The sequence below is a fragment of the Rhizobium sp. AP16 genome, assembly GCF_000281735.1.
GTDB lineage: Bacteria > Pseudomonadota > Alphaproteobacteria > Rhizobiales > Rhizobiaceae > Rhizobium > Rhizobium rhizogenes.
In genome coordinates this window covers 114,381-229,723 of the sequence record NZ_AJVM01000001.1, presented here as the reverse complement: position 1 = coordinate 229,723, position 115,343 = coordinate 114,381, and the positions used below count along the sequence as shown (strand labels likewise).

Sequence of the window (115,343 nt, the reverse complement as noted above, 5' to 3'; positions counted from 1 at the left end):
CAGGAGGGGCCGCGTTACGCGGTTTATGAAGCCTGCCCTTTCCGCCACTGGAATGAACTGAGCCGGAGAAACCTTTCCGATAATAGGGCTCGTCCACCGCGCAAGCGCCTCAAACCCGATGGTTTCATGCGATCGGACATCGACAATCGGCTGGAACATCACGCTTAACTCTTCGCGCAGATTGGCCATCTGCAGGGCTTGTTCGATGCGCGCATCACGCCGGATTTCAGCATCATGGTCTGATGAAAATAAAACGGCGTTGCCACGGTTGGTGCGTTTGCCATGATAAAGCGCATAGTCGGCTCGCTCGAAGAGATCTTCCACGTTAGCGGCCATCTCCGGATAGACCGCAAAACCGATGGATCCCGAAATCTGGACCGCTGCTTCGGTAAGAAGGAATGGGGTACGCAGTGTAAGACAGAGATTGTCACCAAGAGCCATAAGTTCGGTATCGTCCGAAAGCCCGGAAACGATCAGCGCGAATTCGTCACCACCGAGTCTGGCAAGGTAGACATTCCCGGAACACAAGCGCGCAAGGCGCTGCCCGACCTCATAGAGCAATTTGTCGCCCGCACCATGGCCATAAAGGTCGTTGACGGGCTTGAAACCATCAAGATCGATTATGCCAGCGGCAAGGCGAAGCCCCTCGGCTTGCGCTTCACAAACAGCTCTGGTGAGATGAGAGAAGAACGCCCGGCGATTGGGGAGATCGGTGAGACTGTCGAGATTGGCAAGCCGCGAGTTTTCATTGCTGAGTGCCTCGGTCCTTACCTTGGCCTCGACCATCCGCGTGAAATCCCGATAGTAGACGAGAAGGATGACCAGCATGGTTCCCGAAACAAGTGCGGTATTGATCGCAATGGCGATGAAAACGACATTGCCAGACAGTATGAAGAAGATGAAGAACGCGCCGTTGACGATGGCAGCCACGGTGAAGGCGGCCGGGCGCAAATGCATCAGACAGAAGATGACGCCGATAACGGTAATCGCCGTGTAGAAGGCAACATGGCTTTTGGCATAGGCGTCGCCATAGGGAAACAACAGCAGGGCCCAGGCGGTGAAGCAAATGGCCATGATCCCGGCGAGGCGATTTGTACGCGTCAGGGCGTGAGCGGCGAGTTCAGGGGTGGGAGTAATCCGCATCGAGCGCGACCACGACACAATGCGAACCGCACAAGCGAGCGTCAGGAGGGCCGGAATGTAGACAACCAGCCAGGCGGGAGCGACGGATATGTGAGTGGCGGCAAGTACCCACGTATTCGTGAGGAGGATGACGTACATGAGCGGCAGTTGATAGGAGAAGGCCTGGTACTGCGCTTTCAGCAATTCCGGATTGTCCAGAGGTATGGACATGAAGGCCCGGGCCTTTGCAAACATACTATTCAACAGGGCCAAACGTATTTTCACGATTGCGCGCCCTGTTGGTTTTTCTCGCAGATCATGGTCGGTTGAGTGTTTCTTTTAAAGATGAGACGTAGGTCAGTGCCTGCCTCCGTCAGATGGCAGCGGAGCCTGAGCCGATGGTTTGGCCGCCGGCATAACAAGGCACTCGCATATGGCTGATCACCGCGGGACCAAGACTGAGAGCGACTGACTTTAGAGCATCGAACCATGATTTGGAGGCTCATCGTTTGGGGCGTCAGATGCCGCCCGAAACCGAAGCATTGCTACATGTAGCCGCCATGGCCCGAGGGTCTAGACTATGAAACCGAGCTGCGTGATGCCGCAGCCCATTGATTGCGACTGCGTCCGTTGGGCCTCATGGCCATCTGGATTCATTTTGAAGAGGTGCAGTCGACTCATTCGATTGCGCTCAGGGATGTCATCAGCCAGGTCAGCGTGGAGTACGGAACTACCTACCTATTGAGCAGCCGACTTCTTTGACATCAATACTCGGCCCCAGGAGTTAACATTGGGTTCAACATCGGGACGATCAACGGAAATCCTATCCATTTGGCGCATCAAAGATAGCTCCAATTCGTTGCCAAATGAAACATACCGTTGAAACCTGAAATCACCTGGCCTCTAATCCGACTCGATCCTTCAATCATGATGATTGATTTGTTTCGGGATCCTGGGCCGCCCATTCGATATGACATCGTGGACGGCCCAATTGCCCTGCAGATTGGTCGTATGGCCATGCTGGCGAGTGCTTTGCTGAAGTCCCCAGCGTTCGTCATCTTTTTGGAAAACACGCTGCCCCTCGGGAAGATTTCTTCGACCGCGCTATTGATCAAATGATCGAGAAGGATGGCGTATCCGCCAATGTACCATTCGGCTCAAGACCGATCCGCGCATGCACCGTGCCAATCGTACGAACCCTGCTGACATAGTCCTTATTGAAATTGCCGTCGGAAATATTCATCCAATGACTCTACTGGGCGCCGTTGGCCCGAGCTATTTGATCGTCCGAGGAAACGAACCGCTTGACCTCGGGATTTTTGCGCAGCTGGACATGGAACTTATCGAGTCCATGCGGCAGTTCGCGTTCAACAAGATACCAGCATGGCCTTCCATATCGAGTTGCATGAAGCCCAGCCGGCGCTCCATATTCTGGTTTCCCGACTATATGATCGCGTTTGCTCAACTTGCACCAGATCGGATGCGGAAATACTAAACAAGCGGTGGCATTCAGTGGGCTGACGGTGCCATTGTCGGCATGGATATGTGCTGTTGGAAACGCGTTTGAAATGAGCGGTAAACGACGCGGATGATGTCGACGCCTGCGACGGCCGCGATATGCGGCGAAGTTGAGTTTTCCCTACATTGGAGACGGGCATCAGCAGCGAAGTTCGTACATAAGCCAATCGTCTTTCCTGTGCGTCCGCACCCGCCTGCCGCCCGGCCACATCACTATCCAGATTAGGCTGACTGGATCCGATCAGCGCAGGATAGTGTGCGCTTCCTCTGCCTCTTAAGATTTTGTTGATGAACAGGCGGTCTTGTGAAACGTGCCATGACGACCCTCATCGCGGTGCAGTGGAGCCTCGCTCCCCATAGCGAAGATTCAGTCGGGCAAATGCGTTCGTGACCGTTCGCATGAGTGGGATGATCCCGCCAAGAATTCCACACTGCCTTGCTAAGTGCAACAGCTGACCGCTCGCGAGAAACAGCGGACAGGCTCGGCATGGTCCCGCATTGACAATTTAGTCTGATGCGTCCGCCGCTTGGCGGCCTGCGGGCCATCTGTTGATTGATGCAAGTCAGGATGAGCAAGCGAACGACTTTTGAAAGCGGGAAGCATCCGGTCTCCTGCTCAGCGATTTTTAAAGGGAAGACATTGAACCGATCAATCAGAGTTCTTCTGCACTATCTCAGGCTGTTTTGCGATGATCGTAAAGGCGGCATTGCCATCATGACCGTCTTTTGCCTCCCCGTTGTCATCGGTTTCGCCGCACTGTCGATTGAATACGGCTATGGGCTGCTGGTGCGGGATCAGAACCAGCGGACAGCGGATCTTGCCTCCTATGCCGGAGCGCTCGCCTATAGCAATGCAAACTCTGAAGATCAGATGACGGACGCTGCTCTCCGCGTGGCGAAGCTCAATGGGGTCGATGCCGCAAACGTCGTCGTATCCTTGACCGCTTCCCCGAAAGATTCACGGGTTCAGGCCGTTCATGTCGATGTGACGACCACAAACACGCTGTTCCTGGCGCCTATTCTGGGGGTCGATTCGAAGCTCAATATCGCGACCGAGGCCTACTCGTCGCTGGGCGCGGCCGAGAGCGGCTGCATCATTGCGCTGGATAAATCGGCATCGGGGGTGACGCTGTCAGGAGGCGTCCAAGCCAACGCTAGTAGTTGCTACGTGGCCTCCAACAGCAATCTGGTTGCCCCCTGCGGCACGAAGATCACCGCCAAGAGTGCGTCTTACTATGAAGGCTCCTCACAGCCTTGCCCATGGTCGACAAACATCGTGCGGGCGGACGGCAGTCCGGCACCGGTAACGAAGCAATACACCAGCGATCCTCTCGAGGGCAACGCCGGCGTGGATAAGTTGAGCGGTCGCTTCGATACAATTCGCGAGGCAACATGGCCAAGCAAGGTTTCGACAGGCAATGGCACTGACATCGAATTTGGCGGCAGCTCCTCTCCGAGCGTAACCGCGGCCGCAATTGACGCGGTCGGGTGCAGCTATGATCCTGCCAACTACAATCAGTACTGGACAACCAAGTGGGATATTACCTGCTCTGGTTCGAAGATCAGCATGGGTTCGCTTCTCGTTCACGGCAATGTGCAGGTCAACTTCAACACCGCCGGAAGCAAGAGCACGATCTACAGTTTCTCGGGCCGGATCCAGAATGACTTCGGCACGAAGCTGGTCTTTGGAGATGGCACCTTCAATGTTGCAAAGGGTGTCTATGGTGCAGATCTGACGTTCGGAGCCGGTACCTTCCATTTCGGCATGGGTGACCAGAATTGCGGTGATGCCCGCTATAGTCTCTGCAGTTCCGGGAAACTCACCATTGGTGGACCCAGCTCGTTTATATTGGATGCAGGTTTCTACACCGGCGATGGCGCCACTCTGAAACTCGGGGCCGGCGCGTCCAACAGCTATACGATCGGCAAGTCCAGCGGCAGCAATGGCATTGGGGTCGGCGGTGGATCGGTCACTTCCATGGCGGACGCCAGCTCGGGAGCGGGGAGCTTTCGTGTCAATGGTGGCATCAACGGCGGCGGTGGCGGCAGTTGCATCACCATTCCCGCCAGCGCGCAGCATGACATTTCCGGCAACGTCAACTTGGCGGGAGGCGCCAGGCTTGGAGCCGGCATCTACACGGTGGACGGATATTTCTCGGTCAACACCGGCGGTGCGAGTTGCGGCGATTCCGTCGCTGTTTCCGGAAAAGATGTGACGATCATCATTTCGGGTGTCGCCTCACCCTCCGACTGGGAATGCAATGGAAAATCATTCTGTTTGACTGGCGGTAATGCCATCACCCTCACGGCACCCCAATCCGGCACCTATGCCAATTTGGCAGTCATCGGCCCGCAATCTTCGAGCAACACCACGGGCGCGGAGATCACCTCGGGAGGCACTGGTAAGATCTCTGGCGCATTCTACTTTCCAAACGGGAAAATCGACTTCGGCGGCGGCGGTTCTCTAGGGAACGTCCCTGGCGGTTGTCTTCAACTGATTGGTGCCAGTATTTCATTGTCCGGTGGCTCCCAGACCATGTCGGAATGCGTCCTGTCAACTGGCAGCGGTAAGGTGGCCTTGATCCAATGAGACTTGTTCAGTTCGTTTTCCAAAAAGCCATTCATAAGACGGCTCATCAAGCAGATATCCTGCGTCATGACACAAGGGGCAATGCTGCCATTGAGTTCGCTGTGCTGGCGCCGATCTTCATACTCATCATGGCGGTCAGTTCCGACATCGGCGCATTGATCTTTGCTCGTTTCCAGCTGGAAGCGGCTATTTCCAACAGTGCGAGCTATACAATCGTCCATGCCGACCAGATCGACGGCACAAACGACAATCAGTTGGCGAAGAACCTGGCCCTTATGATTGCCGGCCAATATACGTCCGGTGACACAAGTAGCTCGATCATCGTCAACGACGGGGTCCAAGCCGCCTATGACGGCGCCACGATAAAAATCGATGGCACGCCAGGCTCGACGGGTGCCTGTTTCTGCCCGACCGGGACGGCGGTCGCCTTCGATTGGGGTTCTCAACAGACCTGTAGTTCCTCCTGTCCTGATGGTGCCAATGCAGGCAAATATGTGGTGATTGCCGCGAAACAATCCTATTCGCCTCTGTTTTCCGGCTACGGTATCGTCAACGACGGCTTCATCTACGCCAGTGCGGTGGTTCAGACAAAATGATCGACAGACTCCAGAAACTCCGGCAGTCCCGGTCTGGCGCCAGTGCTGTGGAATTCGCTCTGGTCATGCCAGCATTTTTGTTGATGCTTTTTGGTATTGTAGAGTTCGGTCGCTTGTTCTGGACAAGCCACGCTCTCCACGAAACAGCAATTGCGACCGCCCGATGCATGGGTATCCCGCAGCTGGAATGCGAAGACGGGGGAGCCTACAGCACCTCCAAGGTAATCACATTTGCAGAGACCAAGGCTGCGGGCTGGTTCGTAAATCTCGATCCTGCCTCAATCGCGCTCGATCACAACGCAAGCTGCTATGGCCTGGCGGGCTTTTCCCAGGTCAATCTCACCTATCAGTTTACGACGGCGCTACCGGGTCTCCTAACATCACTCGCTGGTGGAACCGGTCTCGTGGCTCAGGCATGCTACACAAACCAGTGATACTGGCCCCCTCTACACGTCGTCCTCGTATGCGAGGTGGCCCGGTTTTCCAGATAGCCCGTAGGCCAAGTGCGACCATCCCCGGGGAACAGCAGCAGCAAAGGATGGATTACTCACAGAATACTGCGGAATGCGGACATGCTACACGGAAACCGGATACTGAGGCAGTTGTGCTAACCATCTACACATAAGTCCGACAGCTTATTGCTTCCTCATAAAAGACCTGACGCGGCTGGCTCAACGCGTTGGATACTGGACACATATAGTCTGGAATGTACCTGCATAGAAAGGCGAGAGGTTTTGGAAGAAAGTAAATCCATTCAAGCAGACGCGATTTATTTTATCGACTGCGCATATTCAACGCTTCGTCAGTCTGAACGTCGCGTTGCTGACATCGTGATTGAAGATATCGCTCGGGCAGCCGCTGCAACAGGTGTGGAACTGGCCGTGTTGGCGAGGGTTAGTGAATCGACGGTACTTCGCTTTTGTCGGGCAGTAGGATGCCTGTCCTTGAGCGATCTTCAGTCTCGGCTAGGCAAGGCTCGGTAGAGCAAAGGTCTCGCTGATCTCTTGAAGAAGACAGAAATGATGCCGTAGACCTAGGGATTTGCGTCCGATTATCTGCCGATCCCCATACATCCAACCTCGAACATTGCGCTCCTATGTCTGATCTAGAACCCTCAAGCTCTGCCGTCCCATCTCTAGTATTGGCTTGCGATGTCCTGAGCGCTTTTGACATGAGGATTTGCTTGCTAAGAGCTATCAGGGATCAAATTCGAGCTTGGAAAATAACGCGGCCACAAGCTGCAACGCGTCTTGGGATTTCGGTCGGAAAAGTAGGCGATCTTCTTTCTGAAAACCTTGAAAACATCAGTCTCAACGAATTGCTCAGGCTGTCCCCTCTTGCTGGGTTGACAGCGCGCTTCGAAGTTCAGCGGCATGAATGAGGAATGTCCTACCCCTCCTTTTTCTTGGGGCACAACGTCGCGACGAGCATTCGACCAAGTGGGCTCAAGATACCGGAGGCATTCGCTGCACCGGGAGGGCGCGCTGCAAGTGGCGCGAATCTGGCATAAACCGGGAGCCGCTCGATATAACCCAAATCAAAATCTCGCTCACGCAAACCAGTCTAAACGTCAAGATGAGAGAGCGGATCCGGGCAAAGCTGAATGTGCCGCCTCACCGCACAGTTCGATGGAAGGCCGATCAGGTTTACGATGCAGCTACTCTCAAAAAAACTCTGGATCTTTTGGTCTGGAGTTTCTAGTTGAAAACAAAAGGGCCAATTGGTCCAGATTGTGGCTCGGCGTAGGATTTGCAATGGCCCGCCCTCAGGAATTCGATACCGCAGACGTTCTAAACAAGGCCATGCAGCTGTTCTGGAACAAGGGTTTCGAGTCAGTGAGCCTAACAGAGCTGCTCAAGGCTACTGGCTTGAGCAAAAGCAGCCTCTACGGCACTTTCGGAAACAAGAGGGAATTGTTTCTCGCTGCTTACGACGTCTATAGGGTGGCGCGAGCACATGAGTTGGAGATCACACTCAACAAGGGGCTGGCGCGGAATGCGCTTGAGACTTTCTTTTGCAAGATTATCGCTGATGCAAGAGCGGTCGAATTTACATCTGGCTGTATGAGTACCAACCAGGCGGTTGAAATGGCGCCTTACGATCCGCAGGTGCGCGGGCGAGTGGAAGCGGATTTTCAGCTTATCGAGGACGCTTTCGCCAGCACCATCGAGCGAGGCCGGGCCGACGGTTCGATCAAGAGCAGTAGATCGTCTCGCGAAATAGCATCTCTTCTCGTCGTCGCCTTTCCTGGTTTCCAAGTCATGGTGCGGGCGGGTGCCGGTGAGGCGCGCCTTGAAACTGCGCTCAATGTGCTGCTGTCCAATCTCGATACCTGAGACGAATTATACTTGAAACGAGTGAGTGAAAAATTTAGCAATTATAGACCGATCGGTCCATAAATCGAGAGAACGATAATAATGTTCACGAGTGCTATCGCCAACTCACGGCACGGTCCGAGGGTGCATGAGGAGGAGCATTCACCACCCAACTTATATTTATTATTCTAATTTATTGAGCTTGAATATGCAAGAAACCGCGCGGTCCAATCATGTGTCTCGCCTTCAGGGGGCAACCTTTGACCATATGGTCGAGACTTTTACTGAGAGCTTCGGTCCTTTTGAGGCATGGCCTGTTACTCGAGGACGAACATTCGACTGGAAGGCCGATCTCTGGTCCAATGGCACCCTGTCGTTGATCATTGGCGAGTATCACTCCGAATGGAGAGCCAAAGCAGTACCGGAAACGCAGGAGTGGCTGTCAATCCTCCTGCCGCTTACCGGCGCCATCGATGTGGCACGCGGCCGAAACGTCATAGAAGGTGTGCCGGGCCAGATGCTACTGGTGAACAATCGCGAAGCAGAACGCTTTTCCGTTCGAGGGGAGCCTCATCGGTCCCAAGTGTTGCGTTTGAACTGGACGGCAATGGCACAGAAAGTCGCCGATATATTGGAAATCCCGCTGAGCGGCGCGCTCGATTTGTCGCCTGTGGTGGATCTTTCCACATCATCCGGCCAGGTCATCGGTGGTCTTGGCCAGGTGATCATTCTTGGCATACGTGACGCCGGACCATTGTGCCATTCCCCAATTGCCATATCAAACCTGACCGAAACACTTGCCGACATGATCGTGCGATCGATCCCCCATCGGTTGTCACATCACTTGGATAAGAAAATTCATATGATCGCGCCACGTCATGTGCATAGCGCTATCGAATTCATGCGCGCAAATATCGACCGACCATTTACGATGCAGAAAGTGGCCGAGGTGGCAGGAGTTTCTATTCGCTCTCTCGAAGAAGGCTTTCGTACCTTCAAGGGAACCACGCCGGCGGCCTTTCTGCGGACTATGCGCTTGCGAGCAGTTCGGGAGGATCTATTGGATCATTCAAATCGGCGATCGGTGCAAGACATATGTCTGAAGTGGGGTTTCTTCCATTTTGGCCGTTTTTCAACGGTCTACAGAATGACCTACGGTGAGAATCCGTCGGACACGAGGAAACGCATCTCTCGGGGCTTTGCCTCTTTCACCCCGACACTGACTAACCGCCTACCAAGCTGAAGACGATTATGGTTCTCTTTTGCATGGGACCCGATCGACGATCAGGTCTCCGCAAAATAATCGGATTAAAAAGTATAATGTTCTCGGCAATTTCCGCAGCATCGTTGACGGCGCAACGTATCCCGCCTTCAGCGAGGAGACGAGACGCAATACCGAATTTGAAGCCGTTCCGCCTCCCCGCGAACTCGCCACGGTACTCGGTCTTCGGGGCGCGACCGGACTGGCGGAGTGCCCAACTCATTTTTTGGTTTTCAGGACATCGGTTTCAAATATCGTCACCGCTGACGAGACGATGACCATGTCGAATGCATTTGAAACCTCTGCACTTAAAGGCGACGACTACATACGCTGGCTCGACGGCTTGTGGCTCGAACGGTTGCTCGGCGCGTGCGACCCAAAGCCGGAGCTGACAATCGGTATCCTTCTGTGGCCGACCTTTCCGATGATGTCGCTGACGGGCATCTTGGAATCGCTTCGGCACGCCGCCAATTTCGGGGACAATTCCCGCCCTGTACACCGCCGTTGGTCGATCATGGCCGAGAGAGGGTATAAGGCAAGCGCCAGTTGTGGCCTCAGGGTGCCGGCCGATCTTCCCTATATCAATCCGACGGATTTCGACGACGCTGTCGTCAAAAGGGGGGCTACTCCGGCATCTTCGCGACGAACCGGAGCGCCACCGCGACTATCTAAGGGCAGCAGCCGCCGCTGGCGTTCCCCTGATCGGCGCCTGTACCTGTGCCCTCATACTCGCACAAGAAGGCTTGCTCGCCGATTGCAGGGTCGCTGCCCACCCGTTCCACCGCGAGGATTTCCAAAAGGTCGATAGACCTAGAGTTGATTACCCCCGATTAGCGGGCATGCGGTTTTTGGTTGCCGGGGTCGATGGATGTGACATCTCCGGCGACGCCGCTTCTTTTTGCCCCGATGCGGAACTTTGCACCCAGTATCCCAAGGCAATCATCAATCCGCCGCCTGCCAGGTTTCCCAGCGTAACGAATGTCAGGTTATGGACCGCTCCGTAGAATGTGATCGTCGCCGGGTGATCACTCAACAAGGCCAGCGCAAACGCGAACATATTCGCCACGCTGTGCTCAAAGCCCGCGGCAACGAAGATCATGATGGGCCAGAAAATAAGGATGGCTTTGGCAGCGTCATTCTGGGTGCGGTAGGACATCCATATGGCCAGACAAACCAGCCAGTTGCAGATGAGGCCCCGGACAAACAGTTCACCCGATGGAACATTCATCTTGGCAGCCACGGCTGTAATGAACGTGGCATTTCCATCGCCGAGCAGCACACCGCCGCCGCCGAGCTTGAAAAGCAGGGCGAGCGCGAGCGCCCCGACAAGATTGCCGAACCAGCAAGTGATCCATACGCTGAGCGTGTCCGTGATGCTTGTCCGCCTGCTGAGAAGTGCCAGCGGCATGTATATTGCCGTTCCGGTGAACAGTTCGGAGCCCGCAAAGGTGACGATCGTCAATGCCGAGGCAAAAACGGCGCCCATAACGAGATGAGCCCAGGCAGGGTCGGCATGTGCGCCCGCGGTGAACATGATGATGTCGCCAAAGCCGATATAGGCACCGGCCATTGCGGAACCGACAATGAACGCAAGCGGACTGCGCCGAACGGCGACGGACTTGGCTTTGCCTATTTCGGAAAGCTTGTCGATTGTTTCTTCGTACACGGGATTTCCTCGGGGAGTGAAGCGCGCATCAAGAGTTGATCACATTGGCCGTTTTGCCATTTCCGGACGGCAATGACGCCGTCCGGAAACGTCGCTTAGATGGCCCTTCAGGTGCCGCTCACCACGGGTTGTTTCGCTTGCTTCAAGGCCGCCATCGTTGCCTTGTCGAAGTTCAAATGTCCGGACACCAGTTCCGGTGGGGTCAGTGCCAGCCATTGATTGAGAGAGATGTCGGCATAGTGATCGCTCTTGAACATCTCCAGGAACTTGAGCGGCTTGTCGCCGGTGTTTTCGATGTAGTGCCCCATCGCGAATGGGACATAGCCGACGTCTCCGGCCGTAAAATCGAATGTGCGGGCGTGTCCGTTCGCCGCGAAAACGCCCATGCGTCCGCTGCCTTCGATGTAGTATTGCCATTCGTCGGTATTGGGGTGCCAATGAAGTTCTCTTATGCCGCCCGGTTGAATTTCAACGAGTGCGGCTGCGATAGTCTTGGATGCGGGAAAGTTCTTCGAGTCGGTGATCCGAACGGTACCGCCGCTGCTTTTGATCGGATCCTGGGCGCTCATCTGGTGGGTAAGGCTGACAGGGACAGAAACCGCGCCCGCTATCTTGTCGCTGCTCAAGCTGCCAGGAACGGGAAGATTGAAAATGTAGCGTTCACCGGGCGATGGCAGCTTGTCGAAGCTTTTGGCGTCAACGCCGAAATTCTTGGCAAGTATGTTTTTGGGTATGTGCTTGAACCAGTCGCTCATGAGGAATGTGCTGTCCTCATCGAATCCTCCGTCGTCAAACACGAGAAGGAACTCGCAGCCATCCGGTCCGAGCCCCTGAATGGAATGGGGTGTTCCGGAGGGAAAGTACCAAAGATCTCCTGGACCAACGTCGCCGACAAAATTCTTGCCGTCGGAATCAACCGCAGTGACGCGGGCATTGCCATAGAGCATGAATGCCCATTCGGCTTCCTTGTGCCAGTGCATCTCGCGCACGCCGCCGGCGTTCAACCGCATGTCAACGCCGGCAATGGACTTTGATATTCCAAGCTCGCGAACCGTGATCTGGCGCGTCCAGCCTGCCGGGTATTCCTTGGTCGGCGCGTCGGCGAAGGAGAACCGCAAATTGGGCAAGGTACCGGCATCGGTGACCGGCTGATTGAGGATGTCGGGATTTTGACGATCGCGCCCTATGTTGCGCGGACCCGGATCATCCCCGCCAACACTGCCGCGGCGTGGCTGCGGCAGTTCCTGGGCAAATGCTGCCGGTGAAGCCGCGGCGACCAAGCCACCGGCGGCAAGTGTGACAAGAGCATCGCGACGATTGAATGTTGCCATTTCTATCTCCCTTTCGAATGGGACTTGCATCTCCTTGGGTGAACGCATGCCGCTGACAGGCCGACAGACTCTCCCGTGTCTGTTGGTTTGCAGGATCAACATGCGCTATCGGATTTTGGCCCTTTTGGCGGGTAGCCTCCCGACCGGCGAAGCGACATTTCTGGGTTTATGCTGTCGCTTGTCGTGGGAGTGTCCCCGGTGCGGTCAAATTTCGATGGCCGAGGCTACGCCACGTCATCCCCATCGAGATATCGGATGTTCGTCTAGGTCACCCTATACTTGAGTATAGGATGGGCAGCCTCCCAAGAGTGTTTAAAAGCGCGTCGGAGATCATGCGTTGGGGAGCGACTTGATATTGGTGGTGGCCAACCGGCTGAGCTAATATGCCAGTTCAATTGCTCCGCTCGAGGAACGGCATGTCACGATTGATGCAAGTCGCCGCAATACTCATCGCTGTTGCGATATTCCTTCTCGACACATTGACCAACTATGACATCGCCATCGCGGTTCTCTACGTAAGCGTCGTGCTGCTGTCGCTCAATTTCACCGGCCGAACCGGATTATTGCTGACCGGCGCTGCATGCATCGGGCTTACCGTGCTGAGCTATCTGATCTCGCACGGCATTGATTTTACCTCAGAGCCCCTCGGGCGCTGCTGCGTCAGTCTTGCCGCGATCGCGATCACCACATTCCTCGCTCTCAGGGTGAAGGCGACGATCACCGTGCTTGGCGAAAGCGAACAGCGCTATCGAACCATCTTTCTGGCGACGGGCGTTGCCATCCTCGAAATGGATTTCACGGATCTCAAGGTAGCAATCGACCGGCTGAAAATGGACGGCTTTCCGAGTATCGATGTCGTCGCAAAGTCAGAGCCCGATTTCGTCCAGAGGGCCATGAAGCTGATGAGGTTGACCAACGCCAACAATACCACGCTGACAATGTTCAACGCCAAAAGCATCGAGGCCTTCAAATCGGAACTGCCGGCCCTGATTGGCAGCCAGATGGAGAGTTCGATCTGGAGCCTGCTGGATGCCATCTGGAAGGGCAGGCAGACACACGAATCCGAAGTCACGATGAACGACATGGATGGCGGCCGCCACACCGTCCTTTACAATGTCGCGATGCCTGCGGACCGCCCAGCCCTCGATCTGGTGCTGATCAGCATCATGGACGTCACAGCCAGGCGTGAAGCGGAAAACGGACTTCATGCGGCACAGGCCGAGCTGGCACACGTAACGCGCGTGGCAACACTCGGCGAACTCACCGCTTCGATCGCTCATGAGGTCAATCAACCGCTTGCTGCCGTCGTTACGAATGGCGAGGCCGGGTTACGTTGGCTCAAACGTGTTGAACCCAATCTTGATGAAGTCGCAGCCTCGATGCAGAGGATGATCGCCGATGCCCGGCGGGCGGGCGAAGTGATCCGACATCTGCGGGCGCTATCAAGTAAAACCGATTCACAAACCGTGCCGGTCGATCTCAACGAAGTCATTGAGGAGACCATAGAGTTGGTCCAGCGCGAGATTGCGAGCCAACGCATAAGGCTGCGCCTTGACCTTGCGAATGACCTGCCTGCCGTTCTCGGCGACCCGGTGCAACTCCAACAGGTTACCATCAATCTGGTTCTCAACGCCATTCAGGCAATGAGCGCGCAGGGCCGTGGCAGGCGTGAGCTTTCCGTGATGTCGTCTGGCGATCATGAAACAGTGCGCGTGAAGGTCTGCGACACCGGGCCGGGATTTGCGTCTGGAGAGGCAGCCAATCTCTTCAACGCGTTCTATACGACAAAATCCAACGGGATGGGCATGGGCCTGTCGATTTGCCGGTCTATCGTCAGCGCCCACGGTGGTCGCGTCAGCGCAATTTCGGATCCGGTCAATGGGACGAGCTTTGAATTCACCATTCCAGTTCAAGAGGGGACTGCGTGATGACCGAGACCCTACCATCGATGGTTTTCGTCATTGATGACGACGCCTCCTTGCGCGATGCGCTCAGCAGCCTCTTTCGGTCGGTTGGCATACAGGTCGAACTATATGGCTCGCCGTCCGAGTTCCTGGCGCGGGAACCGGTCACGGTTGGCGAGAGCTGTCTTGTGCTGGACATTCGCTTGCCTGGCGTCAGCGGGCTGGATTTCCAAAATCAGCTTTCCAAGCTCGGCAACACCATTCCGATCATTTTCATGACCGGTCATGGCGACGTCCCGATGTCCGTCAGGGCGATGAAAGCCGGAGCGCTGGATTTTCTGATCAAACCCTTTCGCGACCAGGATATGCTCGATGCAGTATCAAACGCTTTGGCGCTTGATCGCGAACGTCGGGCTACAAAGGAAACGATGTCCGTCTGGAAGGCACGCTATGAAACTCTGACGGCACGAGAGCGCGAAGTCATCGCCATGGTCACCTCCGGCCTCATGAACAAACAGATCGCCGGCATGCTCGGCGTCAGTGAAATCACCGTCAAACTCCACCGCGGTCACTTGATGGAAAAGATGGGGGTGAGGACATTGGCTGAACTGGTCAAAATATACGAACTACTGCGTCCAGGCCTGAAAGATAATGCCTCCGCCTAGACCTTTGTATGATTCCGTTCTGCCTCCCGAAAGCGCATTTTAAGTTCATGAAAGGATGCGGCGCTCAAAGAGGAAGTCGTTTGTCTCAATCAAAGCTCATCGCTATCGTTGATGACGACAGATCTGTGCGTGACGCCACGGAAAATCTCGTTCGATCTTACGGGCTGAATGCGCGCACATTTGCGTCCGCTGAATCCTACCTGGCCGCGGCACGGGATTGCAGCGTGGATTGTCTCATCACGGATGTGCAGATGGATGGCATCGGTGGCATGGAATTATTTCAGATTCTACGCGAGTTCGGGATTACGACACCGGTCATATTTATCACGGCTTTTCCCGATGAGCACATAAGCAAGCGGGTGATTGCGGCAGGTGCCGTCGCTTTCCTAGGCAAGCCTTTCGAGAGCCAGACATTGATTGATTGTATTGAACGCGCGCTGACGCATTGAGGGATACTGAAGTCAGGCAAGTATTCCGCCCTACAGCGTTTCAAGTTTCGACGGAAACGTATCCTGAGTTTGAGAAGTAGTTTGCACATTCATCTGGCTTGATGGTGTCTGTGCGGTACCCAAGATGGGACCCTATTGCAAAAAAACGAGAGTGGGTGCGGAACGGGATCGTGGTTGCTGCTTCAGACAGGGTAGACCCCGAACTGCCTGTTGATGAGACGCACTTCTCCCATGACGCCGCCCTCGTATTGCCAGAGTGCTGCCTGTCCTTTGCGGAGTGCATTCATCACCTCGAAGCCCTTGAGCGTGGCATAGGCCGTCTTCATCGACTTGAAACCGAGTGTCGGTTTGATCAGCCGCTTGAGCTTGCCGTGATCGGCTTCGACAACATTGTTGAGATATTTCACCTGTCGATGCACCGTTTCTGCCGGACATTTGCCGTCAACCTTTAATTCAGCGATCGCAACGCCATAGGCTGGCGCCTTGTCGGTATTGATGGTCAACGGCTTTTCCCAGTCGTTCAAGCCGGCGAGCGCTTTACCCAGGAAGCGTTTGGCAGCTTTGGCGTTACGGGTCTGCGACAGGTAAAAGTCGATCGTGTCGCCGTATTTGTCGACGGCCCGGTAGAGGTAGACCCACTTGCCCTTGACCTTCACATAGGTTTCATCGACCCGCCAGCTGCGCCACATCGACGGTCGCTTCCAGTACCAACGCAGGCGCTTTTCCATTTCCGGCGCATAATGCTGAACCCAGCGGCAGATCGTTGTGTGGTCAACATTCACCCCGCGTTCGCACAGCATGGTTTCAAGATCACGATAGCTGATGCCGTATTTGCAGTACCAACGGACGGCCCAGAGGATCTCGTCTCCGCAAAAATGTCGCCACTTGAAATCGTTCATTGAAAAGCCCGATGCAAAAAAATCCACGCCAGATCGCGCAGTCATCAGGTTTTTGCAACAGGGCCACGCGATCGCCACCGCGGCGAAAGAGCAGTCGACGGGACTGGCCGAAATCAACACTGCAGTGAACTCAATGGATCAGAGTACCCAGCAGAACGCCGCGATGATGGAACAATCGACAGCGGCGGCCTCGAGCCTGGCGCTTGAAGCGGGCAAGCTGCGCGACCTCGTCGAACGCTTCAAACTTGACGGCTCCGCCACCCAACCGCGCGCTGCCGTCCCGACGAGCCGACCGGTCGCCTCGCCCGCGCGCGCACTCGGAAGCAGGCTCGCCAGTGCCTTCGGCAGCAGAGCCGCAACAGCTGCAGCTGCTAAAGAATGGGAGGACTTTTGATGCCTGATCTTCAGCATTCCGGCGAGCCGCGCTCGAGTAGGGCTCCGGAAATCATTGCCTTCCACCTCGGTGACCAGCAGTTCTGCATCAAGACGACCGTGATACGAGAAATCCGCGGGTGGGCAGCGGCAACGCCGCTGCCTCAAGCGCCACCGCATGTTCTCGGTGTGATGAACCTGCGTGGCTCCGTCATTCCCGTTATAAACTTGGCAGCGAGGCTCGGTGTGTGCAGTGCTGTGGATACGAGTCGTAGTGCAATCGTTGTTGCCGAGGTCGGCGCAAACATCGTTGGCCTGGTCGTTGATCGAGTCTCTGATATCCTGTCGATCAGCAACGAACTGATCCAGCCTGTTCCTGATCTAGGCGCCGCATTCGATCCCGCCTTCTCATACGGCCTCATCCCTCTCGAGCAGGGCATGGTTTGCTTCCTGAACCTCGATCATATGTTCGCAAACCTCGGCCTGGCGGACGCCGCCTAGCAGCGCGCCTGCTTTTCCATGCAAAGCGTGTCCATCACCGGTAAAACCAAGGATGAATAGTAAAATGTCGCACCCTATCGTATTTCCACAGCATGAACCGATCTGACCACCCGGGTCCCATAAGAATGCTCCGTCAAATGCAACGCAAGATGCAGCGATTCAGCAAGCGCTGGAGCGTAAGCGCGACACGATGGTCCAAGCAGCCAACTATTTGGAGGCGCTCTACGCGAGTCTACACCGACAGGTCCTTGCTGGATCGCACTTGTCGCTCGTTGCCGAGGACTTTTCATCAAGTTCAGCTGAGACTGCATAAGCCCGGTGGAGCATTCCAGATTGCAACAATCTCGATTGGCCAGATGGGCCATATCTGCAGTATGCCAAAGAACCTGCCTGCCGACTTCGTGTCTTCAGAATTGTAGGAAGGCGGAAGTTTCGCCTTCGCTAAAGAACTCGCCGAAAAGCGCGAGACACTGAGCACATTGGAAGAACGTCAGGCAACGAATGCGATCGAGGTGACAGGCTTGTCGAGTTCGGTCGCAAAGTACATGAACTGGTCTTTGATATTGCGGAAGGTCACATTATCCTTGGCCGGCACCACATTCGCCATCATCTGGCGAATGTGTCTGCTTTAGGTTGGTCCGCTCTGTGCTGGATAACTGCGAAAATCCATAGAGCCTAGAGAAGCCGGGACGGCATTCAATGTTGTGACCACGATGATATCGATCCCGGCCGCCAGTCAGTGCATGGCGAACTGCCACATTTCTTGATCTTGAGCCCCTCTCGCAGCAAGTCCTCGATCAGTTAAAGGCGTCAGCGGCATTGGAACTCTCGACCAGAGCGGGTGTCGAAAAGGGATTCCTGAACTCCAGTCTTTTCGCCCTCGTCTCATTATCGATTTGGTCAATCTAGGCGATGAGAGAGTTTTTGACCCCAAATACCGCATCGTCCGAGAGGTAAAGGCAATCGGGTGCCAAGATGGGCGAGCTCATGCGGCAGAATGACGGCGTGCGTCTCAATAATGGTCTCAAAAAATAACTTGATACGATACCGTCTCGTATAATATGTTTATCTCCAAGGCAGAGGAGGCGAGGAGGCTGTCCTTGCCATTGGCGATCTCAGACGGGGAGGTTCGAGATCAGCAGCAGCCGACGCTCATCATCTAAAAAAGTGATCTGACGAACCATCAGCAGTTCGACTGCCGGTGCTTAGACAAAGTGGAGGAGTCTAATGGTAAAGTCTTGGTTATTCGACATTTTCAACTATCCCTATGAGCCGACTGCCGAGGGGTTCGATCCGCAGCTGTGTCAGGAAGTCTACAACTGGCACCTGGAGTCTTGGGAGTTGGCCGAGAAGGTCGGCTTCGAGGGCATTATGTTTAGTGAACATCACTATACAGCTTACAACCTCAGCCCATCTCCCAACCTGCTGATTGCCGCGACTGCCCAGCGTACCAAACGCGTGAAGCTTGGTGTCATGATCAACATTCTTCCGATGCACAATCCAAGGCGCGTCGCGGAAGAATGCGCAATGCTCGATTATTTGACACATGGTCGCCTCGAGATCGGCGTCGGCCGCGGCGTCGACCAGAAGGAGTTCAAGCGCGAAGGGATCCCGATGGAGGAGGTTCGCCCTCGCTTCGAGGAAGGGATGGACTTCATGATGAAGGCCCTCGAGAACAAGGTCTTCACCCATAAGGGACGCTACCTCAATTTCGAAGAAGAAACGACCTTGTGGCCGCAGCCTCTTTCCCGGCCGATCAGGCGTCCGTGGATCAGCGGGCTAAGTCCGGAGACCATAAGCTGGGCGGGAACGAACGGTTACCGGCTGGCGACGGCCTTTCAAGCCACTTCAGCGATTAAAGATGCATTTGCGTCATATTATGAAGCTGCTGACGCGGCCGGCAAGCCGTCCGGCCCCGAAAACACAATGGTGCTGCGACAAGTGTTCTGCGCGGAGACCGATGAGGAAGCGCGCGCCATCGCAGAGCCTGCGCTCAATCATATATTCGCCCTCTACCGCGAGGCCGTCATCTTTAAAGACCTCGACCATGTACCGGATAGCTTCGAATTCTATTCGAGCTTTTTCAAGCCGTTCACCGGCTCGGGACCAATCAGTTGGGAAGTCCTCGATGAGCTCGGCATCTTTGTGGTCGGCTCACCCTCCACCGTGAGGGAAAAGCTCATCAAGCAGGCCCGTGAGCTCCATACGGAGAACATACTCATGTGGGGATCGTTCGGCACCCTGACCGCCGAGCAGACCATGAACTCATACCGGCTGCTTGGCCGCGAGGTAATCCCCGCACTTTCCGAGCTGTCCGTGGCGAGGGAACCCGAAATTGCTGCGGCACAGTGAGGAGGTCTCCATGACGAGCAGCTCCAACCACGATCCCCGTCCCTTCATCGTCGGGCTTGGCGGCACGACAAAAGCAGAATCCTCGACTGAGAAAGCGGTGCGGATCGCCTTGCGGGCCGCCGAGGAGGCTGGCGCCAGAACCAAGATGTTCGATGGTCACTTCCTGGCCCGCTTGCCCCACTACGCTCCGGAAAGCCAGTCTAGAACGATGGACGAGCAAAATTTCGTGTCCGCCGTTCGCAAGGCAGATGGCGTCATCGTTGGAAGTCCCGGCTACCATGGCGGGATCTCCGGCTTGGTCAAGAATGCGCTGGATCTTCTTGAAGACACGGCGAGCGATGATCGCGTCTATCTGGAAGGTCTGCCGGTCGGGCTGATCGTTACCGCCTACGGTTGGCAAGCAACGGGAAGTACGCTCGCGCAGCTGCGAGGCATCGTTCACGCGCTACACGGCTGGCCGACCCCACTGGGTGCAACGATCAAATCGTCGGGTGGCGTATTCACCCCCGATGGCCAGTGTACCGATCAACAAGCCGCGGCACAGCTGGCGATGGTCGGCCGGCAGGTCGTTGAGTTTGCGACATGGCGGGCTGCAGCACAGGCCAGGCAAAGCGTGGCCTGATCGTCCCTTCGCGTTGAAAGAAGCCATCTCAACAGAGCCTCATGCAGAGGAGTTATTTGCAATGAGTAAGACATCGATAGTGCGAGAAGCGTTTGCGATCAGCCTCGAAACCGCAACTCGGCTCGTATCGGCAGCCATAGCGTCTGAGGAGCGCCAAAGCATTCCCATGTCCGTGGTTGTCGTCGACGCGGCCGGTCAGCTGGTTCATGCCAGCCGGATGGATGGCGCCACGCTGCTGTCCTACGAAGTCGCGCAGCGCAAGGCCTGGACAGCGGCGATGACCGGGTTCGACACAGACGGCGTACGTCATTTCATTGAAAGCGATGCCGGATCACTGAGATCGATGCCGCATTTGCCAGGCTTCAGCGTGGTCAGCGGCGGACTTCCCATCATCGTCGACAAGCGATGTGTCGGAGCAATTGGCGTTAGCGGTGGCCCCGCCCCCATCGATCTGGCCGTCGCCAAGGTGGCTCTGGAAAGCTTGTAGGAGGTTCAAGCATGTACTCGACGAAATGGACCACGTCTCCACGTGAGCATGACGTTATCATCGAGCGCAATGTGCGGATCCCTATGTCCGACGGCGTCTACCTTGATGGTGATATTTTCCGACCCGCCTCTGGAGACTCATACCCGGCGATACTTGGCGTGCACGCTTATGACAATGCGATGCAAAGCACTCCGACGATGCCGCGCGCAATGCAGGGCAAGAACGCCCAGGCAGAAGCGGGAGATCCTCAATTTTATGCTCGCCGCGGCTACGTGCATGCGATCGTCAATGCGCGGGGTACCGGTCGATCGGAGGGGCTCTACAGCCACTATGGGCCGCGCGACGTAGAGGATATTCGTGACACCATCGCTTGGTTGGCCGAGCAATCCTGGTGCGATGGCAATGTCGGCATGTTCGGCGTGTCGTATTTTTCAGTGGCCGCCAAGCAGGTCGCAGCCACAAATCCGCCGGCGTTGAAGGCGGTCTGGGGCCAGTATGGCTACACTGACTTCTACCGCGATAAATTCTATCACGGCGGCATTCTCGCGCATACATTCCTCACCTCCTGGGCGAAGCACCTGGCGGGGGTGCGCATTGATCCCTGGTCTCGCCGAAACTTGGGTGAGGAGGAATATTCGCGTCGGCTCACCGCGCTGCGTGCCAATCGTGACATCATGGCAGTTCCTGAACTGGCGGCAGCCGTTCGCGAACCCGACGCTGGGCCAAATCCTATCATCCTTGATGTGCTGCTGAACCCGGAAGACGGACCATATTGGCAGGAGCGCGCGCCAAACCTTGAAGCGATCAAGGTTCCGATCATGCTTGGCGCCTGCTGGGGTATGTACGGTCTCCACCTCCCGGGCGAGTTCCGGGCATGGGAAAGGATCACAGCTCCCAAAAAGATGATTGTCGGCCCGCCGATCTATCTCGATCGCCCGGTATATCAATATGCCGAGGCCTCGTTGCGATGGTTTGATCACTGGCTCAAGGGCAATGACACCGGCATCATGGATGAGCCTCCCGTGCAGCTTTATCTCATGGGAAGTGGCGGAAAATGGCTGGACAGCGACACCTGGCCACTTCCCCAGACCAAATGGCAGAGCTTTTTCCTTCATCGTGACGGGTTGCTCAGCGAGCATGAATTTTGGCCCAACGAAGGTGCTACATCCTTCGAGGACAACACGTTTAATGCGCGTGGTGCCATTGACTTCACGACGCCTCCCTTGGTCGAAGAAACTGAAATCGTCGGTCCTGCCAAACTAACGGTCTACGTATCGTCGAGCGACGACGAGGTGCTGCTGTTCGCGAGCCTGTGGGATGTCGACGCTGATGGTGGTCAGCGTATCCTCACCCGTGGTTGGCTTCGCGGTACCCTTGCAGATATCGACGGTGACTTGTCAAAACCCTGGCAAGTGCATTATCGGCATAAGGAGCGCACGGTCGTTGAGCCCAACGTGCCGCAGCGATACGAGATCAACCTTATCGGGACGGCGAACGTCTTTAAGGCAGGTCACCGCATCCGGCTGCGGATCAGCGCATCCGACGAAGAGACCCCGGAAAGCTTTCTCCATCTCTTGGCGCAAGGCCATCTCCTGCGGCAGAGGCCGTCATGGATTTCCATCCACCATGATGCAGACCATCCCTCGGCGCTGGATCTGCCTATCATAAGCGGAAATCGAATTGGCACATACATCTCAGGCGGCAAATCGGAACGAACTGCGGGAGCCGGCAGCTCAGAGAAACGGGGTTGGGATCGGTGGTAGCTGTCCGTTCGCAAGGACGCAGTGCGACATAAAATCCACCCTCGCCGTAAGATGGCCCAAGAGCGCCCGTTGCTGTGTATGCCTTCAAACTCGCAGCACGTCTGTGGGTTTTCGCAGTCCTCACTCAATTCGAGCGAGGCTGTATCGCCATGGGATGTTTAAGAAGCGCAATGCGGCGCGTGTCGGGCGGGCTGCTGGCGCTGCTTTCGATGTGAATGGTAATCACGGCTTCAAAGATCCATCTGCGCGCGATTTCGGCTACGTCTCGTCCGCCACCTGACATCGGGCTACCCGGAAACCCGTGGTATTGGGAGCTTCACTGGCCTGCACTCCTGCAGCGCTTCCAGTAAGGTGACGAAGGCGCGAAATAAAGCTGATCTCTACCCTCCCACCGGGGCATTGCCCTTGGGCCACCTCTATCATTAGAGAGTTCTATTGTTCATGCTAACCATGCTACCAGGCGGCATGATGGCGCTTGCGCAATTTGGCCCGGTTGCTATGGCTTTGAAAGGGGTAAGGGGTCATCGCTGGGTCGTCAGTCCCAAGCAAAGAACAGTGCGGCGTTGCGACAAAGCGGCGTGTCCGAAAGAGTGCTTGATGGAGCGTAGTGCCATGACCATAAAACCAAGAGCTAAGCGAAAATCTTGGTCGGAGGATGATCCGCGCTTCGAACGGATGGCAGAAAAACGCGCGTTAATCCTGGAATCCGCCAAGGCGGTGTTTCTCTCGGAAGGCTACGCCGCCGCCAGCATGGAGCGAATTTCAGCTCACGCCGGCGTTTCGAAGATGACGCTCTATCGTCATTTTAAGGATAAGGAATCGCTCTTCATCGAGACGATCAATCAGCAATGCGGGGCAATTTACCAGTTTAGCCAGCACAAGCCCGCTGCCTCGCGCGACGAGGCCGTGATCGAGCTCAAGCGATATGGCGCCGCTTTTATCGACGTGGTGATCGCGCCAGACATTCTGGGTTTGTATCAGACGCTGTTAGGCGAGATGATGCGATTTCCAGATCTTGGACGAATGTTTTTCGACATCGTGATCGCCCGTTCGATAGAAGCAATTGAGCGTATTTTGTCGGGCATCATGCCGCCCAATGAAGTTGCATGGCGAGCACCCGCCTTCATGCACCTTGTCATGGGCGATAGTTACCAAAGGCTTAGCCTTGGAAAGCTGAGCTATGATGAATGCCGCCGCCGCTGCGTGTCCGAGATCGACAAAGCCGCCAGGCTTATAATCTGCGAGCTCAGCTAAAGGCACGGCGACGTGCACGCCCGATCATTATCGCTTTAAGACGGTTCGGTTGCAGAACGCCAAACGCCGCCGCCACAGCAACTTCCCATCCAACAGATCGCCGCCGTGTCTCCGAACATGGCCGGAATATCTTGTGACGCCACGATACGGCCTGCCAGTTCGGTGACCCGCCCGTTGCCGGCGAAGCCGCGACGCGTCATTGAGTTCCTACGCGAGAGGATAGGACGGCCATGAAGAGATCGAGGCAGCCGGAGCCGGGTGTCTCCGACAGCGTAGCCGAGCGATCGATTGCTGATCGCCAATGAGTTGGAGCAGCTAGCGCTCCCCATTCGAATACAACAGGGTTGTCAGGGCGAGTACACAACCGACCGCGCCAACGCCGGCAAAGATATAGAAGTTCCACTGTGGTGCGAGTCCACTACCCAAGACGGCACCGCCGATCGCAGGCCCAGCCATGCCGCCGATACGGCCAATACCAAGTGAGAAACCGAGGCCTGTTCCGCGGATCTCGACGGGGTAAAGGCTTCCGACCAAAACGTTCGCCAATATTTGTGTGCCGATCGTGCCGGTTCCCGCAAGCGCGACGAGGCCGTAGACCTGCAGTCCTTGCTCCATTTGGGTCAACAACCAGATCGCGCAAGCGCCTAAGAAAAACATCCCGGCCACAACCATTTTGACATTGCCTCGGTCAGCGATCCGCGCGCCGATCAGCAGCCCTACCCCCGCGCCGATATTGAGCGTGACCGCGAAGAACAGCGCCGACCCGATATCGTAGCCCATGCGGTTCATAATCGTCGGCAGCCAATTGACCATGCCGAACGTCAATAATAGCGAGCAGAAGTGAATCCCCCAGGCGCTGAGTGTAGGAAACAGGCGTCCATCCGAGAAAAGTGCCGGAATACCTGTCCTGTAGCTATTGGCAGGTTTGGGCAAGGGATTTGGCAAACCGAATTGGTTAGCGATGAAATTGGCTTCGGCCTGACGGTTCTTTGTTGCAAGCCATTCCGGAGATTCAGGAATGAGGCGCAGGAAGAATGGCAATAGCAAGATCGGCGCGCCACCGATAATCATGAGTGGACGCCAGCCATAGGCTTTAAGGAGAGCCATGCCCAAAAGACCCGAAATGACGCCGCCAATCAAATAGCCGAGCAGTGCGACCGAATAGGCCATAGCCTTTCGCTTCGGCGGAGAGAATTCGATGATCAGTGCGGTGACTGTCGGGAAAAGGGCGCCAAGACCCAATCCCGCCAGAAAGCGGGTTGCTTCAAAGGTCGCAAAATTTGGTGCGAGTCCGCTACCGATCATCATGACTGAGAAGCTGACCAAGCTACCGATAATGACGTGCCGCCGACCTATCTTGTCGGCGAGTGTGCCGGCGACAAGGGCGCCAAGCAGCATGCCGAACAATGTCAAGGAAGCGGCCCGTCCGGCAGTAACGGGCGTGAGCCCCCAGCCGGGCTCATTCAGAAGCGCCGGGACAACCGCCCCGTAAACAATCAGATCGTAACCGTCAAAAAGTATCAAGAGACCACAAAGAACGATAATACTGTTCGCGCTTCTGACGCGTGCCTTGGCAACACCCAGATCCTGTATGGCCATTGTTCCCTCCCCATAATTTTGAGTACAGGAGCCCGTTCCCGTCACTGCCGGGCCGTATCGCTCGCTTGTACAAATCCTCCAGGATCGTTGTCGGCGCGGTTCCTCCCAGCGCCAGACCCTTGCCCGCTCAGCGGCCAATGTCAGGACAACGACTACCTGCCGATTAATACTTGCTAGTAAAATATTTGCAACTGCAAACTTTTCAGTCCGCAGGCTTTCCTTTCGAGGAGATTGCCGAGAGATTAGCGTGCATTCGACGCAGCGCACTCTTGAGCGCCCGAACTTCCTCTTCGGACAATCCTTGAACGGCAGTGCTTTCAAGCTCGACCGCCAACGGCATCAGCCGTTCCGTCAAAGCCTCGCCCTGCTCCGTCAACCGGACGATGACGATGCGACCGTTGTCTTCCGGGCGCGTTCTGGAAACCAGCTTACGCTTGGCAAGGTTGCCGACAAGCCGCGAAAGGGTCGAGATCTCGACCGAAACGACATCTGCCAAATCACCCAGCGTGCTTTCCCGACGCTCCCTGAGCATCGCAAGAACGCGATACATCGGAACGCTGATATTATCTTCCGCAATGCGCTGCGCGAACACTTCCGCAATTCGGACACCCGCACGGTTGAGGAGATAGGGAACAGAATCGGTGAGTTTGTACATATCTTTGTCTGTCGGCAAAATGTTTGAAGCGCCGCATGTCAGTGGTTCGCTGCCATAGGACATGCACCTATATTGCTGAGAAGACAACAAGATTACCCAATTTGCGGGCATAAAAGTCGCCGGTGATCCCCCACTTTCAACTCCATCAAATAGATTTGCATTGACAAAGGTTGCATTTGCAATAATTTGTGGGGAAGGAGACACGGGAGGAAATCATGTCTGCTACTGCTGTCCTCGACATTAAGCCCGCCCCCATCAGCGACGCATTCCGCGCGACGATGCGCCGCTTCCCGGCGACTGTGACGGTTATCTCGGCCTGCCGAAACGGCGTTGACCATGGAATGACGGCAACGGCGGTCACGTCCCTGTCCATGGATCCACCGTCCCTGATCATTTGTTTGAATAATCGCACGTTCCTGCACGACATGTTGCTGGAGGTGCGCGAATTCGCAGTGAACGTCCTCACCAACAGCCAGGTCGCATTGTCTGAAGGGTTCAGTGGCAAAGTTCCACCGGAAAGGCGATTTGAGGCGTCCGACTGGATACGCCATGAGCGTGGAATGATGGTTCTCGGTTCGGCGCATGCCTCGGTCGTTTGCCACCGCACGGGCGCCGTTCCATACGGCACGCACACCATCTTCATCGGCCAGGTGGTCGACACCCAGCTATCAGACGGCACGATCCCTCTGATGTACGAGAATTCGAACTACTGCGCGCCACAGCACGCGCTCCTTTCCCCGCAAAACTGAAGGCAGATTCATGTCTACGAAAACCGCTTCGTTTCTCGCCTCACGGTGGGCAGAGAATGCACGTCTATCCGACCGGGTAGCTCCAATCCTGGAGGAGATCCGGAATAATGCCCGCGACACTGAAAAAGCCGGTCGCGTTCCCACCCGCAATATCGAATTGCTGCGAGAAGCAGGTTATTTCGACATTGTGAAACCCGCACGTTTCGGTGGCCGGCAGGGTTCTTTTACCGAACTTGTCGATGCCAATATCGAAGTCTCGGCCGCTTGCGCGTCGACCGGCTGGGTTGCGGGCCTCCTGTCAGCCCATCAATGGCTAGTGGCCATGTTCGATGAACGTGTGCAGCAGGAGGTATGGGAGAGCAACCCGAACGCTTTGATATGCGGATCCTATGCACCCGTGCGGATGGCCGAGCGTGTGGATGGTGGCTTTCATCTTTCCGGCGACTGGGCATTTGCGAGCGGATGCGAGAACGCGGATTGGGCGCTATGCGCGGCGGTCATACCAGCGCGAAATGAAGGAGATCGCTCCGGCCCTGCCTTCCTGCTCGTTCCTTCCGGCGATTACACGATCGCCGAAACCTGGGATGTGGTGGGGCTTGCCGGCACCGGGTCCAAGAGCCTCATATTGAAGGACGCCTTTGTTCCAGAGCATCGTATCTTGAGTTTCTCGGATGCGACCAGCGGGAAAACACCAGGCGGTTCCGGTTACAAGGGTGTTGGCCTGTTCAACATCCCGCTGTTGATGGGCATTCCGTTTTGCCTTGGCAGCACCGCCATCGGCGCTGCCAAGGGCGCACTGACAAGCTATCTGGATCAAATGGGCAACCGGGTGACCCGCGGTGCCGTAGCAGGCGGCAACAATCGCGTTGCGGAGTTTCCGACCATCCAGCTTCGCGTCGCCGAAGCATCGGCCTTGGTAGATGCCGCACGCGAAATCGTACTGCGCGACGTTGCGCGCGCCCAGGAACTTGCGCAGGCAAGCGAGGATGGCAAGGGTGAAATCACCGAAGAAAACCGGCTTCTGGCTCGCAGAAGTCAGGCCTTTGCGGTCACCCTCGCCTTGCGCGCCGTGGAGGCCCTGAACGCTTCAACGGGCGGCCTGGGCCTTCAGATGTCAAACCCGGTCCAGCGTGCCTGGCGCGACGCCAATGCCGTCGGGCGGCATATCTCGATGAACTGGGACACGGTTGGAACGATGATCGGCCAACACCTGCTCGGTCTTGCGCCGAAAGGCCAGTACTGAGCGGACAACATCCAAAATTCTGCAAATTGAAACAAAAGATGGAGGACATTATGCAGGGCAAGATCGCGCTTGAGGAACATTTTGCAATCCCGGACACACTGCAGGATTCGGCAGGATTCGTACCAGGCGACTACTGGAAGGAACTATCTGCCCGATTGCTGGACATTCATGAACAGCGTCTGATGCAGATGGACGCCTATGGCATCGAGAAGATGATCCTTTCGCTGAATGCCCCGGCAGTGCAGGCCATACCCGATAAGGCCAAGGCGCTGGAGATTTCACGGCGCGCCAATGATTTTCTGGCGGAACAGTGCGCCAGAAACCCAGATCGGTTCCTCGGGTTTGCCGCCCTGCCACTCCAGGATCCCGACGCAGCCACGGCAGAACTGCAGCGCTGCGTGAAGACGCTCGGCTTTGTCGGCGCTTTGGTGAATGGCTTTTCGCAAGAAGGCGACGGTGTGACGCCGCTCTATTACGACCTTCCGCAATATCGGGGCTTCTGGGCCGAGGTCGAAAAGCTTGCCGTGCCCTTCTATCTTCATCCACGCAATCCGCTTCCACAGGATTCCCGCATCTATGCCGGCCATCCATGGTTGATGGGTCCCACCTGGGCCTTCGCACAGGAAACCGCGGTCCACGCGCTTCGGCTGGTGGGATCCGGCCTCTTCGATGACCATCCCGCACTGCGCATCATCCTTGGACATATGGGCGAAGGCCTGCCCTATATGATGTGGCGTATCGACAATCGAAACGCCTGGGTTAAGGTGGCACCGAACTACCCGGCAAAGCGTCGGATTGCCGACTACTTCAACGAAAACTTCTACATCACGACATCAGGCAACTTCCGGACACAGTCCTTGGTGGATGCAATGCTAGAAATTGGCGCCGACCGCATCTTGTTTTCGACTGATTGGCCGTTCGAGAATATCGACCACGCCTCCGATTGGTTTGATACCGCCACGATATCGGAAGCCGACCGCCTCAAAATTGGCCGAACGAATGCGGCAACCCTGTTCAATCTGGAGAGTTGAGAATGGGCACCGAAAGCTACCCGCTTTTTACCGAGGCGCTCTCGGATGAAGTCGTCAATGCCCGGATGGGAGAGGACACCGATCCGCGCTTGAGGCAAGTGATGGCGGCGGCCGTGCGCCATCTCCATGCTTTTGTAAAGGAGGTCGAACCAACCCACGAAGAATGGATGAAGGCGATCGAGTTTCTGACCAAGACGGGACATATGTGCACCGAGTGGCGGCAGGAATTCATTCTGCTGTCCGACATTCTCGGCGTGTCGATGCTGGTTGACGCAATAAACCACCGCCGTCCTGATGGCGGCACCGAAAACACCATTCTCGGCCCATTCTATGTTCCTCAGGCACCGCAGTATGAGCGAGGCGTCGATATCTGTCTCGACGGCAAGGGCATCCCAATATCAGTGAAAGGCAGCGTGCTCGACACGCAAGGCCATACCATAGATGGCGCGAAGATCGACGTGTGGCAAACCAATGACGATGGTTTCTACGACGTGCAACAGCATGGAATTCAGCCGGACTGGAATCTGCGCGGCGTCTTTACCTCGGATGCAGCCGGAACCTACCGTTTCCGCTCGGTGAAGCCCCGAGATTACCCGATACCGGACGACGGCCCTGTCGGCCAATTACTGCATGCTCTCGGCCGTCACCCGAACCGCGCGGCACATATCCATTTCATCGTCAGCGCGCCGGGATATGAAACGATCATCACCCATATCTTCTCACCGGATTGCAAATATCTGCGCCAGGATACGGTGTTCGGCGTGAAAGAGAGCCTCATTGCCGAGTTCCTTCCGATGAGCGGCCCGGGTGCGGGAGAAGAGGCGGACATGTCCGGCGACTGGTTCTCGGTCAATTGGGATTTCGTGCTGATGAAGAAGGCATCGTGATGGATAATTTTGTGTACAACGGCCTGCCCAGCCGTGTGATCTTCGGCGAAGGCACGCTTGGTGCTGTTCGAGATGAGGCTGTCCTACTTGGAATCAGCAAGGCGTTAGTTCTTTCGACGCCGCAGCAGATTGCGATGGCGGAGCGTGTCAGTGATCGCTTGGGCGAACAGACGGCGGGCATATTTAGCAATGCCACGATGCACACACCGGTACCCGTGACGGAAGAAGCGCTGACCGTTCTGACGGCGCGGGACTGCAACGGCATCGTCTCCATTGGCGGCGGCTCGACGACGGGCCTCGGAAAGGCGTTGTCGCTGCGAACCGGGTTGCCTCATCTTTGTATCCCAACGACCTATGCCGGTTCGGAGATGACGCCGATCCTGGGCGAAACCGATAATGGTCGCAAGGTCACCATTCGAGATATGAAAGTATTGCCAGCAGCCGTTGTCTACGATGTGGAGCTGACACTCGGACTTCCAGTTACGATGTCCAGCGTTAGCGGAATGAATGCAATCGCCCATGCCGTCGAAGCGCTTTACGCACAGGATCGCAATCCGATTATCTCGCTGATGGCAGCGGATGCCATCGAAAAACTCGCCAATGCGTTGCCCGCAATATGCGACAATCCCTCCGACTGTTCTGCGCGCCGTGACGCGCTTTACGGCGCCTGGCTATGTGGCGTTTGCCTCGGTTCCGTCGGCATGGCACTTCACCACAAGCTTTGCCACACGCTGGGAGGAATGCTGAATCTTCCTCACGCCGAAACCCATACCGTCATTCTGCCTTTCGCGCTTGCCTTCAATGCACCTGCCGCTCCTGACGCGGACGCAGCAGTTGCCAAGGCACTCGGCACAGAAAAAGGATTTATCGGCTTGCAGCAACTCGCACGGCGTCTGGGATCGCCGACGTCCCTTCGCGAACTCGGGGTTCCGTTTACGACATTGGAAGCCGTAGCGGAGGAGGCCATGGCGCGACCCTATTGGAACCCGCGTGTCCTCACCTACGATACTATCCTCGATCTGCTCCGGGCCGCCTGGAACGGAAGCGACCTCACGGCAAGAGGTCTATGATGCAAATCGCCTATGCTCGATCTGGACAGGTTGGCGGCAACGGAGCGAATAGTGCTTTGCGCTAAGGCTTCGGCGCCTTGCCGCCAAGCAAGGCATGTGCCCCCGCCAGCCCCGCTGGATGCCTGGCAAAGAGCTTAGGGCAAGGTAGTGTAAATTTGCGCGAAACATTGACCCCGATGAAAATCCGGCAACGATTTGAAATTAATAGAAAAATTAAGCTATCTGCGGGGGGGGCATGACCGATGCCGGTCGTGCCCCCCCCCTGCTAGTCCGGAAAACCAGGTCTATCTCGGTCGTTTAAGCGCCCCCTCGCCGGGGCTATTTTTCGATGCCTTTCACGCCGGACTTTGTCGTCTGACCTCAGTGCTCATCGACGAGTGGCTTCGGTGCCTCCACATAGCCAAGCTGCGCCAGCGCCGCTACAGGTGAAACGTTGGAAAACGCCATGGTCGACCGGCTGGTTCCTTCCAGATACTGGCCGAACGTGGCGACCGCATATTCGGGAATTCCAACCTCGCGCGCCGAAGTCAGCATGAGTTGGACCCAGCGCGCCCGCTGCTTCTCGCTGATGGACATTCCGACGTGCTTGGCTAGCAGAAAACGCAGGTCGCCTCGCTCTTTGAAATAATCGGTCGGCCCGCCGAAGTTGGCATCGAAGTAGCTGCCGATATAAGCGGCGTGGTCGAACTTTCCAGCAAAGAGCTTGCCCAGAAGGTCGTCTGCCATGGCTTTTTTAAGAAATGTTTCCGTCAACTGGCGGATCTTATTGTGGCCACCCATGGCCATGTACAAATTGTTCATTCTGACCTCAAATTTTCAGACCGATGTAAGCGCTGCCTATGAGCGACCCCGGCTCTCCGGGTATCTTCGAAAAATTATCGCTTGCAGCATCCGATACACATGATATGTATGCATGCACATGCAATTACAAGAGGTGATCGAGGTTTCGCGCGCGAGACGTCGCTGCACCGCTCAAGGTGCGGACAGGGCAATGTCGGACGAGCTTGACGATTATGAGGATTGCACGAGAGCCTTCAATGCTTTCATGGGTGCAAGTGCGGCCATCTTGGCTCGCGTGACCCAGGCGCTCGACGAGCATTTTTCTCTCAGCATAAACGAATACAATGCTCTGGCTTGCCTAGACGCCGGGGGCCAAGAATCTCGGCCATTGATGGCGATCTGCGAGGCCGTGCGTCTCAGCCAACCCGCCATCAGCCGCCTTGCCGACCGTCTCGAACACCGCGGATTGATCGAACGGCAATCTGGACTGGAGGACCGCAGGAATGTCTGCATCCAGCTAACCACCGACGGGCGGGCGCTGCTTCACCGCGCAATGCCGGTGCACGCCGCAGCTGCACATGAAACCCTTTTCAAGCGACTGACCTTGCACGAACGAGAAGTCTTCCGGAAAATCCTGATGAAACTGGACGCAACAAACGATGACGACGGCAAGAGCTAGCCCTCTCTTGGTGGATTATGCCCTACTGCCTGATTTCACAATGACCGGGCCGAATGTTCTGAAAATGAAAAAGCGATGAGCGGCACAAACCCTCAAATCACAATCATCGGCGGGTCGTTGGCCGGCCTCACTGTGGCGCTTGCTTGCGCGGCGAGAGGTGTAGCCGTTCATGTTATTGAACGCTCCGCCCGGCGCGTACACGGCGGCGACAGTCTGACCGTTGATCTCGATGCCCTTGCGGCTACCGTCGGTCATTCGCCGCGTGCACACCCGATTTTGCCTGTGGTACCCGCCTATCGGCCCCTGACGACTTGGTCTGCGCTATATTCCTGGCTCTATGATAGGGCTGCAGTCGCTCCCGGCATTACCCTCGAACAAGGCAAGACCGTCGCCTCAGTCACGGATCTGGGCGATCGGGTGCAACTTTTCTTTACCGACGGAACCGAAAGGATTGTCGATGCGGTTATCGGCGCGGACGGTTATCACAGCCTAGTTCGCCGCGCGATTGCTCCAGACGCACCGCTGGCCCGCTATGCTGGATATGTCGTGTGGCGCGGGATTGTCGAAGAGCAAGACCTGTCACGCCCCGTCCACTGGCCGACGGACGGCGGATTATGGATAGAGTTTGTTGGTGGATATCGCCTGGTGGCAGCAACACTTCCCGGGCGCGACGGTTCAGTGAAAGTTGGACGCCGCCAAATCACCTTCGCATGGTTCGATGTGCATCAGGACGAATTGCTCCGTCGCACCAACTGCCTGACACCCGAGGGCTACATTGTCGGAACACTCGCGCGTGGTACGATTGAAGAGAGTGTCCGGGACGATTTGATCGCACGCATCCCAGCGCTTTGGCCCGAAACTTGGGCCGAGGCGGTGGCTCTCGGTGTCCGCTCGAATGCCGCATTGAGCGGTGCTCCGATAGCGGAGTACAAGCCTGAGCGCTTGGCGCGCGGTTCGTTAGCCATCGCGGGTGACGCTGCCCACGCCGTTTCACCCATGACAGGACGCGGCTATGCAACCGGGGTCGAGGATGCTGCCGTGTTGGCCCAGTTGCTGGCAGATCGCGCCGCAAACGAACCGATTGCGGAGACACTGGCCCGCTACGAGTCGGTGCGCTTGCCCTATGTGCGTTCGCTGGTCACGCATTCAAGGCGAATCAGCGCTGACTTTCTTCGCTATGCATCGACGGCCTGATCATGCTTGGGCCACGATGAGAGTATGGAACCGACCTGCGCGGCGCGCGTCCACTATCCTCATCCTGCTCTGTCAATCGATGGCCATGACAAATATCTTGCTTAGCTGCCCGTCGGTGGCTTCATCGACAAGCTTCGACTGGCGCCGCAATCTTCAGTAACCGTGTCAGCCTCAAGAAGCGTCAAGCTGTTCAGCCTGCTCTTTGCGTCCGACCTAGTCCGCGCCACGCTCGGCTCGGTCTTCGCCGCTGGCCTGAACTGGTCTGCGCCTGAGAAGTGATCCTTTTTGAACTATGGCTTAAACGCCGAAGGAAGACATAAGTGGAAGAGACGGAATAACGTTTGCGATTATGATCTCTACTATTCTACACCTGATGCGATCAGCATCTGCAAAGGCAGATGCTGATCGCTTTCCAACTAAAATTCAGCCCAGGATTGGGCGGCAGCTGCTGTGGCGGCTTGTCCTCCGAAAGCACGCGTCAGCGTTCCGGCAAGCTTGCGCGCTGGCGACGGTGCCGGCACATGGTTCTTCTGCGCCAGTTCGATAGCAGCGCGCGTAGTATGGCCACGCTCACTGATCTTGAAGCGGCTAAGGAGATTGAAGAGGGCCTCAGCTTCTTTCGCAAGGCTATGGCTGGCGGCGTTCGATTCCTCCACCATGGCAGCATTCTGCTGCGTGCTCTGATCGATGGCGTTGACTGCCTGGTTGATCTCCTTCAGGCCCGTCGCTTGTTCTCGCGAGGCGTCGATAATCGCTGAAACGTTCAGATTGATGTCCTGTACTTGATGGCCCATCTGCTCAAGCGCCTGACCGGTTTCTCCGACGAGTGTCACGCCGTTCTTCACTTGCTCGCCCGAGGCATTGATCAGGCTCTTGATCTCCTTGGCAGCGCTGGCCGAGCGTTGCGCCAACTCGCGAACTTCCTGCGCAACAACCGCGAAGCCCTTGCCAGCTTCTCCGGCGCGAGCAGCTTCCACGCCAGCATTCAGGGCGAGAAGGTTTGTTTGGAAAGCAATATCGTCGATGACGCCGATGATATTGGAAATCTCGTTCGAGGATGTCTCGATCTCACCCATTGCTGCGATGGCACGACGGACGACCATGCCAGATTTCTCCGCATTGTCGCGCGTGACCTTGACGAGCTGTCCGGCTTCATCGGCGCGGCGGCTGGAATCAGCAACGGTCGTGGTGATTTGCTCAAGGGCAGCTGCGGTCTCCTCGACCGAAGCCGCCTGCTGCTCCGTCCGCTTGGAAAGATTGTCGGCTGCCGCCTTGATCTGGCTGGAACCGGCCGTAATTATTTGGGCGTTCTGGCCGACGATACGCAGAGCATCCTCAAGTCGTTCGACCGCTATGTTGAAATCGCCACGAACGGAATCGAGCTGTGGTGCGAAGGCGGCATCGATGCGATGCATGAGGTTACCATTTGCAAGCTGACCGAGACCACCGGCAAGCGTGTCGACCGCGAACTTGATCTCTGCCGCTTCTTTGGCGCGGAGTTGTTCCCGCTCGATTCGCTCCTGTTCGGAAAGTGTGCGATTGGCTTGCGCTTCTACTTCGAGACGTTGTCTCTCCTGAGCGTTGGCCCGGAACACATCGACCGCGGCGGCCATCTCACCGATCTCATCGGCGCGACCGGCATAGGGGATCGACTGCTGGGTGTTGCCCTCAGCAAGGATTGTCATTGCACCGGTGATCCGCTGGATTGGGCGGGCTATACTGATAATAACAAAATAGATCGAACATAGAACGAAGAGACCCAGTAAGCCGACCACGATGAACGTGATAGTGAGTGAAGTATGGAATGCTGACTGGCTTTGCTCATAGGCTGCCGTTGCGCCACTTTCGTTCAGTACGACAAGATCGTTTACGGCGTTCTGCAAGGCAGTTGCCGCTGGCACCATGTCCCCGTTGAGAACGGCAGCCGCCTCGGCATTTCTGTTTTCGCGCGACAAGCTCAGCAATTTCTCGCCTCCGGCAAGCCAGCTATCGGCCGCCATGCCCAGCTTCTTCCAGATAACGCGCTCGTCCTCCGAAGAGATCAACGGTTCATATTCGGCAAACTTCTTCTTGAATTTCTGAGCCATTTCAGTGACCTTTTCCTGTGCCGTTGCCTTGGCGCCAGGCTCGGAGGCGAGGATATGGTTCCTAAAGGCGATCCTGACCTCCCCCATGCTGAGCGCGATATTTTGAGCAACCTTGACACCGGGCAGTGTGTTCACCGCCAGATCACGCAAGCTTTCGTTTGTCGTTTCAAGACGATCTATCGCGTAGAATGCGAAGGCGCCGACGGTGATTGTAAGAATGGCGAAAATCAAGATAAGGGAAGTTTTGATATTGGGGCGTTTCATGATGCAGTCTTCAATGCTCAGAACAGGAAGTCTCATGTCTCCCATGCGATGGATGGAAAATGTCCGACGACAGATCATTTCGACGGAGGGATAAGTGGTCGCTGTAAACTGCGCTATCTCTGACAGGACTCTGCCCGCGTTAAATATCTTTTACCTATGATGCGTTGATGTGAGCGGAGTTGCATGACCGTTCGTTTCCCTAGTATTGGGAACATAGTGAAGACGCCATTTTGGGGTAAACCGCGCGTTAATTTTCAGCTTCGGTCCGAGGGGCGCGTCATTTTAAATCGGATAGCGGCTACCGATTGCGAAATGTGGATAGCCGACTGACGCTCGTGGCGCGCCAAATGCTTTGGAATAAAACGGCTAGTAAACTTGTGATAACAGGACTCAATTTTTTAAAGGAGCGCATCGAAGGCAACGCACCCAATTGCGTCTCAGAGCAAATCAATCGCCACCTTCCTCACTGGTTTTGTGGCAAACATTTCACCGGCTTTGCAACCTATATGGTGATGCCGGAGATTTGGGCTGAAGATGAGCAGACAGGCTGAGTTTCCCGATCGTGGTCGATTTCAAGGCGTCAGTGTCCGAAAGCGATGTTTTTCTACGTCAGATACGCCGCCTCCTATCGTGATTTGGAAGAGATTCGGACGATCGCGGCGTTGCCGTTGACCACGCGACACTGAGCAGCAGTTTTCGACCGGCGGCCAATCCGCATCTCAGCAATTTGCCGCGCTCGCTGCATAACCGTGCCCAGCCAGAGCCACTCCTCAAGGCTTGCCAAAAGTTTGCGACTGAGCCGTTGCGCGACGTTCATCGACAATTGCTGCCATGCGAGCGTGGAGCATGAAACGGGCGCCTCGGCCCCGCATATTACTGGCCGAAAAGCGGAGTTCGCCCGCCGCACTTATCACCCTGATCTGGCGCCTTCCTGTTCAATCAGCTCGCTCCGGCAAGACTAAGGTCGTTCTTCATAGTCATCAGCGAGACGAACGACCACCTTATGTTTCGCGTCGGTAGCACTGGCCGCCAACACGAGTTCGTACCTGCCGGCCTGAGCAACGAACGCTCCGGCATCCACGTCATAGTAGCTAAGATCTCTGGATGAGATAGTAAGTGATACCTTACCAGAACGACCCGGCTCCAGGTGGATCTTTCCAAATGCCCGCAATTCCTTGTCGGGTCGATCGACGTCGCTCTCGAGCGCGCGGACATAAAGCTGCACGACATCGGCGCCAGCGCGCGCGCCAACATTCGTCACGTCGACGTCGACCGTTATGCCATCGTCCATCATGTCGTGCGATGACAAGTACGGTTCGCTCCATTCGAAACTGGTGTAGGCGAGCCCAAACCCGAATGGAAACAGCGGAGAAATGTTGCGCGTGTCATGATGACGGTATCCAACATATATGCCCTCGGAATAGCCGACATGGCCGTCCTTACCCGGATAGGTTCGCCGGTCTTCCGTTATTGCCGAATTGTCCGTAAGGGCATGCGGAAAGGTCTGCGGGAGGCGGCCGCCGGGGCAGGCTGCCCCCGAGAGGATATCCGCAACACAGTTACCGAGTTCCTGGCCCGGATACCACATTTGCAACACGGCAGAGACATCGTCGAGCCACGGCATGACGACCGGGCCTCCCGTCTGAAGAACGACGATCGTGCGCGGATTTGCGGCTGCCACTCGCTTGATGAGTTCGTCCTGACGACCAGGCAATCCAAGGTCGGGGAGATCAAGTCCTTCGACATCCCATTCGCTCTGGCGGCCTGCGAACACGATTGCCACGTCGCTGTCGGCAGCCAAGCGGACGGCTGCCTCGAGCGCATCGTCGCCAAGAGGCTTTTCGACGCCAAACCGGAGAGCGCTGAAGGAGATTCCTTCCTGTGGAGTAACCAGCGACCGGAACTCAACAGTGATCGCGTAGGTTCTGCCGGCTTTGAGAACGAGTGGCTTTCGCACCTCCGAATTGCCGAGGCCTGTAAAGTTATCGCCATTCGTCCAACCGTCGTCCGAGTTGACGATGAGTTCGCCGTCAACGAAGAGCTTGCCGAGCCCTGCAGTCGTCAGGCTGAGAATGTGCTCGCCACTTTCTTCAGGCGTGTAGCTCCCGGAAATACGGGCTGAGAAATCGTCGCGGTCTATGCCCTCGGGCATGTCTCCAAACCACCAGACCTCGCCAGACGCTGTTTCGGGTTGCGCAACGGCCGGTCCCTTCCAATCCCTGTTTTTGAACAATTCAACCGAAAAAGGACCGGGAAAGACGCGGATCAGGCGGTTATTCTGCGCACCGACCGAATGGGCGAATTTCTCTGAACCAAATGCTTCGCGTAGTCCTTCGAGCGGACTGATCCTGTAATGGGCATTGATCTGTGCACTTCCGCCGCCCATCACCCGTGCTTCGGCCGCGTTGGGACCGATGACGGCAACACGTTTCAACGCCGTGAAATCGACCGGCAAGACGCCGTCATTCTTCAGCAGGACTGCACCTTCATTGCCGAGTTTGCGAATAAGGGCGCGATGTTCGGGACGATCCTCTGCACGTTCTTCGTGCATGGAAGGATCGGTAAACGCGCCGAGCCTTTCAAGGAGGACTAGGACCCGGCGTGCCGAGACCCGGACGGTTTGCGGATCGACCTTGCCCTCTTGGACGGCCTGGATCAGCTTCTCACCGCGGTCTCGGTATGGACCTGGCATCTCAAGGTCGAGGCCGGCATTGACGGTCTCAACTGTTGTGTGCGAACCAAACCAGTCGGACATGACGATGCCCTCGAACCCCCATTGCTCTCGCAGCACTTTGGTAAGGAGCCACTTGTGCTCGCTCGTAGGGGTGCCGTTGAGCCGATTGTAGGAGGACATCATGGCCATCACCTTCGCGCGCTTGACGGCCGCCTCGAAGGGAGGGAGGTAGATCTCTCGAAGCGCGCGCTCGTCGATATCTGACGACATCGTGTAGCGCTCGACCTCGGACTCATTGCCAACGAGATGCTTGATAGTGGCTGCCACACCTTCACCTTGCAAGCCGTCGATGTAGCCGACGGCAATCTCCGACGTCAGATGTGGGTCCTCCGAATAGCACTCAAAATTACGGCCATTTAGTCCGGAGCGTTGAATGTTCACAGTAGGGGCGAGCACAACCCGCGCGCCCTTGCTCTTGGCTTCTTCTGCCAGTGCCTTTCCCATCTCCCGGACAAGATCGGTGTTCCAACTTGCGCCAAGGGAAATTGCCGCAGGAAAACATGCGGACTTTATCCCGCCGACGAGCGAGCCGCTGCCCCGCGCGCCGTTCGGACCATCGGTCACCTTGATCTTCGCAACACCAAGCCGCTCGATAGCGGCCGTTGTCCAGAAGTCGGCTCCGGAAAGCAGTGAAACTTGCTCCTCCAGTGTCATCCTGTCCAATAGATCGTCGAGCATGCCGCGATACCTCCGGTAAAATCTGTGGAATTGCACGGCTCTTTGAAGACGAATACCGCCGCGTTGGTGGTGATCGGGCCGGTGCAATATCACCGGTCCGAGGCTTATCTGACGCCGCGAACCGGCGCGATCGCCAGGGCCCCGAGGAAGGCGCAAAGGGCCGCGATTGCATAAAGCAGCGCGTAGTTCTGACCGGTCGCCGAACCCATCGCCAAGAAGATCGGGGCAATGGCCGGTGCGATGGATTGCGGCACGGCATTGGCGATGTTGAGGACACCCATATTCTTGCCGGCGTCCGTTTCACGATTGGGCAACACATCCACGACCAGTGCCTGATCGACGGCAAGATAAACGCCGAAGCCCAGCGATGATACCGAGACCCCGAACAGGAAACCGAATAGACCCGTCGAGAAGACGATCAGCAGAATGCCGAACGCATAAACGGTGGCAGCAATGAAGACGAAGATCTTGCGGCGTTGGAACCGGTCCGACAACCAGCCGGCGACGAGCGACGAGACGAGCACGCAACCGGCGGTGATCAAGGTGGACAAGAACATGATGCGACTGATTGCGTCCGCCGCAAAGCCCAGTACGTCGGTCAAGTAGTAGACCTGATAGGTCATCAGCACCGACATACCGAGGAATACCAGGAAGCGGCTTGCCCATGCCCAGCCGAAGTCGGGAAACTTGACCGGGTTCACCCAGAACATGCCGGCAAGTTCGGCCAGGAGCGGCCGGTTTTCGGTTTGCGCGGCTGCCTTGCTTTTGCGGACGTCGGTGAGGCCCACGGCAAAAAGCAGCGTCGTGAACAGGCCGATGACCGCAGGAATAATGAACATGCCGACCCCAACGGTCCCGACGAAGGTGAGCACAGCACTGCCGATCAAAAGGGCGATATAAATCGACATGCCCATCAACGCAGAAATCTTGCCGCGCTGCTGCTCCGGTACTTGATCGGGAACGACCGCCACCAGCGCGGCAAGCGCCGCATTGTAGGCCGTCTGGGCCACGCACCATGCGATGCCGATGACAACGAGGCTGCTTACGTAGGCGATCGCGACTTGCGCAAGCGAGCCGATGATCACACCGGCCACGATCCAGGGCTTGCGACGGCCGAGAGGCGACTGTGTACGGTCGGAGAGCTGCCCAAAGAGCGGATTGGCGATCAACGCGAACAACGCGCCAAGACCGAGGATCGAGCCTAGACTCGCTCCCTTTCCGGTCGCATCCAGTGCGCCGATCCGAATGGCGAGCGTCATCGCGACGGGTGTCAAGAGCGCGACGAAAAGGCCGCAATAGGCAATCGCATATTTTGCCAGAAAGACATTAGTGACTGGCGCGACCGGTTCACCCCTGGGGGTAAGCGATACTTGCGCCTCCAGTGCCGTCCGATCCATGAGACCGTCACTCATTCAGGTATTCCTCCTCAAATTTACGCTGCATAAATGCCTGCAGCCCTCTTGAGGATAAATGGGCTATATTGGAAATGATTGATCCATTTTTGAGGCAATGAGGTGGGATTTCTGAATGACAAGGCTCTGCTCGTCGAAGCCGTGAAAGCAAAGAGCTTTCGTGGAGCTGCGGAAGTCACCAGTGTCCCGAACTCCACTTTGTCGCGTCGTATCAGTGCCCTGGAGAAAGCGATCGGACTGCGGCTGTTGCATAGGACAACGCGACGGATCGAGCTGACGGAGGCCGGCCTGATTTACGGCTGTGGCTGGACGCAATTACACGGCGAGAGCGGCAAATGGCTGAAATGCGGATTGGCCGCTGGTCGAAAATTGCTGCTCAGCGTCGCGTGGTCAACGGCAACGCCGCACTCGCCAGAATCGCTTCCAGATCACGATAGAAGGCGGCGTATCTGACGTAGAAAATCACCTCTTTCGGATAGTGGCGGCCTTTGAAGTCGACCATGATCGGGAAACTCAGCCCGTCTGCTCATCTTCAGCCCAAATCTCCGGCATCACACAGGTTGCTAAACCGATGAGATGTTTGCGACACAACCTCCAGCCGATCCGGCCTCATAAGCGATCCAAACAACTCCATCACAGATCTCAATCGACGATCGGGTATGTCAGGGATTTACCATCAACGATCACTGTGACGCTGAGGCGGATTCAGCAGAAAACTGACCATGCCATCGGGGCTTATCAACCCTATGGCAGGCACCGTATTCGCCATCATATGGCGAATACGGTGCCGCCCGCTTGCTGGGAGTTCATGGAGAGATCCCTGATCAAGCTCCTTGAGACCGCGCGCCCGCTTATCAGTCCGTAAGCTTGTATGCGATGACATAGTCCCCTGTTTTGGTGCCGAACGATCCGTGGCCGCCAGCGGCGGTGACGACATATTGCACGTTGTCGACATCATAGCTCATTGGTGTCGATTGACCACCGGCGGGCAAACGGTCTTCCCAGACCACCTGGCCGCTGAGAACGTCGTAAGCGCGAATGTAGTAATCCATCGTGGACGTCAAGAATGCGACACCGCCGGCCGTGGTCAACGGGCCGCCGAGGCTAGGCACGCCCATCTTGATCGGGACCGGGATTGGCGCTTCGTCACGGATCGTCCCGTTGCGATGCATCCAGGCTATCTTCATCGTCTTCAAATCGATTGCTGCCATGTAGCCCCATGGCGGTTGCTTGCAAGGCAATCCGACGGGTGACAGAAAGGGATGCAGGACGACACCGAACGGTGTGCCGTACATCGGTTGTACGCCGAGCTCGGTGCCGGATGGATGCGCGTCATTCGGAGCAGCCGGATTATCGGGACCACGCGGGATGAGCTTCGAAACGAACGGAATTGCGATGGGATTTGCGATCGCGATCTGGCGAACCGGATCAACGGCGATGCCACCCCACTCGAACATGCCGAGGTTGCCGGGAAAGACCAGCGTTCCCTGCAGTGAGGGAGGGGTGAATGTTCCCTCATAGCGCAGACTTTGAAACTCGATGCGGCACGCCAGCTGGTCGAAGATGGTCGCTCCCCACATATCGGCACCGGTCAGGTTCTTTTCCGGGCGGAAGGTCAGCTCCGAAAAAGGCTGTGTCGCGGAAACATGATCTCCTGGTGCGGCGCCTTGCGGAACCGGACGCTCCGGTGCCGGGACGATCGGTTGCCCGGTTCGCCGATCGAGCACGAACAAGTTGCCGGTCTTGGTCGGCTGAATGACGGCTGGAGTGATCCCATTCTTGGTCGGCAGATCCACAAGGGTCGGCTGCGAAGACAGATCCATATCCCACAGATCGTGATGGACGGTCTGATAGCTCCAGACCCGTTTTCCGGTGTTGATGTCCAATGCCACCAGCGCACTCGAATAGCGCTCGACAAGCGGATCGCGATCTCCACCCCAAATGTCGGGCGATCTCACGCCCATCGGGATATAGACGAGATTGAGTTTGGGATCGAACGAGGCTGTGATCCAGGAATTCGGTGAGCCGTTGGTGTAGGAGTGTGTCGGCGAAGCAAGTGCATTCTCGTCCGCGGCACCGGAATCCCATGCCCAGACCAGCTTGCCGGTCGTTACGTCGAAGCCTCGGATGACGCCGGACGGCTCCTCGGTCGAGTAATTGTCGATTACCGCGCCGGCAACGACGAGAATTCGGTCGCTGACGACAGGCGGAGATGTGGGCTCATAAAAACCCGCGGTCTTGATGCCCATGCCCTCCTGCAGATCAAGCGTGCCATGATTGGCAAAGCTATCACAGAGCTTGCCCGTATCCGCATCGACCGCGATCATGCGCCCGTCGTTGACCGGAAGGAATATCCGCCGTGGGCATTCGGGCGGCGCCGGCGTGGCGGCCGCCGCTTCATGATAGGAAACGCCGCGGCAGGTAAGGTGCTGGAACGTGCTGTTGGAAACGATCTTCGGGTCAAAGGACCAGCGCTGCCTTCCGGTTTTCGCATCGAGCGCGAACAACCGCTGATGCTGCGAGCAAAGGTAAAGCGTGTCGCGCACCTTGATCGGCGTCACCTCGAAGGTCGTCTCGGAGGAATCGTTAGGCCCTTGCTGATCCCCAGTGCGGAACGTCCAAGCCACCTTCAGGTTCTTGGCATTGGACGGCGTAATCTGCTTCAGCGGCGAGTAACGTTGCCCGAATTGGGTCCGGCCATAGGACTGCCAATCTCCGTCAGGCTGCCCGTCAGCCGATTGACTTACACCAGAGCTGGAATCGGCGATCGCACCGTCTATATCGTGATAGTTGCTCGACAACCCGACAATCAGCACGATCGCGCCGGCCAACACACCGAGCCAGAGCGGTGCCGTCGCACGCCGATAAGAAACTGCATCGCTTCCGCGCAGGCCGCGGACGATCCATGGTGTCAGCAGCCAGACGCCAAGCGGAAATAGTATATCGCCGCGCGCCGCAAGCGGCCACCAGTCGAAGCCGACTTCGTAGACGGCCCAGACCAACGTAGCGATCAGGACGGCCGCATAAGTCCACAGCGCCGCTCGGTGCCGCGCGAATAGCAGCCCGCCGGTGACAAGGAGACCGGCGCCCGCGCCGAAATAGAACCACGAACCTCCCAGCGCGGCGAGCCAGGCGCCGCCGACCGCAAGGCTCAGGCCGATCAACATGCATATGACAGCAGTGATCAGGACGGCGGGAAAGCGCAGAAATGATTGCATGGCCTACCTCGGAGTTAGGGGAGGAAATGTGACGGGAGCGGTGGCGTCGCGCGCGCTGTCATCTGCAACTGGAGACCAGGCGGTGACAGACGGATGAGTGGCACCGTGATAAGACGGGTAAATTGTGTGTGGCAGCCGATGCCGATGCGCGTGAACAAGCAACCCATGGCGCGTCGTACTCCCAGCGAGGAGGAATATATGAACCAAGCCACCTGCATGATAAAGCCAGGGAAATTGGAAATAATTGATCCACTCGTGGGGCAATATGCATGGAACTGCTGAACGACATGGCAATGTTCGTCGAGGTCGTGAAGGCCCGCAGCTTCCGCCGGGCGGCCGAGACGATCGGAATGCCGAACTCAACGCTGTCACGGCGTATCAGCAGCCTCGAGAAGGCGATCGGATTGCGTCTGCTGCACCGCACGACACGCAGGATCGAACTGACCGAAGCTGGGCAGCTCTATTTCGAGCGCTGCAAGCGCATTGTCGATGAGGCACGGCTCGCGCACGAACAACTGGGCGAGATACTGACCCCGCCGAGCGGCGTCCTGCGCGCCTCGCTGCCGGTGGATTTCGCGCTTATCTACCTAGCGCCGCTGATCGCCGAATTTGCACGGCGCTATCCTGATATCGACTTTGAATTCGACCTCACACCAAGGCGGGTCGATCTGGTGGTTGAGCCGTTCGACGTGGCAATACGCATGGGAGGATCGCCGGACTCGAACCTGATGTCGTGGGAACTGGCTTGCCTTCCGCGCTACCTATACGCCTCGCCGCGGTATCTCGAACTGTTCGGCGAACCAAACGAGCCGGCCGATTTGATCCGGCATGAAAGTCTTCAGTTTCCGGCACAGTCCGGTGTATGGACGCTGAACCATGGGCATGAAACGGTGGAAGTCGCTGCCGGTGGTCGTTTCAGGCTCAACGGCGTCAGTATGATACGGCGCCTCGCGACGCTCGACCTGGGCATCGCCATGCTGGCGGAAGAGATCGTCGCCGACGAGCTGGCCGAAGGACGGCTGCGTCGCGTACTGCCACAGTGGCAGGGCGCACCAACTCCGGTCTACGCCATCACCGAGACCCGCCTATTGCCAGCAAGGACGCAACGCTTCATCGAGTTCCTGCGCGAGAGGTTGGGCAGCTGTGAAAATGGCTGATCCCTACTCTCAAAACCCGCCACGATGCACTTGGATCAGTGTGTCCATCGCTTTGTAGCGAATTGGGGTCTTTGTCACTTTGTGTGATGGTGGGAGAGCTTTCTCGAACGCTCCCCATCGTACCGCGGGCGGAAATTCAAGGACTACACAAGAAACCGACCGCTGGTGCCGAACGATAAAGAACAGGTGCTGCCAACCAAGACAGCAATCTTCTCGGTCACGAATACGTCTTCAAGCCCAAACCGCCTCGCCTGTGCGCCGCATGACACCAGACAAATGCCGGTTTTCCCGACTACCAAAGTCCGGGGTGCCGGTTAACGTCCTTGTAAAGCAGGTAGCGGAAACGGCCCGGTCCGCCGGCGTAGCAAGCCTGTGGGCAGAAGGCGCGCAACCACATGAAGTCACCCGCTTCCACTTCCACCCAATCCTTGTTCAGCCGATAGACCGCCTTGCCTTCGAGCACGTATAGGCCGTGCTCCATGACATGCGTCTCCATGAAGGGGATCGTCCCGCCCGGTTCAAATGTGACGATGTTGAGATGCATGTCGTAACGGACGTCGGACGGATCGATGAAACGGGTCGTTCCCCAAGAGCCATTCGTGTCCGGCATCGACGAAATGGCGTGCTGGTCCTCATGCGTGAAAATAGCGGGTGGAGCTTCCAATCCCTCGACTGCCTGGAACACCTTCCGGACCCAGTGGAACCGGACCGGTGCAGTCCCCGGGTTGCTCAGCTTCCACGCGGCTCCAGCCGGTATAAAGGCAAAGGATCCTGCTCTTAGCGCATGTTCGCTTCCGGCAAATTCGATCGCCATCTCGCCCTCGACGACGAAGATCGCTGCTTCCGCGCGATTGTCGGGTTCCGGTCGGTCGCTTCCTCCGCCCGGCAGGACTTCCATCACATATTGCGAGAAGGTTTCCGAGAACCCGGAGAGCGGCCGGGATAGAATCCATGCCCTCGTTCCCGACCAATGCGGAAGCACGCTCGTGACGATGTCGGCCATAACGCTTCGCGGAATAACCGCATAGGCCGTCGTAAAAACGGCCTTGCTTGAAAGCAGTTCTGTCTGCGGCGGCAATCCGCCGAGTTTCGAATAGTAATTTCTATCGGTCATGGGTCCGGTCTCGCGGCGCGGGATTATGCATTTGCATTAAGTGCCGCACGCCTTTTAAGCAACAATAAATTCGGCGGTCACAAGCCCGGAAATCAAAAAATTCAATCAAAATATTGTTTTTTAAAGTGGAACTCCGGTTTCACTCAAATAGGCATGAAAACTGCTTCTCATCCCCGACTGGGTCCTGCCCGGTGGCAACAAGAAACAGATGAGGGAACGGCATGAACCAGGCACTAGGTCTTCTATCACAGAGAAGATCCATTCTTCGCAAATTCCGCAAATCCATCATGGTCGGAGCGACCGCCATCGTACTGGCCGCCGCAGGCGCAGCCACGGCCCTTGCCGCTGGAACGCTGCGGATCGGTATGACTGCTTCCGATATTCCGCTGACCACCGGACAGACGGACCAGGGCGGCGAAGGTCAGCGCTTCATGGGCTACACGGTCTATGACTCGCTCATCGAATGGGATCTCACAAGTGCCGTAAAGCCGTCCGCCCTCGTTCCGGGGCTCGCCGTTTCCTGGGCAGTCGATGCCAACGATAAGACGAAGTGGGTTTTCAAGCTTCGTGACGGCGTCAAGTTTCATGACGGCAGCGCTTTCACCGCCGACGCCGTCGTCTGGAACCTCGATAAGCTTCTGAAGGCCGATGCTCCCCAATTCGACAAACGCCAGTCGGCCCAGGGCAAGTCACGCATTCCGGCCGTGGCCAGCTACAAGGTGATCGACCCGCTGACGGTGGAGATCACCACCAAGACACCTGATGCGACACTGCCTTATCAATTGAGCTGGATCCTGATGTCCTCCCCGGCAAACTGGGAAGCGCAGGGCAAGAACTGGGATGTCGTTGCGCAGAAGCCGTCCGGGACCGGGCCGTGGAAGCTGGAAAGCGGCTTCACACCGCGCGAGCGCGCTGAGCTGACGCCGAACAAGAACTACTGGGATCCGGCGCGCGTACCGAAACTCGACAAGCTGATCCTCATTCCGCTGCCCGAACCGAACACCCGCGTCGCCGCTCTGCGATCCGGCCAAGTCGACTGGATCGAGGCGCCGGCGCCGGACTCCGTCGCGTCTCTCAAGGAGGCCGGCTTCACGATCGTCACAAACTCCTATCCGCATAACTGGACATGGCATTTCTCCCGCGTTGAAGGTTCGCCCTGGAACGATATTCGCGTTCGCAAGGCCGCGAACCTCGCTGTCGATCGCGACGGCCTGAATGAGCTTCTCGGTGGCCTCTCGATCCCGGCCCAGGGATTCATGCCGCCCGGCCACCAGTGGTTCGGCAATCCGACCTTCAAGCTCAGCTACAATGTCGAGGAAGCAAAAAAGCTGATGGCGGAAGCCGGATACGGTCCCGACAAGCGGATCAAGACCAAGGTCATCATTTCCTCGTCCGGCTCCGGCCAGATGCTGCCGCTGGCGATGAACGAGTATATCCAGCAGACGCTTGCCGAGATCGGCATCGATATCGAATATGAGGTGGCCGACTGGAACACGGTCATCAATATCTGGCGCGCGGGAGCGAAGGATCCGAGCGCCAAGGGCGCAACGGCCATCAACTACTCCTATTTCATTCAGGACCCCTTTACCGGCCTCATCCGACATCTGCAGTGCAACCTCGCGCCGCCGGCGGGTACGAACTGGGGCTATTATTGCGATCCGGAAATGGATGCGCTCATCGACAAGGTGCGCAACACCTTCGACCCCGCCGAACAGGACAAGGTTCTCCAGCAGGTGCATGAGAAATACGTCAATGAAGCGCTGTTCCTGATGGTCACGCACGACGTCAACCCACGCGCGATGAGCGCAAAGGTCAAGGGCTTCGTGCAGGCACAGAACTGGTTCCAGGACTTCTCGCAGATCACGCTGGATCCCTGATCCCCGAAACGGGTGCGCCGGTGCGCCGGTTCGCCGGTGCACCCCATTGAAGCGCGGACTTACTCTTCCCAAGCGAGGATCTCATGCTGGCTTATGGTTTGAAACGGCTTCTGCATGTCATACCGGTGGCGATCGGCGTCAGCATGGTGTGCTTTATGCTGATCCACATCGCGCCGGGCGACCCGCTTGCGGCCATCTTGCCCTCTGATGCCTCGGCCGAACTCCAGGCCCAAATGCGAAGCTTCTATGGCCTCGACCGGCCGCTGCCGGTTCAGTACGCCCTGTGGAGCTGGCGGGCGCTGCATGGCGATCTCGGTGTTTCCATCGCCAGCGGGCGGCCGGTCCTCGGAGAAATCGCCTCGGCTTCGCTCAATTCGATCATCCTTGCTGTCGCTGCAACGCTGATCGGCTTCACGCTCGGCGCGGGCCTCGGCTTTCTGGCAGGTGTCTTCCGCGGTAAATGGATCGACCGCATCGCTTCGGCGGTCTCGATGCTCGGCGTCAGCGTGCCGCATTACTGGCTCGGCATGGTGCTTGTCATCGTCTTTTCGGTAAGGCTCGGTTGGCTTCCCGCGATGGGCGGTGGCCCCGGCGGATCGGATGGAAGGGCGGTCAACTGGGAGTATCTGCGCTATCTCATCCTTCCCGCCATCACGATGTCCGTCATCCCGATGGGAATCATCGCCCGGACGATCCGGTCGCTGGTTGCGGATATTCTCGCGCAGGATTTCACACAGGCTCTCGCCGCCAAGGGCCTGACGACGCGGCAGATCCTGCGCCACGTCGTTCGCAATGCCGCACCGACGGCGATATCGGTCATGGGCCTGCAGCTTGGCTATCTGCTCGGCGGCTCCATCCTGATCGAGACGGTCTTTTCCTGGCCGGGAACGGGCTTCCTCCTGAACGGCGCGATCTTCAGCAGAGACCTGCCCGTGCTCCAGGGCACCATCCTTGTGCTCGCCATGTTCTTCGTTCTCGTCAACCTTGTCGTCGACGTGCTTCAGAGTGCGATCGATCCGCGTATCCAGAGGAGTTGAGTCCATGGTGGCCGTTACAGCAGACGTCGTCGCGGATGCTCCGCGCACCATCCGCTCCCCCGGTTTCTGGCACGGCGTTGTACGCCGTCTCTGTCGGGATCCGGTTGCCCTCGTGGCGCTTCTGGTCATCATCGTGCTCATTGCGGCGGCGATCCTCGCTCCCTATCTCGCGCCGTACGATCCGACAAAGACGAGCGTGATCCGCCGCCTGAAGCCGATCGGCACTCCAGGGTACATACTCGGGACCGATGAACTTGGCCGCGACATGCTTTCCCGGCTGATCTACGGCGCAAGACTATCGCTATTGATGGGCGTCATCCCTGTGCCGATCGCCTTCGTGATCGGCTCTGCGATCGGCATCATCGCCGGCTACGCGGGCGGCATCGTCAATACGCTGATCATGCGAACGGTCGACGTCTTCTACGCATTTCCGTCCGTGCTGCTTGCCGTCGCGCTCTCCGGCGCGCTCGGCTCCGGCCTGACCAATGCGCTAGTGTCTCTGACGGTGGTGTTCATTCCCCAGATCGCTCGCGTCGCCGAAAGCGTGACCACGCAGGTGCGAAACCTCGATTATGTGGATGCCGCCCGCGCCTCAGGCGCAAAGGCCCGCACGATCATAAGCGTCCATATTCTGGGCAACGTTCTTGGCCCGATCTTCGTCTTTGCGACCAGCCTCATCTCGGTGTCGATGATCCTGGCTTCCGGCCTTTCCTTCCTCGGGCTGGGCGTCCGGCCGCCGGCTGCCGAGTGGGGGCTGATGTTGAATACGTTACGCACGGCAATCTACGTCAACCCCTATGTGGCGGCTCTGCCGGGCGTGATGATCTTTATCACCTCGATCTGCTTCAATCTTTTCTCGGACGGACTGCGCGCGGCAATGGATGTGAAATCATGATCGAAGCCCTCCCCCTGCCCACACAAGATCCACGCGACCGCGGCGGCCCGGCACAGCCGCTGGTCTCGGTCAGATCTCTCCTGAAACACTTTCCCGTCAAAGGCGGCGGGTTGTTCCAGCCGAAGAAGGTGGTCCGCGCCGTCGACGGAATAGACTTCGACATTCTGAAGGGCGAGACACTTGGCGTGGTCGGCGAGAGCGGCTGCGGCAAGTCCACAACGGCGCGGTTGCTGATGCAACTGATCAAGCGGGATCAAGGCGAAGTGCTGTTCGATGGCGAAACGGTCGGCGGCACGTTGTCGTTGAGCGATTACCGCCGGCAAGTGCAGATGGTCTTCCAGGATAGCTATGCCTCGCTGAACCCGCGCCTGACGATGGAGGAGTCGATCTCGTTCGGCCCGCGCGTTCATGGCGTCACCGCGGAAAAGGCCATGGCCCGGGCACACGACCTGCTGCATAGGGTGGGCCTGGAGCCGAAACGCTTTGCCGGTCGCTATCCACACGAGCTTTCCGGCGGTCAGCGGCAGCGCGTCAACATTGCCCGTGCCCTGGCATTGGAACCGCGTCTCGTCATTCTCGACGAGGCCGTGTCCGCACTCGACAAGTCGGTGGAGGCGCAGGTGCTGAACCTGCTGCTCGATCTCAAGCGGGATTTTGGCCTGACCTACCTCTTCATCTCGCACGACCTCAACGTCGTCCGCTTCATGTGCGACCGTGTCATGGTCATGTATCTCGGCAAGATAGCCGAGATCGGTAGCCGCGACGCGATTTTCGACCGTACGAGGCATCCCTATTCCTCGGCCTTGCTTGCCTCCATGCCGAAGATCAACCCCTCCGATCGCACATCGGAACCTCCGCTTGCAGGTGATCCGCCAAATCCGATCGATCCGCCTCCCGGCTGTCGATTCCATACGCGCTGTATCTTTGCCGAGGATATTTGCAGCCGGGAGATGCCGCCGCTTGCCATGGTGTCCGGGGATCATGCCGCAGCCTGTCTTATGTCGATGCCCGCATCCAGTCACAGCCGTGCGCCCGTCATGATGGAGACCCGAAATGACTGATGCCCAGCCAATGATCGATATCAGAAACCTCTCGGTGACCTTCAATCGCGGACGCAAGCCCGTCAAGGCGGTGAACGGTGTCAGCCTTTCCGTGCGGCCGGGCGAAGTCGTTGCCCTGCTCGGCGAGTCCGGCTCCGGCAAGAGCGTGACGATGCGTTCCCTGCTGCGGCTGCATCCGCCTGGAACGATCATCGAAGGTTCGATGACGGTTGCCGGTCGCAATGTGACAGCTCTTTCGAAGAAGGAGCTGGGCGATCTGCGCGGGCCGATCGTCTCGATGGTCTTTCAGGAACCGCGGCTTGCCCTCGACCCCGTCTATACGCTCGGCCAGCAGATCGAAGAGACGATCCGGCGGCATGAAAATGTGTCGCGTCAAGAAGCCTCGGCGCGGGCACTCGCCTTGTTTCAGAAAGTTCGCATCCCCTCGCCCGAACGGCGCCTCAAGAATTATCCGCACGAGATGTCCGGCGGAATGCTGCAGCGTTCGATGATCGCGATGGCGCTTTCCTGCAATCCAAAAGTGCTCCTTGCCGACGAGCCGACGACGGCCCTCGACGCGACGGTGCAAATTCAGATTCTCCTCCTGATCCGGGAGCTTCAGGCGGAATATGGCTTGTCGGTGATCTTCGTTACACATGACATCGGCGTCGCCGCGGAAGTCGCCGACAGGATTGCGGTGATGTATGCCGGGCGGATCGTCGAGGAAGGCACAGCCTCCGATATCATCAACCAACCGAAGCATCCCTATACCCGGGGCTTGCTGGGAGCCCGCGTCGAGCTGGCCCATGGCCGGGACAGATTGGTGACAATTCCGGGCTCACCACCTGATCTGGCGAACATGCCACCTGGCTGCGCCTTTGCGCCTCGCTGCTCACAGGTGTCGGATGCGTGCCGGTCCCGCGTGCCCGATCTCGTCGGCCAAGGCGGAACCGGACAGGTGGCCTGCCTTCAATACGCGTGAGCTTCGAGCTACCCGTCACTGAAAAAACAACAGCGAACCAGGGAGACCGCCGTGCTCGTTCAGCATGCTCAAGACACAACGAAGCACATCGTCCTCATCAACCCGAATACGTCTGCGGCGACGACGGCAATGATGACCGACATCGCCCGCAGCGTTCTTCCGGCCGATGTCACCATCGAGGGTGTGACCGCGACAAGCGGCGTTCCAATGATCCTCGACGACAATCAACTGGCGGCGGCCGCCGCCGGAGTAGTCAAGATGGGGCTCGTGGCGGCCCGGTTTTGCGACGGCATCATCGTCAGCGCCTTCGGCGATCCCGGCATCCAGCAGCTACGGGACCTCACCAAGGTTCCGGTGGTCGGCATCTGCGAGGCCAGCATGCTTGAGGCATCCGCGCATGGACGTCGTTTTGGCATCGCGACGGTTACGCCCAACCTTGTCAACGGCTTTGCCCGCAAGGCGGATGGCCTTGGGCTTGGTCAGCTTTTCACAGGGACGCGCCTGACCAACGGCGATCCGCAAAAGCTCGCAGCCGATCCGGAGCGGCTGCAGGCCGAACTTGCCTTTGCGGTCGAACAGGCATTCGAGCTCGACGGAGCCGAGGCTGTCATCATCGGCGGCGGGCCGTTGGGACAAGCGGCCGTTGAGCTGGGGCGCCGGTTTTCCAGGCCGGTGATTGCACCGATCACGGCGGCCGTGGCGTCGCTACTGCTCCAAATCAAAGCCACGTCTCCCGCCAGCAACCCTTCCTCATGACGAAGGCACACAGACGTCGGTTGCCTGCGCCCTTTTCGATTGCAAATCGGGTATCCGCGACGGAAAATCCAACGGCGAGCAATCTGGTGGAGACGGGAGTGCCCAAAGAGACGTCGTTTCTGTTCAGGGTCAGGCAGGCTCTTCCGGAGCTCCACCCCGCCGAGCGGCGGCTTGGAGATTTTGTCTGCGATTTTCCCGGCGAGCTTGCGAGCTATTCCGCGCAGGAACTGGCAGCACTTGCCCATGTTTCGAAGGCGACCGTTTCGCGTTTCGTCCAGCGGCTGGGTTACGCAAACTACGAAGAGGCCCGCAGGCACGCCCGCGCCCAGAAGCAGACCGGATCGCGGCTGTTTCTGTCAACCTCGACAGATGCCTCCACGACCCAATCGATCAAAGCACATATCGCACAAGCGATCGCCAACATCGACGCGACCTTTCTCGCAATCAACGATACACAAATCGATGCTGTTGCAGACGCAATGCTAAACGCCCGCAAGGTATGGGTGGTTGGTTTCCGCAGCAATCATCCTTTCGCCTCCTATCTCCAGTGGCAACTCACGCAGGTCATCGAGAATATCGTGGCGATCCCCGGTCCGGGACAGACCCTCGGCGAACATCTGGTCAGCGTGCAGGAACAGGATGTCGTCGTGCTGTTCGGTCTGCGGCGGCGGATAGCGCGGATGGATCTGCTGATCGAGCAAATCCTGCGGTCAAAAGCCAGGTTCCTCTACATCACCGACGAAGGTGCGCCCGTTCTGACAAGCGCCGAATGGCATTTCCTTTGCCAGACACTGGCACCTGGACCACTCTTCAATCATGCCTCCGTCATGGCGCTTTGCCACCTGCTCATAACGCGATGCGTCGAAAAGGCGGAGGTGTCAGGTCGCAGGCGTCTGCGAAATATCGAAGCTTTGAACGATAGCCTCGAGGAGCTTTAGCCGGATGCGTTCCATTATCGAGACAGAATATCCGGGCGCATCGGATAGAAAGACGCCGTAAACTTATCGGCCTTGGATCAAGGACCGATGCGAGGTACCTGATCAGGTGACAGGAAGAATGGGCTTCAGCTCACGGGTGGCAATCAAGCTTGAAGCTTCCTCATATGCAAAACCACCCCGATCAAGTGGCAATAGAATCTGCCTGAGACACCCGAGCGATCCTGCTCGTAAACTCGCGGGTGCGCTGCACTTGAGGGGCGTCGAATATCTGCTCCGGCGACCCGATCTCCTGGATTTTTCCATTCGCCATGAAGACGACCCGATCGGAAACCTCGCGCACGAAATTCATTTCGTGGGAGACAATCAGGAGGGTGATGTTCTCGGAGGCCAAGAGCTTGATGGTGTCGAGCACCTCGCTTACCCGCTCCGGATCGAGCGCGGAGGTGACCTCGTCAAGCAGCAGGATTTCCGGCTTCAGACACAGCGCCCGCGCAAGAGCGACACGCTGCTGCTGGCCGCCCGAAAGCTCGTCCGGATAGGCGGCGAGCTTGTCGCCAAGCCCCACCTTCTCGAGCAGGCGCCGGGCGTCGGCCTCCACCTCGCTCCTGTTGCGCTTTCGGATCTTCGCCGGAGCGACCATGACATTGCCGAGCACGGTCATATTGCCGAAGAGATTGTATTGCTGAAACACGATCGCCAGCTTTTCCCGCGCCGCTTTCAGCGAACGGCGATCGGCATAGTCGATCCTTTCGTCATCGAGGATGATCTCGCCGCGCTCCGGCTTAAGGAGACCCGTGATCACCCGCAGCAACGTGCTCTTACCGGACCCCGACGGGCCGATCAGGCTCACGATCTCGCCGCGCTTCACCGTCAGGTCGATGCCGTCGAGAACGGTGTGATTAGCGTAGCTGGCCGTGAGACCGCGAATGTCGAGATGCGCCAAGATTGCTCTCCAGATAGGCCCCCAGTCGAGCCAGGGGGTAGGAAATCAGAAAATAGAGAATGAGGATCGTCGCGAAGACGAGCAGGGCCGAAAAGCCCTTGGTATTGAGGATCTTTCCCGCCTGGGTGAGTTCGAGGACACCGATCTGCGAGGCAAGCGCCGTGTCCTTGATGAACAGGACGAAATAGCCGAATACCGGCGGCAGGATCAGCGGCCAGGCTTGCGGCCAGCGAACGAGACAAAGGGTCTGCCAGGGCGAAAAATTCATGACCTCGGCAGCCTCGAGCTGGCTCGGGCGCACGGCGGCAAGTCCCGCGCGGATGATCTCCGCCACGAAGGCCGTGGAGATGACCGAGGTGCTGATCAGGGTAACCACCAGCGGCGAGATGTCGAAGCCGAGCACCTGCGCGCCAAAGAAGAACACCAGCAAGGTCACCAGAAAGGGCACACGCCGAAACACTTCGACATAGACGAAGGCGACGATCTTGACGGGCAGGAGAAGCCGAGTACGCGACAGGCGGGCCAGGGACAGGATTGTTCCGAATACGACCCCGACGAGGCAGCCGACAGCCGAGAGGAAAAGCGTCGTCAATGCCGCTTCCGCAAGCATGGCGATGTTGTAGCTGGTGAAGACCTGGGGGAGCTGAGCGAGAATATCCTTCAACATTAGAGCACCCTGACCCTTGCGCGGAAAACGTAGCGGCCGACCACCGCAAGCAGGATCGTCGCCATGAAGGTGATGACGACATAAAGCCCGGCGATCGTCGTGAAGATCTCGATGGAGCGGAACGTCGTCGAGTTTACATTGAACGCGCGGCCCGTCAGCTCCTCGACGCCGAACACAGCCGCCATCGATGTGCCGAGCGTCATCAGGATATATTGGTTGCTGAGCGGAGGCATCGCAACGCGGAAGACATGCGGCACGATCACATAGCGCAGGCTCTGAAGCCGGCTCATGCCGAGGGTCTCGGCCGCGTCGAGTTCCTCTTGATGAACCGAGGCAAGCCCGGCTCGGAGGATTTCTGTCAGATAGGCCCCCGCATTCAGCGTCATGCCGATCAGCACAGCCGCGAAGGGCGAAAACACGACGCCGAGATCCGGCAAGCCGAAGAAGATCACGTAGATCTGCACCAGCTGCGGCGTGTTGGTAAAGAAGACGACATAGGCCCGCACCAGGCGCGACAGGATCGGACCACCCTCGTTGCGAGCGATCGCAAGTGCGAAGCCGATCACCATGCCACCCGCAAAGGCAAGGACGCTCAGCTCCAGGCTGAGCAGAGCGCCCCCTATCAGGTAAGGCAGATAGGATGTGATCTGGCTGTAATGTAGAGCGTAGTGCATGACCCGATCCCGTTCCGTATCAGCCGTGTCGTCCGGTCAGAAATAAGGCGTGACAGGGACCGGATAGACCATGTCGATCCCGAACCACTGCTTGTAGGTCTGCTTCATGAAGCCGTTTGTCTGCAGCTGGTAAAGGGCGACATTGACCCACGACTTCAACGCCGTATTGCCCTGCGCAAGGCCGATGCAATCATAATCGATCGAGGCCGACTTGTCCGTGATCACCCGCGTCTCGGCGCTATAGTTCTTCGTATAGGCGCCGAGATAGTCGACAACGTCGACGATGGCATCGCCCCGGCCCTGTTCGAAAGCGCGCACGGCGTCGGGATAGTTGTCGAACAGTGTCACCTGCGCCTTCGGCAAGCGGTCCTTCACGAAGTCGACGGGTGTCGTGCCGCGGACTTCGACGAGATGAACGTCGGCGGAGTTCAGATCATCCATGGTCTGGTAAGGCTTGTCCTTCGCAACCAGTGCGCTGATCGCCTCCGTCTGGATCGGCAGGGAGAAATCGATCACCTTTGCCCGGTCGGCCGTGCGGGTCAGCGCGCCGAGTACGATATCGGCCTTGCCGGTCGCCAGAAACGGCACACGATCGGCTGACGAGACCTGTACGAGCGAAACCTCCACCCCGAGCATCTCGCCGAGTTTCTTGGCGACATCGACGTCGAAACCCTCGATTTCGTTCTTGTCGTTGAAGCGGCCAAGCGGCGGCAGGTTCGGATTTATGCCGACCACGATCTTCTTGGCCGAAAGGATTTCATCCAGGCTATGTGCCTCGGCGGCAACCGCCGTGAGCGCGAGGCAGGCCGCGCCCGCAAGCATGCAAACCGTCTTTAAACTATTCATATCGATCCCCTTTTTTTGCTTTGCCGTGGCCAGATCGGAGATATTTCAGCATCCGAACCGTTGCACTAGCGTTCTCGACGGTGTATCTATCGTATACCGTTCGTAGACGAAAGAAACACCGTGACAGGCGAAAGTCAACCCTTCGAATTGAGACGACCCAGTCTGCGAGAGCCGGATGTGAGGCGGGGGACGCCTGTGCACTTCACCTTCGATGGCAATCCCGTCGACGCCTATGCGGGAGAATCGGTGGCTGCCGCACTTCTGGCCGCCGGCTATCGAACCCTGCGGGAAAGCCCAAACGAGCATGCGCCGCGAGGTGCGTTCTGCTGGATGGGTCTCTGCCAGGAATGCACGGTGGAGGTGAACGGCGTTCGCAGGCCGGCTTGTCGCACGGAATGTGCGGATGGCCTCATTGTGCGAAAAGGAACGATCGCATGAGCGACACCTGCGATGTCCTCGTCATCGGCGCCGGTCCGGCCGGCACTGAAGCTGCCCTGTCCGCGGCCGCTTGCGGCCTGCGCGTGGTGCTGGTCGACGAAGCCCCCGCAGCAGGTGGACAGGTCTACCGCGCACCGCCCAGCACCTTCGCCGGTCTGCCGGCCACCCCGGAAAGCCGCACTGGAGATGCGTTGCGTCGCCGGCTCGCCGAAAGCACGGTCGACGCCCATTTCGGTCACACCGTTTGGTCGGTCTCGCCGGACTTGCGGGTCGACGCTCTTGCGAAGGACGGTCCGGTGTCATGGAGCGCCCGCAAGATCATTGTCGCGACCGGCGCGCAGGAGCGGGTCGTGCCGTTTCCCGGCTGGACGCTTCCCGGCATTATCGGCCTCGCCGGCGCGACCATACTTCTCAAGTCTCAGCGTATGCTGCCGGGCCGTCGCACCCTGGTCGCCGGGCAAGGCCCGCTTCTCCTGGCGGTCGCCGCCGGAATTTTGAAGGCGGGTGGTACGGTGGCGGGTGTCGTCGATCTCGCTTCCCGTGGCGAGTGGCTGGCAAAGAGCCCCGCATTCCTGACCCGCCCCGACCTTGCTGCTCGCGGTGCCGGATGGCTGACCCGCCTTCATGGCGCGGGCGTTCCCTTTTTCTATCGCCACGCCATCCGCCGCGCCGTAAAGCAAGATGAAAACGAAATTGAAGTGACGATCGGCCCCGTCGACCGGAGTGGTTGTTCGATCGCGGGCAATGAGCGGACTTTCATCGTCGATGCCGTCGCAGTCGGCAACGGCCTTGTCGCGTCCACCGACGTCACACGGTTGCTGCGGGCGGACCATGCGTTCGACGAGGCTCGCGGCGGCTGGATTCCACGGATCGACGCCGACTTTCGCACCAGCATCGCTGGTCTCTATACGGTCGGTGACGGCACCGGGATCGCCGGAGCGGCGGCAGCGGCACTGAACGGCCGCCTTGCCGGCCTTGTTGCCGCCCGCGACCTCGGCGCCCTCTCAGGCGAAGCCTATGAGGAGAAATCCGCCCCCCTTCGCCGAAGCGCCAAACGGGCACTCGGATTCGGCGGCGCCATGGCCGGGCTGATGGCTCTGAGGCCGGGGCAGATCAAAAGCATCGCCGAAGATGCTGTCGTCTGCCGATGCGAGGACGTGACGCGGCGGGATATCGACTTGGCCTTTGCGGACGGCGCCCGCAGTGCAAACCAGCTCAAGGCCTGGACGCGCTGTGGCATGGGGCCTTGCCAGGGCCGCATCTGCGGCGATATCGCGAGCGCCCTTCTCGCCCAGGCGACAGGACAACATCCAAGATCAGGCATGTTCACCGGCCGGACGCCGTTTCGTCCGCTTCCGCTCGCCCAGCTTCTCGAGCCGGTCGATTATTCCGAGCTGAAGCTCCCACCGCCCGCGCCGCTATGATGTCAAAAAATCCTTCGCAAACATTCGATATCGCCGTGGTCGGCGCAGGCGCGATGGGGGCAACGGCGGCCCTTCACCTCGCACGCTCCGGCATGCGCGTCGCCTTGATCGACCGCGGCGAAATCTGCCGCGAGGCCTCCGGCGTCAATGCCGGCACGCTGACGCTGCACATGACGCGCGCCGCCCTGATCCCTTACGCCATGAAGGGACGCGAACTCTGGCTCGACGCGCCGAACTGGCTCGGCATGGATGTCGGTGCCCGCTCGGCTCCGGGACTGTCCCTTGCCTTCACGGCGGCGGAACGGGAGATGCTGGAAAAGAGGGCGCAGGCGCGCGCCGCGATGGGGGCGCCGATCCGGCTGATCACGCCCGCCGAGGCTCTCCGGATAGAACCGGGTCTCAATCCTTCGCTCATTGCCGCCGCCTATTGCGAGCTCGACGGGCACGTTACCGCCTATATGACGGGCCGCGCCTATCGAAAGGCACTGGTCTCGGCGAACGTCACCATTCTCGAAAACGCATCCGTCAACAGAATAGAGCCGGATGGCGGCCATTACACCATTCTGCATGAGGACGGCGCAAGAACGACGGCAAAGCGGCTGGTTCTCGCCGGCGGTGTCTGGCTCGAGACGATGCTCGCCTGGCTCGGCTTCCGCGTTCCGATCAAATGCCTGATCAACCAGCTCGTGGTCACCGAGCGTATGCGGCCGGTGATGCAGACCGTGGTCGGGATCGCCAACGGCCTCCTGTCGCTCAAGCAGTTCGAAAACGGCAGCGTGCTGATCGGCGGCGGCTGGCAGGGCATCGGCGATCCGATCCGCGGCGGCGTCGAGACGATCCCGGACAACCTCATCGGCAACGTCCAGCTCGCCCGTCATGCCATACCGGCCCTTGGCGACACCCGCATCTTGCGTATCTGGCTCGGCCTCGAATCCGAGACCGCCGATGCCATGCCAATCATCGGGCCGCTGCCCGGACTGGACGAAGCCTATGTGATCGGCTGCGCCCACTCCGGCTATACCAGTGCCCCTTACATGGGACGGCTCCTCGCCGACCGGATTCTCGGGCGCGAACCCGAAATGCCGCTCTTCGACCCCGCCCGACTGATCAAGAACCCGGAGGAAACAGCTTGATACCCGCCATAGACCACCCCTTCCGCGGCATCTACGTGGCTACACTCACCCCATTTCGCGACGACGGCACGATCGACGAGGATGCGCTTGCCGATCACTTCCGCTCCGTGACGGCCGAACCGGGCATCGTCGGTGTTCTTTGCAACGGCCATGCGGGCGAGAACATCCTGCTCACCCGCGAGGAGCGCCGCCGGGTGACGGAAATCGCTGTCGAAACGATCGGCCGCACCCATATCGTCATCTGCGGGATCCTGTGCGAGGCAACAGCGGAAGCCGTCTGCCATGCCGAAGACGCGGCCAATGCCGGCGCTGATTCCATTCTCGTCTTCCCGCCATTCTCCTGGGCGCTGTCGCAGGACGCCGAGATGGCCGTGACGCACCATCGCACCATCGCCGAGGCCGTCGATACACCGATGATGCTCTATCAGGCTGGCGTCGCTTCCGCGCTTGCCTACCGGCCGGACGTGCTCTCCAGGCTGGTCCAGTTGCCGACAGTCGTGGGGATCAAGGAGGGAAGCTGGGAGAGCAACGCCTATGACCGCAATCGCCGCCTCGTTAAGAACACAGCGCCCCACGTTGAGATCATGGCATCCGGGGACGAGCATCTCCTCTCTTGTTTTGCGATCGGCAGTGAAGGTAGTCTCGTGAGTCTAGCGGTGATCATGCCGGGAGAGATCGTGGCGCTGGATCGCGCAGTGCAAGGGGGGGATTTGGAACGGGCACGCGCCTTGAGCGAACGCATTCAGCCGCTGGCAAACGCCATCTACGGCACGCATCCTGTCGGCTGGGCCACGGCGCGCCTCAAGGCCTGCATGGTCCTGCTTGGACATTGGCGCAACGGCAGTCCGCGCGCTCCCATCACCGATCTGCCATCCTCCGAAATCCTCCGGCTGCGGCATGCCCTTGCCAATGCCGGACTGCTAGGCTCCGATGCATGAACGACGATAGCCTTTTATCCGCCATCAACGGTGAAGCAAGCCTCAGCGAGCGTGCCTATGACGAGCTCAGCCGTCTCATCCTGACCCGCAAGCTGCCGGGCGGCAGCCTCGTGGTGGAAGGACGGCTCGCCCAGCAGCTCGACGTTTCCCGCACCCCGATGCGGGAGGCCATCCTGCGGCTTGCGGCGGAGGGACTGCTCATCAAGCAGGGCTCGCGCTCCTACGCGGTGCGCCGGGTGCAGCCGGTGGAGTTCTTCCAGGCGCTCAAGGTTCGCGAGCTGCTCGAAGGCGAAGCCGTCGAGCTCGCGATCGGCCGCATCAAACCGGAAACGATCGAGGCGCTGCGCAGCGATATTCTGAGACTCGGCGCGCTGGAAGCACAAGCCGCCGAGCATTGGGACACCGACGACCGTCTTCACATGTTGTTCCCGGAAGCACTCGGCAACGGCGTACTGGTGCGGATGATCCAACAGCTGCGCGTCATCACCCGCCTGTTCGAACTGACCAGCCCGTCGGGTCGCGTGGCGGCGGATGCCGCCGAACACGTCGCCATTCTGGACGCCTTCGCCAAGGGCGACGGCCGGCGCGCACGGGCGGCGATGGTAACCCATCTGCGCAATGTCGCATCCGAGATTCTGGACATCGTCAGCGGCCGGGACACCACTCCCGCGCGTCGGAGACCGTGAACAGGGAGATTTGATCTGGTCGATTGGCGGTGCCGCTGTGGGTCTGTGTTCGCTGCCGATTCACAGTCGGATAATTCCGCGTTCACCGGCGACTATCTGCGCCGTCTGCTGCCATCAAAGAAGAGCAGCAGGGCAAGCCCGACCAATCCGGCAGCCGCGCTGATGACCGCCGTACCGGAATAGCTGCTCATCTCCGTTCCGATCGCAAAGAGCAGGGCGCTCATACCTGCGCTCAGGAAAATATTGACGGATATCAGGGCGCTGCCGAGCCCAGGGCGCTCGGCAATCAGATCCTGCAGGTATGTGATGGGAATGCTGATGAGGGCAGCCGCCCCGATGCCACTGACAAGTGTCAGCGCGTAGACGTGCCAGGGCGCCGATGCTTGCGCGAGCAGCAGCAGGTAGACGACATAGATGACCGTGCCGATGGCCAGCGCGGTGACATGGCTCATGATCCGCTGGACGCGTCCCCACACGATGATGAATATGACTTCGAGAAGCGCCACGATCCCCACGAGTGCCCCGATATCGGCGACGGTCCCGTGGGCAGCCCCGGTGACGATGAGGGGCAGAATAGTGTCGCTGACATGAACTGTGCTGGTGATCAGCGCCACCGCGATCACGCGCGCGAGGACCGGCGGAGAGACGACCTCGCCGAGGGCTGCAAGATAGGAGATATGGCGCGTTGCGGCTTTGTCGGTGCCGTTCTGGCGCGGAAGGAAAGCCGCGATCAGCCCGAAGCAGACCGCACAGGCCAGACCTGCGAAAAGATAGGCAGGCAGCATGGTTCCGGAATTTATAAGGAGCGCGCCGATAATACCCGGCACGAGAACCCAGGACAGCGAAATCATCGCCCGGACACCCGAATTGACGGTGGCGACGTCGTTACGTTCCATTCCCTTGGTCGCAACCCTGACATTGGCAAAAAGCAGCGAATTAAGGGAGCCGTAGACCGGCAGGAACAACAACGCACTGACAACGAAGGTCGCCTGTGCCGGTATGAAATAGACTGCCCCATAGCCGAGAATGCCGAAAATGGCGACCGTCAGCATCATCGTGCGATATTGACCGAGCCTGTCCGCCAGGTTTCCCAGCAGAATGCTGACGATGACGTTCACTGCGGCGGCCGAAAAAATCAGCACCGAATAGAGCCCATTGCTCAGGCCGAGCTCGCGGATACCCACGACGGACTGATAGGGCGTTGTCGCAGCCCCGGCAAAGCCGAAGGCAAAGATGGCAAGCATGCTCACCCGGATCGTCGGGTCGCGGAATACTTCGGGAAGGAGGCGGGTCATCAGGGATGTCGAAGGTCTGGCAAATCAGCCGATTGTGGGGTGACAGGGTTTTAGCAGGTTTAGACCCGGCCGAAACCTGCTCAAGCCAAATATTCGCTCCCGCTCTCTCAAGACAAGAATGGCGGCCGCTTGATGGGCGCTCCTCACCGCCATCTCCACCGACGCTCCCCGAGACAGTTGTGCGGCCAGGACACCGACGAACTCGTCGCCCGCACCTCATCGGCTCTTAAGCCATCCGTCCCAAAGGATCATTTTTCAGGGAGCAGGCCACCGAGACGCGAACAACAATGATTGCTCCAAGCCTCAGATATCAAAGACATGGAAGTGAAATGCGCTGACGCCCATCAGCGCATGTTCCGCGCCTGCGACATCTGCGCCATCGTAGGTAGCACCATCCAAATACAGATTTCTGTCGGTAGTGGTTGTCCCGGCCCAAGCGTCATTCAGGAAGGTCACGCTGACATCGTGGCTGCCTTTGTCCCAATCCCCCTGCACCAATAAGTGGTCGGATTGACCGGAACCGTGATGAGAGTGGGCCGTCTGAACCCCGCCGATTTGCTTTCCATCGACCGTAACCCTGTACTGGGCGTCACCAAGATAGGCATCCTCGCTGATCAACAAGACGAGTTTGTCGGCTCCAGCGCCGATAGTGGCGCTGGCTGTGGGTGTGCCGCCTGCGGGCGGCGTGACGGTTACAGGGGGAGTCGTGGCAGGAAGGTGAGAATACACCCGGATATAATCGATCTGCTCCGAAATCGGCGCTTTGGTAATATCCGCATTGTTATGGGGATCGTTCTGCGTAGCCAGATTGGCCAGCAGATACATTGGCCCATGCATGTCACTGGGTGTGGCCTTCGTTCCCATAAGCTGACCGTCGACATAAAAGCCTATGGTATCCGCATTCCAATCCAATCCATATGTGTGAAAACCGGTTGGCTGAGCGAGCCCACTATAGACCTGCAAATTTTGTTGCCAATTGACGTTCGGCGCCGCATCCGTCGTGTGAATGCCGCTATATACGCCCTTCTCAAAGCTCCCGTAGTTTTCGACGACATCAAGTTCCTGCCAGTGCCCGGCCTTGTTCGGATCGGCTATCACATGATCCGGTAGAAGCCAGAAAGCCTCCCATGCTCCGGCAAGGTTCGAGAAGTCAGCCCGCATCTCGAAGTAGCCATAGGTTTGCGAAAAATGCCCCTGCGTGGTGATCAGGCCGGATTCCCAGCTACCGGGGATGCCCGATGCAGTACGGTCGGGCACGGCCGTAATCGTCAGCACACCGTTGCTCACCTTGAAAGGATCGTAGCCCGACGAAGGGTCAACAAACGAAGAGTGACCGAAACCGATATCGGAATTGGCGTCATAACGCCATTGTGGACGGATATCGGCCCACGTCGTGCCATTACCCGTCTGAGAAATGCTGCGAGTGTTGAACTCGTCGTCAAACGTCAGCTTGTACTTGGTAAGATCAATCGCAGACATGTCTACCTCCAGGGCAAATGAACCCGCCCGCGCTTCCAAAATTGCATGGACCGCGAACATCCAACGCCAACAAAACGCAAAACCTGTCGATATCGCCGCAGGATCCGATATCCCCGCCATCCGATGGCAGCTTCATCAAATCGAAGCTGCCGCTCGGCGGATCCGCGAAAAGGACCTCGGCTTCCGCCGCCTATGCGAACAAGAAGTCGTGTTCCGTCAGCAAATGCTGACTGTGCACAACCACATCACCCGTATCGAATGAAATCCGACTGTCATGCGTGGTTGGGTCGAATGCTGAAATAGTCAGCTGGCTGAAGTCCTGGATTCCCAGTGCGGAAACATCGATATGGTCGGTTCCCCAATTCGATCCCGCACAGCAAGCGCCCTGACCAAAATCCCCGATTTTGTCCTGGCCGTTATTGAATTTAAACACGAAGGTGTCGTTTCCGCCTTTGGCGTGACCGACCATTACCTGCGCGTCACCCCACATGTCGTCGTTTCCGTTGCCGCTGATCAGAGTATCGTTGCCGCCACGAGAATGACCGGACATCGTTTGGGCGTCGCCGATCAGGGTAATAGATCCTTCCCTGTGGCGAACGGCGTCGACATTCAGCACGTCGTCGCCTCCATGAGCATTGCCCGACATCGCTTGCGCATCACCCACGATCATATCATTCGCGGTTTGTTGCGCCCGAACGATAAGGCTGTCGTTACCACCGTGGGCGCTACCCGACATGCTCTTCGCATCGCCATAGGCCAGAACGGCCCCGACGGAAGCGACGTTCATCGTATCGTTACCACCCATGGCATGATCGCCGAGATTGCCACCGGCATCGCCGTAAAACGTTACGCTGTCTTCAAGACCTGTATTGAGAACGTCATTACCGCCATGTGCGTGACCGGATATATTTCTGCCGGCATCTCCGTAGAATGTAACGAACCCTTCAGAGCTACCGTCCGTGGCTGTGTCGTTACCACCAACGGCATGATCCTTCAGGTCGCCGCCGGCGTCTCCATAGATTGCAAACGTGTTCTGAAAAGCGGAAAGCTTAAAGGTATCATCGCCTCCCGCTGCATGGCCCGATATGTTCTTTCCGGCGTCACCATACATGGCGACTGTGATGTTGGTTGCACTTGGAGCTGCGCTCAGAACGTCATTGCCGCCCTTCGCGCTGTCAGAGATGCTTCCTCCCACGTCTCCATACAAATTGGTCGTGGAACCGCTTGGCCCAGTTATCTGCGCGAACAGAATATCATCGCCGCCGATTGCGTGGTCGGCAATATCTTTGACGGCATCGCCATAAAAGTTGCCCGAGCCATGTATGGTTAGATTATCGTTGCCGCCCGTGGCATGATCCAACAGGCTTCCTCCGGCATCCCCGTAAAGAATGCTGGTCAAATCTGACGCGACCAAGATGTCGTCCGCGCCTATTTGATGGCCGGTTAAATTCCCCGCTGTTATCGGAACTCGCTTAACCATTTCGGCCTCCTCCAAGCTAAAATGACGTCTTAGCCTGCGGTTTAAAAAATATAAAATCAAGCTCAAAAGTAATATTACTATCTATCCAATTGATCTTGCGGACTAACTTTTACAACTACAACAAGTTTGCAAAATCGATTTGGGATAGAGAGATGCTATTCTTCACGAAGGGCTCTGGCCATCTGGTCCGCCATCGGCTTCGTCAGGTAGGCAAGGACTGTTCTTGCGCCGGTCTGCAAGAAGCCCTCGACCGGCATGCCGGGGACGGCAGTCAGCTTCCCAAGCCGGCTCCACTCCGCCTTGGATACGTGGGCGCGAAGGACATAGTAGCTTGCGCCGGAATGCTGGTCGGTGGTCAGCTCGGCTGAGATCTTGGTGATGTCTGCGTTGAGTTCAGGCGTGTCCCGCTGATTGAACGCTGACAACCTCAACGTGACCGGCTGCCCGACGATCACCTGGTCGATATCCTGTGGCGAAAGTTTAAGCTCCGCAACGAGCGCATCCTGATCCGGCACGATCTGCATAACAGTTTCGCCGGGAGATATCACGGCGCCCGCCGCATGCACGCTCAGGTGGTCGATGATGCCGGCCTGCGGCGCTCTTATATCGATCCGCTTCAAATCGTCCTCTGCGGCGATCAATCGCTCCAAAAAAAGCCCCGTATCACTCTGTGCCTGACGCAGTTGCTCCGACACCTCGGCACTGTGATCGTCGTCGACCTGCGTGATCTGCAGCTCGGTCTCCGTCATCTTACCTTTGGTCTGTGCGATGCTCGAGACGAGATTGCCGAGCTCTCCAGTCAGGCTGGCGCTCTCGCGTTGCAGCGCATAAACCTTCGCCGCCGGGACGATACCCTTCTCAAACAGACGCTGGAGGCTGGCAAGCTCTTTGGCGATCAGATCGATCTCAATGCGCTTGCCATTCTCTTGCGCAACCAGACCGTCCGCCTCTTGGCTCAACTGCTGGATACGCTCGCCTAGCTGTGATTTGCGGCTTTGCCTGGATGCCAGTCGATCGTCGAACAGGCGTCTCTCGCCGGCGATCGTCCGGGCGATTTCATCTTCGCCGGCACGCGAAAGCAATTCCGCCGGAAAAGCGATCGCTGGCGCGCCATCGCGCTCCGCATCGAGCCGCGCAGTTCTCGCGAAGAGTTCGTCCAGACGTTTTCGTATGATCGCGAGATTGGCGCTCGTTTGCGTATCATCGAGATGGATCAGAAGCTGGCCGGCATCGACACGGTCACCGTTCTTGACTTGAATGTCGCCGACAATCCCCCCTTTGAGATGCTGGACTGGCTTTACATAGCTGTCGACCACGAGCGTTCCAGGGGCGATGACCGCACCGGAGATCTCCGTCGTCGCGGCAAGCCCCCCCATCACGCCGACAAGCAGGACAATCGTCCCAAGCATCACAGCGGAAAGTCTGGGTATCGAACGCTCGCTGGGTGACAGCTTTAATCCGCTCATGATCCGGCATCCTCGCCGGCGACCATCAGCCGGACCGCACTCTGTTTGATCGGTTGCCTCGCCGGATTTCCGAGAACCGCGTCTTTAGGTCCAAACGCCTGCAACCGCCCTCCGGCGATGACCATCACCATGTCAGCCGCGATCAAAGCGCTCGGCCGGTGGGCGATGACTATTGCAATGCCGCCCCGCGCACCGACATTGAGCAGGGCCTGGGTCAATGCCGCCTCGCCTTCCGCGTCCAGATTTGAATTGGGTTCGTCCAGCACCACCAGGAATGGCTCTCCGTAGAGCGCTCGCGCAAGTGCGATACGCTGCCGCTGCCCCGCCGAAAGCCGGGAGCCACCCTCCCCGATCACGGTATCGAAGCCCTGCGGGAGCTTTACGATCATGTCATAGACGCCGGCAGACTTCGCAGCGGCGACAACCGATTGCGATGAAGGCCGCTTTTCAAAGCGGGCGATGTTGTCGGCAATCGAACCGTCGAAAAGGCTGACATCCTGTGGAAGATAGCCGACATAGCGCCCCAGATCGGAGAGGTCCCATTGCGAGAGGGCGGCGTGATCGAGGCGTATCGAGCCGATCGCGGCCGGCCAGAGGCCGGTGACCGCACGAGCGAGCGACGACTTTCCCGAGGCGCTGGGGCCAATGACCCCGAGGACGGTCCCGGCCGATATGTCAAACGAGATGTTGCGAAGGATGAGCTCACGGCTGCCCGGAGATGCGAGGCTCAGATTGTCTACGGTCAATTTCGACCTGGGTGCCGGCAGACTGATGCTCTGGTGTCCGGCGGGCATGATCTCCAACAGTCTAACAAGCCGCGACCAGCTTTGCCGGGCGGCGACGAACGCCCTCCATTGGCCGATGGCAAGCTCCACCGGCGCAAGCGCCCGGCTGACCAGGATCGAACTTGCGATCATGATGCCCCCGGTCGCTTCTTGCCGGATGACGAGAACAGCGCCGACTGCGAGCACGGCAGACTGAAGCATCAAGCGCAGGATGCGCGACGTGGTCGTCAGCATGCCGGTCACGTTGCCGGCTGCCAGTTGATTTGCCAGATAGGCGTCGTTGATGTCGGTCCATCGCTCCGTCATCCGGCCGACGAAACCCATTGCGACAACCGCCTCCCAGTTTCGCCGCGCGCTTTCAGCAAAGGCAAGGCGCGCTGCCGAATGTTTGGCGGCCTCGACTGCCGGGCGCTGCGACATGATCTCGGCAAGGACCGCCAGAACGACGAGGACGATGGCACCGCAGGTCGCAGTCAGCCCGATCCAGAAGTGGAACAGAAAACACAGCCCGAGATAAAGCGGTATCCAGGGCAGGTCGAACAGTGCGATCGGACCGGTGCTGGAGAGAAAAGACCGGACCTTATCCAGATCGCGAACCGACTGCATTCCGTCACCTGGCGCCTGCATCAATTGTGGTTGAAGCACCAGCGAAGCAAAGACCTTACCGTTCATCCGCTCGTCAAGCGCCACGCCGACGCGTGCCAGCAGCATCGAACGCAACAGCTCAAGAATGCCCTGAAATACGAAAAGGGTCGCGGCGATGATCGCAATGCCGACAAGCGTTGGAAGACTATGGCCGGGAATGACCCGGTCATAGACCTGAAGCATAAAAAAGGAGCCTGTCAGGGCCAGCACGCTTAACACGGCGCTGGCGATCGCGATGCTGAGGAACGCCTTTCGCAGCGACGACAGTACCGCCATCAGAAATGTTCGGGGCAGTTTTTTCGACGGAAGAGCCATGCAGCTTCAATCCTTCATTTATTGCTACCGCCAGGCAGATACCAATAATGGTGGTATTACTATTACGAATCCACCGGTATATCTATTCAAAAATACATTCGTTTTCCGAACTCTTCTTTACATATACATCACCCCCGAAATCCATCCTGAACGCGACGCGGCTCGCCTCTCCACTCCTCCTGGTTGGCTCGAGGGCGAAGTGCGACTTGCAATGGATAACAACGGCTTATCGCTTGCGAGGAGCGTGACGTGAAGCGCACCTACTCCCAGATCGACATGGATGAACGCCGCAAGATTGCACGCGAGCGGCGCGCCAAATCGAGCCCATGCCGTTGCCGAGCGCAAACGGTTCAGGCATCGGGACGGCGATGTCGAAGGTAGAGTATTAGAGTTTCAGCCATATCCGGCACGAACAGAAGCAGTTGCGTTCGTGTCAAAGTTCGAAGAAAGATTTAGGAGCAGTGCCGGTTCCGATAGCAGCCCTCAGTAGCGCAGCATATAGCCATGAGCAGGTGTCAGGTGATCGCCACGACGACGCGACCGCGGATGCGACCCGCAACGATATCCTCCCCGATTTTCGGCAAGGCGGACATCGGCTCAATCCGCGTTAACGTCTCCAAGCGGACCGGATTCAAGTGCTGGCTCAGCGTCCGCCAGGCACGTTCGCGTTTCACCATGGGCGCCATGACGGAATCGATGCCGAGCAGCGCCACGTTGCGCAGGATATGTGGCAAGACCGTCGCCGGCAGATCGGCGCCGCCGGCAAGACCGCAAGCGGCCACCGCCCCGCCGTAGACCGTTTGGGACAGCACGTTGGCAAGCGTCGTCGATCCGACGGAATCGATGGCGCCCGCCCAGCGCTCTTTCTGCAGCGGGCCACCCTTCTCGCTGAGCGCCGCGCGCTCAACGAAACCGGAGGCTCCCAGCGAGGCGAGATAATCGTATGTTTCCGGCCGGCCAGTCGATGCCGTTACCTTGTAGCCCTTGTTGGCAAGCAGGCTCACGGCGACTGAGCCGACGCCGCCGGCAGCACCTGTGACCAACACTTCCCGATCGTCGACGCCGATCGTTCCCCAATCCTCCAGGGCATTGACGCAAAGGGCGGCGGTATAGCCGGCCGTTCCGATTGCCATCGCCTGTTCCAGGGAGAATTCGGGCGGCAGCGCGATCAGCCATTCCGCCTTGACCCGCTGGTATCGGGAATAACCACCCCATTCGGTCTCGGAGAGGCCCCACCCGTTCAGCACGACCTTGTCGCCCGCAACCCATTTGTCCGAACGCGACTCGACGACAACGCCGGCAAGATCGATACCGCCAACCATCGGCGTGCGGCGCGCAATCCTTCCCTTGCCGGAAAGGGCCAGGCCGTCCTTGTAGTTGACCGTGGAAAACGCAACCTCGACCAGAACGTCGTGATCGGGCAGATCGGCCAAGTTCAGCTGCCGGAAGCCGGCCTGCTGTTTGCCATCAACCGTATCGATCACCATTGCCGTAAAAGAATCTGACATGGAATTCCCTTGACCTTCAATGCTTCTGAGGATGTGAGCCGACTGGATTCAGGACTGCGCCTGCTCGCCGGCCCGACGGCTGCGCGCATCGAGCGCGGCGCTATAGCTGTCCCGCACATAGGCAAGGAGATTTGTGAGCGCCGCCGTTGCTTCGCCGACATCGCGATTGCTCAGCGCCTCATGGATCCGCTGGTGGAAGGCAACGACCTGGCGGCGCTCCCGCACCCTGAAGACGATCATGTTCGTGATCGGAATGAAGGATTCGATCACGATGTACATCATCAGCTTCAAGGGGCCGTTGCCGGTCGAGTCGACTAGGGCGCGATGGAAGCGCACATCGGAAGCGCAGAAATCTTCGTCGCTGATGTCCTGATCCCGCTGCAAGGCAATTTCGGCCGCCATGGCCTGTAATCCTTCTTCGCTGCGGTTCTCGCAGGCAAGCCGGCAGCAGATAGTTTCCGTCTCAAGCCTTGCGGTAATAATTTCGTCGATATCGAAAGCGCCGATGCCAACGAGAAGCGTCGCGGCACCAGTAATCGCCTTCGACAGACCTTCCGGATCGGGCCGCATCACGAAATTGCCGCCGAGAGGGCCGCGACGCGAATGAATGAGATTCTGCGCCGCCAGACGCTTCAACGCTTCGCGCACCGTCGGGCGCGAAATTCCGAAGCTGCGGGCAAGATCCTCTTCCGTCGGCAAGCGCTCGTCGATCTTCAGACGCCCGTCCAGGATCGCGGACTTGATATTCTCGGCGACCTGTTTGGCGATGCCAGATCTTACCACTTCGTCATATCTAAGATTCATAGAGCTCCATCCTTCGCTCGAAAGCATTGATGCCATGCCTTCATCGAAAAGGCTATAGGTATTTAAATATAGGTTTGACAAATATCAGATAGGCGATAACCTGCCCTCGATCCAGATAACCAGGGGAACAGAATGGGCGGATCGATCGACCGGGCGCTCGCCGCTCATCCCTTATCTGCGCCGTCTTTGCGGCTGTGGGAATTGCTGGCCCGCCTCAACGACAGGCTGGACAAGAACGCTGTTGTCGTCGGTCCGGATGTCGGTGACGCCTATTGCGCGGACGCGACAGACGAGCGCGGCGTGCGACCGTCCATCCTGTTTCGCCCCAGGGATACCGCGTCGGTGTCGGCCATTCTTTCCGCATGCGACGCCCTTCGCCAGCCTATCGTCGTGCAAGGCGGACGCACTGGTCTTGCAGGGGCCGCGCGGCCTATGGCTGGCGAGGTTGCGCTGTCCCTGGAGCGCATGAGCGCGATCGAGCCCGTTAACGAGGATGCCGGCACTGTGATCGCTCATGCCGGTGCGACCCTGCAGGCTGTCCAGGAGACCGCCACCAGCCACGGCTTCATGTTCGGCGTGGATATTGGCGCGCGCGGCACCTCCACCATCGGCGGCAACATCGCCACAAATGCCGGCGGCATTCGCGTTCTGCGCTATGGCATGTATCGCGCCCAGGTTCTTGGCCTGGAGGCCGTGATGGCGGACGGCTCGGTGCTGACCGGCCTAAAAGGCCTTTCGAAGGACAATTCGGGTTTCGATCTCAACCAGATCTTCATCGGTAGCGAAGGTACGCTCGGCGTCGTAACCCGTGCCTGTTTGCGTCTTCATCCGAAGCCACAGTCACTGGCCAACGCATTTTGCGCACTTCCCTCGCTCGGCGCGGCCATCGCTCTCCTGCGGCGCCTGCGCCAGAGGTTGGGACCTTCCCTCTCCGCTTTCGAAGTCATCTTCCCGGCTGTTTACGCCGGCGTTCTCAATCGTACCGGTGCGCCACCGCCTGTGCCGGCGGGTGCCGGAATGTATGCGCTCATCGAGATGCAGGGACAGGACGAAGCTGGCGACGAGGATCGCTTCGCGGCTGCACTGATGGAATGCTACGAGGAAGGCATCGTCAGCGATGTCGCGGCTTCCCGCTCTCTGCGCGACTATCATGCCATATGGGCTTTGCGCGAGGCGGCGAGTGAGTTCATTTTCAGCATGGACCATGTCGCGGGCTTCGACGTCAGCCTGCCCATTTCCGCAATGCAGCGGTTCCTGGACAGGGCCACGGCCGAAATCGCAACTGTCGATCCCGCAGCGTCCATCTACATTTTCGGTCATCTCGGTGACGGCAATCTGCATTTTCTCGTTCGCACACACCACTATGACCGCGTCGCGGACGCGACATACTCCTGTGTCGCCAGCGAAGGCGGATCGATATCGGCCGAGCATGGCATTGGCCTTGAAAAGAAGAAGTGGCTGGCACTCGTTCGCAGCCCGACGGAGATGGCCGCTATGCGCCGTCTCAAAGCAGCGTTCGATCCCAATAACATCCTCAATCCCGGCCGCGTTTTCGACATGGAACCGACAACACCGCGGGAGCGCGCATAAATGTCCACCCTCCCCGTCGCCGCCCACCCCGAAGATCGGCCCAAGGCCTCCGCCGCGACGACACCCAGCCTCGATGACCGCTACACGCTCGATCGGGGAAGCATCCTCGTTTCCGGCACGCAGGCGCTCGTTCGCCTGCCGATGATCCAGCGTCAGCGCGACCTTGCGCGCGGATTGAACACCGCCGGCTATGTCTCCGGATATCGCGGTTCGCCACTTGCCGGTTTCGACCGCGAAATGGCGCGCGCGAAGAAATATCTCGACGACCATCACGTCCGCTTCCAGCCCGGCCTCAATGAAGACATGGCCGCTACTGCCGTCTGGGGCACGCAGCAGACGGCGATGTTTCCGGGCGCACGGTATGATGGCGTCTTCGCCATGTGGTACGGCAAGGGACCTGGCGTCGACCGCAGCATGGACGTGATCCGTCATGCCAACGCCGTCGGCACCAATCCGAATGGCGGCGTTCTGCTGCTTGTCGGAGACGATCACGGTGCCGTTTCGTCGACCCTGCCGCACCAGAGCGAGCATAATCTGATCTCCGCGATGGTGCCGCTGCTGTCGCCAGCCGGCGTCGGGGAATATATCGACTACGGATTGCTCGGCTGGGCGCTCAGCCGCTATTCCGGCGCCTGGGTCGGCTTCAAATGCCAGACGGAAATTGTCGAGTGCACCGCGACGGTCGAGCTCGACCCCGATCAGTCCGCCATCGTCTATCCCGACGGCAATGGCGATCTCTCGTTGCGATGGCCGGATGGCCCACATGCGATGGAGCGGCGGCTGGAAAACAAGATGGAGGCGATACACGCCTTCGCCCGTCAAAACAGCATCGATAGAACGGTCTGGGGCAGCATTGCCGGCAAAGCGAGGCTCGGCATCGTTTCGACCGGGAAATCGTGGCTCGATCTCATGGGCGCGCTGGCAAGCCTCGGCATCGACGAGCGCCGGGCCGGCGAACTCGGCATCCGGCTTTACAAGATCGGCATGGTCTGGCCGATCGAACCGGAGGGGCTGCAACGGTTCGCCTCCGGCGTCGAAACCCTGTTGGTGGTCGAGGAAAAGCGCGCGGTCATCGAAGACCAGATCAAGGCGCAGCTTTTCAACATGGCCTCCGACCGGCGTCCAAGGATCTACGGCAAATTCGGCGTGGATGGCCGACCGCTCTTGTCCGCAGCCGGCGAGATCAATGCTGTCGCCGTTGCGAGAGCGATTGTCTCTCTCATCGGTGAGCATCACACCGATCTGCTGGCGAGATCGCACGCTATCGAGGCCATCTTCGCAGCCAGTGCTGCGGAAACGCCGGCGCTGAAACGCGACCCCTATTTCTGCTCAGGCTGTCCGCACAGTATTTCCACCCGGCTACCCGAGGGAAGCCGGGCATCCACCGGCATCGGCTGTCATATGATGGTGATCGGGCTGGAAGAGCGCAACACCTCGACCTTTACCCAGATGGGCGGCGAAGGCGGCGCGTGGATCGGCCTTTCCCAATTCACCGACGAAAAGCATATCTTCGTCAACATGGGTGACGGCACCTATTTCCACTCCGGGCTGCTTGCGATCCGCGCCGCAATCGCCGCCAAGGTCAACGCCACCTACAAGATCCTCTATAATGACGCCGTCGCAATGACCGGCGGCCAGAAGCATGATGGCGAAGTCTCCGTTCCCGGCATTGTCGGGCAGATGCTCGCGGAAGGCGCGGCCCGCGTCGCCGTCGTCGCCGAGCGCCCCGAGGTCTGGCAAGGCAATCTGCCGTCCGGCGTTACGATCAACCACCGCGACGAACTCGATGCGGTGCAACGCGAATTGCGCGAGGTGGCGGGTGTTACCGTCCTCGTCTACGATCAGGTTTGTGCTGCCGAAAAACGGCGTCGGCGCAAGCGGGGCGCTTTGGCCGTCTCCGACAAGCGCGCCTTCATCAACGAACTCGTCTGCGAGGGCTGCGGCGATTGCTCCGCGGTTTCCAATTGCATCTCCATCGAGCCACAGGAAACGGAGTTTGGCCGCAAACGGCGGATCAACCAGTCGAGCTGCAACACCGATCTTTCCTGCATAAAAGGTTTCTGTCCGAGCTTCGTCACCGTCGAGGGCGGCACCATCCGCAAGCCGGACGCTAAAGCAGGCAAGGCAAGTTTCGATGACCTCCCTCTTCCGGCCATCCGACCGATCACCGACCGTCCCTACAACATGCTGCTCGCCGGCATCGGCGGAACGGGCGTCATCACCGTCAGCGCCATAGTGTCGATGGCCGCTCACATGGACGGCCTTGCCGTGCAGACCCTCGACCAGACCGGTCTTGCCCAGAAGAATGGGGCCGTCATTTCGCACCTGCGGGTCGCAAGGACGCGAGAGCAGATCACGTCCGTGCGTATCGGACCGGGCGAAAGCGATCTGGTCCTTGGCTTCGATATCGTCGTATCAGCGGCCCAGAACGCCCTGTCCACATTCGCCTTCGGCCGGACCAGGGCCGTTCTCGACGATCATTTCGCACCAACGGCCTCGTTTGTGCAGAACACCGCGATCGATTTCCGTCAGGAAGCGACGTTGAAGGCGTTGCGCAGAGCGGCCGGTGACGATGCCATCAGCCTTATCGCCGCGACGAAACTGGGGGCGGCCCTGATGGGCGACGCGATCGCCGCCAACATGTTCCTGCTTGGCCACGCCTGGCAGCGCGGACTGGTTCCAATCAGTCTTGAGGCAGTCGATAAGGCGATCGAACTCAATGGCACGGGCATTGCGATGAACCGCGCAGCCTTTGGCTGGGGCCGTCGCTCGGTGGTCGATCCGGAAGCTGTCAAACAAGCCGCCGCAGTCGACCTGGACGAGGCGCCGGCCAAGCAGACGCTGGACGACCTCGTCGCCAAGCGCATCGAGTTCCTAACGCACTACCAGAACACCGCCTATGCCAACAAATACCGCAAGCTGGTGACGACCGCCCGCAATGCCGAGGCCCGAGCGAAGCTCGGAGAGGATTTTTCCGGAGCCGTGGCGCGTAACGCCTTCAAGCTGATGGCCTATAAGGACGAATATGAAGTAGCTCGTCTCCACAACGACCGGAGCTTCAAGGACAAGATTGCCGCGCAGTTCGAAGGTGATTTCGAGATCAAGCATCATCTCGCACCGCCGCTCTTTTCCCGAAGGATCGACAAGCGCACTGGCAACCCGGCAAAGATTGCCATCAGCCGCAAGCTGATTTCACCGGCGTTCTCCGTTCTGGAGAAATTGCGCTTCCTTCGCGGCACGCCGCTTGATCCCTTCGGCTACACGCATGAGCGACGTACAGAGCGCAAGCTGGTCGCCGACTACACGGCACTGATCAACGACCTCTCGGCAAACCTGTCGCCGGAAAACCAGCAGCGCGCCATCGCGCTCGCCCAACTCCCTGATCAGATCAGGGGGTTTGGTCCGGTCAAATCAGCATCGATAGAGCGTTTCGAGAAGAACAAGGCGGCCCTGTTGATGCAGGCATCGAGCACTGCATCGCAACCGGCTGACACCAGCGTAAAGAGGAAAAGCATATGAGCATGACCGAGAGCTTCGAGACCATCCTCTATGACAAGGATGAACAGGACAAGTTCGCGACGATCACCATCAATCGGCCGGACAAGCTCAATGCGATGAACAAGACGACGGTGCGCGAGATCGACCGTGCCGTTGCGCTTGCCGTCGCCGACAAGGACGTCAACGCGCTGGTGATTACCGGTGCCGGCCGCGCGTTTTCGGCCGGTTATGATCTGCAAGGCGCAGACTATGACGTTAGTATCGAGGACTGGCATGCCGACATGTCGGAAAATGCCCAGGCACTTCTGAATATCTGGAAAGCTCCAATCCCCGTCATCGCCTCGGTGAACGGTTATGCGCTTGCCGGCGCTCTCGAACTCGTCATGTCGTGCGATCTTGCCATCGCCGCCGACAACGCCAAATTCGGCGAACCGGAAGTCAGGCACAATTCCGGTCCGCCTGCCCTCTTCATGCCTTGGCTGCTGGCCACCCGCGATGTCCGCTGGCTGATGTACACCGGTGACCTGGTGGACGCGGAAGAGGCGCTGCGCATGCATCTGATCAACAAGATCGTGCCCGCCGATCAGCTCAAGCAAAAGACCGAGAACCTGGCGCGCAAGCTGGCGCGCATGCCGGTTCCGGCGATCAAATTCGCCAAGTCCTCCATCAACAACCAGCAGGTCGCCGCCGGCCTGATGACATCCTTTGACTACAACGTGCACGCCATTGCCGCCCTCCATGTCAGCAAGGACGGACAGGAATGGATGCGCAATCTTCAGAAGATGTCTCTGAAGGAATATCTCGAATTTCGCGACGCACCCTTCAAGGGGCTCGACTGACATCATCTCCCTCGTTGGCAGGCCGTCAAGCCGCCACGACAACACGGCTATGTTCACTCCGGAAAGGATCAGACAATGCAGACGGCCCCGTCCTCAAGGCAGGATATGGACAGTATTCCGGTCATAAATATCGCACCTTTCATCCGTCAGGCCACTGGTAGCGATGCCGTGGTCAAGGCGATCGAGGCTGCCTGCCGCGAAACCGGCTTTTTCCTGATCACCGGACATGGCGTCTCCAAGGAGGCGACCACGCAGCTTTACAATCTTGCTCGCGATTTCTTCGACGAACCGCAAGACTGGAAGAAGAAGCAGGGTCGAGGAACCTCGCTAAAGGGGGGCGTCGCTTTCTCCCCCATCGCGGACGAGGCGCTGAGCGCCACGCTGGGGATCAAGACGCCGGGGGACTACAAGGAAAGCCTGAATTTCGGGCCGCGCCTTCCGGGTGACGCCTGGCCTACGGTTCCACAAGGATTACAGGCGGCCTTTAACGCCTATTTTGGCGAGATGGAGACGCTCTCTGGGCATCTGCGACGCGCATTCTGCCAGGCGATCGGGCTTGCGCCCGATTACTTCGAGCCGGCCTTTACCGACCACCTTTCGGCACTCCGCGTCATCAACTATCCGGAACAGCAGGAAAGCCCGCTGCCCGGCCAGTTGCGCGCAGGCGTCCATACCGATTACGGCTTCATGACCATCCTGCGTTCGGAAGCATCGCCGGGAGGGCTTCAGGTCCGCAGACGCGACGGCGAATGGCTGGATGCGCCGAACGTCGAGGGCGCCTATGTCGTCAATATCGCCGATGCCTTCATGCGCTGGACCAACGACGAATGGCTCTCGACGCCGCATCGGGTGGCCAATCCACCCGGCAACTTCAAGGGTACGACACGGCGTCAATCCATTCCCTTCTTTGTCAATCCATCGAAAGAGACGCTCATCGAATGCCTGCCGCCCTTTGCGGCAAAGGCGCCGGCAAAATACACGCCAATTACCTACGGAGACTATATCGCGCTGAAGACAAGCCAGGCCTTCAGCAAGTCCTGAGCGCAAGAAGCGAAACATCGCCTGCCGCACCAGCACCCACCGACATACGGCCATGACAAGGGGAACCGAAATGATGAACATGAACAGGCGGCAGCTTCTTGCCGGAATGGGCGGCCTTGCCGCCGCAAGCATGATCAGCCTTCCTGCGCGCGCGCAAGGCAAGACCCTCGTGGTGCCGACGCTCGGCGGCGCCTGGGAGCAGTTCTGGCGCTCGACGCTCGCACCGGCATTCACGGCAAAGAGCGGTGCCGCGGTGACACTCGACGCCGGCAACGGTCGTGTCTGGAGCGCCAACCTGCGAGCGGCGGGCGCTGAAAACCCGCCCTATTCGATCCTGATGACCAACGAGGCCTTCGCCTCCAGCCTGCGCAAGGAAGGCTTCTTCGAGAAGCTCGATCTGACGAAACTATCGAACTACAACGATCTCTATTCCCTTGCGAAGAAGACGGATGGTTGGGGTGCCGTGGCGATGGTCTCGCCGATCGGCATCGCTTACCGCACCGATATGGTCAAAACCCCGCCGAAGGGATGGAAGGATCTCTGGGAAAATCCGGAATTCAAGGGACGCATCGGCCTCTACAACTTCGCCAATACGGCCGGCAAGATGGAGCTGATGCTGGCATCGAAGATCTTCGGCAAAGATCAATACGACATCGATGCCGGCTTCAAGGCGCTGGAAAAGCTCGGTCCGGTCATACAGGCGGATTTCAACCTGTCGACGGGCCTCGCGGCAGGCGAATTCGTGGTTGCGCCCTTTGACTTCGGCGAAGTGGCGCGCTTGCGATCCCAGGGGCTGCCGATCGATGTCGTCGTGCCCGAAGAGGGCATGCTGATGTTCGACCAAACGCTGAATATCCTTGCCCACGCCCCCGAAAAGGAACTCGCCTACCAATATGCCGACTTCCTTCTCTCCCCGGAGGGGCAGATACCGCTCATGAAGCAGTTTTTCGTCTCCCCCACCAATTCCAAGGTGGTGGTCCCGGCCGACCTGCAAAAGGATGTGCCGATCTCGGGCGAGACGATGGACAAGATCCTCACATGGGATTGGAATTTCATGAACCAAAAACAGGCCGAGTTCTCGGAGACCTGGGCAAAGGTCATGCGCTAGACGCGCCCTGACGATTCCCTCGCTATATGTCGGCCCGCCTCTATGCGGTCCGGCTGCTTTCTCGACATGGTGGCACGACCACGATCGCCGCCGGCAGAATTTGGAAGATCGATCATGACAGAGGTGAGCATCGAAGCGCTGACCAAGCACTATGGGGCATCTCTTGCGGTAAACGGCATTTCCGTGAGGATCGCGAAGGGCGAGTTTATCTCCCTTCTTGGCCCTTCCGGCTGTGGCAAGACAACCACGCTGAAAATGATAGCCGGCTTCGAAGACGCGACATCAGGCGCGATACGTTTCGATGGGCAGGACGTCGTGCATGTGCCTGCCGAAAAACGCGACATCGGTATGGTCTTCCAGAACTACGCCCTGTTTCCGCATATGACCGTCGCTCAGAACCTGGCGTTCGGACTGGAGATGCGCCGCAGGCCGAAGCGCGAGATCGCCGAGCGCACAGCCCGGGTTCTCGACATGGTGCAGCTCTCCGGATATGCGGACCGCTATCCGCGCCAGCTTTCCGGCGGACAGCAACAACGCGTCGCCCTTGCTCGAGCGCTGGTGATCGAGCCCCGAATTCTCCTGCTCGACGAGCCGCTTGCCAACCTCGACGCCAAGCTGCGCGAGGAGATGCGCGTCTTTATCCGCGACCTTCAAAAACGCGTCGGCATCACCACCGTCTACGTGACCCACGATCAGGCCGAGGCGATGACCATGTCGGATCGTGTCGCGGTCATGTTTGGCGGGCAGATCGCCCAGTATGGCGCACCGGCCGATATCTACGATCGGCCGGCGAGCCTCGAAGTCGCGCAATTCGTGGGGCAGGTCAACATCCTGTCCGGTCGGCTGCTCTCCACCGAAGCAAACGATATCTCGGTCATCGATACCGCGCTCGGCACGATCAGGATCGGCAATATGCCGAAGTCGCCCGATGGCGCCGTGACGCTGGTACTTCGGCCCGAGGCCGTCGAGCTGTTTCCGGAAAGCGCAGGGCAGGCAGGCACCCCGGCCACCATCACAGCGAGCTACTATTCAGGCAGCCTGATCGACTACCGCTTGGCACTCGACAGCGGCGACACCATCAATGTTCAGACCTTCCCCCGCAGCCGCTTTTCTCCGGGCGACCGTGTCACCGTCAAGGTTGATGGCGATCGCTTCTGGGCGCTCGGAGCTGCCGCATGAGCCTTCGAGCAAAATCCCTGAAGCCCTTTGCCCTGATCGCCCCGGCTGTTCTGCTCCTCGGCATCTTCCTGGTATTGCCCTATATCAACATCGTGGTCATGAGCCTGCGCAATCCGGGGAGCGGGACGCCCTATGCGCCCGGCTTCACCCTCTCAAACTATCTCAGGCTCTTTGCCGACAGCTTTTATCTGGAGCAGACCGCAAACACGCTGATGATCGGTTTCATCACCACCTCTGTCTGCCTTATCCTCGGCTTCCCCGTCGCTTGGCAGCTCGCGAAGACCCAAATGCGTTTTCGTGGGCTGGCCTATGGCCTCGTGCTGTCACCGCTTCTCGTCGGCATCGTCATCCGCAGCTACGGCTGGACGATCCTGCTCGGCAACAATGGCATGATAAACCGCACCCTGATCGGCTTCGGCCTGATCGATCGCCCCCTTGCCCTGATGTACAACTCTCTTGGGATCGTGATTGCCCTGGTGCACGTCTTCTTGCCATTCATGATCCTTCCGCTCATGAGCGCACTGCAGGGTATAGACCCGTCGATCGAAGCGGCCGCCCGCTCGCTGGGGGCCGGACGCATCACTGCCTTCAGACGAATTGTCCTGCCACTAGCCATGCCCGGCATACAGGCCGGCTGCATACTGGTCTTTGTCCTGTCGCTCAGCGCCTACGTCACGCCGTCCCTGATCGGCGGCCTGCGTGTGAAGACGATGGCGGTCAGCGTGGTCGACGCGCTTATCGACACGTTTCAATGGCCCTTCGGCTCGGCCATGGCACTGATGCTGTCTCTGACCGGGGCGATCATGGTGCTGCTGTTTGCAAGGCTCACCCGCATGAAATGGAAGGCCAACTGATGTCCAGGCACCTCCTCACCGGCTACTGCCTGATAATCTACGCCTTTCTGCTGCTGCCGATCCTCGTGGTCGTCGGCGCCTCCTTCAATGCCGGCGCCTTCCTGACGTTCCCGCCACAGGGACTTTCATTTCGCTGGTATGTGGTGTTCTTTCACAATGAGGTCTTCCTCAGCGCGATCAAGACATCGCTCTGGGTGGCCGCGGTCTCGACGGTGATTTCCTCGATCATCGGCACGATGGCGGCGATCTTCTATGTCCAGCATGCCGGACGCTGGAAGGAAAGCATCCGGCTCGCCATGCTTCTGCCGCTGCTGCTGCCGGAGGTGCTGACGGCGATATCGCTGTTGTTCTTCGTCTATTCGATCGGCATGGGCACGCGAACGATCGCGGCGATGATTATCGGCCATTGCCTCATCACCCTTCCCTTCGTCTTCATCAACGTTTCGGCGGCAATGGAGTCCTACGACGCATCCTGGAGCCTGGCAGCCAAGAGCCTCGGCGCCGGGCCATTGACGCGGTTTCGCCGCATCATGCTGCCGCTGATCAAGCCCGGCGTGATTGGCGGATGCCTGTTCGCCTTCATCATATCCTTCGACACATTCACCATATCCTTCATGCTGAAGAATGTCGGCACCGCCACGCTTCCAATCCAGCTCTACGACTATTTGCGCACGAACTTCACCCCCGAGGCCGCCGCCGTGTCGACGGTATCCATCGTGCTGACCCTGTTCGTCGTCGTCCTGTCGGAAAAAGTCCTGGGCCTGCGTATTCACCGGTTCTGATATTGGAAAGCCATCTGACGCTGAGAAGCGATCCGCCGATCTGAATGCCGTTACGACGCACCATATTGCGGAGCAAACGACAGAGCAGCCCGGAGATGTTGCGTCATAAGTTGGGCCGCGTGCGCGCGCTGTCCCGATGCGATCGCATCGAGGATCGAAACGTGCTCCCGGCACCAGTCTTTCACGCGCCGGCGATTGGTGTAGCCACCGAACTCAAGCAATCGCCGCAGCCTGTTCTGCTGCTGGATGGATTGCAGGAAGAAGATATTACCACTGAACTCAGCGATCATTTCGTGGAACTGAGCGTCCGTCTCGAACAATTGGCGGGGGTTTATAGACGTGATGTCAGGATGCGCCTCCAGATAGAGGTGCTGAAGGCGCGATCGTTCCAGGGCGGCAGGATCGTGACGAAAGGTGTTGAGCAACAATCCGGCAGGCTCGATCGTGGTGCGGAAATCATAGCTGTTGCGCAGGGCCACCTGCGTGTCGAGCGTGGGCAGGAAGGTCCAGCCCCTACCGCTGTTTCGCGCCAGCAACCCGTCATTCACCAGATGGGTGAGCGTTCGCTGCAGGAGAATGCGGTCCACGTCGAAACGACGGGCAATTTCCGACTGCGTGAAGGTTTCCGGGAGCGCACCGGAAAGGCGGTCTTCCACAATCCGCAAATAGAGATCCTGATCGGCTGTCGTCGGCACCTCCAACTCAACGCGCCGCAGCTCTTCAGGCAATGCCTTCAAGAAAAATCCCTGGTTCTTGCGGGCCTCCACGACACCGTGCTCCACAAGCAATAGCAGCGCAGCGCGAACCGGTGTTCTCGATACGCCGATCAGATCGCCAAGCTGCTGTTCGCGCAGGTGATGCCCGGGCTCGAAGCGAGCATCCCGGGCGAGATCGAGAATCTGATTTGCAAGGCGATATCGACCTTGACGTGGAGCGCTGGCCATTAGGCTTTCCATTTTTGTATAAATTTACGCAGCTAATACAACATGAGAGCCGACATCGGCAACATGAGCAATCCCATGAAAGCATGAAACTCACGAGTTTCGTCTGAAAACCGATTGCTGAAAGACACAAAAGCCGTGCGTACTCCTCAACCGGATATGAGATTCGATCAAAAGTTCGCCAAAATGCTCATTTTTTAGGCCACTCCAAAAATGCCTATTTTTGCGCTTCCGCGCTTGACTCTCCCGATGGCGACATTGTACCGTTGTATTAAATCAGAGCAATTATAGCTCGATCAAACAAAAGGGAACTGCCATGCTTCGATCTTTCATGACTGCATTCGCCTTGCCCCTGGTCCTTGCGCAATCCGTCATTGCCGCCGATCTTCCAAAGTCGGGCCTCGTCGAGAATGGATCCATCACCTACGGCGTTGCGGCAACGTTCGCGCCATTCGAATTCCAGAAGGATGGGGTTCTGTCCGGTTTCGATATCGACCTGATTGCAGCGCTGGCCGCAAAACTCAGCGCCAAGCCCGTGCCGATGAACATGGAGTTCAAGGGGCTGATCCCGGCGCTTCTCTCCAGCCGGATCGATATCATCAACTCGGCCATGTACATCAATGACAAGCGCTCAGAGCAGGTCGACTTCATCCCTTATATGAAGATCGGCAATCAGGTGATCGTTCAGGCTGGCAATCCGGCCAAGATTACCGGCCGGGACGATACGCTTTGCGGCAAGACGATCGCCGTCACGCTTGGCGGCATTCAGGAAAACCAGGCGCGGGCTGACGATACACGCTGCAAGGCCAAGGGGCTTTCGGGCGTAACGGTCCTGACACTGCCGACGGCACAGGATTCCGCACTGTCCTTGCGGCAGGGCCGCGCGGATGCGGAATACGATTCCACGCCGGGTGCGGTGGTGCTTCAGGCGGCGGTTCCTGGCGTCTATGAAGTCGTTGGTGGCGAGTTCGAGTCCAATACCAGCATTGGCATTGCCACCCGAAAGGGAGATACCGCCCTTCAAGCCTCGATCAAGGCGGCGCTTGCCGAAATCGTTGCCGACGGCACCTACAAGAGCCTGATCGAGAAGTGGAAGCTGCCGGCCTCCGTTTCGATCTTCAACTGACATCCGGCCTGATACCGAAGAGCCTGACATTGAAGAGAAGGAGCGGGCATGTCTCTCGAACTCGTTTTCGACTATCTGCTGTCGCCCGCTTTTTTCCACGGCGCCGTGCTGACCCTTTTGATCACCATAGTGTCGTTATTCTTCGGGATCATCGTCGGGCTCGTCATTGCTCTTTTGCAGGAGACAGAACTGCGCGCCGTCAAGGCGGCGACGCTCGTCTATCTCTGGCTGTTTCGCGGTACCCCCGTCCTGTTCCAGATCATCTTCATCTATAATGTCCTGCCAGGTTTCGGCATTCGCCTCTCGGCTATTCTCAGCGCGGTCCTCGCTTTGTCGCTGAATGAGGGTGCCTACATGGCGGAGATCCTGCGGTCGGGCCTGCATGCGGTGAAAAAGGGGCAGAGGACGGCCGGGCTTGCGCTTGGAATGACACGGGCGAGCGTCATGCGTTTCGTCGTGATGCCGCAGGCCGCCCGCATCGTCCTGCCCGCCGTCGGCAATCAGATGATCGGCATGCTGAAGACCAGCGCGCTTGTTTCCGTCGTTGCCGTGGAGGAGTTGCTTCTCGTCGCCAACCAGACCGCCAGCGCGAATTTCCGCTATTTCGAGGCCTTGAGCGCCGCCGGCATCTACTATCTGGCGCTGACGACGATCTTCATGGTCTTTCAATCAATTCTCGAGCGGTCGCTTGACCCGAAACGCGGGCGCCGGGGCAGCATTCGCAAGCCCTTGAGCCTCATCGCCCCGAAATCCGAGATCCAGTGAGGAAAGACGACATGGCCGCGCCGGACAACAAACCGCTCCTGGAAATCATCGGCATCGATAAAAGTTTCGGACCAGCACGGATTCTCAAGACCTGTAGCTTGAACGTTTTCCGCAAGCAGACCGTGGTCGTCATCGGCCCGTCCGGATCGGGAAAGTCGACATTGCTGCGATGCGTCAATCTGCTCGAGCCTGCTGATGGCGGCAATATCTTCTTTGACGGCAATGATATTACCCGCGACCTCCGTAATGCCTCCAAAATACGTCGCGATATCGGCATGGTCTTCCAGAATTTCGAATTGTTCCAACATCTCTCGGCCGCCGAAAACATCATGCTCGCGCCGATGAAGGTCTCAGGCATCAGCAAGCTCGACGCGCACGACATAGCGATGCAATTGCTCGAAAAGGTCCGCATCCCCGAGAAGGCCGATTTCTTTCCCGACGAGTTGTCCGGAGGTCAGCAGCAGCGCGTCGCAATCGCCCGGGCGCTGGCCATGAAGCCCAAGCTGATGCTCTACGACGAGCCGACCTCGGCGCTCGATCCGGAAATGATACGCGAGGTTCTGGACGTGATGGCCGATCTCAGCGCCGACGGCATGACCAGCGTCGTCGTCACCCATGAGATGGGCTTTGCCAGACGTGCCGCCGATCAGATCGTCTTCATGGAAAATGGCGAGGTGATCGAAAACGCGCCGAGCGAACAATTCTTCGGTGGAACGGTCAACGACCGCGCTCGCCTGTTTCTAGGTCAGATATTGCACTAAATGCGGAAGGCAGACATGTCCCATACCCCCGATATCGCGCGCATGAAGCGTGAACTGGCCGAGCTGATCGCCATCAGAACGGAAAATCCGCCGGGCCGAGAGGCTGATGCTGCCGTCTATGTCCGCGATATGCTTCTGTCCGCGGGCTTTGCGGTCGATATCACGGAGTACAAGCCGGGCCGTTTCAATGTCGAGGCGCGGCTGGACAATGGGCCGGGGCCGGTCTTCGCCTTCAACACCCATATGGATACCGTGCCCGCGGGAGACGGATGGTCGTCCGATCCGTTCACGCTGCGCGAGGCAGACGGCAAGCTCTATGGTCGTGGCGCCTGCGACTGCAAGGGGCCGCTGATAGCGATGGTGGAAGCCATGCGAATGCTGGCATCCGACCGCAGCACATGGTCCGGTACCTTGCTCGGCGTTTTCGTCGGCGACGAGGAGATTGCCAGCGAAGGCGCCAAATTCTACGCGGCCGGCAAGCCGAAAATCGACTTTGCCGTGGTGGGCGAGCCGACATCCAACACGACCTTTGCGGCACATAAGGGAAGTCTCAGGCCCGTCGTGCGCGTTCATGGGCAGGCAGCACACTCCGGAACGCCGCATCTCGGCGAGAACGCCATCTATCGCGCCGGGCAGCTCCTTTCGCTGATCGAGGCTCATCACAACGAGGTGGTGCGCGGCCGGACGCATCCGCTGGTCGGTGAAGCAAGCCTGACGGTGACGCGTATTTCCGGCGGACATGCGGACAATGTGGTGCCCTATGCCTGCGATCTGCTGCTGGACCGCAGGATGGTGCCCGGCGAGAACGAAGAGGTCGTGAAGCAGGAGTTTGCCGATCTGCTGGCGCTCGCCCAAGCGCGCTTCGGCGTTCGGGCCGAGATTATCGACTACAAGGCGACGACGGGCGGTGCGACGGAAACTGCGATCGACAGCGCCATCGTCCAAGCCAGCATGGCCGCTTGCCGGTCTCACGGCATCGCAAATCCCGGCCCCTTCGGCTTTCAGGGCGGCTGCGACCTGGTGCATTTCCGGCAGATCGGCGCACAAGGCACCGTGATCGGTCCGGGCGATTTGTCCGTGGCTCACAAGCCCGACGAATTCGTTCCTGTCGACGAGTTCGTGACAGCCAGCCTGATTTATCGTGATGTCGCTCAGTCGATGCTCCGGGCCTGATCGATGCAAGCATCCTTGCACCGCGCTATGCTGAGCTACGGGGGGAACCTGATGCTGCACACCGCATCATCCGGTCCGATCACCGGCCTCGATACGCTTTACCTTTGCCTGCGCGACGGCGATGTGGTGGCGACCGGCGAAGTCCGCATCAATATCGCCTATCTGAACGGCCTTCAGGCGGATACGGTCCTGGCCGAGGCACTATCGCTTTTCGACCGGATCGACTGGTCGCTAGAGGCGGCCGATCTGCTTGCGGACGAGACGATCTGGGCAGAGGCGAGCGCACCGGTGCGGATGCTGCTGGACATCGCGCTTCACGATCTTCTGGCACGACGGCAGGGCGTACCGCTTGCGCAATGGCTAGGCGCTGCCACTGCGATGCCCATTTCACATCCGACGAACCAGACATTGTTCATTTCCACGCCGGAGCAATTTCTCGCGCAAGCGGAAAACTACGTCAGGCGCGGCTTTTGCGACCTGAAGGTCAGGATCGGAGCCGGCGCTTTTGAGGATGATCTGTGGCGGCTTTCGCAGCTGCGCAGTCGCTTCGGTGAGGCCATCAAGCTCGCGGTCGATGCCAATGGTGCCTGGGGCCGCGACGATGCAGAAGGGAAGCTAGCGCGGCTGGCAGAATTCGATCTCGCTTATGTCGAGCAGCCCATTCCCGCCGGAGATTTCGACCTCATGCTCGAACTCGCGCGAAAAAGCCCGATGCCGCTGATGCTGGATGAAAGTGTCTCCGGTTTGCAAGATGTGGAAGCAATCATTAAAGCGTCCGGCCGTCTGTGGGCACATCTCAAGCTGGTCAAGCTTGGCGGCATCGCTCCGACGCTGAAGGCTGCGGTGGCGCTTCGCAACGGCAATATCCCCTTCATGCTCGGGCAGATGAATGAGGGCACCGTGGCGACGGCCGCGGCCCTGCATCTGGCCTGCGCGACCGGCCCGACATTCGCCGAATTATATGGAGCCGACGGGCTGGCTGACGATCCGGCATCCGGCCTGTTCTATGAGCGGGGCCAAGTGACCGGCACCCAGGCTCCCGGCCTCGGGCTGACGGTTGATCTATCAAAGACAAGTCTCTTGAAGGAGTTCGCAAGATGACGACGGCAGGCACTATCGTACAGGGGCAGGAATCGGCCTTCCCGAAAGAGGAATATGAGATCCGGGTTGCGCGCGCTCGTCAAAATCTTGTCGAGGCGGGCATCGATGCACTCGTCATCACCGGTCCGGAAAACATCTTCTATCTGACCGGCCAGCAAACACCGGGATATTACACGTTTCAGGCGCTGCTCCTTCCGGCAGAAGGTGATCCGGTCTTCGTCATCCGGCAACTCGAATATTTCAACTTCATCGCCAATACCTTCATCGCTGATGCCGAAGTCTATCAGGACGGCGACGAGCCCGTTTCCTTCCTCATGGCCCTCATCGAGAAGCGCGGCCTTAGAGGAAAGCGCGTCGCGATCGACAAACGAGGCTGGTTCCTGCCGATATTCGTCTACGAATCCTTGGCTGAGCGGTTAGGCGTCGTGCATGACGGTGCCGGCGTTATTGAAAAGTTACGCGCCGTCAAATCTCCGCTGGAAATCGAGAAGCTCGAACGCGCAGCCTCCTATGTCGACGCGGGCATGCGGGCCGGACTTGCGGCCGTCAAGGTCGGTGCCACCGATAACGATCTGGTCGCCGCAATGATGTCTGCGGCGATATCAGCCGGATCGGAATATATGGGCATGGAACCGCTTGTCTCAGTCGGTGCGCGCACGGGCGTGCCGCACGGAACCTGGCGACGCGGCAGGATCGAGGACGGTGATCCCGCCTTTCTCGAAATGGCCGCCTGCCATGACCGCTATCACGCTGCCTTGATGCGATCGGCCTGGATCGGGCAGGCGCCGAATGAAGCAACGGAGATGATGAAGGTTTGCCAGGAGGCGCTCCAGGTATCGCTCGATACCATTCGTCCGGGCGTGCCGTGCGAGGTTCCACATATGGCTTGCCAGCGGATCATCGATGCGGCGGGCTACACCGATAATTTCCGCAAGCGCCTTGGCTATAGCGTCGGGATCTCCTTCGCGCCGGATTGGGGCGAGGGGGCCATCCTCAGCCTGAACGCCGGAGTGAAGACGGAGCTGCGTCCCGGCATGACCTTCCATTTGCCGCCGGCGCTGCGCATTTACGGCCGCTTCACCGTCGGCGTCAGCGAAACGATCGTCGTCACGGACACGGGATATCGAGCGCTTGGAACCGTCAAACGCGATCTGCTCGAAGTCTAAAGCGACGAGAAGGAGCGCGCCATGGGGTTGATCCTCGTCTTGCATGATACGTCCCGCCCTGCTCTCTATGGCGCGGTTGCTGCTGCAATCGCGGCTGCACGGCAATGCGGCTTCATGCACGTCGCGGCCCGCTTCGATACCAGGCTCCACGCCGATGCCGCGCAGCATGTGATCGCAAGTGGCGGGCTTGGGCCAAGTGGGCTCTGCTGGTTCGAGCGACTGTCGGGGAAGCAGGTGCGGCCCGTCGCCACGCCGGAGAGTATTCTCGATGCTGCTCGGATGCAGAACGTCGTGGTGCCTATCCATCCGGCATTTCTGGCTGATCAAGACATGCCGACAACACTCTCGTCTGCCGCCCAGGCCCTTGGAATAAAGGTTAAAGCGATCACCGTTCACGAGGGTTCCGATTGCTTTTTCGACGCGGCGACGCAAGAGCTACTTGCCCTTCGGGATCGCTTCGGGCGGATCGGGTTGCGCGCGCCTCCCTTCTGGGAGGGCGATGGTCTGACAATCGGCCTTGTCGGTGCGGAGAGCGACCATCGCGACGTCTATCCGGCAGCACTGGCAAGTCTCGCCGACGCGGCAGATAGCCTTTCCATTCCGATCGATGTGCGCTTCATCGATCCGGTCCACATCAACCAGTTCGAAGATCCAGCTATTTTCGACGGCCTGTCGGGCATTCTGCTCCCTGGGGGCGCCGACATGAAGAATGTTGCCGGCCAGACCGCGGCCGCCGCTTTAAGCCTGGAATCCGGCCTGCCGACAGTTGGTTTGTGCCTGGGTATGCAGACGATGGCGACGGCGGTGGCATGGCGTGCCTTGGGTCGCGACACGGCCAATCTGGCGGAGGCCGACCCGGATGCCAGGATCAAGACCTTCGTGCCGATGGCCGGTACGCAGGGGCCGGATGAAACTCTGCTGCCACTCCATAGGACGGGTGATCAGGCGATCGATATCGTTTCCGGCACTCAGCTCTCAGCCATTATTCGTTCAGAGCGCCAGATCCGCTGCAATCACCGCTTCCGATTGAACCCGGCTCTACTGCCGGATCTTGAAGCCGCCGGGCTTCGCGTTGCCGCGTCGAGCTCGGCAGGCGCCATTGTCGATGCTATCGAAGTGCCCGGGCACGCCTTCTTCATTGGCATGCAAGGACATCCCGAATTATCATCAAGAGCCGACATGCCCCATCCGTTGCTCGTGGCATTTTTGGAAGCAGCCGCCAAGCGATGTCCATCAACAATGTCATAGCAATCACCACTACTCAAACTTAGCCAGGTAACAATCATCATGCGTTCACTTTTCCATCTCGCCTATCATGTCACCGATCTCGATGAGGCCCGCCGCTTTTATGGCGGCGTGCTCGGCTGCGAGGAAGGCCGCAGCACGGATACATGGGTCGATTTCGATTTCTTCGGCCATCAGATCTCCCTGCATCTCGGCAAGCCTTTCGAAACGACGCGCACCGGCAAGGTCGGCGATCATATGGTGATGATGCCCCATCTCGGTGTTGTCCTTGCACTCGACGACTGGTTTACCCTTGCCAAGAGGCTGGAAGACGCCGGCACGGCATTCGACATTCCGCCCGTTGTGCGCTTCGAAGGGCTGCCTGGCGAGCAGCGTACGATGTTCTTCTTTGATCCCAGCGGAAACCCGGTCGAAGTCAAGGGTTTCAAGGATTTCGAGAGTGTCTTTGCGCATTGAGCGAGAAAAGGAAACCAGTCGAATGATTGCGCTGGTAACGCGTATATCCGATGAGGCGGAGCATCTGTGGCTCGAAGCTCTTTCGCTGAGGATGCCGGAGGAGAAGATCGTCTCGTTCCGGCATCTCAATGAAGAAGAGCGAGCAGCGGTCGATATTGCCATCGTCGCCAACCCCGATCCGATGGATCTCGCCCGCTTGCCCGGCTTGACGTGGATTCACAGCCTTTGGGCGGGCGTCGAACGTCTGGTCAGCGAAATCGGCGATAGTACATTGCCCGTTGTGCGTCTGGTCGACCCGCAATTGAGCCGCACCATGGCCGAAGCCGTTCTTGCCTGGACCTATTACCTGTTCCGCGACATGCCTGCCTATGCCCGCTTCCAGCGGGAGCGCAGCTGGCAGCAATTGCCCTATCGACGCCCGGAACAGGTCACCGTCGGCCTGCTTGGGCTGGGCGCGCTGGGTGAGGCGGCGGCGCATCGTCTGATCGATGCCGGTTTCAAGGTGATTGGATGGAGCCGCTCGGCAAAGGACATCGGCGGGATCGAAACCCACTCCGGCGACGATGGTCTGAATGCAGTCCTGCGCAGATCCGATATCCTGGTATGCCTTCTGCCGCAGACGTCGGAAACGCGGGCGCTGCTTAACGCAGAAAGGCTTGCCCTCCTGCCCGCGAACGCATCGCTGATCAATTTCGCTCGTGGCCCGATCGTGGTGAGCGAAGATCTGTTACAGGCGCTCGATACCGGCCGTTTGAGCCACGCGGTTCTGGATGTTTTCGATGTAGAGCCGCTGCCCGCCGACGCACCCTTTTGGGACCATCCCCGGATCACCGTGCTGCCGCACATCTCCGCCCCGACGGATCGGGAAACGGCGGCAGCGCTTGTCGCGGACAATATTCGAACCTTTCGACGCACCGCCACGCTTCCATCCATTGTCGACTTCGCGCGCGGATATTAAAGGCGGCATGCCGCCAATGCGCCTCTCTTCAATGCAAGCAAACCTCTTAGGAATTGAATGAACATGACGTCACCTGAACGCACTGTCTACGTCAACGGCCAGTATTGCCCCGAAACCGAAGCCAAGGTCTCGATTTTCGACCGCGGCTATCTTTTCGCGGATGCCATCTATGAAGTCACCTGCGTGCTCGGCGGCAAGCTCGTCGATTTCGATGGTCACATGGCACGGCTACAGCGCTCATTGAACGAACTCGACATGGCGATGCCGATGTCCGTCGACGAGCTCCTGGCCATCCACCGCAAACTGGTGGCAGCCAACAATGTCGACGAAGGTCTGATCTATATGCAGATTTCCCGTGGCTCGGCCGATCGGGACTTCAATTTTCCGCCCAAGGGCACGCCGCCGGTGGTCGTCATGTTCACCCAATCCCGGCCGGTCATCGAAAGCCCTCTCGCCAAACGCGGCCTGAAGATCATATCGCTGCCGGACATTCGCTGGGGCCGTCGCGACATCAAGACTGTCCAGCTTCTTTACCCGTCGATGGCGAAGAACGCCGCCTATCAGGCTGGCGCCGACGATGCATGGCTCGTGCAGGACGGCTATGTCACCGAAGCATCCTCAGCCAATGCCTATATCGTGAGGTCAGACGGCAAGATCGTCACGCGCAAGCTTTCATTCGATATTCTGCATGGCATTACCCGCGCCGCCGTTCTCCGGCTTGCCGCTGAATCCGGCTACACGTTGGAGGAAAGATCCTTCACCATTGAGGAAGCGCTGGCTGCAAAGGAGGCCTTCATCACCTCCGCCACGTCTTTCGTGACCGCTGTCCTTGAGATCGACGGAACCACCATCGGCGAAGGGGTCATCGGCCCTGTGAGCAAACGCCTGCGGGAAATTTATATCGAAAAGGCAGTAGCAGCGGCAAAGTAATGCGATCGGGATGATAGTCGGGGCCACGAGGAATTCGCCCATTGGCCCCGTTGCAAAACGGCCAGCTACATCGGCCAAGACAGTCGAGCATCCCGCGTGAGCGCCGGAATGGCTTGCCGCTCTCCTACCAGATGGTAAAACCGGCATCGGCCTTCACGGTCGTGCCGGTCATCAGGCTGGATGCGTCACAGGCGAGGAAATGCACCACCGAGGCGATCTCGTGCGGCTGGCCCATCCGGCCCATCGGCGTATCGCGCAACCAGGTGTCGACCACATCGGGATCGAGATTGAGGACCTTCGTCATCTCGGATTCGATATAGGTCGGCGCCACCGCATTGACGCGGACGCCGCGCCCGGCCCATTCCGCCGCCAGCGAGGCGGTAAGATGGTGCACGGCCGCCTTGGAGGCGTTGTAATAGGTCTGGTTTTGCGGGCGATTGACGATGTAGCCGGACATCGAGCCGATGTTGACGATCGAGCCGCGTCCGGCCTTGAGCATTGGCCGGCCAAAGGCGCGGTTGCACCAAAACACACCGTTATAGTTGACGTCATTGACGTTCAGCCAGAGTTCGTCCGGCGTGTCCTCGGCGGGAGTGCCGGAGCGGGCAATGCCGGCATTGGCGACGAGAACGTCGATCCGGCCGAATTTGGCGAACACCGCCTCGGCAGCCTTGTCGACGGCTACCGAATCCGTCACGTCGAGGATCAGGACATCGGCGTCATAGCCCTTCGCGGCCAATGCCTGCTTACCGGACTGGGCGATTACCTCTTCCCGGTCGATGATAACGATCCTGGCACCGGCCTCGGCCAACGCCTCGGCGCAGGCCAGGCCGATACCGCGTCCGCCGCCGGTGACAACGGCAACCTGCCCGTCCATCCTGAATTTCTCAAAGAACATCGAACTACTCCATCATTTGGGGGGGATCAGACGCGCCGGCCGCTCTTCCTCTCGAAGAGATGAACCCGTTCGCGGTTGATTAGCAGCGGTATTGTCTCGCCAGGGCGCAACGCGATCCGGTCCTTGACCACCGCATTGATAGGGTCGCCCCCGATATGGGCGAAAATTTGCGTTTCGGATCCGGTCGGCTCGAGCACCGAGATCGTTGCCGGAAGGCCTTCACCACCATGTTCGATATGTTCCGGACGAATGCCGTAGATTACCGGCTCGTCGTGGGCAGTTGTGCTCGCAGGCACCGGCAGGACGGCGCCTTTATCGCTGACAAAAACCGTCTCGCCATTCATGGTTGCCAGTTTGCCACGCACGAAGTTCATCGCCGGCGAGCCGATGAAGCCCGCGACAAAGACATTGGCGGGGTGGTCGTAAAGGTCGAGCGGCGCGCCGATCTGTTCGACCAGGCCATCGCGCATGACAACGATCTTGTCGGCCATGGTCATCGCCTCGATCTGGTCGTGGGTGACGTAGATCGTCGTGGTCTTCAGCCGCTGGTGAAGCTCCTTGATCTCGACGCGCATAGTCACGCGCAGCTTGGCGTCGAGATTGGACAAGGGCTCGTCGAACAGGAAGACTTGCGGATCGCGCACGATGGCACGACCCATGGCGACGCGCTGGCGCTGGCCGCCGGAGAGCTGCTTGGGATAGCGGTCCAGCAGTTTGCCGAGATCGAGAATTTCGGCCGCCTTCCTGACCTTGGCCTCGATTTCGTTTTTTGGCGCACCCTTCAGCTTCAGCGGAAAGCCCATATTGTCGGCGACGTTCTTGTGCGGATAGAGCGCATAGTTCTGAAACACCATGGCGATATCGCGGTCCTTGGGCAGCACATTATTGACGACCCTGGCACCGATCGAAACCTCGCCGCCGGAGATGGTTTCAAGCCCCGCGATCATGCGCAGCAATGTCGATTTGCCACATCCGGACGGACCCACGAGAACAACGAATTCGCCATCTGCTATGTCGATGTTCACGCCATGAATGACCTGAAGACTTCCATATTTCTTGATGACGTCCTTGACGGCGACCTGAGCCATACCAATCCCCTATTGCGGCAATATGATCTGCATCTTGACTTCGCCCCTGGGGGCGGATGCAGCGGTTTCAAAGGCGCCGACACTGTCTTCAAAATCGAATGTGCGAGTGATGAGCGGCTTGACGTCGATTGCGCCTGACGACAGCATCGCGACGCAGCGCGGAAAGACATGAGCGTAGCGGAAGACATGTTCGACGCGGGCTTCCCGCACCATGGCCTTGCCGACATCGTAGTGGATCGGGTGGACCTGCGACCCGATGAACACCACCCGCCCGCCCGGTGCCAGCGGATCGAACACACCCTCGGCACCCCTAGAGTGGCCGGAGCATTCGAACAGGATTTCCACGCCCCAGCCGTCCGTGGCCGTGAGAATCTCGTTGACGAGATCCTGGCGCTGCGGGTTGATCGGGATAACCGCGCCGAGCTTTGCGGCAATCTCGAGCTTTGCGTCATCGATATCGCTGACGAAGACGTGTGCGCAACCGGCCGCCAGCGCCGAGAGTGCGGTAACCAGCCCGATCGGACCGGCGCCGATCACCAGCGCGATATCCCCTGGCTTGACCTGTGCCTTGGTGGCGGCATGGACGCCGACCGCCAGCGGCTCGACCATCGCAGCTTCGGCGAAGGAAACATTGTCGGGCAGCTTGAAGGTGAAATCGGCGGGATGAACTACCGTCGGCCGCAGCACGCCATGGATCGGCGGGGTTGCCCAGAACCGCACGGCCGGATCGACATTGTACATGCCCATCCGGGTGGCGCGGCTATTGGGGTCGGGAATGCCGGGCTCCATGCAGACGCGGTCGCCGACTTTCAGCGATGTGACGTCGGCCCCCGCCTCGACGATCGTGCCCGACGCCTCATGACCAAGGATCATCGGTGCCTTCACCTGGAAGATGCCGGTACCGCCATGAGTGTAATAGTGCACGTCCGAGCCGCATATACCGACCGTGTGCAGCTTGATGCGAACGTCGCGAGGCCCGAGCGTTTCTTTCCGCTCGATGGGAAAGTCTCGGAGCGACAGTTTCATCTTTTCTTCCAGAACCAGTGCTTTCATGGCCTATTCCATTTCTCGATTTCAGAAGATCGTTCGGCTTCAGCCACGCCAGACGATCAGGACCCCCAGGGCGACCGCCAGCACATGGCAGACCGTCAGCGGGATCGATTGTTCGAGGAAGCGCATCCAGAACAGCTCAAGTGCGACAAACAGGTAGATGCCGACAAACACGCGGTCGAACCAGTTGGTGACGATCGGCAGAAAGCCGACCCGCTCCTGTTTGCCGGCCACAACGATGGCCGGTGCATCCTCTGTTTCGTCAGGATCGATTTGATGTCGCATCGCTCACTCCTTGACCGCGCCGAAGGTCAGACCGGCCACGATGTGGCGCTGGACCATCGAGAAAATGATGAGGGCCGGGATCAGAGTGATGACCGCAATCGCCGCCATCGTGCCCCATTCGGTCCCGGTGGTCGTGACATACTCCGAAAGGCCGGTGGTGATGGTACGGGCGTTGAAACTTGTGAGGGTTGCCGCCAGCAGGAACTCGTTCCAGGCAAACACCCAGGTGAGGATGAATGTGACCGCCAGGCCCGGTCTTGCCAGCGGAAAGACGACCTCGTGGATCACCTGCCATGTCGAGGCGCCATCGACTGTGGCGGCTTCGTCAAGCTCCTTGGGAATACCGTCGATGGTCGGTCGCAGCGTCCAGATCGCGAAAGGCAGATTGAAGGTGCAATAGAGCAGGATCATGCCGATCTTGGTGTCGTAGAGCTTCCAGTCGCCGAAGGTGAAAACCTGGGTAAACAGCAGGTAGAAAGGCAGCAAGAACACGGCGGCGGGCGCCATGCGGTTGGTGATCGTCCAGAAGAAGATGTTCTCCTTGCCGGCGAGATCGAAACGGGACAGCGCGTAGCAGGCCAGAAAGGCCAGCACGGTGACCAGAAGCGCATTGCTGGTGGAGATGATCAGAGAGTTGATCATGTAGCCACGCAACGTCTCATTGTTGATCACGTTGACGTAGTTCTTCCAATAGACCGTATCGAGGATCAGGCTTGGCGTGGTGAAGAGATCCACCGCCGGCTTCACCGAGATGACAAACAGCCAGTAGATCGGAAACAGGGTCAGCAGGCTGAGGAGGAGCCAGAGCAGCAGGTAAAGAATGGGGCGTTGCTGGCGCATCAGAACGTGCTCTTCTTTTCGCGGCGGGCGACGAGGGCGACATAAAGCAGCCAGCACATGACCAGCGTCAGATAGAGCACGATCACCGATATGGCCGCGCCATAGCCGTAATCGGTCTTGGGAAACACGATCTTCCAGATATGCAGGCCGACATAGCGGGTTGCCGCGCCGGGACCGCCTGATGTCAGCATCCAGACTTCATCGACGGTGCGCAGCGCATCCATCAGACGGATGAACACGGTCGCGAGGATGGCAGGCCGGATCATCGGCAGCGTGACGTGCCAGAAGATCTGCCAGCGGTTGGCGCCGTCTATCTGTGCCTGTTCGAACGGCTCCTTGGGCAGGGCAAGCAGCGCTGCGAGCAGGGTGAGCGTCACCAGCGGCGTCCAATGCCAGATGTCCATGATGACGGTGAGCGCAAAGGCAGCGCTGGCATCGCGACCGATGTTCAGGTCATAGCCAAACCAATGCTTGAGCAGATAGGGAATGATGCCGATGCTCGGCGTCGTCATCAGGCGCCAGACGGAACCGACGACGATGGGCGCGACGATGAGCGGCAGCGTGTGGATCGTCCTGAAGAAGCCGCGGCCCGGAAACTCCCGCATGAACAGCTGGGCAAGAGCATAGCCAAGGGCGATTTCGCTGAGCACCGCGAAGAATGCAAACTTGGCGGTGACGGCGATGGATCCGAGAAATTCCTGGTCGAAGACAAGCCGGCGGAAATTGTTCGCGCCATTATAGGCCATGGACGGATCGGCGCCGAACGGGTTCCAGTGATGAAACGCCAGGTAAAGCACATAGATAAAGGGTGCGATGCCGAATATGCCGAGAATTGCTATCGTCGGGGCAAGCATCAGCCAGCCCACAGTGTTGGAACGCATGAACCTTGTCTCCCGGAAGTCGATGCCCGCGCCGCGGAGCATTGAATGCACGTCCCGGGCGGCCGCTCATGCGGCTGCCCGGGCAGACTTGCACTGGACTACTTGCGATAGCCGAGGTTCTTCAGCTCCGTTTCGGCGGCTGCCGCCATCTGGTCAAGTCCATCGTCGGGCGACACTTCCCCCAGCAGGATCCTGTAGAAGATCGGAGCCGTTGCTTCGCGCACCTGGGCGTGGAAGGGGTAAGGAGGGGCGCCGGCAAACAGCTTCCCGTCATCCTTCAGCATGGAATAATAGCCGTTGAGCTTCTTATCCATTGCGATGATTTTCGGGTCGTCATAGGTTGCCGTGTTGGTGATGCGTGGCGCTGCGACTGCCCAATCGGCCTGGACTGAATCCTGGCCGATGAATTGCAGGAACAGCAGCGCCGCCTCCTTGTTCTTCGACGTCACGGGAAGCCCGAAGGCGCCGCCGTCATAGTAGCCGATATAACCCTTGCCGCCCTTGACCTCATCGAGAACGGCGGGCTCCGTCGGCGGCAGCGCCACGCCGACATTGCCGACGACCTTCGACTTTTCAGCGTCGCTGGCGATCCAGGCCGCGTTCTCGCCATAGACCAGGCCCTGTGCGACACGGCCGGCGGCGAATGTCGTACCGACTTCCGTCCATGTACTCGCCGCCGATTCCGGCGGAGCGATGTCGCGCAGATGCAGCCAGTATTTCAGCGCCTTTTTGGCTTCCGGGCCATTCATCGTGCCGCCGTTTTCGACGGTCGCCGCATAGTTCTTGGAAGCGTCGATGCCCCAGTTGAACACGCCGAAGGTTGGTGCAACGGACTCGAAGAACTCATACCAGGACGCTGGATGGCCCGTATGGGCCTGCGCAGTGGTGCCCCAAAGCTCAAGGCCGTTGTCCTTGCCGTATTTGGTGAAGAATTCCGCGATCTCGGTATAGTCCTCGTGCGTTTTCGCCGGAACGAGATCCTTGCCGGTTTCCTTCTTGAACGCCTCCTTGATCTTCGGATCGTTGAAGAGATCGGTGCGGTAGAGATATATCTTGATGAAGGCTTCCATCGGGACCCCGAAGAGATCGCCGTCGGCATTCTTGAAATAGTTGGCGAAGGTGGTGAAGTGCGTCTCGTCGAATTCGGGCGCCTTCAGTGACGCGTTGTCCTTGAGCGACTTGGTGATATCGACAAGGAAGTTCCGAGCCAGATAGGCGTAGATGATGTCCTGTTCGATATAGACCATGTCATAGATGCCGGTCTTGGCTTCCATGTCCTTGATGGCCTTATCGTACATCTGATCCCACGACGTGGTTTCGATCGCGACCTTGATCCCGGTCTTCTTTTCGAACTCCGGCGCAAGCACATCCTTGATGTAGTTGGAGGGCGGCGTGCTCTCGGTCACGCCATGCAGAACGACGCCCTTGTATTTCGCTCCGGCATCCGACCAGAAGTCGGCCTTTGCGGGCATGACAGTCGCCATGAGACTGATTGCGAGCGCCGCAAGTCCAATTCCATTTTTCCCGATCATAAACTCTCCTCCCAGAGTGTTCGTTGTGCTTGCGGACGGCTGTCGACAAGCATCCTGCCCGGCCCAACCGCAGTCGGGCCTCGAAAATCCGACGCCCCGGCTCCTCCCGGCGGTCGAATTTCATCTCGCTATCATGGTTGAATACCGCAGCTTGTTTTTGTGGACCCACCTCCATGCGCGTCCAGCGAGCTTAGTATCGGTAAAAATCCTCTGCCACGCGTGCTTTGCGGCCGACCTATACTTTTTCGCCGACTGCACCGATGCCGGCTGAAAAGGCGCGAATTTCCCTGAACGGATCCGCGCGCGCCTTGGTGCCGATCTTGTGGGCGTTGCGGCGGTAATCCGACGGCGTGCGACCGCAGACCTTGATGAACTGCCTGTTGAAATTGGCGATGCTGTTGAAACCGACCTCGAAGCAGATATCGGTGATTGGCCGATAGGTCTGCGTCAGCAGCGAGCAGGCCGCATAGACGCGCGCCAGAATGACGTAGCGTGCAAATGTATGGCCGCTCTGCCGCTTGAAGAAGCGGGAGAATGCCTGCGGCTCCAGCCCGCACAGCCGGGATACCGAGGCAAGATCGATGTCGTCGCTATAGTGCTCCAGCACATAGCGCATGGCGACATCGAGTTCCCGCGGCAGTTCCACATGTGCGGATGTCGGCGCCAATCTCGATAACCTGCGGCGATCGCCCGGATTCTGGGCGAGCGTCGTCATCAGCTGCAAGAACAAGACGATACGCTCCGCGCCATGGGCAGCACCGATCTGGGCGAGCAGCCGCTGCCCGGCCATCGCCGTCGCACCGAGAAACTCCACGCCGTAGACGGCATCTTCATAAAGCGGGCGAATGCTGGCGAGCTCCGGGCAAAAGCCCGTGACGCGGTCGGCCCATTCGGCACTGAACTGAATCAGCATATCGCGGTTCTGGATCGGGATGCCGGGTTCTATATCGCTGACCCAATTGTGCGGGACGTTGGGTCCGGTCAGAACCAGACAACCCGGCTCGAACTCACCGATGTAGTCGCCGACCATCATCACGCCCGAGCTCTTGCGCGTCAGGTGCAGCTCGTACTCGGGATGATAGTGCCACTTGGCTCCAAAATACGGATAGTCATGCATGTTCCAGCGGAAGGATTCCGCAGGTGCGCAGATGACCATTTCAAAGTCCGGAACGATCCTTAAGTCAGCCTTCATGGCTAGAGCCCCCTCCCCGGATTGGATCGCGAGCAGGTCGCTGCGCCCAATCTGCCATCCTGCGTCACTCGCACCTGCAAGGGCTCCTCTCCCTCTTCGGTACGGCGTATGTAAAAAAATCACTCGTCGATTTGACCCGGCATTACTCGCGGGATTGTGTTCGAAAGTCTCGGATTTTCCCGCGAAATTGCGGCTTTGCCATCTGGGGCCGCCGCAATACTGCTCTGCGAACTCTTTACCCAGCACAACTGGCGCATATATGTTGCGCGAAATTACAAATTAGCGCTTTTCCGTTGGGTGTCAATACCAAACCGGCATAAGCATAGAGACGTGGATGTCCTGGGTATGAGAGGGTATTCCACTCGAAAATCGACTGGAGGCACACCAGCTACCCTCCGCACCTGCAAAGCCCAGACATACGAAGCGACTTGACATCGAAGTCGATCGGTTATTTTGTTGTGTGTAGCAACATATAGAATATTCGTCCGGGGAGGAGAATTACATGGGAAGATTGGGTATCCATTCGTTCGTCTGGACGGGCGGCAGCACACAACGCATGCTCGAGGACGCGATGGAGAAATCCGCGGCGTGCGGATACGGACTGATCGAGTTTGCCTATCTGCGGCCCGAAAAATTCAACCTCGACCAGCTGGCCAAGCGGGCACGTTCGCTCGACCTGCAGATTGCCGTAACAATGGGCTTGCCGCTAAATGCCGACGTGTCGAGCGATGATGCCGAGACGGTCAAGGCCGGCGAACGCATGCTCGCCGATGCGGTCAGGGCCGTTCGCGACATCGGCGGCACCAAGCTCGGCGGCATCCTTTACTCCGCCCATACCAAATATAGCCGGATGCCGACCGAAAATGGCCGCAGAAACAGTGTTGAGGCCATCGCCAAAACGGCCGATATTGCCGGGGCGGCGGGCGTGGATCTCGTGCTCGAAATCGTCAATCGGTTCGAGACGAATCTGCTCAACACGACGGCGCAGGGGCTTGCCTTCATAGAGGCGACGGGTTCCGATCATGTGCTTCTGCATCTCGATACGTTCCACATGAACATCGAGGAGGCCAATCCGGCTGCGGCGATCCGGCTTGCCGGCGACAAGATCGGCTATTTCCACATCGGCGAGAGCAATCGTGGCTATCTCGGCGACGGCTGTATCAATTTCGACCTGGTGTTCGATGCGCTGCTCGATATCGGCTATGCCCGGGACATCACCTTCGAGTCATTTTCCAGCGCCGTTGTGGACGAAGGCCTGTCGCTTGCCTGCGCCATCTGGCGAGACACATGGACGGAGAACATGCCGCTTGCCGAGCATGCCAAGGCCTTCATCGATCTCAAGATGCAGGAAGCGATACGGCGACGGGCCACCAACGGACGCCCTTGACAGCGCAATAGCATGAGCGGAAGCAGTGGTGAAAAGCACGGGCTCGCCCATATCGACATTTGCGCTTGCCTCTATTGCACCACCACTCGTTCGTCCCTCACAAAAATCAACGGAGATCATTTTTGACTGAGCCGGCGGTAGCAACGAGTTCGCCACGGGGAATCCGCCAGCGCAACGAACTGGCGGCGTTGCGGGCTTTGTATCAGTTCGGCCCGCTCAGCCGGGCGGAACTTGCCCGCAGGCTGGGGCTCAATCGCTCTTCGTCCGGTCATATCATCGCCGGCCTGACGCTTGATGGATTGGTGCGCGAGGTCAGCGAAGGCGACCAGGCGCGCGGCGGCCATGCCCATGCGGGGCGACCTGGAATCATGATCGAACTGGTGCCAGGCGCGGTCTATTTCCTGGGCATAGAAATAGGCGTGGAGCATATCAGCGCGGTCGAAATCGACCTCGGCGGCAACATTGTCTCGACCACGGTCGAACCGTTCGACGGCGCATCCGCCGGTGTCGCCGCGACCGTCGAGCGGGCGATCGAGATGGTACTGGGGGCCATTCCGTCTTCAAGACTGGAGCGCTGCGAAGGCATAGGCGTTGCCGTGCCGGCGCAAATGGACAAGCACGGATTTGTCCGGCTGGCGCCCTTGCTGCGCTGGGAAAACGTCCAGCTTGCCGAATTGGTGCGGGAGTCCCTGCCCGTTTCCGTGCCGGTCGTCGCGGAAAACGACGGCAATGCCTTTGCCATCGGCGCATCTTACGGGCGAAACGATAAGCATAGCGGCGTGACGCTGTTCCTGGTCATGGAAAGCGGGGTTGGTGGCGGCATCATTGCCAATGGCAGCCTGTTTCGCGGCGCCAACGGACTGGCGGGGGAGATCGGGCATCTGAGAATCTCCAGTGCATCGGAGCCGAGCCGCAGCCTGGAAGAGGTGCTGGGCCTGGAACATATCATGACGGAATATCGCAAGGTGCCGGCTGTCGCTGCCCCGACATTCGGGCATTTCCTGGCCGATGTGCGCGATCGTGTACCGGGCGCAGTCTCGATTGCGGAGGAATGGGCAAGAGCCCTGGCTTTCGGCCTGATCCAGGCCTGTCGCGTCATCGATGCCGACCGCATCATCCTTGGCGGTTCCGTCGCGGCTCTTTACCCGCTGATGGCAGCGCGTGTCGCTCACCATATTCAGTTGGCGCAGGAGGCAAGCTTTCCATTGCCCTCCATTGGCGTGAACGAGGAGGAAACGGTCGGTCCCGCCTTCGGCGCGGCCTGTATCCTCCACCAACGTTTTCTATCACTGGAAAGCCAGCGCTTTGCGGAGGAGGCAGGCTGAGGGGACAGCATTGACATCGCTCTCCCCGATAGGCGAGCCGGATCAATGTCGCCCGACCGCGCGACGACCTGCTGAGGAGCTGGCAGACAGTTAAGAGATAAAGAGGAGGAGACTAGGATGACCTTGAAACAATTCAGGCTGGACGACAAGGTTGCACTCATTACCGGCGGCAATCGTGGCATCGGACTGGCGATTGCCCAGCTTTTCGGCGAAGCCGGAGCGAAATCCGTTCTGACTGCCCGCCGCGACAATCCGGAAGCGGACGCCCTGCTGAACGGTGCCGGCTATGACTATGATTTCGTATCCGCCGACGCCACGGACTCGGCCGCACCGGACATGCTGATCCGGCATACGATCGCGAAATACGGACGCATCGATATTCTTGTCAACAATGCCGGCGTCGCTGTGCATGGCGATACGCCGGATTTCAATGACCAGATGCTGGACACGATCATGTCCACCAATCTCATCCAGGCCTTTCGCTTTTGCCGCGCAGCAATGACGCCGATGCGCGAGCAGGGTGGCGGAGTCATCCTGAACGTCGGGTCGATCTCCGGATTCACCACCAACATCCCGCAGCATCAGGTCGCCTACAATGCGTCCAAGGCTGCCGTTCACATGATGACGAAAAGTCTGGCCAGCGAGGTCGCGGCTGAAAACATCAGGGTAAACGCGGTCGCGCCGGGCTACATCGACACCGATATGACCCGGGGCGGCTTCGCCATACCGGAATGGGATTCCGTCTGGCGGCAAATGACCCCGATGGGGCGCTACGGCCAGCCGGAGGAGATCGCCAACTGCGTCCTGTTCCTGTGCTCGCCCGCCGCAAGCTACGTCACCGGTTCGGTGCTCGTGGTTGACGGGGGCTACCTTACCCGGTGACATCAACCTTAAAATAGTCAGGAGGAGAATGAAAATGACCAACAAACTCGAGGGAAAAGTCGTCGCCATCACCGGTGCCGCATCCGGAATCGGCCTTGCCTGCAGCAAGATCTGCCTTGAATCCGGCGCCCGTGTCGTCCTGATCGACCGCGCGGAGGATAGGCTGAACGCTCTTTGCCAAGAACTTGGCGGTAACGCTATCCCGCTGGTGATCGATCTGGCCGACACGAGCAGCATCGCCACCATGATGCCGCAGATCCTTTCAAAAGCCGGGCAACTGGACGTCTTCCACGCCAATGCAGGCTCTTATATCGGCGGCGATCTTATCGAAGGCGATCCGGACGCCTTTGACCGGATGCTCAATCTCAACATCAACGCCGTGTTTCGCTGCGTACACGCGGTCCTCCCGCATATGGTGGAGCGCAAGGCCGGCGATATCATCGTGACCAGTTCGGTGGCTGGCCACGTCCCGGTGGTGTGGGAACCGGTCTACACGGCCTCAAAACATGCAGTGCAAGCCTTCGTCCACACGGTGCGGCGGCAAGTCTCGAAACATGGAATACGCGTGGGGGCAATCGCACCCGGTCCGGTGGTGACGGCGCTCCTGAAGGATTGGCCGCCCGAAAATCTCGAAAAAGCGATGGCAGCAGGCAATCTCATCGAGCCATCCGAAGTTGCCGAAGCGGTCTTGTTCATGCTGACACGGCCACGCAATGTGACAATCCGCGACCTCGTGATCCTGCCGCAGAACTTCGACATCTGAATGGCTGGAGTGCCGCTACTCGCATGCTCGAGAACAATGGCGGCATTCATCTGCTTGGTGCTCACGAAGCTTGTGTTCGTAAGAGCGGATGCATGCCGCCATTGTTCTCGAGCATCCGATTGAACTGCGCCTCTTCAACGGGCCGGCTAAAGAGATAGCCCTGAATCTCGTTACAGCCGCTTTCGACGAGGAAGCGAGCCTGCTCCTCCGTCTCGACACCTTCGGCGATCACCTCCAAACCCAGCTTCTGGGCAAGCGAGATAATCGCTGCAGTTATGGCCATGTCGTCGGCGTCGTGCGGAATGTCGGCGATGAATGAGCGGTCGATCTTGAGGCGCGACAAAGGAAATCTTTTGAGCGCACTGAGGCTCGAATAGCCTGTTCCGAAATCGTCGACTGCGAGCTTTACGCCCAGCGTCTCCAATTCCTGCATTCTGGCAATCGAACCGGCGAGGTCCTTCATGATCAGGCTCTCGGTGATTTCAAGCTCGAGCCATATTGGATCGAGGCCGCTTTCACTCAGCGCAGTCGCCACGGTCTCGATCAGGCGCTTTTCCTGAAACTGCCTGGCTGAGACATTGACGCTGATCCTGATTGGTTCGCGCCCCTGGTCCTGCCATGCCTTGGCCTGCCTGCACGCCGTCTTGAGTACCCATTCACCAATTGGCACGATGAGACCCGTCTCTTCGGCAAGAGCAATGAAATCTCCTGGGTAGACAAGGCCCTCGCTCGAATGGTTCCAGCGGATCAACGCTTCGGCCGCAACGATCCTGCCTGTCCGGACGTCCACCTGCGGCTGGTAGTGCAGCACGAACTCATCGCGAAGAAGTGCCTGGCGGAGTTCGTCGGTCCGGGAAAGCTTCTTTCGGACGATGGCGGTCATTGCCGAGGTGAACAAGGCTATTCCGTCGCGACCCAGCTCCTTCGCCCGATACATGGCCATATCTGCGGAAGCGAGCAGCTCTCCCGCGGTGCTGCCATGGCTCGGGTAACTGGCGACGCCGATGCTGCAGGTCACCCTGAGTTCGATATCGTTGAGTACGATCGGGCGTGTAACTGCTTCTCTTATTGCCGACAATCGATCCAGGCAGCTCTCGAGATCCATTTGCTCAAGAATAATCACGAACTCGTCTCCCCCGATTCTGGCGAGAGAACCCTGGTCACTTGTCAGCTCGCTGATCCTGCTGGCCACGATCTTCAGCAATTGGTCGCCGACCGAGTGACCAAGGCTGTCGTTGACAAGCTTGAAATTGTCGAGATCGAGGAATGCCAGCGCCACTTCGCTCTTCGTCGAATCGGCCGTCTGCATTGCAAAGGTGAGTTTTCGGTCCAGCAATGCGCGATTGGCCATCCCCGTCAGCGGATCGTGGTCGGCAAGAAACCCGATCCTTGCCTCCGCACGATGACGGCTGATTGCTATCCCGGCCATGTGCACCGCGATCGAAACAAACTCGGAGAAATCCGGCTGAAACCGTGAACCTTCAGACGAATAGAGAGCGAGGATGCCTTCGATCTGCCCGTCGGCGTCGGAAATTGCCAAACAGCGGCACTGATGGTCAAGTTCAGAGATACCCGCCTGATCAAAGGCGAGCTTGAGTGCCGCCGCGGCGGCGTCGAGATCTGTGGGAACGGTACGAATGAATGTCGCATTGGCGCGTTTGCGATAGTCTTCATTCAAGGTCGGCGCAGCCGCCAGACGCAACTCCGCCGGATCTGGCGTGATCGTCAGGAATGCAGCGTGCACACCCTTCGCGAATCCGGCAGTCATCAGAGCAAGTTCTTCAAGAAAATTGGGCAGAGGCATTCCGCGCGCTATCATTTCGAGCAGACCGGACTGAGCGCGCATCCGTCGTTCTGCCGATTTCTGCGCGGTGACGTCACGGGAAACGCCGACAACGCCGACTATTGTTCCAGACGCGTCTCTCAGCGGGACACGCGTGATCATCAGCCATCGCTCCCCACCGCCACGAAATGCCAACTCCTCACCACCGAAATGGGGCTGTCCTGTCTCGGCGACACTACGTTCAACATCCGTGGCTATTTGCGCTATGTGGTGCGGCAGGAAATCGAAATCCGTCCGCCCGACCAAATCCTTCAGATGCGACAGCCCGTTGTTGGCAACGATCGCTTGGTTTGCAAACAGGAAACGTCCTTCCAAATCCTTGGCATATATATAATCAGGGATTTGGTTGATCATATTCTCCAGCCAACTCTGGCACTCGCCCAAGTCAGCTTCATGATGAGAATCGTCCGACATCCTGGGCGACATGACAGCGTTCGAAGCCGGCTCGACCTCGGAGAATGAGATTGGCAGTTTGCCGTCCACAATGACGCCTTTAGCCACGGAAATTCCTCGGAACAGATAGGAATGACCATTCTGCTTTTGCGAGGTTATGTTCGGGTGAACGTCAATTCATTGCCGAGACGAAGCTGCGATCATGGTGAACGAATCCTTAAGGCGTTAAGCCCCACGTCCTTTTGATGCATTTTGGTATGGCCTGCCGCAGCTGGTGGCCAACAAATCCCCTTCCCCGAGAGCTTGCGACCTGGCTACTGTTGCAACTATGCCGCATCTCAAAGCTTAGCCGAAAATTTCGCCGGGTTTGACTTGGCCTGCGCGTCCAACCGATCTAGGATTGATCATCATCAACACGGTTCTAGGGAGTTTTCGATGGCTATTTTTTCCAACTCCCCAGTGGCTTCGGCGAATATCGCCTGAAGCCGGCCGCGTTTTTCAACGCGGCAGAACCTGATGGACTGGTGCTAACCCTCCCGTCGATCGTTCCCCACCAAACCATTTCGCGCGGTTTTGCGCGGAGATCCTTTTCCCTATGACGGAGCCGGCGAAAGCCGGATACATCAATGGCTCTTGGTTTCAAATCCCGCCGCGGCGGTGCTTTTCGCAGCGTTTTCCGTTTTTGCTGGGCTCACTGGAAGCAACAGCCAGGCCGCGCCTCCTTCATGTTGTTCACAGCGATGCTGTCTACATTTGCGGATGTGCTCACGCCCTTGTTTTCCGGCCGGCTGGTCGATGCCGTGGTGTCCGGAAAGGCCGGCGACGCCGCAACGTGGAACAATGCCTTCAACGCCTTTTGCTGGCTGATGGCATTGTCGATCGGCGCCGTCATTTTGCGGCATGCCACGTTCACCGCCATCATCGGCTTCACGCTGAAGTCGATGTCGGAGATCGCGGCGAATTCCTTCTTCCATATCCAGCGCTTTTCGAGCGATTGGCACGCCAACAGCTTTGCCGGCTCCACCGTTCGCAAGGTAACGCGCGGCATGTGGGCGCTTGACCTGCTCAACGACACCGTCTTCGTCGCGCTGTTCCCATCGCTGGTGATGCTCATCGGCTCGACCATTCTGATGACATGGTACTGGCCGATGATGGGATTGCTGGTTGGCGCCGGATCCGTACTCTTTATCGCCTTCACGGCGACGATGGCTCTGCGCTATGTCGCGCCGATGGCCAGCATGGCCAATAGCTGGGATACACGCCTTGGCGGTGCGCTCGCCGATGCCGTGACCTGCAACGCCGTGGTCAAGGCCTTTGGTGCTGAAGACCGGGAGGACAAGCGTCTCGCCACGGTCATGCGCAAGTGGCGGGATCGCACCGCTCGCACCTGGACGCGGGGCACCCTGAACGGCACCTCGCAGAATGCACTGCTCAGCCTGTTGCGCGGCTGCGTGCTCGGCCTTGCCCTTTGGCTTTGGGCCAACGGCAAGGCCAATGCGGGCGACATCACTTTCGTCCTGACTGCCTTTTTCATCCTTCAAGGCTATCTGCGTGAAATCGGCATGCATATCCGCAACCTGCAGCGCTCGGTGAACGACATGGAGGAGCTTGTCACCATCCACGCACAGCCTTTGGGCGTCGAGGACGTTCCCCGCGCGCCAGCCCTCCATGTGAAGGCCGGCCTGATCACGTTCGATCATGTCACCTTCCATTATGGCAACCACCATGCCCCGCTCTACAAAGACTTCTCGGTCACCATCAAACCGGGCGAGCGGGTCGGCCTTGTCGGCCATTCCGGCTCGGGAAAGACGACCTTCATCAAGCTGATCCAGCGCCTGCATGACGTCAACCACGGCACGGTCTCGATCGACGGGCAGGATATTTCCAAGGTGGCGCAGACCTCTCTTCGCCGCCAGATCGCCATCGTGCAGCAGGAACCCATCCTGTTTCACCGCTCGCTGGCGGAAAATATCGCCTATGCAAGGCCGACGGCCACGCAAGCAGAGATCAGGAGGGCTGCACAGCTTGCAAGCGCCCACGACTTCATCGAAGCGCTGCCGAAGGGCTATGCGACGCTTGTCGGTGAACGCGGCATCAAGCTCTCCGGCGGCGAACGGCAACGCATCGCCATCGCCCGCGCATTCCTGGCCGATGCGCCGATCCTGATCCTCGACGAAGCGACTTCAAGCCTCGACTCGGAATCGGAAATGCTCATCCAGCAGGCGATGGAGAGGCTGATGGAGGGACGCACGACGCTCGTCGTTGCTCACCGCCTGTCGACTGTGCGCGCGCTCGATCGGCTGCTGGTCTTCGAACACGGAGATATTGCCGAGGAAGGCACCCATGCCAGCCTCATTCGGCGCAAAGGCGGGATCTATCGCGGGCTGTTCGAGCGCCAGGCGCTGGAGCTGACGAAGGGCATCGCGAGCGAAGGGCTGATCGGCGAATAAGAAGTCTACAGGCAGTCACTCCCCGCAGAACCGGCTCGCCTCGGCAAACAAGGCGACCGCATCGCACTCGTGATGTTATGACACCGTAGCCAGTCGGCATCATAAACCATGCCAGTTTTTGAGCGGGGCCATCTCACACGGCACATCGTGCGCTGCCGCAATTTTGGGCGGCAGCGCACGATGTTTGGTCAAAAATTTATCGGACGGTAAATTTTTGACCAAACGATAAATAATTTAGGACGCGCAAAACCGACCGCCATTGATTTTATTGAACTTTTCGATTTGGCACGCAACCTGCTTTCAAGATTCCGAACCAGGCCTTGGCCGCTCGCGACCTCAAGAGGAGAGCAGATATGGAAATCGGTGTTTTCATCCCGATCGGGAACAATGGTTGGCTGCTGTCGGAAAACGCGCCGCAGTACAAACCCAGCTTCGAACTGAACAAGGAGATTACGCTAAAGGCGGAGAAATACGGCTTCGACTTCGTGCTCTCGATGATCAAGCTGCGCGGCTTCGGCGGCAAGACGGAGTTCTGGGATCACAATCTCGAATCCTTCACGCTGATGTCGGGCCTCGCTGCCGTCACCACCCGCATCAAGCTGTTTGCGACCGCCGCAACGCTGGTGATGCCGCCGGCTATCGTCGCCCGTATGGCATCGACCATCGACAGCATTTCGAATGGCCGCTTCGGTCTCAACCTCGTCACCGGCTGGCAGCGCCCGGAATATTCCCAAATGGGCATGTGGCCGGGCGACGAGTATTTCGCCAAGCGCTACGACTATCTCGGCGAATACGCGACCGTGCTGCGCGATCTGTGGGAGACCGGAAAGAGCGATCTGAAGGGCGAATTCTTCCAGATGGACGATTGCCGCCTGTCGCCACGGCCCCAGGCCGACATGAAGGTGATCTGCGCCGGCTCTTCGACCGCGGGCATGGAGTTCTCGGCCCAATATGCCGACTACAATTTTTGCTTCGGCGTCGGCGTCAATACGCCGAAGGCGTTTGCTCCGGCAGCCGAACGGCTTCAGGTAGCGACGGCCAAGACCGGCCGCGACGTCTCTTCCTTCGTCCTTTTCATGGTGATCGCCGACGAGACCGATGAGGCCGCCCGCGCCAAATGGGAGAGCTATAAGGACGGCGCAGACCAGGAAGCGATTGCCTGGCTCGGCGTGCAGGGTGCCGCCGATACCAAGTCCGGTTCGGACACCAATATCCGCCAGATGGCCGACCCCGTCTCGGCCGTCAACATCAACATGGGAACACTCGTTGGCTCCTACGAGACCATCGCCAAGCTGCTCGATGAAGTCCCGACCGTTCCCGGAACAGGCGGCGTGCTGCTGACCTTCGACGACTTCGTGAAGGGTGTCGAAGATTTCGGCACGAAGATCCAGCCGCTGATGAAATGCCGTCAACATATAAAGCCCATGCTGGAGGCCGCCGAATGAGCGCCGTTACCGCAGCCGGATATCAGGCCCCTCAGGAGCGCTCGCAGAGCGTCACCCTCCCCGCCAGGCCCGAACCGATCACGCTGAAGCCCAGTGAGACAGCGGTTGTCGTCGTTGACATGCAGAACGCCTATTCGACCGAAGGCGGCTATGTCGATCTCGCCGGCTTCGATATAGCGGGAGCCAAGGGCACGATCGCCAATATCAAGAAGACACTGGACGCGGCGCGCGCCGCCGGTGTTCAGGTCATCTATTTCCAGAACGGTTGGGACAAGGACTATGTGGAGGCTGGTGGCCCCGGCTCGCCGAACTATCACAAGTCCAACGCGTTGAAGACCATGCGCCAGAGACCGGAGCTACAGGGGCAGCTTCTCGCCAAGGGAACCTGGGACTACGCGATCGTCGACGAGCTGCAGCCCCAACCCGGCGACATCCTGGTGCCGAAGACCCGCTACAGCGGTTTCTTCAACACCAATATGGACAGCGTGCTGCGCGCGCGCGGCATCCGCAATCTCGTCTTCGTCGGCATCGCCACGAATGTTTGCGTGGAGAGCTCGCTCCGCGATGCGTTCCATCTCGAATATTTCGGCGTGATGCTGGAGGATGCCACCCATCATCTCGGCCCCGATTTCATCCAGCAGGCGACCGTCTACAACGTCGAGAAATTCTTCGGCTGGGTCGCAACGGTCAACGACTTCTGCGCCACCGTCTCACAAGCCGCTCCAAACGAAGCCTGATCCAATCATCAAGAGGAGACCCTCATGCCCAAGTCCATCATTGTGCCCGCAGGAACCCATAAGCCGATCGCGCCATTTTCGCCCGGCACGCTTGCCGACGGTATCGTCTATGTCTCCGGCACCCTGCCCTTCGACAAGAACAATGACGTCGTGCATGTCGGCGATGCCGGCGCCCAGACGCGCCATGTGCTCGAAACCATCAAATCGGTGATCGAGACAGCCGGGGGCACCATGGAAGACGTGACGATGAACCATATCTTCGTCACCGACTGGGCCAACTACCAGGCCGTCAACGCCGTCTATGCCGAATACTTCCCCGGCGACAAGCCGGCGCGCTACTGCATCCTGTGCGGGCTCGTCAAGCCAGACGCGCTGGTCGAGATCGCAACCGTCGCTCATATCGGCAAGAAGTAGGCGGCATGCATTTCGAGGTTCATGGGCTCGATCGCCCCGACGCGAAGACGATCATCCTGTCCTCCGGGCTTGGCGGATCAGGAAGCTATTGGGCGCCTCAAATCGAGGCGCTCGCGACCGATTTCCGGATCGTCACCTACGACCATCGCGGCACGGGACACACCGGCGGCGATGTTCCGGATACGGGTGGCATCTCGGCCATGGCGGACGATGTGCTGGAGATTGCAGCCCGGCTGCAACTTGATCGTTTCGACTTCATGGGCCACGCGCTCGGCGGCCTCATCGGCCTCGACATCGCACTGCGGCGTCCCGAGCTTATCGGGAAGCTGATCCTCATCAACGCATGGAGCAAGGCCGATCCGCATTCCGGCCGCTGCTTCGATATCCGCATCGAGCTTTTGGAGCGATCCGGCGTCGAAGCCTTCGTCAAGGCGCAGCCCTTGTTTCTCTATCCGGCCGTTTGGATGTCGGAAAATGCCGAGCGCATGGCGGCGGATGAGCGCCATGGCGTCGCGCATTTCCAGGGCAAGGCGAATGTTCTCAAACGGATCGCCGCGTTGCGGGCGTTCGATATCGACCACCGGCTCGCCGAGATCCGCACTCCGACGCTGGTCGTCGGCACGCGCGACGATCTGCTCGTGCCCTATACGCGCTCCGTCCGGCTTGCCGAGGGCTTGCCGGCCGCCGAGCTTACCCTTTCCGACTTTGGCGCCCATGCGGTGAACGTCGTCGAGCCCGAGGAATTCAACAATAAAGTGCTGCGCTTTCTACGCGCGAGATCGGAAGTCCGATAAGGAGCCTGACATGCAAGCCTCATCCCTGACGGTCGCCGCACCAGCCAGCCCCTCCCTTGACGAGAGGAAGCAGGAATACCGCAACGCCATGGCGCGGCTCGGAGCCGCCGTCAACATCGTGACGACCGATGGCCCGGGAGGGCTTGCGGGTTTTGCTGCAACAGCGGTGTGCAGCGTGACCGACAGCCCGCCGACATTGCTGGTCTGCCTCAATCGCGGCTCTTCCGCCTATCCGGCCGTCAACGCCAACCGTGTGCTTTGCGTCAATACATTGGAGCGCAGCCATGAGGAGCTTAGCCGGCTTTTCGGCGGCAAGACGCCTGTGAACGAGCGTTTCGAGGGTGCCAGCTGGTCCTCGCTTGAAACGGGAGCACCTGTGCTCGACGACGCGCTGATCTCTCTCGATTGCAGGGTGAAAGCCATCTCCGACGGGGGCACGCATGACATCCTGATTTGCGACGTCGTCGCTATCCGCGAGAACGTGGGCGGACAGGCACTCATCTATTTCGACCGGCGATATCATACCATTTAGACCCAAATGAAATCGCCAAGACGTGATGAACATATTGGGCCAGAAGGAAGCGATCGATCTTTCCAATCTGCTTTCCGAGATTTTCCAGAAGCTGGATCAATAGACAACGTGCCCGCACGAGATCCTTCGATTTCGGCGCTTTAGTTTATCCCTACGGCCGGTGCTTCGCTGTAAACGGAGAAACGGGAAAAGGATATGAAACTTAACGCCTTCCCATGTTCTCGCTGTCCGACCCTCACATGCGGCCGCGCAGAGTGTCGGGATCATAGGGTGATTCAGGGATTACGCGCGCCTTGCGCATCTCTCCGAGGATCGGCACTTCGAGCTCGGTGCCGGGAGCGCCCAGTTCGACCGGCAGCAGCGCAAAAGCGACATCACAGCCAAGCGTGTAGGCATAGCCACCGGAGGTGATGCAGCCGACCAGCTTGCCGTTGCGATAGACGCCTTCATGGATGAGCGAGCTTGCTCCATCCGTGTCGATGCTGATGGTGACCGAACGTTGTTCGACGCCCTGTTCTTTCTGTCGCAACAGGGCCTCTCTGCCGATGAACTCCCCCTTGTCCAGGCGAATGAAGCGGTCAAGGCCGCTTTCCCATGCCGTCAGTTCCGGGTTCATATCGCGATACATGGCGCGATATGATTTCTCCAGCCTGAGCGATTCCAGCGCCTGCAGACCGATCAAGCGCAAGCCGTGCGGCGCGCCGGCCGCCAGCAGGGCTTCGAGGAGATGACGCTGGTAGCAAAGTGGATGATAGAGCTCCCATCCGAGTTCTCCTTCATAGTTCACCCGCAGCAGCCGGACGTCGGTGGCAAGACCGACCGTGCCTGATTTGACCCCGAACCACGGAAATGCCTCGTTGGAAATATCCATTTCGGTGAGGCCCTGCAGCACCTCGCGCGCCTTGGGTCCGACGATGGTGAAGCAACCGCGCTCATTCGTTGCGTTTCGCAACTGCACTGTCCCGTCCTTCGGCAAGAGCTTCGACAGGTCGTCGAAATTCCAGCGCTCGGCGCGCGGCGTCGAAATCAGGTAGAACATGCCGTCCTCAAGACGGGAAACGATGTACTCCGCCTGGACACCGCCGTTCCTGGTCAGATGATGGCTGAGATTGACGCGTCCGACTTTCGGCAGGCGGTTGGCGAGGATGCCGTCGAGCCAGGCCTCGGCGCCCGGACCGGAGATCTCGAATTTCGTCATCGGCGTCATTTCGACGAGACCGACGATGTTGCGCACCGCATGAACCTCCTCGCCGACATACTTGCCCTTCTCCGTCCAGCGCCAGCTGTTCTGATCCCTGGCCTCGATACCCTCTGGTGCGAACCAGTTCGGCATTTCCCAGCCGTTCAGCACACCCCAGACGGCACCGCGCTTCGTCAGGATGTCGTAGGAGGGCGCCGTTTTCTGCGGTCGGGCTGCTGGCATGTCCTGGCCCGGATAATGCTGTTCGGCATGGGTGCCCCAGCTTTCGCGCACTTTGTGCCGCGTCCACTCCTTATTGGCATAGTCACCGAAGCGGCGTGGGTCGAGTTCGGAGGTGTCGAGGCTGTTGGCGCCTTCGACGATGCGTTCCGACAGGTAATAGCCGATGGCGCCACCCCAGAGGATACCACCGGGCACGCCTTCCGCGATCCAGACATTCTCCAGCCCCCAGGCCGGTCCCACCAGCGGCAACTCGTCAGCCGTCATCTGGAACGGGCCGCGCACGTTCGCCTTGATGCCCACCCGGCCGAGCGCCGGAACGAGCTCCATGGCGCGCTCCCAGTTCCAGGACACGGAATCGAAATCCTCTTCCAGCAGGTCGGCCCCGAACCATTCCGGAACGCCGTTCT

General features: G+C 58.6%; 102 protein-coding genes and 5 pseudogenes (2 of these 107 cut by a window edge). 70 read left to right on the top strand and 37 right to left on the bottom strand.

Annotation, left to right across the window (positions count from 1 at the left end):
• On the bottom strand, positions 1–1,353 hold the 5' portion of the coding sequence (locus tag PMI03_RS01000; protein WP_012649200.1) for a bifunctional diguanylate cyclase/phosphodiesterase. It extends 555 nt beyond the left edge of the window; only the first 1,353 of its 1,908 coding nucleotides appear in the window; the start codon lies at positions 1,351–1,353; its stop codon lies beyond the left edge, outside the window.
• A gap of 648 nt (positions 1,354–2,001) precedes the next feature.
• Between PMI03_RS01000 and PMI03_RS31425 the strand changes: the two genes are divergently transcribed.
• Positions 2,002–2,241, top strand: coding sequence for a hypothetical protein (locus PMI03_RS31425; RefSeq protein WP_012649199.1), 240 nt, complete (start codon positions 2,002–2,004; stop codon positions 2,239–2,241).
• Here PMI03_RS31425 and PMI03_RS31420 read toward each other — a convergent pair.
• Positions 2,234–2,365 carry a hypothetical protein gene (locus tag PMI03_RS31420; RefSeq protein ID WP_007688988.1) on the bottom strand — a complete coding sequence of 44 codons (132 nt, stop codon included), beginning with the start codon at positions 2,363–2,365 and terminating at the stop codon, positions 2,234–2,236. The two genes, PMI03_RS31425 and PMI03_RS31420, sit on opposite strands and share 8 nt — an antisense overlap.
• An 843-nt stretch (positions 2,366–3,208) precedes the next feature.
• Here PMI03_RS31420 and PMI03_RS00985 point away from each other — a divergent pair.
• The 8 genes and pseudogenes from PMI03_RS00985 to PMI03_RS30800 all read left to right on the top strand — a co-directional run.
• Positions 3,209–5,230, top strand: coding sequence for a TadE/TadG family type IV pilus assembly protein (locus PMI03_RS00985; protein WP_158008722.1), 2,022 nt, complete (start codon positions 3,209–3,211; stop codon positions 5,228–5,230).
• Positions 5,227–5,826: a TadE/TadG family type IV pilus assembly protein gene (locus PMI03_RS00980; RefSeq protein ID WP_007688984.1), complete on the top strand. Its 600-nt coding sequence runs from the start codon at positions 5,227–5,229 to the stop codon at positions 5,824–5,826. Before PMI03_RS00985 ends, PMI03_RS00980 begins: the two co-directional genes overlap by 4 nt.
• The gene (locus tag PMI03_RS00975; RefSeq protein WP_007688982.1) at positions 5,823–6,260 is read left to right on the top strand and encodes a TadE/TadG family type IV pilus assembly protein; all 438 of its coding nucleotides are present in this window, start codon (positions 5,823–5,825) and stop codon (positions 6,258–6,260) included. The genes PMI03_RS00980 and PMI03_RS00975 overlap by 4 nt, the downstream gene beginning before the upstream one ends.
• A 204-nt stretch (positions 6,261–6,464) precedes the next feature.
• Entirely contained in the window at positions 6,465–6,809 is a 345-nt protein-coding gene (locus tag PMI03_RS31975; protein WP_080515881.1) for a hypothetical protein, read from the top strand.
• A gap of 113 nt (positions 6,810–6,922) precedes the next feature.
• Positions 6,923–7,207: an XRE family transcriptional regulator gene (locus tag PMI03_RS31970; protein ID WP_080515880.1), complete on the top strand. Its 285-nt coding sequence runs from the start codon at positions 6,923–6,925 to the stop codon at positions 7,205–7,207.
• A gap of 373 nt (positions 7,208–7,580) precedes the next feature.
• A complete protein-coding gene (locus PMI03_RS00965; RefSeq protein WP_007688980.1) occupies positions 7,581–8,162 on the top strand; it encodes a TetR/AcrR family transcriptional regulator in 582 nt (193 codons plus the stop codon).
• A gap of 187 nt (positions 8,163–8,349) precedes the next feature.
• Positions 8,350–9,384, top strand: coding sequence for a helix-turn-helix transcriptional regulator (locus PMI03_RS00960; RefSeq protein ID WP_007688978.1), 1,035 nt, complete (start codon positions 8,350–8,352; stop codon positions 9,382–9,384).
• Positions 9,385–9,676: 292 nt separating this feature from the next.
• Positions 9,677–10,238 (top strand): annotated as a pseudogene (locus tag PMI03_RS30800) (DJ-1/PfpI family protein); the annotation flags it as partial.
• Here PMI03_RS30800 and PMI03_RS00950 read toward each other — a convergent pair.
• Positions 10,223–11,068 (bottom strand): formate/nitrite transporter family protein, encoded by an 846-nt coding sequence (locus tag PMI03_RS00950; protein WP_007688976.1) that lies wholly within the window; start codon positions 11,066–11,068, stop codon positions 10,223–10,225. The pseudogene PMI03_RS30800 and the gene PMI03_RS00950 sit on opposite strands and share 16 nt — an antisense overlap.
• A gap of 107 nt (positions 11,069–11,175) precedes the next feature.
• Positions 11,176–12,399: an oxalate decarboxylase family bicupin gene (locus PMI03_RS00945; protein ID WP_007688974.1), complete on the bottom strand. Its 1,224-nt coding sequence runs from the start codon at positions 12,397–12,399 to the stop codon at positions 11,176–11,178.
• Between the two features lie 416 nt (positions 12,400–12,815).
• On the opposite strand from PMI03_RS00945, the gene PMI03_RS00940 reads away from it, so the two are divergent.
• From PMI03_RS00940 to PMI03_RS00930, 3 genes are all read left to right on the top strand, one after another.
• Complete coding sequence (locus tag PMI03_RS00940) at positions 12,816–14,327, top strand: ATP-binding protein (protein WP_007688972.1); 1,512 nt, start codon at positions 12,816–12,818, stop codon at positions 14,325–14,327.
• Positions 14,327–14,968: a response regulator transcription factor gene (locus tag PMI03_RS00935; RefSeq protein WP_007688971.1), complete on the top strand. Its 642-nt coding sequence runs from the start codon at positions 14,327–14,329 to the stop codon at positions 14,966–14,968. Before PMI03_RS00940 ends, PMI03_RS00935 begins: the two co-directional genes overlap by 1 nt.
• A gap of 80 nt (positions 14,969–15,048) precedes the next feature.
• Positions 15,049–15,417: a response regulator transcription factor gene (locus PMI03_RS00930; RefSeq protein ID WP_007688968.1), complete on the top strand. Its 369-nt coding sequence runs from the start codon at positions 15,049–15,051 to the stop codon at positions 15,415–15,417.
• A 182-nt stretch (positions 15,418–15,599) separates the two neighbouring features.
• Here the strand turns inward: PMI03_RS00930 and PMI03_RS00925 are convergent, their stop codons facing one another.
• A complete protein-coding gene (locus PMI03_RS00925; RefSeq protein WP_039973580.1) occupies positions 15,600–16,316 on the bottom strand; it encodes an IS6 family transposase in 717 nt (238 codons plus the stop codon).
• Between PMI03_RS00925 and PMI03_RS00920 the strand changes: the two genes are divergently transcribed.
• The 7 genes from PMI03_RS00920 (at position 16,303) to PMI03_RS30670 (ending at position 23,667) form a co-directional block, all read left to right on the top strand.
• A complete protein-coding gene (locus PMI03_RS00920) occupies positions 16,303–16,710 on the top strand; it encodes a hypothetical protein (protein ID WP_374190907.1) in 408 nt (135 codons plus the stop codon). The two genes, PMI03_RS00925 and PMI03_RS00920, sit on opposite strands and share 14 nt — an antisense overlap.
• Positions 16,710–17,189 carry a chemotaxis protein CheW gene (locus PMI03_RS00915; RefSeq protein ID WP_007688964.1) on the top strand — a complete coding sequence of 160 codons (480 nt, stop codon included), beginning with the start codon at positions 16,710–16,712 and terminating at the stop codon, positions 17,187–17,189. The genes PMI03_RS00920 and PMI03_RS00915 overlap by 1 nt, the downstream gene beginning before the upstream one ends.
• 1,227 nt (positions 17,190–18,416) lie before the next feature.
• Positions 18,417–19,541 carry an LLM class flavin-dependent oxidoreductase gene (locus PMI03_RS00910; RefSeq protein ID WP_007688960.1) on the top strand — a complete coding sequence of 375 codons (1,125 nt, stop codon included), beginning with the start codon at positions 18,417–18,419 and terminating at the stop codon, positions 19,539–19,541.
• Between the two features lie 10 nt (positions 19,542–19,551).
• Entirely contained in the window at positions 19,552–20,163 is a 612-nt protein-coding gene (locus tag PMI03_RS00905; RefSeq protein WP_007688959.1) for an NADPH-dependent FMN reductase, read from the top strand.
• Positions 20,164–20,224: 61 nt separating this feature from the next.
• A complete protein-coding gene (locus PMI03_RS00900) occupies positions 20,225–20,650 on the top strand; it encodes a heme-binding protein (protein WP_007688958.1) in 426 nt (141 codons plus the stop codon).
• Between the two features lie 11 nt (positions 20,651–20,661).
• Complete coding sequence (locus PMI03_RS00895; RefSeq protein ID WP_007688957.1) at positions 20,662–22,413, top strand: CocE/NonD family hydrolase; 1,752 nt, start codon at positions 20,662–20,664, stop codon at positions 22,411–22,413.
• A 441-nt stretch (positions 22,414–22,854) separates the two neighbouring features.
• Positions 22,855–23,667 (top strand): TetR/AcrR family transcriptional regulator, encoded by an 813-nt coding sequence (locus PMI03_RS30670; RefSeq protein ID WP_234907804.1) that lies wholly within the window; start codon positions 22,855–22,857, stop codon positions 23,665–23,667.
• A 315-nt stretch (positions 23,668–23,982) separates the two neighbouring features.
• Here the strand turns inward: PMI03_RS30670 and PMI03_RS00885 are convergent, their stop codons facing one another.
• Positions 23,983–25,266 (bottom strand): aromatic acid/H+ symport family MFS transporter, encoded by a 1,284-nt coding sequence (locus PMI03_RS00885; protein ID WP_007688948.1) that lies wholly within the window; start codon positions 25,264–25,266, stop codon positions 23,983–23,985.
• A gap of 202 nt (positions 25,267–25,468) precedes the next feature.
• The gene (locus tag PMI03_RS00880; protein WP_012649187.1) at positions 25,469–25,921 is read right to left on the bottom strand and encodes a MarR family winged helix-turn-helix transcriptional regulator; all 453 of its coding nucleotides are present in this window, start codon (positions 25,919–25,921) and stop codon (positions 25,469–25,471) included.
• Positions 25,922–26,136: 215 nt separating this feature from the next.
• Between PMI03_RS00880 and PMI03_RS00875 the strand changes: the two genes are divergently transcribed.
• From PMI03_RS00875 to PMI03_RS00855, 5 genes are read left to right on the top strand one after another with little or no spacing between them, the layout of a single operon-like run.
• Complete coding sequence (locus tag PMI03_RS00875) at positions 26,137–26,670, top strand: flavin reductase family protein (RefSeq protein ID WP_007688946.1); 534 nt, start codon at positions 26,137–26,139, stop codon at positions 26,668–26,670.
• A gap of 10 nt (positions 26,671–26,680) precedes the next feature.
• The gene (locus PMI03_RS00870; RefSeq protein WP_007688945.1) at positions 26,681–27,913 is read left to right on the top strand and encodes a flavin-dependent monooxygenase; all 1,233 of its coding nucleotides are present in this window, start codon (positions 26,681–26,683) and stop codon (positions 27,911–27,913) included.
• A gap of 50 nt (positions 27,914–27,963) precedes the next feature.
• Complete coding sequence (tsdA, locus tag PMI03_RS00865; RefSeq protein WP_007688944.1) at positions 27,964–28,944, top strand: gamma-resorcylate decarboxylase; 981 nt, start codon at positions 27,964–27,966, stop codon at positions 28,942–28,944.
• A gap of 2 nt (positions 28,945–28,946) precedes the next feature.
• Positions 28,947–29,831, top strand: coding sequence for an intradiol ring-cleavage dioxygenase (locus tag PMI03_RS00860; protein ID WP_007688943.1), 885 nt, complete (start codon positions 28,947–28,949; stop codon positions 29,829–29,831).
• Positions 29,831–30,901 (top strand): maleylacetate reductase, encoded by a 1,071-nt coding sequence (locus tag PMI03_RS00855; RefSeq protein ID WP_007688942.1) that lies wholly within the window; start codon positions 29,831–29,833, stop codon positions 30,899–30,901. Before PMI03_RS00860 ends, PMI03_RS00855 begins: the two co-directional genes overlap by 1 nt.
• Before the next feature lie 360 nt (positions 30,902–31,261).
• On the opposite strand, the gene PMI03_RS00850 is transcribed toward PMI03_RS00855, so the two are convergent.
• Positions 31,262–31,702 carry a group II truncated hemoglobin gene (locus tag PMI03_RS00850; RefSeq protein WP_007688941.1) on the bottom strand — a complete coding sequence of 147 codons (441 nt, stop codon included), beginning with the start codon at positions 31,700–31,702 and terminating at the stop codon, positions 31,262–31,264.
• Positions 31,703–31,892: 190 nt separating this feature from the next.
• Between PMI03_RS00850 and PMI03_RS00845 the strand changes: the two genes are divergently transcribed.
• Both PMI03_RS00845 and PMI03_RS00840 read left to right on the top strand, forming a co-directional pair.
• Complete coding sequence (locus tag PMI03_RS00845) at positions 31,893–32,360, top strand: MarR family winged helix-turn-helix transcriptional regulator (RefSeq protein WP_007688940.1); 468 nt, start codon at positions 31,893–31,895, stop codon at positions 32,358–32,360.
• 75 nt (positions 32,361–32,435) lie between these two features.
• Complete coding sequence (locus PMI03_RS00840) at positions 32,436–33,554, top strand: FAD-dependent monooxygenase (RefSeq protein WP_007688938.1); 1,119 nt, start codon at positions 32,436–32,438, stop codon at positions 33,552–33,554.
• A 416-nt stretch (positions 33,555–33,970) separates the two neighbouring features.
• On the opposite strand, the gene PMI03_RS00835 is transcribed toward PMI03_RS00840, so the two are convergent.
• Entirely contained in the window at positions 33,971–35,905 is a 1,935-nt protein-coding gene (locus PMI03_RS00835; protein ID WP_007688935.1) for a methyl-accepting chemotaxis protein, read from the bottom strand.
• Positions 35,906–36,219: 314 nt separating this feature from the next.
• Here PMI03_RS00835 and PMI03_RS31415 point away from each other — a divergent pair, with 314 nt between their 5' ends.
• Positions 36,220–36,456: a hypothetical protein gene (locus tag PMI03_RS31415; protein ID WP_141685915.1), complete on the top strand. Its 237-nt coding sequence runs from the start codon at positions 36,220–36,222 to the stop codon at positions 36,454–36,456.
• A gap of 45 nt (positions 36,457–36,501) precedes the next feature.
• Positions 36,502–36,593 (top strand): annotated as a pseudogene (locus PMI03_RS31965) (IS6 family transposase); the annotation flags it as partial.
• A 270-nt stretch (positions 36,594–36,863) separates the two neighbouring features.
• Here the strand turns inward: PMI03_RS31965 and PMI03_RS00830 are convergent.
• Positions 36,864–39,317, bottom strand: a complete 2,454-nt coding sequence (locus tag PMI03_RS00830) for a glycoside hydrolase family 3 C-terminal domain-containing protein (protein ID WP_007688933.1) — start codon at positions 39,315–39,317, stop codon at positions 36,864–36,866.
• 104 nt (positions 39,318–39,421) lie between these two features.
• Positions 39,422–40,729 carry an MFS transporter gene (locus tag PMI03_RS00825; RefSeq protein ID WP_007688932.1) on the bottom strand — a complete coding sequence of 436 codons (1,308 nt, stop codon included), beginning with the start codon at positions 40,727–40,729 and terminating at the stop codon, positions 39,422–39,424.
• A gap of 102 nt (positions 40,730–40,831) precedes the next feature.
• Between PMI03_RS00825 and PMI03_RS30790 the strand changes: the two are divergent.
• Positions 40,832–41,026 (top strand): annotated as a pseudogene (locus PMI03_RS30790) (LysR family transcriptional regulator); the annotation flags it as partial.
• A gap of 77 nt (positions 41,027–41,103) precedes the next feature.
• Here the strand turns inward: PMI03_RS30790 and PMI03_RS31410 are convergent.
• Together PMI03_RS31410 and PMI03_RS00820 are read right to left on the bottom strand one after the other, a co-directional pair.
• Positions 41,104–41,231: pseudogene (locus PMI03_RS31410) on the bottom strand (IS6 family transposase); the annotation flags it as partial.
• Between the two features lie 352 nt (positions 41,232–41,583).
• Positions 41,584–43,947 (bottom strand): glucose/quinate/shikimate family membrane-bound PQQ-dependent dehydrogenase, encoded by a 2,364-nt coding sequence (locus PMI03_RS00820; protein ID WP_007688930.1) that lies wholly within the window; start codon positions 43,945–43,947, stop codon positions 41,584–41,586.
• 269 nt (positions 43,948–44,216) lie between these two features.
• Here PMI03_RS00820 and PMI03_RS00815 point away from each other — a divergent pair, with 269 nt between their 5' ends.
• Positions 44,217–45,104, top strand: coding sequence for a LysR family transcriptional regulator (locus PMI03_RS00815; protein ID WP_007688929.1), 888 nt, complete (start codon positions 44,217–44,219; stop codon positions 45,102–45,104).
• Between the two features lie 292 nt (positions 45,105–45,396).
• Here PMI03_RS00815 and PMI03_RS00810 read toward each other — a convergent pair whose 3' ends face one another.
• Positions 45,397–46,218, bottom strand: a complete 822-nt coding sequence (locus tag PMI03_RS00810; RefSeq protein WP_007688928.1) for a bifunctional allantoicase/(S)-ureidoglycine aminohydrolase — start codon at positions 46,216–46,218, stop codon at positions 45,397–45,399.
• Between the two features lie 287 nt (positions 46,219–46,505).
• On the opposite strand from PMI03_RS00810, the gene PMI03_RS00805 reads away from it, so the two are divergent.
• The 7 genes from PMI03_RS00805 to PMI03_RS00775 all read left to right on the top strand — a co-directional run bounded on the left by PMI03_RS00805 (position 46,506) and on the right by PMI03_RS00775 (position 53,743).
• Complete coding sequence (locus PMI03_RS00805) at positions 46,506–48,095, top strand: ABC transporter substrate-binding protein (protein ID WP_085946450.1); 1,590 nt, start codon at positions 46,506–46,508, stop codon at positions 48,093–48,095.
• Positions 48,096–48,178: 83 nt separating this feature from the next.
• The gene (locus PMI03_RS00800) at positions 48,179–49,132 is read left to right on the top strand and encodes an ABC transporter permease (protein ID WP_007688926.1); all 954 of its coding nucleotides are present in this window, start codon (positions 48,179–48,181) and stop codon (positions 49,130–49,132) included.
• A 4-nt stretch (positions 49,133–49,136) separates the two neighbouring features.
• Entirely contained in the window at positions 49,137–50,027 is an 891-nt protein-coding gene (locus tag PMI03_RS00795; protein ID WP_007688925.1) for an ABC transporter permease, read from the top strand.
• Positions 50,024–51,088: an ABC transporter ATP-binding protein gene (locus PMI03_RS00790; RefSeq protein ID WP_007688924.1), complete on the top strand. Its 1,065-nt coding sequence runs from the start codon at positions 50,024–50,026 to the stop codon at positions 51,086–51,088. The genes PMI03_RS00795 and PMI03_RS00790 overlap by 4 nt, the downstream gene beginning before the upstream one ends.
• The gene (locus PMI03_RS00785; protein WP_007688923.1) at positions 51,081–52,049 is read left to right on the top strand and encodes an ABC transporter ATP-binding protein; all 969 of its coding nucleotides are present in this window, start codon (positions 51,081–51,083) and stop codon (positions 52,047–52,049) included. The genes PMI03_RS00790 and PMI03_RS00785 overlap by 8 nt, the downstream gene beginning before the upstream one ends.
• 51 nt (positions 52,050–52,100) lie before the next feature.
• Entirely contained in the window at positions 52,101–52,805 is a 705-nt protein-coding gene (locus PMI03_RS00780; protein ID WP_007688922.1) for an aspartate/glutamate racemase family protein, read from the top strand.
• 98 nt (positions 52,806–52,903) lie between these two features.
• On the top strand, positions 52,904–53,743 hold the full coding sequence (locus tag PMI03_RS00775; protein ID WP_012649175.1) for a MurR/RpiR family transcriptional regulator: 840 nt from the start codon (positions 52,904–52,906) through the stop codon (positions 53,741–53,743).
• Between the two features lie 181 nt (positions 53,744–53,924).
• Here the strand turns inward: PMI03_RS00775 and PMI03_RS00770 are convergent, their stop codons facing one another.
• The 4 genes from PMI03_RS00770 to PMI03_RS00755 are packed head-to-tail and all read right to left on the bottom strand — an operon-like array spanning position 53,925 to position 56,873.
• A complete protein-coding gene (locus tag PMI03_RS00770; protein WP_007688920.1) occupies positions 53,925–54,686 on the bottom strand; it encodes an amino acid ABC transporter ATP-binding protein in 762 nt (253 codons plus the stop codon).
• Complete coding sequence (locus tag PMI03_RS00765; RefSeq protein ID WP_007688919.1) at positions 54,643–55,353, bottom strand: amino acid ABC transporter permease; 711 nt, start codon at positions 55,351–55,353, stop codon at positions 54,643–54,645. The genes PMI03_RS00770 and PMI03_RS00765 overlap by 44 nt, the downstream gene beginning before the upstream one ends.
• A complete protein-coding gene (locus PMI03_RS00760; protein WP_007688918.1) occupies positions 55,353–56,027 on the bottom strand; it encodes an amino acid ABC transporter permease in 675 nt (224 codons plus the stop codon). The genes PMI03_RS00765 and PMI03_RS00760 overlap by 1 nt, the downstream gene beginning before the upstream one ends.
• Before the next feature lie 36 nt (positions 56,028–56,063).
• Positions 56,064–56,873, bottom strand: a complete 810-nt coding sequence (locus PMI03_RS00755; protein ID WP_007688917.1) for a transporter substrate-binding domain-containing protein — start codon at positions 56,871–56,873, stop codon at positions 56,064–56,066.
• Positions 56,874–56,993: 120 nt separating this feature from the next.
• Here PMI03_RS00755 and PMI03_RS00750 point away from each other — a divergent pair, with 120 nt between their 5' ends.
• Genes PMI03_RS00750 through PMI03_RS00730 form a run of 5 tightly spaced genes read left to right on the top strand, consistent with a single transcriptional unit; the run spans position 56,994 to position 61,492 of the window.
• Positions 56,994–57,311 (top strand): (2Fe-2S)-binding protein, encoded by a 318-nt coding sequence (locus PMI03_RS00750; RefSeq protein WP_309550415.1) that lies wholly within the window; start codon positions 56,994–56,996, stop codon positions 57,309–57,311.
• Positions 57,308–58,735: an NAD(P)/FAD-dependent oxidoreductase gene (locus tag PMI03_RS00745; RefSeq protein ID WP_007688915.1), complete on the top strand. Its 1,428-nt coding sequence runs from the start codon at positions 57,308–57,310 to the stop codon at positions 58,733–58,735. Before PMI03_RS00750 ends, PMI03_RS00745 begins: the two co-directional genes overlap by 4 nt.
• Positions 58,735–59,868 (top strand): FAD-binding oxidoreductase, encoded by a 1,134-nt coding sequence (locus tag PMI03_RS00740; protein ID WP_234907409.1) that lies wholly within the window; start codon positions 58,735–58,737, stop codon positions 59,866–59,868. Before PMI03_RS00745 ends, PMI03_RS00740 begins: the two co-directional genes overlap by 1 nt.
• Positions 59,865–60,806, top strand: coding sequence for a dihydrodipicolinate synthase family protein (locus PMI03_RS00735; protein ID WP_007688913.1), 942 nt, complete (start codon positions 59,865–59,867; stop codon positions 60,804–60,806). The genes PMI03_RS00740 and PMI03_RS00735 overlap by 4 nt, the downstream gene beginning before the upstream one ends.
• Complete coding sequence (locus PMI03_RS00730; protein WP_007688912.1) at positions 60,803–61,492, top strand: GntR family transcriptional regulator; 690 nt, start codon at positions 60,803–60,805, stop codon at positions 61,490–61,492. The genes PMI03_RS00735 and PMI03_RS00730 overlap by 4 nt, the downstream gene beginning before the upstream one ends.
• 92 nt (positions 61,493–61,584) lie before the next feature.
• On the opposite strand, the gene PMI03_RS00725 is transcribed toward PMI03_RS00730, so the two are convergent.
• From PMI03_RS00725 to PMI03_RS00690, 8 genes and pseudogenes are all read right to left on the bottom strand, one after another.
• Positions 61,585–62,787 carry an MFS transporter gene (locus tag PMI03_RS00725; protein WP_007688911.1) on the bottom strand — a complete coding sequence of 401 codons (1,203 nt, stop codon included), beginning with the start codon at positions 62,785–62,787 and terminating at the stop codon, positions 61,585–61,587.
• 24 nt (positions 62,788–62,811) lie between these two features.
• Positions 62,812–62,991: pseudogene (locus PMI03_RS31405) on the bottom strand (hypothetical protein); the annotation flags it as partial.
• Between the two features lie 99 nt (positions 62,992–63,090).
• On the bottom strand, positions 63,091–64,266 hold the full coding sequence (locus PMI03_RS00720; RefSeq protein WP_007688910.1) for a family 16 glycosylhydrolase: 1,176 nt from the start codon (positions 64,264–64,266) through the stop codon (positions 63,091–63,093).
• Between the two features lie 190 nt (positions 64,267–64,456).
• Positions 64,457–65,746, bottom strand: coding sequence for a hypothetical protein (locus tag PMI03_RS00715; RefSeq protein WP_007688909.1), 1,290 nt, complete (start codon positions 65,744–65,746; stop codon positions 64,457–64,459).
• A 155-nt stretch (positions 65,747–65,901) separates the two neighbouring features.
• Positions 65,902–67,212: an HlyD family type I secretion periplasmic adaptor subunit gene (locus tag PMI03_RS00710; protein ID WP_007688908.1), complete on the bottom strand. Its 1,311-nt coding sequence runs from the start codon at positions 67,210–67,212 to the stop codon at positions 65,902–65,904.
• Positions 67,209–68,957, bottom strand: coding sequence for a type I secretion system permease/ATPase (locus tag PMI03_RS00705; protein WP_007688907.1), 1,749 nt, complete (start codon positions 68,955–68,957; stop codon positions 67,209–67,211). The genes PMI03_RS00710 and PMI03_RS00705 overlap by 4 nt, the downstream gene beginning before the upstream one ends.
• 515 nt (positions 68,958–69,472) lie before the next feature.
• On the bottom strand, positions 69,473–70,465 hold the full coding sequence (locus PMI03_RS00695) for an MDR family oxidoreductase (protein ID WP_007688906.1): 993 nt from the start codon (positions 70,463–70,465) through the stop codon (positions 69,473–69,475).
• A gap of 48 nt (positions 70,466–70,513) precedes the next feature.
• Positions 70,514–71,269: a FadR/GntR family transcriptional regulator gene (locus tag PMI03_RS00690; protein WP_007688905.1), complete on the bottom strand. Its 756-nt coding sequence runs from the start codon at positions 71,267–71,269 to the stop codon at positions 70,514–70,516.
• Positions 71,270–71,401: 132 nt separating this feature from the next.
• On the opposite strand from PMI03_RS00690, the gene PMI03_RS00685 reads away from it, so the two are divergent.
• From PMI03_RS00685 to PMI03_RS00650, 8 genes are all read left to right on the top strand, one after another.
• On the top strand, positions 71,402–72,859 hold the full coding sequence (locus PMI03_RS00685; protein ID WP_007688904.1) for an FAD-binding oxidoreductase: 1,458 nt from the start codon (positions 71,402–71,404) through the stop codon (positions 72,857–72,859).
• Entirely contained in the window at positions 72,860–76,378 is a 3,519-nt protein-coding gene (locus PMI03_RS00680) for an indolepyruvate ferredoxin oxidoreductase family protein (protein ID WP_007688903.1), read from the top strand.
• Positions 76,375–77,196 carry an enoyl-CoA hydratase/isomerase family protein gene (locus PMI03_RS00675; RefSeq protein WP_007688901.1) on the top strand — a complete coding sequence of 274 codons (822 nt, stop codon included), beginning with the start codon at positions 76,375–76,377 and terminating at the stop codon, positions 77,194–77,196. Before PMI03_RS00680 ends, PMI03_RS00675 begins: the two co-directional genes overlap by 4 nt.
• A 75-nt stretch (positions 77,197–77,271) precedes the next feature.
• Positions 77,272–78,237 (top strand): isopenicillin N synthase family oxygenase, encoded by a 966-nt coding sequence (locus PMI03_RS00670; protein ID WP_007688899.1) that lies wholly within the window; start codon positions 77,272–77,274, stop codon positions 78,235–78,237.
• Between the two features lie 70 nt (positions 78,238–78,307).
• A complete protein-coding gene (locus tag PMI03_RS00665) occupies positions 78,308–79,345 on the top strand; it encodes a PotD/PotF family extracellular solute-binding protein (protein ID WP_007688897.1) in 1,038 nt (345 codons plus the stop codon).
• 114 nt (positions 79,346–79,459) lie between these two features.
• On the top strand, positions 79,460–80,524 hold the full coding sequence (locus PMI03_RS00660; protein WP_007688894.1) for an ABC transporter ATP-binding protein: 1,065 nt from the start codon (positions 79,460–79,462) through the stop codon (positions 80,522–80,524).
• Positions 80,521–81,378 (top strand): ABC transporter permease, encoded by an 858-nt coding sequence (locus tag PMI03_RS00655; RefSeq protein WP_007688892.1) that lies wholly within the window; start codon positions 80,521–80,523, stop codon positions 81,376–81,378. The genes PMI03_RS00660 and PMI03_RS00655 overlap by 4 nt, the downstream gene beginning before the upstream one ends.
• A complete protein-coding gene (locus PMI03_RS00650) occupies positions 81,378–82,160 on the top strand; it encodes an ABC transporter permease (RefSeq protein ID WP_007688890.1) in 783 nt (260 codons plus the stop codon). The genes PMI03_RS00655 and PMI03_RS00650 overlap by 1 nt, the downstream gene beginning before the upstream one ends.
• Before the next feature lie 50 nt (positions 82,161–82,210).
• Here the strand turns inward: PMI03_RS00650 and PMI03_RS00645 are convergent, their stop codons facing one another.
• Positions 82,211–83,104, bottom strand: a complete 894-nt coding sequence (locus tag PMI03_RS00645; protein WP_007688888.1) for a GntR family transcriptional regulator — start codon at positions 83,102–83,104, stop codon at positions 82,211–82,213.
• 328 nt (positions 83,105–83,432) lie between these two features.
• On the opposite strand from PMI03_RS00645, the gene PMI03_RS00640 reads away from it, so the two are divergent.
• From PMI03_RS00640 to PMI03_RS00595, 10 genes are read left to right on the top strand one after another with little or no spacing between them, the layout of a single operon-like run.
• Positions 83,433–84,227 (top strand): ABC transporter substrate-binding protein, encoded by a 795-nt coding sequence (locus PMI03_RS00640; protein ID WP_234908809.1) that lies wholly within the window; start codon positions 83,433–83,435, stop codon positions 84,225–84,227.
• 48 nt (positions 84,228–84,275) lie between these two features.
• Positions 84,276–84,992 carry an amino acid ABC transporter permease gene (locus tag PMI03_RS00635; RefSeq protein ID WP_007688884.1) on the top strand — a complete coding sequence of 239 codons (717 nt, stop codon included), beginning with the start codon at positions 84,276–84,278 and terminating at the stop codon, positions 84,990–84,992.
• 11 nt (positions 84,993–85,003) lie between these two features.
• On the top strand, positions 85,004–85,753 hold the full coding sequence (locus PMI03_RS00630) for an amino acid ABC transporter ATP-binding protein (protein WP_007688882.1): 750 nt from the start codon (positions 85,004–85,006) through the stop codon (positions 85,751–85,753).
• Between the two features lie 15 nt (positions 85,754–85,768).
• Positions 85,769–86,926 carry a M20 family metallopeptidase gene (locus PMI03_RS00625; RefSeq protein WP_007688880.1) on the top strand — a complete coding sequence of 386 codons (1,158 nt, stop codon included), beginning with the start codon at positions 85,769–85,771 and terminating at the stop codon, positions 86,924–86,926.
• 51 nt (positions 86,927–86,977) lie between these two features.
• Positions 86,978–88,027, top strand: a complete 1,050-nt coding sequence (locus tag PMI03_RS00620; protein WP_234906995.1) for a mandelate racemase/muconate lactonizing enzyme family protein — start codon at positions 86,978–86,980, stop codon at positions 88,025–88,027.
• Complete coding sequence (locus tag PMI03_RS00615) at positions 88,024–89,193, top strand: Xaa-Pro peptidase family protein (RefSeq protein ID WP_007688876.1); 1,170 nt, start codon at positions 88,024–88,026, stop codon at positions 89,191–89,193. Before PMI03_RS00620 ends, PMI03_RS00615 begins: the two co-directional genes overlap by 4 nt.
• Before the next feature lie 21 nt (positions 89,194–89,214).
• Positions 89,215–90,441 (top strand): glutamine amidotransferase-related protein, encoded by a 1,227-nt coding sequence (locus PMI03_RS00610; RefSeq protein ID WP_007688874.1) that lies wholly within the window; start codon positions 89,215–89,217, stop codon positions 90,439–90,441.
• Positions 90,442–90,480: 39 nt separating this feature from the next.
• Positions 90,481–90,894: a VOC family protein gene (locus PMI03_RS00605; RefSeq protein WP_007688872.1), complete on the top strand. Its 414-nt coding sequence runs from the start codon at positions 90,481–90,483 to the stop codon at positions 90,892–90,894.
• Between the two features lie 22 nt (positions 90,895–90,916).
• Entirely contained in the window at positions 90,917–91,852 is a 936-nt protein-coding gene (locus PMI03_RS00600; protein WP_007688870.1) for a glyoxylate/hydroxypyruvate reductase A, read from the top strand.
• 57 nt (positions 91,853–91,909) lie between these two features.
• A complete protein-coding gene (locus PMI03_RS00595) occupies positions 91,910–92,782 on the top strand; it encodes a D-amino-acid transaminase (protein WP_007688868.1) in 873 nt (290 codons plus the stop codon).
• A 124-nt stretch (positions 92,783–92,906) separates the two neighbouring features.
• Here the strand turns inward: PMI03_RS00595 and PMI03_RS00590 are convergent, their stop codons facing one another.
• The 8 genes from PMI03_RS00590 to PMI03_RS00555 all read right to left on the bottom strand — a co-directional run bounded on the left by PMI03_RS00590 (position 92,907) and on the right by PMI03_RS00555 (position 100,548).
• Complete coding sequence (locus PMI03_RS00590) at positions 92,907–93,680, bottom strand: SDR family NAD(P)-dependent oxidoreductase (RefSeq protein ID WP_007688867.1); 774 nt, start codon at positions 93,678–93,680, stop codon at positions 92,907–92,909.
• A 26-nt stretch (positions 93,681–93,706) separates the two neighbouring features.
• Positions 93,707–94,768: an ABC transporter ATP-binding protein gene (locus PMI03_RS00585; protein ID WP_007688865.1), complete on the bottom strand. Its 1,062-nt coding sequence runs from the start codon at positions 94,766–94,768 to the stop codon at positions 93,707–93,709.
• A gap of 9 nt (positions 94,769–94,777) precedes the next feature.
• Positions 94,778–95,821 (bottom strand): NAD(P)-dependent alcohol dehydrogenase, encoded by a 1,044-nt coding sequence (locus tag PMI03_RS00580; RefSeq protein WP_007688863.1) that lies wholly within the window; start codon positions 95,819–95,821, stop codon positions 94,778–94,780.
• A 39-nt stretch (positions 95,822–95,860) separates the two neighbouring features.
• The gene (locus PMI03_RS00575) at positions 95,861–96,103 is read right to left on the bottom strand and encodes a DUF2160 family membrane protein (protein ID WP_007688861.1); all 243 of its coding nucleotides are present in this window, start codon (positions 96,101–96,103) and stop codon (positions 95,861–95,863) included.
• A 3-nt stretch (positions 96,104–96,106) separates the two neighbouring features.
• Entirely contained in the window at positions 96,107–96,943 is an 837-nt protein-coding gene (locus PMI03_RS00570; protein WP_007688858.1) for a carbohydrate ABC transporter permease, read from the bottom strand.
• Positions 96,943–97,824 (bottom strand): carbohydrate ABC transporter permease, encoded by an 882-nt coding sequence (locus PMI03_RS00565; RefSeq protein ID WP_012649165.1) that lies wholly within the window; start codon positions 97,822–97,824, stop codon positions 96,943–96,945. Before PMI03_RS00565 ends, PMI03_RS00570 begins: the two co-directional genes overlap by 1 nt.
• Before the next feature lie 98 nt (positions 97,825–97,922).
• Positions 97,923–99,356, bottom strand: a complete 1,434-nt coding sequence (locus PMI03_RS00560) for an extracellular solute-binding protein (protein ID WP_007688855.1) — start codon at positions 99,354–99,356, stop codon at positions 97,923–97,925.
• Between the two features lie 235 nt (positions 99,357–99,591).
• A complete protein-coding gene (locus tag PMI03_RS00555; RefSeq protein WP_007688854.1) occupies positions 99,592–100,548 on the bottom strand; it encodes an AraC family transcriptional regulator in 957 nt (318 codons plus the stop codon).
• Positions 100,549–101,050: 502 nt separating this feature from the next.
• On the opposite strand from PMI03_RS00555, the gene PMI03_RS00550 reads away from it, so the two are divergent.
• The 4 genes from PMI03_RS00550 (at position 101,051) to PMI03_RS00535 (ending at position 104,905) form a co-directional block, all read left to right on the top strand.
• Positions 101,051–101,935, top strand: a complete 885-nt coding sequence (locus tag PMI03_RS00550; protein ID WP_007688853.1) for a sugar phosphate isomerase/epimerase — start codon at positions 101,051–101,053, stop codon at positions 101,933–101,935.
• A 122-nt stretch (positions 101,936–102,057) separates the two neighbouring features.
• Positions 102,058–103,260: an ROK family transcriptional regulator gene (locus PMI03_RS00545; RefSeq protein WP_007688852.1), complete on the top strand. Its 1,203-nt coding sequence runs from the start codon at positions 102,058–102,060 to the stop codon at positions 103,258–103,260.
• A gap of 117 nt (positions 103,261–103,377) precedes the next feature.
• Positions 103,378–104,142, top strand: a complete 765-nt coding sequence (locus tag PMI03_RS00540; protein ID WP_007688851.1) for an SDR family NAD(P)-dependent oxidoreductase — start codon at positions 103,378–103,380, stop codon at positions 104,140–104,142.
• A gap of 34 nt (positions 104,143–104,176) precedes the next feature.
• A complete protein-coding gene (locus tag PMI03_RS00535) occupies positions 104,177–104,905 on the top strand; it encodes an SDR family oxidoreductase (RefSeq protein WP_007688849.1) in 729 nt (242 codons plus the stop codon).
• Between the two features lie 61 nt (positions 104,906–104,966).
• Here the strand turns inward: PMI03_RS00535 and PMI03_RS00530 are convergent, their stop codons facing one another.
• Positions 104,967–107,249, bottom strand: coding sequence for an EAL domain-containing protein (locus PMI03_RS00530; RefSeq protein WP_007688848.1), 2,283 nt, complete (start codon positions 107,247–107,249; stop codon positions 104,967–104,969).
• Between the two features lie 518 nt (positions 107,250–107,767).
• Here PMI03_RS00530 and PMI03_RS00525 point away from each other — a divergent pair.
• The 6 genes from PMI03_RS00525 to PMI03_RS00500 all read left to right on the top strand — a co-directional run bounded on the left by PMI03_RS00525 (position 107,768) and on the right by PMI03_RS00500 (position 113,513).
• Entirely contained in the window at positions 107,768–109,591 is a 1,824-nt protein-coding gene (locus tag PMI03_RS00525; protein WP_007688845.1) for an ABC transporter ATP-binding protein, read from the top strand.
• Between the two features lie 353 nt (positions 109,592–109,944).
• On the top strand, positions 109,945–111,036 hold the full coding sequence (rutA, locus tag PMI03_RS00520) for a pyrimidine utilization protein A (RefSeq protein WP_007688842.1): 1,092 nt from the start codon (positions 109,945–109,947) through the stop codon (positions 111,034–111,036).
• Positions 111,033–111,773 carry a pyrimidine utilization protein B gene (rutB, locus tag PMI03_RS00515; protein ID WP_007688840.1) on the top strand — a complete coding sequence of 247 codons (741 nt, stop codon included), beginning with the start codon at positions 111,033–111,035 and terminating at the stop codon, positions 111,771–111,773. Before rutA ends, rutB begins: the two co-directional genes overlap by 4 nt.
• A gap of 24 nt (positions 111,774–111,797) precedes the next feature.
• Positions 111,798–112,187: a pyrimidine utilization protein C gene (rutC, locus tag PMI03_RS00510; RefSeq protein WP_007688838.1), complete on the top strand. Its 390-nt coding sequence runs from the start codon at positions 111,798–111,800 to the stop codon at positions 112,185–112,187.
• 5 nt (positions 112,188–112,192) lie between these two features.
• Positions 112,193–112,981, top strand: a complete 789-nt coding sequence (rutD, locus tag PMI03_RS00505; RefSeq protein ID WP_007688836.1) for a pyrimidine utilization protein D — start codon at positions 112,193–112,195, stop codon at positions 112,979–112,981.
• A gap of 10 nt (positions 112,982–112,991) precedes the next feature.
• A complete protein-coding gene (locus PMI03_RS00500; protein WP_007688834.1) occupies positions 112,992–113,513 on the top strand; it encodes a flavin reductase in 522 nt (173 codons plus the stop codon).
• A gap of 235 nt (positions 113,514–113,748) precedes the next feature.
• On the opposite strand, the gene PMI03_RS00495 is transcribed toward PMI03_RS00500, so the two are convergent.
• Positions 113,749–115,343, bottom strand: the 3' portion of a protein-coding gene (locus PMI03_RS00495) for an FAD-dependent oxidoreductase (protein WP_007688832.1). Its footprint extends 847 nt past the window's final position; only the last 1,595 of its 2,442 coding nucleotides appear in the window; its start codon lies off the right edge, out of view; the stop codon is at positions 113,749–113,751.

Bases quoted from the DNA above. Each gene is read 5' to 3' on its own strand.
- PMI03_RS00845 (WP_007688940.1), top strand. From the start codon at position 31,893: ATGTCGGACGAGCTTGACGATTATGAGGATTGCACGAGAGCCTTCAAT.
- PMI03_RS00565 (WP_012649165.1), bottom strand. From the start codon at position 97,824: ATGCGTTCCAACACTGTGGGCTGGCTGATGCTTGCCCCGACGATAGCA.
- PMI03_RS00880 (WP_012649187.1), bottom strand. From the start codon at position 25,921: ATGTACAAACTCACCGATTCTGTTCCCTATCTCCTCAACCGTGCGGGT.
- PMI03_RS00610 (WP_007688874.1), top strand. From the start codon at position 89,215: ATGGGGTTGATCCTCGTCTTGCATGATACGTCCCGCCCTGCTCTCTAT.
- PMI03_RS00850 (WP_007688941.1), bottom strand. From the start codon at position 31,702: ATGAACAATTTGTACATGGCCATGGGTGGCCACAATAAGATCCGCCAG.
- PMI03_RS00550 (WP_007688853.1), top strand. From the start codon at position 101,051: ATGGGAAGATTGGGTATCCATTCGTTCGTCTGGACGGGCGGCAGCACA.
- PMI03_RS00695 (WP_007688906.1), bottom strand. From the start codon at position 70,465: ATGTCAGATTCTTTTACGGCAATGGTGATCGATACGGTTGATGGCAAA.
- PMI03_RS00675 (WP_007688901.1), top strand. From the start codon at position 76,375: ATGAGCATGACCGAGAGCTTCGAGACCATCCTCTATGACAAGGATGAA.
- rutA (WP_007688842.1), top strand. From the start codon at position 109,945: ATGGAAATCGGTGTTTTCATCCCGATCGGGAACAATGGTTGGCTGCTG.
- PMI03_RS00985 (WP_158008722.1), top strand. From the start codon at position 3,209: ATGAGCAAGCGAACGACTTTTGAAAGCGGGAAGCATCCGGTCTCCTGC.
- PMI03_RS00855 (WP_007688942.1), top strand. From the start codon at position 29,831: ATGGATAATTTTGTGTACAACGGCCTGCCCAGCCGTGTGATCTTCGGC.
- PMI03_RS00600 (WP_007688870.1), top strand. From the start codon at position 90,917: ATGATTGCGCTGGTAACGCGTATATCCGATGAGGCGGAGCATCTGTGG.
- PMI03_RS31420 (WP_007688988.1), bottom strand. From the start codon at position 2,365: ATGAATATTTCCGACGGCAATTTCAATAAGGACTATGTCAGCAGGGTT.
- PMI03_RS00905 (WP_007688959.1), top strand. From the start codon at position 19,552: ATGACGAGCAGCTCCAACCACGATCCCCGTCCCTTCATCGTCGGGCTT.
- rutB (WP_007688840.1), top strand. From the start codon at position 111,033: ATGAGCGCCGTTACCGCAGCCGGATATCAGGCCCCTCAGGAGCGCTCG.
- PMI03_RS00900 (WP_007688958.1), top strand. From the start codon at position 20,225: ATGAGTAAGACATCGATAGTGCGAGAAGCGTTTGCGATCAGCCTCGAA.
- PMI03_RS00805 (WP_085946450.1), top strand. From the start codon at position 46,506: ATGGTCGGAGCGACCGCCATCGTACTGGCCGCCGCAGGCGCAGCCACG.
- PMI03_RS00590 (WP_007688867.1), bottom strand. From the start codon at position 93,680: ATGTTCTTTGAGAAATTCAGGATGGACGGGCAGGTTGCCGTTGTCACC.
- PMI03_RS00960 (WP_007688978.1), top strand. From the start codon at position 8,350: ATGCAAGAAACCGCGCGGTCCAATCATGTGTCTCGCCTTCAGGGGGCA.
- PMI03_RS00945 (WP_007688974.1), bottom strand. From the start codon at position 12,399: ATGGCAACATTCAATCGTCGCGATGCTCTTGTCACACTTGCCGCCGGT.
- PMI03_RS00965 (WP_007688980.1), top strand. From the start codon at position 7,581: ATGGCCCGCCCTCAGGAATTCGATACCGCAGACGTTCTAAACAAGGCC.
- PMI03_RS00640 (WP_234908809.1), top strand. From the start codon at position 83,433: ATGACTGCATTCGCCTTGCCCCTGGTCCTTGCGCAATCCGTCATTGCC.
- PMI03_RS00650 (WP_007688890.1), top strand. From the start codon at position 81,378: ATGTCCAGGCACCTCCTCACCGGCTACTGCCTGATAATCTACGCCTTT.
- PMI03_RS00795 (WP_007688925.1), top strand. From the start codon at position 49,137: ATGGTGGCCGTTACAGCAGACGTCGTCGCGGATGCTCCGCGCACCATC.
- PMI03_RS30670 (WP_234907804.1), top strand. From the start codon at position 22,855: ATGCTAACCATGCTACCAGGCGGCATGATGGCGCTTGCGCAATTTGGC.
- PMI03_RS00875 (WP_007688946.1), top strand. From the start codon at position 26,137: ATGTCTGCTACTGCTGTCCTCGACATTAAGCCCGCCCCCATCAGCGAC.
- PMI03_RS00555 (WP_007688854.1), bottom strand. From the start codon at position 100,548: ATGAAGGCTGACTTAAGGATCGTTCCGGACTTTGAAATGGTCATCTGC.
- PMI03_RS00830 (WP_007688933.1), bottom strand. From the start codon at position 39,317: ATGCTCGACGATCTATTGGACAGGATGACACTGGAGGAGCAAGTTTCA.
- PMI03_RS00685 (WP_007688904.1), top strand. From the start codon at position 71,402: ATGGGCGGATCGATCGACCGGGCGCTCGCCGCTCATCCCTTATCTGCG.
- PMI03_RS00860 (WP_007688943.1), top strand. From the start codon at position 28,947: ATGGGCACCGAAAGCTACCCGCTTTTTACCGAGGCGCTCTCGGATGAA.
- PMI03_RS00585 (WP_007688865.1), bottom strand. From the start codon at position 94,768: ATGGCTCAGGTCGCCGTCAAGGACGTCATCAAGAAATATGGAAGTCTT.
- PMI03_RS00725 (WP_007688911.1), bottom strand. From the start codon at position 62,787: ATGACCCGCCTCCTTCCCGAAGTATTCCGCGACCCGACGATCCGGGTG.
- PMI03_RS00765 (WP_007688919.1), bottom strand. From the start codon at position 55,353: ATGTTGAAGGATATTCTCGCTCAGCTCCCCCAGGTCTTCACCAGCTAC.
- PMI03_RS00580 (WP_007688863.1), bottom strand. From the start codon at position 95,821: ATGAAAGCACTGGTTCTGGAAGAAAAGATGAAACTGTCGCTCCGAGAC.
- PMI03_RS31970 (WP_080515880.1), top strand. From the start codon at position 6,923: ATGTCTGATCTAGAACCCTCAAGCTCTGCCGTCCCATCTCTAGTATTG.
- PMI03_RS00935 (WP_007688971.1), top strand. From the start codon at position 14,327: ATGACCGAGACCCTACCATCGATGGTTTTCGTCATTGATGACGACGCC.
- PMI03_RS00670 (WP_007688899.1), top strand. From the start codon at position 77,272: ATGCAGACGGCCCCGTCCTCAAGGCAGGATATGGACAGTATTCCGGTC.
- PMI03_RS00625 (WP_007688880.1), top strand. From the start codon at position 85,769: ATGTCCCATACCCCCGATATCGCGCGCATGAAGCGTGAACTGGCCGAG.
- PMI03_RS00740 (WP_234907409.1), top strand. From the start codon at position 58,735: ATGTCAAAAAATCCTTCGCAAACATTCGATATCGCCGTGGTCGGCGCA.
- PMI03_RS00915 (WP_007688964.1), top strand. From the start codon at position 16,710: ATGCCTGATCTTCAGCATTCCGGCGAGCCGCGCTCGAGTAGGGCTCCG.
- PMI03_RS00710 (WP_007688908.1), bottom strand. From the start codon at position 67,212: ATGAGCGGATTAAAGCTGTCACCCAGCGAGCGTTCGATACCCAGACTT.
- PMI03_RS00760 (WP_007688918.1), bottom strand. From the start codon at position 56,027: ATGCACTACGCTCTACATTACAGCCAGATCACATCCTATCTGCCTTAC.
- PMI03_RS00730 (WP_007688912.1), top strand. From the start codon at position 60,803: ATGAACGACGATAGCCTTTTATCCGCCATCAACGGTGAAGCAAGCCTC.
- PMI03_RS00870 (WP_007688945.1), top strand. From the start codon at position 26,681: ATGTCTACGAAAACCGCTTCGTTTCTCGCCTCACGGTGGGCAGAGAAT.
- PMI03_RS00575 (WP_007688861.1), bottom strand. From the start codon at position 96,103: ATGCGACATCAAATCGATCCTGACGAAACAGAGGATGCACCGGCCATC.
- PMI03_RS00840 (WP_007688938.1), top strand. From the start codon at position 32,436: ATGAGCGGCACAAACCCTCAAATCACAATCATCGGCGGGTCGTTGGCC.
- PMI03_RS00755 (WP_007688917.1), bottom strand. From the start codon at position 56,873: ATGAATAGTTTAAAGACGGTTTGCATGCTTGCGGGCGCGGCCTGCCTC.
- tsdA (WP_007688944.1), top strand. From the start codon at position 27,964: ATGCAGGGCAAGATCGCGCTTGAGGAACATTTTGCAATCCCGGACACA.
- PMI03_RS00820 (WP_007688930.1), bottom strand. From the start codon at position 43,947: ATGCAATCATTTCTGCGCTTTCCCGCCGTCCTGATCACTGCTGTCATA.
- PMI03_RS00605 (WP_007688872.1), top strand. From the start codon at position 90,481: ATGCGTTCACTTTTCCATCTCGCCTATCATGTCACCGATCTCGATGAG.
- PMI03_RS00895 (WP_007688957.1), top strand. From the start codon at position 20,662: ATGTACTCGACGAAATGGACCACGTCTCCACGTGAGCATGACGTTATC.
- PMI03_RS00630 (WP_007688882.1), top strand. From the start codon at position 85,004: ATGGCCGCGCCGGACAACAAACCGCTCCTGGAAATCATCGGCATCGAT.
- PMI03_RS00910 (WP_007688960.1), top strand. From the start codon at position 18,417: ATGGTAAAGTCTTGGTTATTCGACATTTTCAACTATCCCTATGAGCCG.
- PMI03_RS00720 (WP_007688910.1), bottom strand. From the start codon at position 64,266: ATGTCTGCGATTGATCTTACCAAGTACAAGCTGACGTTTGACGACGAG.
- PMI03_RS00500 (WP_007688834.1), top strand. From the start codon at position 112,992: ATGCAAGCCTCATCCCTGACGGTCGCCGCACCAGCCAGCCCCTCCCTT.
- PMI03_RS00595 (WP_007688868.1), top strand. From the start codon at position 91,910: ATGAACATGACGTCACCTGAACGCACTGTCTACGTCAACGGCCAGTAT.
- PMI03_RS00705 (WP_007688907.1), bottom strand. From the start codon at position 68,957: ATGGCTCTTCCGTCGAAAAAACTGCCCCGAACATTTCTGATGGCGGTA.
- PMI03_RS00665 (WP_007688897.1), top strand. From the start codon at position 78,308: ATGATGAACATGAACAGGCGGCAGCTTCTTGCCGGAATGGGCGGCCTT.
- PMI03_RS00635 (WP_007688884.1), top strand. From the start codon at position 84,276: ATGTCTCTCGAACTCGTTTTCGACTATCTGCTGTCGCCCGCTTTTTTC.
- rutC (WP_007688838.1), top strand. From the start codon at position 111,798: ATGCCCAAGTCCATCATTGTGCCCGCAGGAACCCATAAGCCGATCGCG.
- PMI03_RS00815 (WP_007688929.1), top strand. From the start codon at position 44,217: ATGGAACTGCTGAACGACATGGCAATGTTCGTCGAGGTCGTGAAGGCC.
- PMI03_RS00570 (WP_007688858.1), bottom strand. From the start codon at position 96,943: ATGCGCCAGCAACGCCCCATTCTTTACCTGCTGCTCTGGCTCCTCCTC.
- PMI03_RS00540 (WP_007688851.1), top strand. From the start codon at position 103,378: ATGACCTTGAAACAATTCAGGCTGGACGACAAGGTTGCACTCATTACC.
- PMI03_RS00975 (WP_007688982.1), top strand. From the start codon at position 5,823: ATGATCGACAGACTCCAGAAACTCCGGCAGTCCCGGTCTGGCGCCAGT.
- PMI03_RS00535 (WP_007688849.1), top strand. From the start codon at position 104,177: ATGACCAACAAACTCGAGGGAAAAGTCGTCGCCATCACCGGTGCCGCA.
- PMI03_RS00835 (WP_007688935.1), bottom strand. From the start codon at position 35,905: ATGAAACGCCCCAATATCAAAACTTCCCTTATCTTGATTTTCGCCATT.
- PMI03_RS00885 (WP_007688948.1), bottom strand. From the start codon at position 25,266: ATGGCCATACAGGATCTGGGTGTTGCCAAGGCACGCGTCAGAAGCGCG.
- PMI03_RS00715 (WP_007688909.1), bottom strand. From the start codon at position 65,746: ATGGTTAAGCGAGTTCCGATAACAGCGGGGAATTTAACCGGCCATCAA.
- PMI03_RS00800 (WP_007688926.1), top strand. From the start codon at position 48,179: ATGCTGGCTTATGGTTTGAAACGGCTTCTGCATGTCATACCGGTGGCG.
- PMI03_RS00560 (WP_007688855.1), bottom strand. From the start codon at position 99,356: ATGATCGGGAAAAATGGAATTGGACTTGCGGCGCTCGCAATCAGTCTC.
- rutD (WP_007688836.1), top strand. From the start codon at position 112,193: ATGCATTTCGAGGTTCATGGGCTCGATCGCCCCGACGCGAAGACGATC.
- PMI03_RS00745 (WP_007688915.1), top strand. From the start codon at position 57,308: ATGAGCGACACCTGCGATGTCCTCGTCATCGGCGCCGGTCCGGCCGGC.
- PMI03_RS00790 (WP_007688924.1), top strand. From the start codon at position 50,024: ATGATCGAAGCCCTCCCCCTGCCCACACAAGATCCACGCGACCGCGGC.
- PMI03_RS00615 (WP_007688876.1), top strand. From the start codon at position 88,024: ATGACGACGGCAGGCACTATCGTACAGGGGCAGGAATCGGCCTTCCCG.
- PMI03_RS00825 (WP_007688932.1), bottom strand. From the start codon at position 40,729: ATGAGTGACGGTCTCATGGATCGGACGGCACTGGAGGCGCAAGTATCG.
- PMI03_RS00645 (WP_007688888.1), bottom strand. From the start codon at position 83,104: ATGGCCAGCGCTCCACGTCAAGGTCGATATCGCCTTGCAAATCAGATT.
- PMI03_RS00810 (WP_007688928.1), bottom strand. From the start codon at position 46,218: ATGACCGATAGAAATTACTATTCGAAACTCGGCGGATTGCCGCCGCAG.
- PMI03_RS00785 (WP_007688923.1), top strand. From the start codon at position 51,081: ATGACTGATGCCCAGCCAATGATCGATATCAGAAACCTCTCGGTGACC.
- PMI03_RS00680 (WP_007688903.1), top strand. From the start codon at position 72,860: ATGTCCACCCTCCCCGTCGCCGCCCACCCCGAAGATCGGCCCAAGGCC.
- PMI03_RS00940 (WP_007688972.1), top strand. From the start codon at position 12,816: ATGTCACGATTGATGCAAGTCGCCGCAATACTCATCGCTGTTGCGATA.
- PMI03_RS00660 (WP_007688894.1), top strand. From the start codon at position 79,460: ATGACAGAGGTGAGCATCGAAGCGCTGACCAAGCACTATGGGGCATCT.
- PMI03_RS00980 (WP_007688984.1), top strand. From the start codon at position 5,227: ATGAGACTTGTTCAGTTCGTTTTCCAAAAAGCCATTCATAAGACGGCT.
- PMI03_RS00925 (WP_039973580.1), bottom strand. From the start codon at position 16,316: ATGAACGATTTCAAGTGGCGACATTTTTGCGGAGACGAGATCCTCTGG.
- PMI03_RS00620 (WP_234906995.1), top strand. From the start codon at position 86,978: ATGCTGCACACCGCATCATCCGGTCCGATCACCGGCCTCGATACGCTT.
- PMI03_RS00655 (WP_007688892.1), top strand. From the start codon at position 80,521: ATGAGCCTTCGAGCAAAATCCCTGAAGCCCTTTGCCCTGATCGCCCCG.
- PMI03_RS00525 (WP_007688845.1), top strand. From the start codon at position 107,768: ATGGCTCTTGGTTTCAAATCCCGCCGCGGCGGTGCTTTTCGCAGCGTT.
- PMI03_RS00690 (WP_007688905.1), bottom strand. From the start codon at position 71,269: ATGAATCTTAGATATGACGAAGTGGTAAGATCTGGCATCGCCAAACAG.